The organism is Leclercia sp. UBA5958 (genome assembly GCF_002430365.1).
Taxonomy (GTDB): Bacteria; Pseudomonadota; Gammaproteobacteria; order Enterobacterales; family Enterobacteriaceae; genus Enterobacter; species Enterobacter pneumoniae.
Genome location: NZ_DJCE01000004.1, coordinates 1 through 115343, shown reverse-complemented (window position 1 = coordinate 115343; position 115343 = coordinate 1). Strand labels below are relative to the sequence as shown.

At 53.9% G+C, this 115343-nt stretch carries 107 protein-coding genes and 2 tRNA genes (1 of these 109 running past the window's edge); 56 read left to right on the top strand and 53 right to left on the bottom strand.

What is annotated here, in order from left to right:
• From nlpI to B2Q93_RS04985, 9 genes are all read right to left on the bottom strand, one after another.
• On the bottom strand, window positions 1-873 hold the 5' portion of the coding sequence (gene nlpI, locus B2Q93_RS05025) for a lipoprotein NlpI (protein ID WP_286932044.1). The gene continues 12 nt to the left of window position 1, outside the view; 873 of the gene's 885 nt are visible here — the first part of the coding sequence; it begins with the start codon at window positions 871-873; its stop codon lies beyond the left edge, outside the window.
• A 110-nt stretch (window positions 874-983) separates the two neighbouring features.
• The gene (gene pnp / locus B2Q93_RS05020) at window positions 984-3119 is read right to left on the bottom strand and encodes a polyribonucleotide nucleotidyltransferase (protein WP_040073898.1); all 2136 of its coding nucleotides are present in this window, start codon (window positions 3117-3119) and stop codon (window positions 984-986) included.
• Between the two features lie 241 nt (window positions 3120-3360).
• Window positions 3361-3630: a 30S ribosomal protein S15 gene (rpsO, locus tag B2Q93_RS05015; RefSeq protein WP_032614416.1), complete on the bottom strand. Its 270-nt coding sequence runs from the start codon at window positions 3628-3630 to the stop codon at window positions 3361-3363.
• A 152-nt stretch (window positions 3631-3782) separates the two neighbouring features.
• On the bottom strand, window positions 3783-4727 hold the full coding sequence (gene truB, locus B2Q93_RS05010) for a tRNA pseudouridine(55) synthase TruB (RefSeq protein WP_286932042.1): 945 nt from the start codon (window positions 4725-4727) through the stop codon (window positions 3783-3785).
• Entirely contained in the window at window positions 4727-5128 is a 402-nt protein-coding gene (gene rbfA, locus B2Q93_RS05005) for a 30S ribosome-binding factor RbfA (RefSeq protein ID WP_040073896.1), read from the bottom strand. Before rbfA ends, truB begins: the two co-directional genes overlap by 1 nt.
• 146 nt (window positions 5129-5274) lie before the next feature.
• Window positions 5275-7965, bottom strand: a complete 2691-nt coding sequence (gene infB, locus B2Q93_RS05000) for a translation initiation factor IF-2 (RefSeq protein WP_040073895.1) — start codon at window positions 7963-7965, stop codon at window positions 5275-5277.
• A gap of 24 nt (window positions 7966-7989) precedes the next feature.
• Complete coding sequence (gene nusA / locus B2Q93_RS04995) at window positions 7990-9492, bottom strand: transcription termination factor NusA (RefSeq protein ID WP_040073894.1); 1503 nt, start codon at window positions 9490-9492, stop codon at window positions 7990-7992.
• A gap of 28 nt (window positions 9493-9520) precedes the next feature.
• Window positions 9521-9973, bottom strand: a complete 453-nt coding sequence (rimP, locus tag B2Q93_RS04990; protein ID WP_040078388.1) for a ribosome maturation factor RimP — start codon at window positions 9971-9973, stop codon at window positions 9521-9523.
• A 207-nt stretch (window positions 9974-10180) separates the two neighbouring features.
• Window positions 10181-10257: transfer RNA gene (locus tag B2Q93_RS04985), tRNA-Met, on the bottom strand.
• Between the two features lie 286 nt (window positions 10258-10543).
• Here B2Q93_RS04985 and argG point away from each other — a divergent pair.
• Window positions 10544-11890 (top strand): argininosuccinate synthase, encoded by a 1347-nt coding sequence (gene argG, locus B2Q93_RS04980; protein ID WP_046885788.1) that lies wholly within the window; start codon window positions 10544-10546, stop codon window positions 11888-11890.
• A gap of 153 nt (window positions 11891-12043) precedes the next feature.
• Here argG and B2Q93_RS04975 read toward each other — a convergent pair.
• The 6 genes from B2Q93_RS04975 to rlmE form a co-directional block, all read right to left on the bottom strand.
• A tRNA-Leu gene (locus B2Q93_RS04975) sits at window positions 12044-12130 on the bottom strand.
• A gap of 13 nt (window positions 12131-12143) precedes the next feature.
• Window positions 12144-12476: a preprotein translocase subunit SecG gene (secG, locus tag B2Q93_RS04970; RefSeq protein ID WP_032614427.1), complete on the bottom strand. Its 333-nt coding sequence runs from the start codon at window positions 12474-12476 to the stop codon at window positions 12144-12146.
• 224 nt (window positions 12477-12700) lie between these two features.
• A complete protein-coding gene (gene glmM / locus B2Q93_RS04965; protein ID WP_286932040.1) occupies window positions 12701-14038 on the bottom strand; it encodes a phosphoglucosamine mutase in 1338 nt (445 codons plus the stop codon).
• Window positions 14031-14879, bottom strand: a complete 849-nt coding sequence (folP, locus tag B2Q93_RS04960; protein ID WP_046885786.1) for a dihydropteroate synthase — start codon at window positions 14877-14879, stop codon at window positions 14031-14033. Before folP ends, glmM begins: the two co-directional genes overlap by 8 nt.
• A 100-nt stretch (window positions 14880-14979) precedes the next feature.
• Window positions 14980-16914 carry an ATP-dependent zinc metalloprotease FtsH gene (gene ftsH / locus B2Q93_RS04955; protein ID WP_046885785.1) on the bottom strand — a complete coding sequence of 645 codons (1935 nt, stop codon included), beginning with the start codon at window positions 16912-16914 and terminating at the stop codon, window positions 14980-14982.
• Between the two features lie 102 nt (window positions 16915-17016).
• Window positions 17017-17643, bottom strand: a complete 627-nt coding sequence (gene rlmE, locus B2Q93_RS04950; RefSeq protein ID WP_039031646.1) for a 23S rRNA (uridine(2552)-2'-O)-methyltransferase RlmE — start codon at window positions 17641-17643, stop codon at window positions 17017-17019.
• Window positions 17644-17765: 122 nt separating this feature from the next.
• Here rlmE and yhbY point away from each other — a divergent pair, with 122 nt between their 5' ends.
• Window positions 17766-18059, top strand: a complete 294-nt coding sequence (yhbY, locus tag B2Q93_RS04945; RefSeq protein ID WP_040078387.1) for a ribosome assembly RNA-binding protein YhbY — start codon at window positions 17766-17768, stop codon at window positions 18057-18059.
• A 152-nt stretch (window positions 18060-18211) separates the two neighbouring features.
• On the opposite strand, the gene greA is transcribed toward yhbY, so the two are convergent.
• Complete coding sequence (gene greA, locus B2Q93_RS04940) at window positions 18212-18688, bottom strand: transcription elongation factor GreA (RefSeq protein ID WP_046885784.1); 477 nt, start codon at window positions 18686-18688, stop codon at window positions 18212-18214.
• A 239-nt stretch (window positions 18689-18927) separates the two neighbouring features.
• On the opposite strand from greA, the gene dacB reads away from it, so the two are divergent.
• The 3 genes from dacB to pmrB are packed head-to-tail and all read left to right on the top strand — an operon-like array spanning window position 18928 to window position 22066.
• Window positions 18928-20361, top strand: coding sequence for a serine-type D-Ala-D-Ala carboxypeptidase (gene dacB / locus B2Q93_RS04935; RefSeq protein ID WP_286932037.1), 1434 nt, complete (start codon window positions 18928-18930; stop codon window positions 20359-20361).
• Window positions 20362-20363: 2 nt separating this feature from the next.
• On the top strand, window positions 20364-21026 hold the full coding sequence (gene pmrA / locus B2Q93_RS04930) for a two-component system response regulator PmrA (RefSeq protein ID WP_046885782.1): 663 nt from the start codon (window positions 20364-20366) through the stop codon (window positions 21024-21026).
• Window positions 21023-22066, top strand: a complete 1044-nt coding sequence (gene pmrB / locus B2Q93_RS04925) for a two-component system sensor histidine kinase PmrB (protein ID WP_046885781.1) — start codon at window positions 21023-21025, stop codon at window positions 22064-22066. The genes pmrA and pmrB overlap by 4 nt, the downstream gene beginning before the upstream one ends.
• 36 nt (window positions 22067-22102) lie before the next feature.
• On the opposite strand, the gene cgtA is transcribed toward pmrB, so the two are convergent.
• The 4 genes from cgtA to rplU all read right to left on the bottom strand — a co-directional run bounded on the left by cgtA (window position 22103) and on the right by rplU (window position 24947).
• Window positions 22103-23281, bottom strand: a complete 1179-nt coding sequence (gene cgtA, locus B2Q93_RS04920) for an Obg family GTPase CgtA (RefSeq protein WP_040073885.1) — start codon at window positions 23279-23281, stop codon at window positions 22103-22105.
• A gap of 15 nt (window positions 23282-23296) precedes the next feature.
• Complete coding sequence (locus tag B2Q93_RS04915; protein ID WP_040073884.1) at window positions 23297-24262, bottom strand: DMT family transporter; 966 nt, start codon at window positions 24260-24262, stop codon at window positions 23297-23299.
• A gap of 96 nt (window positions 24263-24358) precedes the next feature.
• Window positions 24359-24616: a 50S ribosomal protein L27 gene (gene rpmA, locus B2Q93_RS04910; protein WP_007673187.1), complete on the bottom strand. Its 258-nt coding sequence runs from the start codon at window positions 24614-24616 to the stop codon at window positions 24359-24361.
• 19 nt (window positions 24617-24635) lie between these two features.
• Window positions 24636-24947, bottom strand: coding sequence for a 50S ribosomal protein L21 (gene rplU / locus B2Q93_RS04905; RefSeq protein ID WP_003025032.1), 312 nt, complete (start codon window positions 24945-24947; stop codon window positions 24636-24638).
• Window positions 24948-25203: 256 nt separating this feature from the next.
• Here rplU and ispB point away from each other — a divergent pair, with 256 nt between their 5' ends.
• Both ispB and sfsB read left to right on the top strand, forming a co-directional pair.
• A complete protein-coding gene (gene ispB, locus B2Q93_RS04900) occupies window positions 25204-26175 on the top strand; it encodes an octaprenyl diphosphate synthase (RefSeq protein WP_040073883.1) in 972 nt (323 codons plus the stop codon).
• Between the two features lie 228 nt (window positions 26176-26403).
• The gene (sfsB, locus tag B2Q93_RS04895) at window positions 26404-26691 is read left to right on the top strand and encodes a DNA-binding transcriptional regulator SfsB (protein ID WP_040073882.1); all 288 of its coding nucleotides are present in this window, start codon (window positions 26404-26406) and stop codon (window positions 26689-26691) included.
• A 60-nt stretch (window positions 26692-26751) separates the two neighbouring features.
• On the opposite strand, the gene murA is transcribed toward sfsB, so the two are convergent.
• The 7 genes from murA to mlaF all read right to left on the bottom strand — a co-directional run bounded on the left by murA (window position 26752) and on the right by mlaF (window position 31537).
• The gene (gene murA, locus B2Q93_RS04890; protein ID WP_040073881.1) at window positions 26752-28011 is read right to left on the bottom strand and encodes a UDP-N-acetylglucosamine 1-carboxyvinyltransferase; all 1260 of its coding nucleotides are present in this window, start codon (window positions 28009-28011) and stop codon (window positions 26752-26754) included.
• Window positions 28012-28062: 51 nt separating this feature from the next.
• Window positions 28063-28317, bottom strand: coding sequence for a BolA family iron metabolism protein IbaG (gene ibaG / locus B2Q93_RS04885; RefSeq protein WP_014071941.1), 255 nt, complete (start codon window positions 28315-28317; stop codon window positions 28063-28065).
• 126 nt (window positions 28318-28443) lie between these two features.
• Window positions 28444-28737, bottom strand: coding sequence for a lipid asymmetry maintenance protein MlaB (gene mlaB, locus B2Q93_RS04880; RefSeq protein WP_040073880.1), 294 nt, complete (start codon window positions 28735-28737; stop codon window positions 28444-28446).
• Complete coding sequence (gene mlaC, locus B2Q93_RS04875) at window positions 28737-29372, bottom strand: phospholipid-binding protein MlaC (RefSeq protein ID WP_040073879.1); 636 nt, start codon at window positions 29370-29372, stop codon at window positions 28737-28739. The genes mlaB and mlaC overlap by 1 nt, the downstream gene beginning before the upstream one ends.
• Window positions 29373-29375: 3 nt before the next feature.
• A complete protein-coding gene (gene mlaD / locus B2Q93_RS04870; protein ID WP_040073878.1) occupies window positions 29376-29930 on the bottom strand; it encodes an outer membrane lipid asymmetry maintenance protein MlaD in 555 nt (184 codons plus the stop codon).
• A 4-nt stretch (window positions 29931-29934) separates the two neighbouring features.
• Window positions 29935-30717, bottom strand: coding sequence for a lipid asymmetry maintenance ABC transporter permease subunit MlaE (gene mlaE / locus B2Q93_RS04865; RefSeq protein WP_040073877.1), 783 nt, complete (start codon window positions 30715-30717; stop codon window positions 29935-29937).
• Between the two features lie 7 nt (window positions 30718-30724).
• Window positions 30725-31537 carry a phospholipid ABC transporter ATP-binding protein MlaF gene (gene mlaF / locus B2Q93_RS04860; protein WP_040073876.1) on the bottom strand — a complete coding sequence of 271 codons (813 nt, stop codon included), beginning with the start codon at window positions 31535-31537 and terminating at the stop codon, window positions 30725-30727.
• 227 nt (window positions 31538-31764) lie between these two features.
• Between mlaF and B2Q93_RS04855 the strand changes: the two genes are divergently transcribed.
• From B2Q93_RS04855 to npr, 11 genes are all read left to right on the top strand, one after another.
• Window positions 31765-32742, top strand: a complete 978-nt coding sequence (locus B2Q93_RS04855; protein ID WP_040073875.1) for a calcium/sodium antiporter — start codon at window positions 31765-31767, stop codon at window positions 32740-32742.
• 13 nt (window positions 32743-32755) lie between these two features.
• On the top strand, window positions 32756-33742 hold the full coding sequence (gene kdsD, locus B2Q93_RS04850; RefSeq protein WP_046885778.1) for an arabinose-5-phosphate isomerase KdsD: 987 nt from the start codon (window positions 32756-32758) through the stop codon (window positions 33740-33742).
• 14 nt (window positions 33743-33756) lie between these two features.
• Complete coding sequence (gene kdsC / locus B2Q93_RS04845; RefSeq protein ID WP_040073873.1) at window positions 33757-34323, top strand: 3-deoxy-manno-octulosonate-8-phosphatase KdsC; 567 nt, start codon at window positions 33757-33759, stop codon at window positions 34321-34323.
• Window positions 34320-34895, top strand: coding sequence for an LPS export ABC transporter periplasmic protein LptC (lptC, locus tag B2Q93_RS04840; protein ID WP_040073872.1), 576 nt, complete (start codon window positions 34320-34322; stop codon window positions 34893-34895). Before kdsC ends, lptC begins: the two co-directional genes overlap by 4 nt.
• Window positions 34864-35418 (top strand): lipopolysaccharide ABC transporter substrate-binding protein LptA, encoded by a 555-nt coding sequence (lptA, locus tag B2Q93_RS04835; protein WP_040073871.1) that lies wholly within the window; start codon window positions 34864-34866, stop codon window positions 35416-35418. Before lptC ends, lptA begins: the two co-directional genes overlap by 32 nt.
• A 6-nt stretch (window positions 35419-35424) precedes the next feature.
• The gene (gene lptB / locus B2Q93_RS04830) at window positions 35425-36150 is read left to right on the top strand and encodes an LPS export ABC transporter ATP-binding protein (RefSeq protein WP_040073870.1); all 726 of its coding nucleotides are present in this window, start codon (window positions 35425-35427) and stop codon (window positions 36148-36150) included.
• 48 nt (window positions 36151-36198) lie between these two features.
• Window positions 36199-37632 carry an RNA polymerase factor sigma-54 gene (gene rpoN / locus B2Q93_RS04825; RefSeq protein ID WP_040073869.1) on the top strand — a complete coding sequence of 478 codons (1434 nt, stop codon included), beginning with the start codon at window positions 36199-36201 and terminating at the stop codon, window positions 37630-37632.
• A 22-nt stretch (window positions 37633-37654) separates the two neighbouring features.
• Window positions 37655-37942 (top strand): ribosome hibernation promoting factor, encoded by a 288-nt coding sequence (hpf, locus tag B2Q93_RS04820; protein ID WP_010436063.1) that lies wholly within the window; start codon window positions 37655-37657, stop codon window positions 37940-37942.
• 82 nt (window positions 37943-38024) lie between these two features.
• On the top strand, window positions 38025-38516 hold the full coding sequence (ptsN, locus tag B2Q93_RS04815; RefSeq protein WP_040073868.1) for a PTS IIA-like nitrogen regulatory protein PtsN: 492 nt from the start codon (window positions 38025-38027) through the stop codon (window positions 38514-38516).
• Window positions 38517-38561: 45 nt separating this feature from the next.
• Complete coding sequence (rapZ, locus tag B2Q93_RS04810) at window positions 38562-39416, top strand: RNase adapter RapZ (protein WP_040073867.1); 855 nt, start codon at window positions 38562-38564, stop codon at window positions 39414-39416.
• Entirely contained in the window at window positions 39413-39685 is a 273-nt protein-coding gene (npr, locus tag B2Q93_RS04805; protein ID WP_286932030.1) for a PTS phosphocarrier protein NPr, read from the top strand. Before rapZ ends, npr begins: the two co-directional genes overlap by 4 nt.
• On the opposite strand, the gene mtgA is transcribed toward npr, so the two are convergent.
• The 5 genes from mtgA to lptF form a co-directional block, all read right to left on the bottom strand.
• On the bottom strand, window positions 39682-40380 hold the full coding sequence (gene mtgA, locus B2Q93_RS04800; protein ID WP_249220296.1) for a monofunctional biosynthetic peptidoglycan transglycosylase: 699 nt from the start codon (window positions 40378-40380) through the stop codon (window positions 39682-39684). The genes npr and mtgA overlap by 4 nt on opposite strands.
• A gap of 8 nt (window positions 40381-40388) precedes the next feature.
• Window positions 40389-41042: an isoprenoid biosynthesis glyoxalase ElbB gene (gene elbB / locus B2Q93_RS04795; protein WP_286932367.1), complete on the bottom strand. Its 654-nt coding sequence runs from the start codon at window positions 41040-41042 to the stop codon at window positions 40389-40391.
• A gap of 237 nt (window positions 41043-41279) precedes the next feature.
• Complete coding sequence (arcB, locus tag B2Q93_RS04790; protein WP_286932028.1) at window positions 41280-43613, bottom strand: aerobic respiration two-component sensor histidine kinase ArcB; 2334 nt, start codon at window positions 43611-43613, stop codon at window positions 41280-41282.
• 135 nt (window positions 43614-43748) lie between these two features.
• A complete protein-coding gene (gene lptG, locus B2Q93_RS04785; protein ID WP_040073863.1) occupies window positions 43749-44831 on the bottom strand; it encodes an LPS export ABC transporter permease LptG in 1083 nt (360 codons plus the stop codon).
• Window positions 44831-45931, bottom strand: coding sequence for an LPS export ABC transporter permease LptF (gene lptF / locus B2Q93_RS04780; protein ID WP_040073862.1), 1101 nt, complete (start codon window positions 45929-45931; stop codon window positions 44831-44833). Before lptF ends, lptG begins: the two co-directional genes overlap by 1 nt.
• Window positions 45932-46197: 266 nt before the next feature.
• Here lptF and pepA point away from each other — a divergent pair, with 266 nt between their 5' ends.
• The 5 genes from pepA to ahr all read left to right on the top strand — a co-directional run bounded on the left by pepA (window position 46198) and on the right by ahr (window position 52800).
• Window positions 46198-47709: a leucyl aminopeptidase gene (gene pepA, locus B2Q93_RS04775; protein WP_040073861.1), complete on the top strand. Its 1512-nt coding sequence runs from the start codon at window positions 46198-46200 to the stop codon at window positions 47707-47709.
• 67 nt (window positions 47710-47776) lie between these two features.
• Window positions 47777-48220 (top strand): DNA polymerase III subunit chi, encoded by a 444-nt coding sequence (holC, locus tag B2Q93_RS04770; protein WP_040073860.1) that lies wholly within the window; start codon window positions 47777-47779, stop codon window positions 48218-48220.
• Entirely contained in the window at window positions 48220-51075 is a 2856-nt protein-coding gene (locus B2Q93_RS04765; protein ID WP_286808725.1) for a valine--tRNA ligase, read from the top strand. The genes holC and B2Q93_RS04765 overlap by 1 nt, the downstream gene beginning before the upstream one ends.
• Before the next feature lie 123 nt (window positions 51076-51198).
• Window positions 51199-51702 (top strand): GNAT family N-acetyltransferase, encoded by a 504-nt coding sequence (locus B2Q93_RS04760; protein WP_046885773.1) that lies wholly within the window; start codon window positions 51199-51201, stop codon window positions 51700-51702.
• 78 nt (window positions 51703-51780) lie between these two features.
• The gene (gene ahr / locus B2Q93_RS04755; protein WP_046885772.1) at window positions 51781-52800 is read left to right on the top strand and encodes an NADPH-dependent aldehyde reductase Ahr; all 1020 of its coding nucleotides are present in this window, start codon (window positions 51781-51783) and stop codon (window positions 52798-52800) included.
• 46 nt (window positions 52801-52846) lie between these two features.
• Here ahr and B2Q93_RS04750 read toward each other — a convergent pair whose 3' ends face one another.
• Window positions 52847-54484: a glycerone kinase gene (locus tag B2Q93_RS04750; protein WP_286932025.1), complete on the bottom strand. Its 1638-nt coding sequence runs from the start codon at window positions 54482-54484 to the stop codon at window positions 52847-52849.
• A gap of 126 nt (window positions 54485-54610) precedes the next feature.
• Between B2Q93_RS04750 and B2Q93_RS04745 the strand changes: the two genes are divergently transcribed.
• On the top strand, window positions 54611-56113 hold the full coding sequence (locus B2Q93_RS04745) for a helicase HerA-like C-terminal domain-containing protein (protein WP_286932024.1): 1503 nt from the start codon (window positions 54611-54613) through the stop codon (window positions 56111-56113).
• Here B2Q93_RS04745 and B2Q93_RS04740 read toward each other — a convergent pair.
• A complete protein-coding gene (locus tag B2Q93_RS04740; RefSeq protein WP_286932022.1) occupies window positions 56093-57034 on the bottom strand; it encodes a TIGR01212 family radical SAM protein in 942 nt (313 codons plus the stop codon). The two genes, B2Q93_RS04745 and B2Q93_RS04740, sit on opposite strands and share 21 nt — an antisense overlap.
• Before the next feature lie 687 nt (window positions 57035-57721).
• Here B2Q93_RS04740 and gltB point away from each other — a divergent pair.
• The 7 genes from gltB to B2Q93_RS04705 all read left to right on the top strand — a co-directional run bounded on the left by gltB (window position 57722) and on the right by B2Q93_RS04705 (window position 69305).
• Window positions 57722-62182, top strand: coding sequence for a glutamate synthase large subunit (gene gltB, locus B2Q93_RS04735; protein WP_286932020.1), 4461 nt, complete (start codon window positions 57722-57724; stop codon window positions 62180-62182).
• A gap of 9 nt (window positions 62183-62191) precedes the next feature.
• Window positions 62192-63610: a glutamate synthase subunit GltD gene (gltD, locus tag B2Q93_RS04730; RefSeq protein ID WP_040073853.1), complete on the top strand. Its 1419-nt coding sequence runs from the start codon at window positions 62192-62194 to the stop codon at window positions 63608-63610.
• 539 nt (window positions 63611-64149) lie between these two features.
• Window positions 64150-64887 (top strand): DUF1120 domain-containing protein, encoded by a 738-nt coding sequence (locus B2Q93_RS04725; protein ID WP_286932018.1) that lies wholly within the window; start codon window positions 64150-64152, stop codon window positions 64885-64887.
• Window positions 64888-64949: 62 nt separating this feature from the next.
• On the top strand, window positions 64950-65624 hold the full coding sequence (locus B2Q93_RS04720; protein ID WP_286932016.1) for a fimbria/pilus chaperone family protein: 675 nt from the start codon (window positions 64950-64952) through the stop codon (window positions 65622-65624).
• Between the two features lie 11 nt (window positions 65625-65635).
• Window positions 65636-68071, top strand: coding sequence for a fimbrial biogenesis usher protein (locus tag B2Q93_RS04715; protein ID WP_286932014.1), 2436 nt, complete (start codon window positions 65636-65638; stop codon window positions 68069-68071).
• Window positions 68068-68604: a hypothetical protein gene (locus tag B2Q93_RS04710; protein WP_286932013.1), complete on the top strand. Its 537-nt coding sequence runs from the start codon at window positions 68068-68070 to the stop codon at window positions 68602-68604. The genes B2Q93_RS04715 and B2Q93_RS04710 overlap by 4 nt, the downstream gene beginning before the upstream one ends.
• Entirely contained in the window at window positions 68601-69305 is a 705-nt protein-coding gene (locus tag B2Q93_RS04705; RefSeq protein WP_286932012.1) for a DUF1120 domain-containing protein, read from the top strand. The genes B2Q93_RS04710 and B2Q93_RS04705 overlap by 4 nt, the downstream gene beginning before the upstream one ends.
• Window positions 69306-69365: 60 nt before the next feature.
• Here B2Q93_RS04705 and sspB read toward each other — a convergent pair whose 3' ends face one another.
• The 5 genes from sspB to zapE form a co-directional block, all read right to left on the bottom strand.
• The gene (sspB, locus tag B2Q93_RS04700; RefSeq protein WP_040073849.1) at window positions 69366-69863 is read right to left on the bottom strand and encodes a ClpXP protease specificity-enhancing factor; all 498 of its coding nucleotides are present in this window, start codon (window positions 69861-69863) and stop codon (window positions 69366-69368) included.
• 5 nt (window positions 69864-69868) lie between these two features.
• Window positions 69869-70507, bottom strand: a complete 639-nt coding sequence (sspA, locus tag B2Q93_RS04695; RefSeq protein WP_040073848.1) for a stringent starvation protein SspA — start codon at window positions 70505-70507, stop codon at window positions 69869-69871.
• 311 nt (window positions 70508-70818) lie between these two features.
• Window positions 70819-71211 carry a 30S ribosomal protein S9 gene (gene rpsI, locus B2Q93_RS04690; protein WP_003860436.1) on the bottom strand — a complete coding sequence of 131 codons (393 nt, stop codon included), beginning with the start codon at window positions 71209-71211 and terminating at the stop codon, window positions 70819-70821.
• Window positions 71212-71226: 15 nt separating this feature from the next.
• On the bottom strand, window positions 71227-71655 hold the full coding sequence (gene rplM, locus B2Q93_RS04685; RefSeq protein WP_040073847.1) for a 50S ribosomal protein L13: 429 nt from the start codon (window positions 71653-71655) through the stop codon (window positions 71227-71229).
• 278 nt (window positions 71656-71933) lie between these two features.
• Window positions 71934-73058, bottom strand: a complete 1125-nt coding sequence (gene zapE / locus B2Q93_RS04680; protein WP_286932010.1) for a cell division protein ZapE — start codon at window positions 73056-73058, stop codon at window positions 71934-71936.
• A 190-nt stretch (window positions 73059-73248) separates the two neighbouring features.
• On the opposite strand from zapE, the gene zapG reads away from it, so the two are divergent.
• The 3 genes from zapG (at window position 73249) to degS (ending at window position 76340) form a co-directional block, all read left to right on the top strand.
• Complete coding sequence (zapG, locus tag B2Q93_RS04675; protein WP_040073845.1) at window positions 73249-73647, top strand: Z-ring associated protein ZapG; 399 nt, start codon at window positions 73249-73251, stop codon at window positions 73645-73647.
• A 170-nt stretch (window positions 73648-73817) separates the two neighbouring features.
• Complete coding sequence (gene degQ, locus B2Q93_RS04670) at window positions 73818-75182, top strand: serine endoprotease DegQ (protein ID WP_286808707.1); 1365 nt, start codon at window positions 73818-73820, stop codon at window positions 75180-75182.
• An 87-nt stretch (window positions 75183-75269) separates the two neighbouring features.
• Window positions 75270-76340, top strand: coding sequence for an outer membrane-stress sensor serine endopeptidase DegS (gene degS / locus B2Q93_RS04665; RefSeq protein WP_046885859.1), 1071 nt, complete (start codon window positions 75270-75272; stop codon window positions 76338-76340).
• 52 nt (window positions 76341-76392) lie between these two features.
• Here degS and mdh read toward each other — a convergent pair whose 3' ends face one another.
• Window positions 76393-77331: a malate dehydrogenase gene (gene mdh / locus B2Q93_RS04660; RefSeq protein WP_040073843.1), complete on the bottom strand. Its 939-nt coding sequence runs from the start codon at window positions 77329-77331 to the stop codon at window positions 76393-76395.
• Window positions 77332-77735: 404 nt separating this feature from the next.
• On the opposite strand from mdh, the gene argR reads away from it, so the two are divergent.
• The 3 genes from argR (at window position 77736) to yhcN (B2Q93_RS04645) (ending at window position 79218) form a co-directional block, all read left to right on the top strand.
• Complete coding sequence (argR, locus tag B2Q93_RS04655) at window positions 77736-78206, top strand: transcriptional regulator ArgR (protein ID WP_046885760.1); 471 nt, start codon at window positions 77736-77738, stop codon at window positions 78204-78206.
• 378 nt (window positions 78207-78584) lie between these two features.
• Window positions 78585-78848 (top strand): peroxide/acid stress response protein YhcN, encoded by a 264-nt coding sequence (yhcN, locus tag B2Q93_RS04650; RefSeq protein WP_040073841.1) that lies wholly within the window; start codon window positions 78585-78587, stop codon window positions 78846-78848.
• Window positions 78849-78951: 103 nt separating this feature from the next.
• The gene (gene yhcN / locus B2Q93_RS04645; protein ID WP_207292482.1) at window positions 78952-79218 is read left to right on the top strand and encodes a peroxide/acid stress response protein YhcN; all 267 of its coding nucleotides are present in this window, start codon (window positions 78952-78954) and stop codon (window positions 79216-79218) included.
• Window positions 79219-79274: 56 nt separating this feature from the next.
• Here the strand turns inward: yhcN (B2Q93_RS04645) and B2Q93_RS04640 are convergent, their stop codons facing one another.
• From B2Q93_RS04640 to aaeX, 5 genes are all read right to left on the bottom strand, one after another.
• Window positions 79275-79547 carry a barstar family protein gene (locus B2Q93_RS04640; protein WP_207292483.1) on the bottom strand — a complete coding sequence of 91 codons (273 nt, stop codon included), beginning with the start codon at window positions 79545-79547 and terminating at the stop codon, window positions 79275-79277.
• A 44-nt stretch (window positions 79548-79591) separates the two neighbouring features.
• On the bottom strand, window positions 79592-81046 hold the full coding sequence (locus tag B2Q93_RS04635) for an NAD-dependent succinate-semialdehyde dehydrogenase (protein ID WP_233800464.1): 1455 nt from the start codon (window positions 81044-81046) through the stop codon (window positions 79592-79594).
• 90 nt (window positions 81047-81136) lie between these two features.
• A complete protein-coding gene (gene aaeB / locus B2Q93_RS04630; protein ID WP_286932007.1) occupies window positions 81137-83104 on the bottom strand; it encodes a p-hydroxybenzoic acid efflux pump subunit AaeB in 1968 nt (655 codons plus the stop codon).
• A 5-nt stretch (window positions 83105-83109) separates the two neighbouring features.
• Window positions 83110-84042, bottom strand: coding sequence for a p-hydroxybenzoic acid efflux pump subunit AaeA (aaeA, locus tag B2Q93_RS04625; RefSeq protein WP_286932006.1), 933 nt, complete (start codon window positions 84040-84042; stop codon window positions 83110-83112).
• Window positions 84043-84049: 7 nt separating this feature from the next.
• A complete protein-coding gene (gene aaeX, locus B2Q93_RS04620; protein WP_040073835.1) occupies window positions 84050-84253 on the bottom strand; it encodes a p-hydroxybenzoic acid efflux pump operon protein AaeX in 204 nt (67 codons plus the stop codon).
• Window positions 84254-84432: 179 nt separating this feature from the next.
• Here aaeX and aaeR point away from each other — a divergent pair, with 179 nt between their 5' ends.
• A complete protein-coding gene (gene aaeR / locus B2Q93_RS04615) occupies window positions 84433-85359 on the top strand; it encodes an HTH-type transcriptional activator AaeR (RefSeq protein ID WP_040073834.1) in 927 nt (308 codons plus the stop codon).
• Window positions 85360-85397: 38 nt separating this feature from the next.
• On the opposite strand, the gene tldD is transcribed toward aaeR, so the two are convergent.
• The 8 genes from tldD to csrD form a co-directional block, all read right to left on the bottom strand.
• Window positions 85398-86843, bottom strand: coding sequence for a metalloprotease TldD (tldD, locus tag B2Q93_RS04610; protein WP_046885756.1), 1446 nt, complete (start codon window positions 86841-86843; stop codon window positions 85398-85400).
• Between the two features lie 90 nt (window positions 86844-86933).
• Entirely contained in the window at window positions 86934-90734 is a 3801-nt protein-coding gene (gene yhdP, locus B2Q93_RS04605) for an AsmA2 domain-containing protein YhdP (protein ID WP_286932003.1), read from the bottom strand.
• A gap of 45 nt (window positions 90735-90779) precedes the next feature.
• Window positions 90780-92249 (bottom strand): ribonuclease G, encoded by a 1470-nt coding sequence (gene rng / locus B2Q93_RS04600; protein WP_040073831.1) that lies wholly within the window; start codon window positions 92247-92249, stop codon window positions 90780-90782.
• Window positions 92239-92832, bottom strand: coding sequence for a Maf family protein (locus B2Q93_RS04595; protein WP_212476796.1), 594 nt, complete (start codon window positions 92830-92832; stop codon window positions 92239-92241). Before B2Q93_RS04595 ends, rng begins: the two co-directional genes overlap by 11 nt.
• Before the next feature lie 10 nt (window positions 92833-92842).
• A complete protein-coding gene (gene mreD / locus B2Q93_RS04590; RefSeq protein WP_040073829.1) occupies window positions 92843-93331 on the bottom strand; it encodes a rod shape-determining protein MreD in 489 nt (162 codons plus the stop codon).
• Window positions 93331-94344, bottom strand: coding sequence for a rod shape-determining protein MreC (mreC, locus tag B2Q93_RS04585; RefSeq protein WP_040073828.1), 1014 nt, complete (start codon window positions 94342-94344; stop codon window positions 93331-93333). The genes mreD and mreC overlap by 1 nt, the downstream gene beginning before the upstream one ends.
• A gap of 61 nt (window positions 94345-94405) precedes the next feature.
• A complete protein-coding gene (gene mreB, locus B2Q93_RS04580; protein WP_000913396.1) occupies window positions 94406-95449 on the bottom strand; it encodes a rod shape-determining protein MreB in 1044 nt (347 codons plus the stop codon).
• 282 nt (window positions 95450-95731) lie between these two features.
• Window positions 95732-97672, bottom strand: coding sequence for an RNase E specificity factor CsrD (gene csrD, locus B2Q93_RS04575; RefSeq protein WP_046885753.1), 1941 nt, complete (start codon window positions 97670-97672; stop codon window positions 95732-95734).
• 183 nt (window positions 97673-97855) lie between these two features.
• Between csrD and B2Q93_RS04570 the strand changes: the two genes are divergently transcribed.
• The 18 genes from B2Q93_RS04570 to B2Q93_RS04485 all read left to right on the top strand — a co-directional run bounded on the left by B2Q93_RS04570 (window position 97856) and on the right by B2Q93_RS04485 (window position 115203).
• Window positions 97856-98830 carry an MDR family oxidoreductase gene (locus B2Q93_RS04570; protein WP_046885752.1) on the top strand — a complete coding sequence of 325 codons (975 nt, stop codon included), beginning with the start codon at window positions 97856-97858 and terminating at the stop codon, window positions 98828-98830.
• Window positions 98831-98907: 77 nt separating this feature from the next.
• On the top strand, window positions 98908-99909 hold the full coding sequence (msrP, locus tag B2Q93_RS04565) for a protein-methionine-sulfoxide reductase catalytic subunit MsrP (protein ID WP_040073825.1): 1002 nt from the start codon (window positions 98908-98910) through the stop codon (window positions 99907-99909).
• A complete protein-coding gene (gene msrQ / locus B2Q93_RS04560; RefSeq protein ID WP_046885751.1) occupies window positions 99909-100508 on the top strand; it encodes a protein-methionine-sulfoxide reductase heme-binding subunit MsrQ in 600 nt (199 codons plus the stop codon). Before msrP ends, msrQ begins: the two co-directional genes overlap by 1 nt.
• A gap of 234 nt (window positions 100509-100742) precedes the next feature.
• A complete protein-coding gene (gene aroQ, locus B2Q93_RS04555; protein WP_046885750.1) occupies window positions 100743-101195 on the top strand; it encodes a type II 3-dehydroquinate dehydratase in 453 nt (150 codons plus the stop codon).
• A 21-nt stretch (window positions 101196-101216) separates the two neighbouring features.
• Window positions 101217-101684 (top strand): acetyl-CoA carboxylase biotin carboxyl carrier protein, encoded by a 468-nt coding sequence (gene accB, locus B2Q93_RS04550; RefSeq protein WP_046885749.1) that lies wholly within the window; start codon window positions 101217-101219, stop codon window positions 101682-101684.
• A 10-nt stretch (window positions 101685-101694) separates the two neighbouring features.
• The gene (gene accC, locus B2Q93_RS04545) at window positions 101695-103044 is read left to right on the top strand and encodes an acetyl-CoA carboxylase biotin carboxylase subunit (RefSeq protein WP_006178859.1); all 1350 of its coding nucleotides are present in this window, start codon (window positions 101695-101697) and stop codon (window positions 103042-103044) included.
• A gap of 109 nt (window positions 103045-103153) precedes the next feature.
• Window positions 103154-103396, top strand: a complete 243-nt coding sequence (locus B2Q93_RS04540) for a YhdT family protein (protein WP_006178860.1) — start codon at window positions 103154-103156, stop codon at window positions 103394-103396.
• Complete coding sequence (panF, locus tag B2Q93_RS04535; protein WP_046885748.1) at window positions 103386-104837, top strand: sodium/pantothenate symporter; 1452 nt, start codon at window positions 103386-103388, stop codon at window positions 104835-104837. Before B2Q93_RS04540 ends, panF begins: the two co-directional genes overlap by 11 nt.
• A gap of 11 nt (window positions 104838-104848) precedes the next feature.
• Window positions 104849-105730 carry a 50S ribosomal protein L11 methyltransferase gene (gene prmA / locus B2Q93_RS04530; RefSeq protein ID WP_046885747.1) on the top strand — a complete coding sequence of 294 codons (882 nt, stop codon included), beginning with the start codon at window positions 104849-104851 and terminating at the stop codon, window positions 105728-105730.
• Window positions 105731-106107: 377 nt separating this feature from the next.
• Entirely contained in the window at window positions 106108-107073 is a 966-nt protein-coding gene (gene dusB, locus B2Q93_RS04525; protein WP_040073817.1) for a tRNA dihydrouridine synthase DusB, read from the top strand.
• Window positions 107074-107096: 23 nt separating this feature from the next.
• Window positions 107097-107393, top strand: coding sequence for a DNA-binding transcriptional regulator Fis (gene fis, locus B2Q93_RS04520; protein ID WP_000462905.1), 297 nt, complete (start codon window positions 107097-107099; stop codon window positions 107391-107393).
• A 199-nt stretch (window positions 107394-107592) separates the two neighbouring features.
• A complete protein-coding gene (locus B2Q93_RS04515; protein ID WP_040073816.1) occupies window positions 107593-107757 on the top strand; it encodes a DUF2556 family protein in 165 nt (54 codons plus the stop codon).
• Window positions 107758-107912: 155 nt separating this feature from the next.
• On the top strand, window positions 107913-109988 hold the full coding sequence (locus tag B2Q93_RS04510; RefSeq protein ID WP_046885746.1) for a putative bifunctional diguanylate cyclase/phosphodiesterase: 2076 nt from the start codon (window positions 107913-107915) through the stop codon (window positions 109986-109988).
• 394 nt (window positions 109989-110382) lie between these two features.
• Window positions 110383-110604 carry a lipoprotein gene (locus tag B2Q93_RS04505; RefSeq protein ID WP_040073814.1) on the top strand — a complete coding sequence of 74 codons (222 nt, stop codon included), beginning with the start codon at window positions 110383-110385 and terminating at the stop codon, window positions 110602-110604.
• 446 nt (window positions 110605-111050) lie between these two features.
• Window positions 111051-112076 (top strand): amino acid ABC transporter substrate-binding protein, encoded by a 1026-nt coding sequence (locus B2Q93_RS04500; RefSeq protein ID WP_286931986.1) that lies wholly within the window; start codon window positions 111051-111053, stop codon window positions 112074-112076.
• 66 nt (window positions 112077-112142) lie between these two features.
• A complete protein-coding gene (locus tag B2Q93_RS04495) occupies window positions 112143-113324 on the top strand; it encodes an amino acid ABC transporter permease (protein ID WP_207292494.1) in 1182 nt (393 codons plus the stop codon).
• Window positions 113325-113333: 9 nt separating this feature from the next.
• Window positions 113334-114437: an amino acid ABC transporter permease gene (locus B2Q93_RS04490; protein ID WP_046885742.1), complete on the top strand. Its 1104-nt coding sequence runs from the start codon at window positions 113334-113336 to the stop codon at window positions 114435-114437.
• Between the two features lie 7 nt (window positions 114438-114444).
• A complete protein-coding gene (locus B2Q93_RS04485) occupies window positions 114445-115203 on the top strand; it encodes an amino acid ABC transporter ATP-binding protein (protein WP_040073810.1) in 759 nt (252 codons plus the stop codon).
• The last annotated feature ends 140 nt before the right edge of the window (window positions 115204-115343 follow it).

Genomic DNA, 115343 nt, shown 5'->3' with positions numbered 1-115343 from the left:
CGATTCTGCCAGGTCGTCATGCTCCTGGCCCAAGAGCGATAATTCCAACAATGCATAACGGTGCTCAACATAGTTGTGTACGTTGTTAGCAACCGCTAATTTGAACAGTGCCGTAGCGCTGTCCATATCCCCCAGACTTAGGTAGTACTTACCTAAATAGAAGTTGGTTTCACTGAGATGTTCAGCGAGCGAGGTGTTATCCGTTGCGTCCGCCTTGAGCCGTTCCATTAGCTTTGCTTCGCTAATGTTGCCCAGGTAGAACTCGACAATATTCCATCCCCATTGTTCCTTGTCCGATTTGTCGAAGCGCTGTTTCAGTGCTTCTTTGGCCTGCTTCGCATCAAGCTTCTGCTCAACGATGTAAAGCCACAGGCTACGGAAAGGATCGTTCGGATCGTCTTGATAAAACGCCAGCAGATCATCTTGCGCTAACTTGTCACGACCGCCGTAATACAGGGCGATACCGCGATTCAAGTGCGCGTAGTTGTAAGTTGGATCAAGCTCAAGTACAGAATCAAACGCTTCATAGGCAGCATCAAAATTGCCTGCCTGCGTTAAATAAATGCCTAAGTAATTGAATACTTCAGGCATATCGGGTCGGATGGCTAACGCTTGTGAAAAATCATTTCGCGCCAGTGCCCTCAGACCGAGACTATCATACAACACTCCGCGCTCATATAAAAGCTGTGCGCGTTCGTCATCGGTTAAAGCCCGACTGGCAAGAATTTGTTCCATGCGAGCCAGAATCACTTCTTGCTGCAAAGTCGGTTGCAATGGTACCGCGAGGACTTCACTTTTACGCCAGGCAGAGTTGCTGCATCCGGCCAGCGTTAAAGCTGTCGCAACGAAACACCAGCGCAGAAAAGGCTTCATTTCCCACTCCCGAAGACAACAATTGGATGAACGTCCTGTCCCCCGGCGGCTCAACAAGGCGTCCTGCCTGATAATAAGCCCTCCGCCTGAGCGGAGGGCAAATGGCAACCTTACTCGCCTTGTTCCGCTGCCGGAGCTTCCGGCGCGGCGGCAGGCTGTGACTGCTCGGTCGCTTCTTTAATGCTCAGACGGATACGGCCCTGACGGTCAACTTCCAGAACCTTAACCGGTACTTCCTGACCCATCTGCAGGTAATCGGTCACTTTCTCAACGCGCTTGTCGGCGATCTGAGAGATGTGAACCAGACCTTCTTTACCGCCACCGATGGCAACAAACGCGCCAAAGTCAACGATACGGGTCACTTTACCATTGTAGATGCGGCCCACTTCGATTTCCGCAGTAATTTCTTCGATGCGACGGATTGCGTATTTTGCTTTCTCGCCGTCGGTTGCTGCGATCTTCACAGTACCGTCATCTTCGATTTCGATAGTGGTGCCAGTCTCTTCGGTCAGAGCACGGATAACAGAACCGCCTTTACCGATAACGTCTTTGATCTTGTCCGGGCTGATCTTAATCGTGTGGATACGCGGAGCGAACTGAGAGATGTCGCCGCGCGGCGCGTTGATCGCCTGTTCCATCACGCCCAGGATGTGCAGACGCGCACCTTTAGCCTGGTTCAGCGCAACCTGCATGATCTCTTTGGTGATGCCTTCAATTTTGATATCCATCTGCAGTGCAGAGATACCGTCGCGGGAACCCGCCACTTTGAAGTCCATATCACCCAGGTGGTCTTCGTCGCCCAGGATGTCAGACAGAACAACGAAGTTGTCGCCTTCTTTCACCAGACCCATCGCAATACCTGCAACGGCGGCTTTGATTGGCACACCTGCGTCCATCAGCGCCAGGGATGCGCCACATACGGAAGCCATGGAGGAAGAACCGTTGGATTCGGTGATTTCAGAAACCACACGCACGGTGTACGGGAATTTATCAGCTTCTGGCATAACCGCCAGCACGCCACGTTTCGCCAGACGACCGTGACCAATTTCACGACGCTTCGGCGAACCTACCATACCGGTCTCACCAACGGAGTACGGAGGGAAGTTGTAGTGGAACAGGAAGCTGTCAGTACGCTCACCCATCAGTTCGTCGATGTTCTGCGCGTCACGTGCAGTACCCAGGGTCGCGGTAACCAGCGCCTGAGTTTCGCCACGGGTGAACAGTGCGGAACCGTGAGTACGTGGCAGAACGCCAGTACGCACATCCAGACCACGGATCATGTCTTTCTCACGGCCATCGATGCGCGGCTCGCCTGCCAGTACACGGCTACGAACAACGTTTTTCTCGATAGCGTGCAGGATTTCGCTCAGCTCGTTAGCATCCAGCGTTTCGTCTTCAGCCACTAGCGTCGCAACGGTTTCAGATTTGATCACGTCAACCTGAGCATAACGCTCTTGTTTGTCAGTGATACGGTAAGCATCGCTCAGGCGAGATTCTGCCAGAGCCGCTACGCGTGCGTTCAGCGCGTCGTTTGCCGCTTCTGGCTGCCAGTCCCAACGTGGTTTACCGGCTTCTTTCACCAGGTCGTTGATGTTCTGGATAACGATCTGCTGCTGGTCGTGGCCATATACCACAGCACCCAGCATCTGGTCTTCGCTCAGCAGCTCAGCTTCGGATTCAACCATCAGCACTGCCGCTTCAGTACCCGCAACTACCAGGTCCAGCTTACTCTCTTTCAGCTCTTCCTGAGTTGGGTTCAGTACATACTGGTCATTGATATAACCAACACGTGCAGCACCGATTGGGCCATTGAACGGAATACCAGATAGGGAGAGCGCAGCAGATGCGCCGATCATCGCAACGATGTCCGGGTTAACCTGTGGGTTAACAGAAACAACGGTGGCGATAACCTGTACTTCGTTAACGAAGCCTTCCGGGAACAGCGGGCGAACCGGGCGGTCAATCAGACGCGCGATCAGGGTTTCGCCTTCGCTTGGACGGCCTTCACGACGGAAGAAACCACCCGGGATTTTACCGGCAGCGTAGGTACGCTCCTGGTAGTTAACGGTCAGCGGGAAAAAGTCCTGACCTGGTTTAGCTTTTTTCTGGCCGACAACGGTCACGAATACCGCGGTGTCATCCATGCTTACCATTACGGCAGCAGTCGCCTGACGCGCCATCATGCCGGTTTCCAGCGTAACGGTGTGTTGACCGTACTGGAATTTACGAACGATCGGATTCAGCAAGATTCTGTCCTTTCTTAAATAAGTGTCCGCACACCCCTGGCGTGCTGACGATTTAACCGGATCTACTCTGCATCCTCGCGACTAATGACAACCGACACCCTTATGGGTGAAGCCTCTCATTAGCCGCGCGAACCTCTGCAATGCAGATCATTTAAAGCAACAATACATTAGTTTCCAGTGAATTGCTGCGTCTGATTGAAAAAAGGGGCCATAAGGCCCCCTTTTCTGAAACTCGCAAGACTTAGCGACGCAGACCCAGACGCTCGATCAGCGCGGTGTAGCGTGCAACATCTTTACGTTTCAGGTAGTCGAGCAGTTTACGACGCTGAGAAACCATACGCAGCAGACCACGACGGCTGTGGTGATCTTTTTTGTGCTCTGCAAAGTGACCCTGCAGGTGGTTAATCTGTGCAGTCAGCAGTGCAACCTGAACTTCGGTAGAACCGCTGTCGTTAGCATCACGACCAAACTCAGAAACGATTTTAGCTTTAGCTTCAACGCTTAGAGACATTTTACAACTCCAAAGTATAAAGAATGAAAGGATGCCGATCTCTAATTCAGCTATCCCGAGTATAACGCCAGCCTATTGTTAAACAATTTGCGAGACGTTAAGCCGCAATATTCTACCCGCCTCCCCTGCTTATCGCAAGTTGAGGCGTGAGGTTATGCGGGATATTCGACCACCAGACGACGGGGTGCGACACGCCCTTCGTCATCCATTTCACCCATACCGATGAACTTACCTTCATCACCTTCCGTGACGCGAACCAGGCCACCGGCCGGTGCGCCTGAGGTGCGAACAGGGTTGCCGTTTTTAAAGTAAACGGATGATGTTAACGGCAAATTCACGACCGGATAGTCCGCGGCCGGACTGTCCATAGGCATCAAAAGCGGGTCCAGCAGCTCGGCGGCAGAGAGACCCTGCTGTTCCGCCTGCTCCACCAGCGCACCAAGCTGCTCAAGCGTTACCATCCGCTCAGCGGGATAGTTGCTGACGGCAAGGCGACGCAGGTAGATGACGTGCGCGCCGCAACCCAGTTTTTCGCCCAGGTCGTCGATAATGGTGCGGATGTAAGTGCCCTTTGAACAGTGCACTTCCAGCTCCAGCTCGTCGCCTTCGTGGCGGATAAACAGCAGCTCGTAAACGGTGATCGGGCGAGCCTCACGCGGCACCTCGATACCCTGACGCGCATACTCGTAGAGCTTCTTGCCTTGGTATTTCAGCGCCGAATACATAGAGGGCACCTGCTGAGTCTCGCCACGGAAGCTTTCCAGCGCATCAGCAAGCTGTTCTGCGCTAAAAGTGACAGGACGTTCTTCCACGACCTGACCATCAGCATCAGAGGTATCGGTACGCTGACCCAGCTTTGCGATGACGCGATAGCGCTTATCAGAATCCAGCAGATACTGAGAAAACTTTGTCGCTTCGCCAAGACAGACTGGCAGCATGCCGGTCGCCAGGGGGTCCAGCGCACCGGTATGGCCGGCTCGGTTGGCGTTATATAGACGCTTTACCTTTTGCAGAACGTCGTTGCTGGATGCCCCTTGCGGTTTATCCAGCAACAGCACGCCATGCACGTCGCGACCGCGACGACGAGGACGACTCATCAGTCCTCCTTATTGTCGTCCGGGTTTACACGACGTTCGTCGTCGTGTTTAACCACGCTGGTCACCAGGTTGGACATGCGCATACCTTCTACCAGCGAGTTGTCATAGAAGAAGGTCAGCTCAGGCACGATACGCAGGCGCATTGCTTTGCCAAGCAGGGAACGGATGAAACCCGAAGCTTCCTGCAGCGCTTTAATGCCGTTTTTTACTGCCGCTTCGTCCTGATCGTTCAGGAAGGTCACGAACACTTTGGCATAGGCCAGGTCACGGGACATTTCAACGCCGGACACGGTGGTCATCATGCCCACGCGTGGGTCTTTAATTTCGCGTTGCAGAATGAGCGCGATCTCTTTCTGCATTTCCTGCGCTACACGCTGAGGGCGACCAAATTCTTTCGCCATAATAAATTCTCCAGACAAAAAAGGGGCTAAAAGCCCCTTTTGAAATTATTGCCGGGTGGCGCTTCGCTTACCCGGCCTACGCGAATTAACCATCTAAGGATTTTGGTTTGCCGCCAACACAGTGGCGGCCCAAAAGCCGACGACGATTACGCGATGGTACGCTGAATTTCGATGATCTCGAACACTTCGATCATGTCGCCAACGCGAACATCGTTGTAGTTCTTCACGCCGATACCACATTCCATACCGTTACGGACTTCGTTAACGTCATCTTTGAAGCGGCGCAGAGATTCCAGCTCGCCTTCGTAGATAACCACGTTGTCACGCAGTACGCGGATTGGGTTGTGACGTTTGATGGTACCTTCAGTAACCATACAGCCCGCGATAGCACCAAACTTCGGTGATTTGAACACGTCACGGACTTCAGCCAGACCGATGATCTGCTGTTTCAGCTCAGGAGAGAGCATACCGCTCATCGCTGCTTTCACTTCGTCGATCAGATGATAGATGACGGAGTAGTAACGCAGATCCAGGCTTTCAGCATCAATAACTTTACGCGCGGACGCATCAGCACGAACGTTGAAGCCAACCAGGATAGCGTTGGAAGCAGCAGCCAGGGTCGCGTCGGTTTCGGTGATACCACCTACGCCTGAACCGATGATCTTCACTTTCACTTCGTCGGTAGACAGTTTCAGCAAGGAGTCGGAGATCGCTTCCACAGAACCCTGAACGTCGGCTTTCAGAACCACGTTCACTTCGTGAACTTCGCCTTCGGTCATGTTGGCAAACATGTTCTCGAGTTTAGATTTCTGCTGACGAGCCAGTTTAACTTCACGGAATTTGCCCTGACGATACAGCGCAACTTCACGTGCTTTCTTCTCGTCACGAACTACGGTCACTTCGTCACCCGCAGCCGGCACGCCGGACAGACCCAGGATTTCCACCGGAATGGACGGACCTGCTTCCATCACTTCCTGGCCCAGTTCGTCACGCATTGCACGAACACGGCCATACTCGAAGCCACACAGTACGATGTCACCTTTATTCAGGGTACCTTCGCGTACCAGTACGGTTGCAACCGGGCCACGACCTTTATCCAGGAAGGACTCGATAACCGCGCCGCTCGCCATACCTTTACGAACCGCTTTCAGCTCCAGAACTTCAGCCTGCAGCAGGATAGCGTTCAGCAGGTCGTCGATACCGGTACCCGCTTTTGCAGATACAGGGATGAACTGTGCTTCACCGCCCCACTCTTCCGGCATAACGCCGTACTGAGAGAGTTCGTTTTTAACGCGGTCCATGTCAGCTTCTGGTTTGTCGATTTTGTTGACTGCAACAACCAGTGGCACCTGCGCCGCTTTCGCGTGCTGGATAGCTTCGATGGTCTGTGGCATCACGCCGTCGTCGGCTGCAACAACCAGTACCACGATATCCGTTGCCTGCGCACCACGAGCACGCATTGAGGTAAAGGCGGCGTGGCCCGGGGTATCCAGGAAGGTGATCATGCCGTTATCGGTTTCTACGTGGTAAGCACCGATGTGCTGGGTAATACCACCCGCTTCGCCGGAGGCAACCTTAGTAGAACGAATGTAGTCGAGCAGAGAGGTTTTACCGTGGTCAACGTGACCCATGATGGTCACAACCGGTGCACGCGGTTCAGCCGCAGCGCCAGTGTCACGGTCGCTCATTACTGCTTCTTCCAGCTCGTTTTCACGACGCAGGATAACTTTGTGGCCCATCTCTTCGGCAACCAGCTGTGCGGTTTCCTGATCGATAACCTGGTTGATGGTCGCCATCGCGCCCAGCTTCATCATCGCTTTGATGACCTGAGAGCCTTTCACGGCCATCTTGTTCGCCAGATCGCCAACGGTGATGGTTTCGCCAATGATAACGTCACGGTTAACAGCCTGCGCTGGCTTCTGGAAGCCCTGCTGCAGAGCGGAACCTTTACGCTTACCGCCTTTCCCACCGCGACCCGCTGCACGCGCTTCTTCGCGATCGGCTTTGGATTCAGCGTGCTTGTTGCCTTTCTTCTGAGGACGGGCAGTCTTAGACGCGGTGCGGGTACGGCCACGACCACCTTCAACTTCACGGTCGTTTTCGTCTTCTGCCTGGCGTGCATGCTGGGAAGTGGTTACGTGATAATCGCTGGTGTCTTCAGTCTGTTCAGCGGTATTCACGCCGTTTTTCTCGTTTTCTTCTGCCATACGGCGCGCTTCTTCAGCAACACGACGTGCGTCTTCTTCCAGCTTACGGCGAGCTTCTTCTTCCGCTTTACGCTTCAGTTCAGCTGCTTCATTTTCACGACGGGCTTTTTCCGTCTGGGCTGTTTTGGTCATTTCGTCAGTCTGTTGATTGCTCACTTTGTCTTTTTCCGCAGCTTCACGCTTCGCTTTATCACTGGCGTCGCGTTTCGCTTTTTCTGCGGCCTCACGTTCAGCTTTTAATTCTGCTTCACGTTTGGCAGTTGCTTCTGCCTCACGCTGAGCTTGTTCTTCCGCTTCACGCTGTGCCTGCTCTTCCGCAGCAAGGCGCTCTGCCTCTTGCGGATCACGTTTTACAAAGGTGCGCGTCTTGCGGACTTCGATTTGTACCGATTTGCTTTTACCACCGGTACCAGGGATATTCAACGTACTGCGCGTTTTGCGCTGCAACGTTAACTTGTCAGGCGTAGAACCATGTTCACGGTTCAGGTGCGCTAACAAGGTTTGTTTCTCTTGCGCGGTTACCGAATCATCAGCGGACTTCGGGATCCCTGCATCAGCAAATTGCTGTACCAGGCGATCCACGGAGGTCTGAATCTCGGCAGCCAGCGTTTTTACAGTTACATCAGTCATGCTGTTCCTTCCTGCTACAGTTTATTACGCTTCGTCGCCAAACCAGCAAATATTACGTGCGGCCATGATGAGTTCGCCGGCTTTCTCGTCGGTTAAACCTTCGATATCGGCCAGGTCATCAACGCCTTGTTCAGCGAGATCTTCCAGCGTACAAACACCACGGGCAGCCAGCTTGAACGCAATCGCACGATCAAGACCTTCCAGATTCAGCAGGTCATCAGCCGGCTTCTTATCACCAAGGCTTTCTTCCTGAGCCAGTGCCAGGGTGGTCAGTGCGTTTTTAGCGCGTTCACGCAGGGCTTCAACGGTTGGCTCATCCAGACCGTCAATTTCCAGCAGCTCTTTCATTGGCACATAGGCCAGTTCTTCCAGCGTAGAGAAGCCTTCTTCAACCAGTACAGTGGCGAAATCTTCGTCAATGTCCAGGTACTTAGTGAAGGTATCGATCGCCGCGTGGGCTTCAGCCTGATGCTTAGCCTGCAGGTCATCAACGGTCATTACGTTGAGTTCCCAGCCGCTCAGCTGAGACGCCAGACGCACGTTTTGACCGTTACGGCCAATCGCCTGCGCCAGGTTACCCGCTTCAACAGCGATATCCATGGTGTGCTTATCTTCGTCCACAACAATGGAAGCTACGTCAGCCGGCGCCATCGCGTTGATCACGAATTGCGCCGGGTTGTCGTCCCACAGAACGATATCGATACGTTCGCCGCCCAGTTCGGTCGAGACCGCCTGCACGCGAGCACCACGCATACCTACGCATGCGCCAACCGGATCGATACGCTTGTCGTTGGTTTTTACCGCGATTTTCGCACGGGAACCAGGATCGCGAGCGGCCGCTTTGATTTCGATAACTTCTTCGCCGATTTCCGGCACTTCAATGCGGAACAGTTCAACCAGCATTTCTGGTTTAGAACGCGTCACGAACAGCTGGGCACCGCGTGCTTCTGGACGCACAGCGTAAAGTACGCCACGGATACGGTCACCCGGACGGAAGTTTTCACGCGGGAGCATGTCTTCACGCAGGATGACGGCTTCAGCGTTACCCGCCATGCCTTCAGATTTGATTTCCAGGGAAATGTTGTCGCGGTTAACTTTCTTCACCACGCCAGTAACGATTTCACCTTCCTGATCGCGGAACTGATCAACCACCATAGCGCGCTCGGCTTCACGTACTTTCTGCACGATAACCTGCTTCGCCGTCTGGGTAGTGATACGGTCGAAGGTCACAGATTCAATCTGATCTTCAACATACTCGCCAACATTCAGGCTTTCATCTTCGAAACGTGCTGCTTCCAGCGTGATCTCTTTAGTCGGCTGAGTCACTTCTTCCACGATCACCCAACGGCGGAACGTGTCGAAGTCACCGCTTCTGCGATCGATTTCAACGCGAACATCGATCTCTTGCTCGTATTTTTTCTTGGTTGCTGTAGCCAGTGCACTTTCCAGCGCTTCGAAAATCTTCTCACGCGGCAGCGCTTTCTCATTGGAAACGGCTTCAACAACAGCCAAAATTTCTTTGTTCATCGCGGGCTTTTCACCTCAATCCAGACTGTTAAAAGTGGGGAACCAGGTTCGCCTTCTGGATATTACTCAGCGCGAACACTTCATCTTTGCCTTCGACTGTCACCGTGATCATTTCACCATCAACGGCTTTGATAACGCCCTGCCATTTACGGCGGTTCTGTACAGCCATACGCAGAACGAGAGCCACTTCTTCACCGGTAAAACGCACATAGTGCTCGGCCGTGAACATTGGACGATCGAGGCCAGGTGAGGAAACTTCCAGGTTGTATGCAACAGTAATCGGGTCTTCAACGTCAAGAACCGCACTCACCTGGTGGCTGACATCAGCACAATCGTCAACATTGATGCCATCTTCACTATCAATATAGATGCGCAGCGTCGATGTACGGCCGCGAACGAATTCGATGCCGACCAGTTCGTAGCCCAGTGCTTCGACCGGTGCTGTAATCATCTCTGTTAATTTTTGCTCTAATGTGGACAAGCCCACCCCCAAGACATAAAAAAAGGGCATAAAGCCCAGTTATTCTGTAGTCAGATAACAAAAAACCCCGATAAATCGGGGCTTTAGATAACTGAACCCTATAGCCGCAACTGCGGCCTGGAGCACTCTCCGAAAGAATTCTTTCAAATCCAGCTACGAAGGCTCTGAGTCTTCACAGTATATTTGAAAAAGAACTTAATGGGAAAGTGGTTGCGGGGGCCGGATTTGAACCGACGACCTTCGGGTTATGAGCCCGACGAGCTACCAGGCTGCTCCACCCCGCGCCTGAAACGTGGCAAATTCTACTCGTTTTGGGTAAAAAATGCAAATAATGCTGGGATTTGGTACCGAGGACGGGACGTAAAATCGGCGTTTAGTATATTGATAGTATGGGTTGGCTGTCAACCCTGTAACCGACAGTGGAAAGGCTAAGATATTTTTACAAAAAGTACACGAATGTCTTCCGGTCATCGTCAAAAGATGATTAAATGAAAACTCACTTATTTTGCATAAAAATGCAATTCAGGTGAAAAGGATAACTCATCAGTCAATCAAGCAGGGTTTTATTTTATGACGACGATTCTCAAGCATCTTCCGCAAGGACAACGTATTGGCATCGCTTTTTCGGGCGGCCTGGATACCAGCGCTGCACTGCTGTGGATGCGCCAAAAGGGAGCGGTTCCTTATGCATATACTGCGAACCTGGGTCAGCCGGATGAGGACGATTATGAAGCCATCCCGCGTCGCGCCATGGAGTATGGTGCAGAGAACGCCCGTCTGATTGACTGCCGTAAGCAACTGGTTGCTGAAGGTATCGCAGCCATTCAGTGTGGCGCGTTTCATAACACTACCGGCGGTTTGACTTATTTCAATACCACGCCTCTGGGTCGCGCCGTGACCGGTACTATGCTGGTTGCTGCGATGAAAGAAGACGGCGTCAATATCTGGGGCGACGGCAGCACCTATAAAGGCAACGACATTGAGCGTTTCTATCGCTATGGCCTGCTGACCAACGCTGAACTGCAGATCTACAAACCCTGGCTGGATACCGATTTCATCGATGAGCTGGGTGGTCGTCATGAAATGTCTGAATTTATGATTGCCTGCGGCTTCGATTATAAGATGTCCGTCGAGAAAGCTTACTCAACTGACTCCAACATGCTGGGTGCGACGCACGAAGCGAAAGACCTGGAGTACCTGAACTCCAGCGTGAAGATCGTTAACCCGATCATGGGCGTTAAGTTCTGGGACGAAAACGTCAAAATCCAGGCCGAAGAAGTGACAGTACGTTTCGAGCGCGGCCATCCGGTTGCCCTGAACGGCAAAACCTTCTCTGACGATGTCGAGCTGATGATGGAAGCGAACCGTATCGGCGGACGTCACGGTCTGGGCATGAGCGACCAGATTGAGAACCGTATTATCGAAGCGAAAAGCCGTGGCATCTATGAAGCTCCGGGGATGGCGCTGCTGCACATTGCCTATGAACGTCTGCTGACCGGTATTCACAACGAAGATACCATCGAGCAGTATCACTCTCATGGTCGTCAGTTAGGTAAACTTCTGTATCAGGGCCGCTGGTTCGACCCGCAGGCACTGATGCTGCGTGATGCGTTGCAGCGCTGGGTGGCAAGCGCCATCACGGGCGAAGTGACGCTGGAGCTGCGTCGCGGTAATGACTACTCCATCCTTAACACGGTCTCTGACAACCTGACCTACCAGGCAGAACGTCTGACCATGGAGAAAGGCGATTCAGTCTTCTCTCCGGACGATCGTATCGGCCAGCTGACTATGCGTAATCTGGATATCACCGATACCCGTGCCAAGCTGTTCACCTATACTGAGAACGGTCTGCTCTCGGTATCCGGTGGAAATGGTTTGCCGCAGGTTGAGAATCAGGATCATAACGATAAGCCGTAATCGTTAATCCGAAAGACAAAAAGCGCCTGCCAGGCGCTTTTTTTTGCCCTTTAACGGGGCGCGTCGATAGTATCTAACCCATTATCGTCACTGTCAGGTGATAAAGGACCGACGAAAAAAAAGACGCTTTTCAGCGTCTTTCTTTCGGAATATTGGTACCGAGGATGGGACTCGAACCCACAAGCCCGTTAGGGCACTACCACCTCAAGGTAGCGTGTCTACCAATTCCACCACCTCGGTACGGAATACTTACTTACTGCGGGATATCGCTGGTCGGCTTAGCCGGTGCAGCTGGCTGAGTCTGCTCGGATTTCGCCGGCGCGCTCAGGTTTTCCCACTCACTTCCCTTACTGGTCTTGTTGCTGTTGATATTGCCAAGCGCCAGGCTGATGATGAAAAACAGCGTCGCCAGAATCGCCGTTGCGCGGGTCATGAAGTTACCAGAACCACTTGAACCGAACAGCGTACCGGAAGCGCCTGCTCCGAAGGAGGCTCCCATGTCAGCGCCTTTACCTTGCTGCAGCATAATCAGCGCAACGAGTGCGATGGCCACAATAAGGAAAACAACCAAAAGAGCTTCGTACATAATCAACCTGTTCCTTGCGGATTTGCCGCATACCAATGCTTCGACCAATAAGCAGGAATTTCTCTTTCCCACTGAAGCGGGTGTGAATACTAACCAAAGCGAATGACCTTCGCAAGGGCAATTTCAGCGCATTGTATCAAGTGCGGAAAAAAACAGCAAAAGCCGCACATCTGCGCAATTTAAAGGCGGCAATCGCCGCCTTTTTAAACACTTAACCTGAATGATTATGCCGCTTTTACCGCATCGGCGATACGGTGAGCAAATTCAGTCACCTGAGCTTCGTCTTCACCCTCTACCATCACGCGGATCAGCGGTTCAGTACCAGATTTACGCAGTAACACACGGCCACGTGAGCCCAGCGCAGCTTCAACCTCGGCCATGACGGCTTTCACGTTCTCATTTTCCAGCGGATCGCCGCTACCTGCAGAGAAACGTACGTTGACCAAAATCTGCGGGAACATTTTCATGCCGCTGCAGAGGTCGTACAGGGACATATGGTTACGTACCATCGCCGCCACAACCTGCAGGCCCGCCACGATGCCATCGCCCGTGGTGGTTTTATCCAGCAGAATAACGTGACCGGAGTTTTCAGCCCCAATGCGCCACCCTTTCTCCTGCAATTTTTCCAGTACATAGCGATCGCCCACTTTCGCGCGGACAAACGGAATGCCGAGCTGTTTCAGCGCCAGTTCCAGACCCATGTTACTCATCAGCGTGCCAACAGCACCGCCGCGCAGTTGTCCCTGGCGCAGCCCTTCACGCGCAATGATATACAAGATCTGGTCGCCATCGACCTTGTGACCCTCATGGTCGACCATGATGACGCGGTCGCCGTCGCCGTCCAGCGCAATCCCCAGATCGGCTTTTTCAGCCAGCACACGAGCCTGCAGTGCCCGGACGTCGGTGGCCCCGACGCCTTCGTTGATGTTCACGCCATCCGGTTCACAGCCGATAGTAATCACTTTCGCGCCCAGTTCGCGGAACACATTCGGTGCAATGTGGTAGGTCGCGCCGTTCGCACAGTCGACAACGATTTTGAGATGGCTAAGGCTCAGCTCGTTAGGGAAGGTACCTTTGCAGAATTCAATGTAGCGGCCCGCAGCATCCACAATGCGGCTCGCTTTACCCAGCTCAGCAGAATCCACGCAGGTGATCTCTTTTTCCATCTCCGCTTCAATGGCTTCCTCTACTTCATCCGGCAGTTTAGTACCGTCGATGGAGAAGAATTTGATGCCGTTGTCATAAAACGGGTTATGGGAAGCAGAGATAACAATACCCGCTTCCGCGCGGAAGGTGCGGGTGAGATAAGCCACTGCAGGGGTCGGCATCGGTCCTGTAAAGGAGGCAGAAAGCCCCGCAGCGGCCAGCCCAGCCTCTAATGCCGATTCCAGCATATAACCGGAGATACGCGTATCTTTGCCAATGATGATTTTGCGTGAGCCGTGACGCGCCAGCACTTTACCAGCTGCCCAGCCCAGCTTCAGGACAAAATCAGGGGTGATTGGTGCATCGCCTACGCGCCCACGGATGCCATCGGTACCAAAATATTTACGTTCACTCATAGCGTTTGTTTTCCTTCGCTGCCAGTGTAGCTTCCACTACACGCATGGCTTCAACAGTCTCTTTTACGTCATGGACGCGAATAATATGAGCTCCCTGCATCGCTGCAATAACGGCGCAAGCCAGGCTGCCGCTCAGGCGCTCGGAAGGGCCCACGTTCAGCAACTGTCCTATCATTGATTTTCTCGACATCCCAACCAGCAGCGGCAGGCCAAAATGGTGAAACTCAGATAAGCGCGCAAGAAGTTCGTAGTTATGGGAGAGATTCTTACCGAAACCGAATCCCGGGTCGAGTAGCAATTTCTCTTTTGGGATGCCTGCACGCTCACAGCGTGCGATATGCTCAATAAAGAAGCGATTAACATCGGCAAAGACATCTGCATACTTAGGCGCTTCCTGCATCGTTTTCGGCTGCCCCTGCATGTGCATCAGGCACACCGGTAGCCCGGTTTCTGCTGCCGCCTCAAGCGCGCCCGGCTCGGTCAGCGAGCGAATGTCATTGATAATGTGAGCACCTACTCTCGCCACTTCGCGAATCACTTCAGGCTTAGAGGTGTCGACGGAAATCCACACTTCAAAACGTTGAGCAATCGCCTCAACCACTGGAACGACGCGCGCTAACTCTTCGTCTACCGAAACATCCGCCGCCCCCGGGCGCGTGGACTCCCCGCCGACATCAATAATGGTGGCACCCGCGTTGATCATCAAATTCGCGTGTCTCACCGCCTCAATAAGCGTGTTGTGCGTCCCGCCGTCGGAGAAGGAGTCAGGGGTAACGTTCAGGATACCCATCACATGAGGATGTGAGAGTTCAAGATGCGAATCCTGGGCGAAAAGTTTCATGGCAAAAATCCCTGGTAACTGTATGGTTTAGCGGAAAAGAAAAACCCCGGAGCAAGCTCCAGGGTTTTGAAGTTAAGACAAACGCATCAACAGCAGTGACTTATTTGTCGCCCAACTGTTCTGACATGGTGTTACCCGGGTTTGGCGTACGCGGTTCATCGACCGGACGCGGTGCACGCGGAGTGCCATTGTTGTCAGAATTGTTGGAAGCGCCTGGGTCTTCCCAGCCTGCTGGCGGACGCACATCACGGCGAGCCATCAGGTCGTCGATCTGCGGCGCATCGATGGTTTCATACTTCATGAGCGCATCTTTCATCGCATGCAGGATGTCCATATTGTCATTCAGGATTTGACGAGCACGAGCATAGTTACGCTCGATAAGCGATTTCACTTCCTGATCGATGATACGTGCTGTTTCATCGGACATATGTTTGGCTTTCGCTACAGAACGGCCCAGGAAAACTTCACCCTCTTCTTCCGCATACAGCAGAGGACCGAGTTTGTCAGAGAAGCCCCATTGGGTCACCATGTTACGCGCCAGGTTAGTCGCAACTTTAATATCGTTGGACGCACCGGTAGAAACATGTTCCGCACCGTAGATGATCTCCTCTGCCAGACGACCACCGTAGAGGGTCGAAATCTGACTTTCCAGCTTCTGACGGCTGGCGCTGATCGCGTCGCCCTCTGGCAGGAAGAAGGTCACACCCAGCGCACGACCGCGCGGAATAATCGTCACTTTGTGTACCGGATCATGTTCCGGTACCAGACGACCAATAATGGCGTGGCCCGCTTCGTGATAAGCCGTGGACTCTTTCTGCGCTTCCGTCATCACCATGGAGCGACGTTCCGCACCCATCATGATTTTGTCTTTCGCTTTCTCGAACTCCACCATGGAAACCACGCGCTTGTTACCGCGAGCCGCAAACAGAGCCGCTTCGTTCACCAGGTTAGCCAGGTCAGCACCGGAGAAGCCCGGCGTACCGCGCGCAATGATTGCCGCATCGATATCTGGCGCCAGCGGAACGCGACGCATGTGTACTTTCAGAATCTGTTCACGACCACGAACATCCGGCAGACCGACCACAACCTGACGGTCGAAACGGCCTGGACGCAGCAGTGCTGGGTCAAGTACGTCCGGACGGTTAGTCGCCGCAATAACGATAATACCTTCGTTACCTTCGAAGCCATCCATCTCAACCAGCATCTGGTTAAGGGTCTGTTCGCGCTCATCGTGACCACCGCCCAGGCCTGCACCACGCTGGCGGCCTACGGCGTCGATTTCATCGATGAAGATGATGCACGGTGCCGCTTTCTTGGCCTGTTCGAACATGTCGCGCACACGAGATGCACCCACACCCACGAACATTTCCACGAAGTCGGAACCAGAAATGGTAAAGAACGGCACCTTCGCTTCACCCGCAATGGCTTTCGCCAGCAGGGTTTTACCGGTACCTGGAGGGCCGACCATCAGAACGCCTTTCGGGATCTTACCGCCCAGTTTCTGGAAACGGCTCGGCTCACGCAGATATTCAACCAGCTCACCCACCTCTTCTTTTGCTTCGTCACAACCTGCGACGTCGGCAAAAGTGGTTTTGATCTGGTCTTCCGTCAGCATGCGCGCCTTACTCTTACCGAACGACATGGCGCCTTTGCCACCGCCGCCCTGCATCTGGCGCATAAAGAAGATCCAGACGCCGATAAGCAGCAGCATCGGGAACCACGAAATGAAGATAGAAGCCAGCAGGCTTGGCTCTTCCGGCGGCTCACCGACCACCTTGACGTTTTTAGTCAGAAGGTTATCAAGCAGCTTAGGATCGTTCACCGGGATGTAAGTCGTGTAACGGTTACTATCTTTCTTGGTAACGTTGATCTCACGTCCGTTGATACGCGCTTCGCGAACCTGATCCTGGTTGACCTCTTGCAGGAAGGTAGAATAATCCACCTTGCGGCCATTAGACTCGCTGGGCCCAAAGCTCTGGAATACTGACATCAGCACAACGGCAATGACCAGCCAGAGTATTAGGTTTTTCGCCATGTCACTCAAGGGATTAACCTCTTATTACAACTGTGTTAAAAACAGCGTCAGGATACTCTGTATCCGATTTATTTCAAACTTTCGTCTGAAACTCACCGACTATCATTTTCGCCCGGTCGCTACAATATACACTTCGCGTGAACGCGCACGAGAAGAGTCCGGCTTACGAACTTTGACCTTCGTAAACAGGGAGCGAATTTCCTTTAGATACTCCTCGAAACCTTCGCCCTGGAACACCTTTACTAAAAAACTACCACCTGGCGCCAATACATCACGACACATTTCTAACGCCAGTTCTACCAGATACATGGAGCGAGGAATATCCACCGCCGGTGTTCCGCACATATTTGGCGCCATATCAGACATGACAACCTGTACTTTACTGTCACCTACACGCTCAAGTAACGCTTTCAGCACTAATTCATCACGAAAGTCGCCCTGAAGGAAGTCAACACCAACGATAGGATCCATTGGTAAAAGATCGCATGCAATGATTCGGCCCGTTCCGCCGATTTGCGTCACCGCATACTGAGACCATCCGCCTGGTGCTGCACCGAGATCGACAATCGTCATTCCCGGTTTAAAAAGTTTGTCACTTTGCTGTATTTCATCAAGTTTAAACCAGGCACGGGAACGTAACCCCTTTTTCTGTGCCTGTTGAACATATTTATCGCTAAAGTGTTCCTGGAGCCAGCGGCTCGAGCTAGCAGAACGCTTTTTACCTGTCATTTAACATTCCGTCCTGGTTCATCGTCGCCAGTGGTGTAAATTTCCACATAGCAATTTGGCGATATATGGGAGATGGCGGTAGAATGAACCGTTTTCAATCCCAACGTAAGCAAAAATATACGATGAATCTGAGTACTAAACAAAAACAGCACCTTAAAGGTCTGGCACATCCGCTCAAGCCTGTAGTTATGCTTGGCAACAATGGTTTGACCGAAGGGGTACTGGCCGAGATTGAACAAGCGCTGGAGCACCACGAGCTGATCAAGGTGAAAATCGCCTCTGAAGACAGAGAGACCAAAAACTTGATCGTGGAAGCCATCGTGCGCGAAACCGGCGCCTGTAATGTACAGGTCATCGGTAAAACGCTGGTGCTCTACCGCCCATCTAAAGAGCGTAAAATCTCGCTGCCACGCTAAGATTATCCTGAATTGAACACAGTTTCTGTGTAAAACGAGGGGTTTTCCTTTAGCAGGTGAGCAAAATGCCATGCTCCTTGAGTTGATAAAAGGCCGCTATGCGGCCTTTTTCCTTTCTTTACAATGTATCAACATCTTGCGGGAGATGCGAATTACAGGTAATCAACCTTTGTAATTTCATACTCCACTTCGCCACCCGGGGTACGGATGGTGACCACATCGTCCTGCTCTTTACCGACCAGTCCACGCGCAATCGGCGAGTTCACGGAGATCAGATTTTGCTTAAAATCAGCTTCGTCATCGCCCACGATGCGGTAAGTCTGCTCTTCGTCCGTGTCGAGATTAATCACCGTCACGGTTGAACCGAAAATCACGCGGCCGTTATTAGGCATTTTTGTGATATCAATCACCTGCGCGTTAGACAGTTTTGCTTCGATATCCTTGATGCGACCTTCACAGAAGCCCTGCTGTTCACGCGCGGCATGATACTCAGCATTCTCTTTCAGGTCGCCGTGCTCGCGGGCATCCGCGATGGCAGCGATGATTTCAGGGCGGCGAACAGATTTCAGGAAATCCAGTTCTTCACGCAGTTTTTCGGCACCACGTAAGGTCATCGGAATAGCTTGCATTTGTTATACCTCTTAAACATTCCTGTTGGGGGCAGCGTCACCTGCTCCGGCCCCTGCCACCCTGACGTTCAGCGGGGCAGAAGCAAAAGAAAACTGACCCGGAAACGAAGTTCCAGGTCAGCGGCAATTTTTCAGTTTGATACGTATTTTACCCTGAAGTTCACTATGGGTCATCGTTTACTTTGCAGGGCGTTGCGCCTTAGTATGACGGCTTCTTTCCAGCTTGTTAGCGCGAGATTATGCGATTTTCCAGATTTGTCATCGGATTGACCACCAGTATAGCGTTTACTGCCCAGGCTGCTAATGTCGATGAGTACGTTAACCAGCTCCCTGCCGGCGCCAACCTTGCCCTTATGGTGCAGAAGGTCGGTGCCCAGACTCCTGAGATAGAGTATCACAGCCAACAGATGGCGTTGCCCGCCAGTACCCAAAAGGTCATCACCGGGCTAGCGGCGCTACTGCAACTTGGCCCTGATTTTCGCTTTACTACTACGCTGGAAAGCAAGGGTAACATTGATGGCGGTGTACTAAAAGGTGACCTTACGGCGCGATTTGGCGGCGATCCTACGTTAAAGCGTCAGGATATTCGCAATATGGTTGCGGTGATGAAAAAAGCCGGAGTCCAGCGAATCGAAGGCAATGTGCTGATAGATACCTCGATTTTTGCCAGTCATGATAAAGCCCCGGGTTGGCCCTGGAATGACATGACTCAGTGCTTCAGCGCCCCTCCTGCCGCCGCGATTGTTGATCGCAACTGTTTCTCAGTCTCGCTGTATAGCGCGCCGAAAGCCAATGACCTCGCGTTTATACGCGTCGCCTCTTATTACCCAGTCAATATGTTCAGCCAGGTGCGCACCTTAGCGAAAGGCTCCTCAGAAGCCCAGTATTGCGAACTGGACGTGGTGCCCGGTGATTTAAATCGCTTTACGCTTACAGGGTGTCTAACTCAGCGCGCCGATCCGCTGCCGCTGGCGTTTGCCATTCAGGACGGCGCCAGCTACGCCGGGGCCATTCTGAAAGATGAGCTGAAACAAGCGAACATAAGCTATTCCGGAACACTGCTGCGCCAGACGCTGACTAACGAACCGGGAACCGTCCTGGCCAGCAAACAGTCGGCGCCCCTGCATGATCTGCTGAAGATTATGCTGAAAAAGTCAGACAATATGATTGCCGATACCGTATTCCGCATGATTGGCCATGCCCGCTTCGGCGTACCCGGCACCTGGCGCGCGGGCTCCGATGCGGTACGTCAGATTTTGCGTCAGCAGGCGGGTATCGATCTGGGTAATACCATTGCGGTGGATGGTTCAGGCCTGTCACGCCATAACCTCATCTCCCCCGCCACGATGATGCAGGTGCTTCAATACATTGCCCAGCACGACACTCAGCTAAACTTCATTTCAATGCTGCCGCTGGCAGGTTATGACGGTTCACTGCAATATCGCGCTGGCCTGCACGCGGCTGGTGTCGATGGCAAAGTCTCCGCCAAGACCGGTTCGCTGCAGGGGGTATATAACCTTGCCGGGTTTATTACCACCGCCAGCGGCCAACGCATGGCGTTTGTACAATATCTGTCAGGTTATGCTGTCGAGCCCGCGGATCAACGTAATCGCCGTATTCCACTGGTGCGCTTCGAAAGCCGCCTTTATAAAGACATCTATCAGAATAATTAACGATGAAACTGCTTATTGTTGAAGATGATATGTTGTTACAGGAAGGGCTGGCGCTAGCCCTTACTGCTGAGGGCTATACTCTTGACTGCGCGGCTACGGCGGCAGAAGCGGATGGTTTGATCCAGAGTGGTGAGTACAGTCTGGTGATCCTTGACCTTGGTCTGCCGGATAAAGACGGGGCAACGCTGCTTAGCCAGTGGCGTCGTCGAGGCATCTCTAATCCCGTGCTGATCCTTACCGCACGCGATGCGCTGGCGGATCGCATCAATGGGCTTGATTCAGGCGCTGATGACTACCTGGTTAAGCCTTTTGCCCTGGCAGAGCTGCAAGCTCGCGTTCGGGCGCTGATTCGTCGCTATCAGGGACACAGCGATAATTTGCTGAGCGATGGCGATCTCACCCTCAATTTGCAAACGCAGCAGGTATTGCAGCAGACGCTACCGGTTGAGGTGACGCCGAAGGAGTTTGCCCTGCTCACTCGCCTCATTATGCGCAGCGGGCAAACCGTGCACCGAGAAACCCTGCAGCAGGATATCTACTCCTGGCAGGATGATCCCGGATCTAACACCCTTGAAGTCCATATCCATAATTTGCGACGCAAACTCGGTAAAGATCGTATTAAAACCGTCCGCGGCGTCGGCTATCGACTGGAAAGCCAAAAATGAACAGTATGCGCCGTCGGCTGATGGTGTTGCTTGCTATTATTTTACTCTTTTTTCAACTGATTAGCGTCGTCTGGCTCTGGCATGAAAGCCGGGAGCAGATCGGCTTTTTAGTCAATGAAACCTTGTCAGCGAAATCGCGAAACCAGCACGTTGAGAAGGAGATCCATGAAGCGATCGCTTCTTTGCTGGTTCCCTCGCTGGTGATGATTGGCTTTACCCTGCTTTTCTCGTTCTGGGCAATCACCTGGATTACCCGTCCACTTAATCAGTTGCGTACCAGCCTGGCAAACCGTTCTGCCGACAATCTCACGCCGCTGCCAGTCTATTCCGACATGCTGGAGATCAGTGCCGTAACCCGCACGCTAAACCAGCTGCTGGCTCGTCTTGACCATACTCTGCAGCAAGAGCGCTTATTCACCGCTGACGCCGCACACGAGCTGCGAACACCGCTGGCTGGCATTCGTCTGCATCTGGAGTTAATGGCGAAGTCTGGCACGCCTCAGGCGGAGCCATTGATTACACGTATTGACCAGTTGATGCACACGGTAGAGCAGCTCTTAATGCTGGCCCGTGCGGGACAGGCGATGGCGAGTGGTCACTATCAGACGCTGAGCTGGAGCGACACGATATTCGCGCCTTTGGCGCTGGAACATGATGCTAAAGAGCACAGGCTTATCTGGCCCCCGCAAAGTCCTCTCGTGGCCGAGGGTGATGCCATCCTGCTGCGCCTGATGCTGCGTAATCTGCTGGAGAACGCTGTTCGTTACAGCCCAAAAGGCACCGTAATCGAGGTGAAATTAGAAGAGACGGGCGACGGGACGAGAGTCAGCGTACTTGACCAAGGGCCGGGTATTGATGAGGCGCATCGACAGTCTATTACTGAGCCGTTCCGCCGTATTGATCAACGTTATGGCGGCAGTGGTCTGGGGCTGAGTATCGTTCAACGTATTCTGCAACTCCATCGCGGCACCCTGCATCTGGAGAATCGTCCTGAAGGCGGGCTAATAGTGAGCTGCTGGCTCCCTGCAAAACTGAGATAAAAAAAAACCCCCTTGATAAGGGGGTCACAGACGGTCTTAACGTTTGTAGATGAATTCGACGCCTTCTTCGTCATCTTCATCCCAGTCGTCATCCCAGTCTTCGTCATCTTCGATATCTTCTTGCTGCTCTTCGAGCTGCTGACGATGATAATCGTCCCACATGAACTCGACTTTCTCTGGCTGTTTCGCCTCTTCTGCCTGAGCGATCGGGTTCTCGATGATAAAGGTCATCACATCCCAGCAGAGATCTTTAACGCCAACCTGGCTTGCCGCAGAGATCAGATAGTATTTATCTTCCCAGCCCATCGCGTCGGCAATCGCTTTCGCCTTGGCTTCGGCCTCGGCTTTGTCCATCAGGTCGATCTTGTTAAAGACCAGCCAGCGCGGTTTCGCCGCCAGCTTGTCGCTGTATTTTTCCAGCTCACCGATGATGATACGGGCGTTTTCAACCGGATCAGAACCGTCGATAGGATCGATATCGATCAGGTGCAGCAGGACGCGGCAACGCTCGAGGTGCTTCAGGAAGCGAATACCCAGACCCGCACCTTCGGCAGCACCTTCGATCAGGCCAGGAATATCAGCCACAACGAAGCTCTTCTCGTTATCCATACGAACCACGCCCAGGCTTGGCACCAGCGTGGTAAACGGATAATCAGCTACTTTCGGCTTGGCAGCAGAGACGGCACGGATAAAGGTCGATTTACCGGCGTTCGGCATGCCCAGCATCCCCACGTCGGCCAGCAGCATCAGCTCCAGCTGCAGATCACGCTTATCGCCCGGCGTCCCCATCGTTTTCTGACGAGGTGTACGGTTCACAGAGGACTTGAAGCGGGTGTTGCCCAGGCCGTGCCAGCCACCTTTGGCGACCATCAGGCGCTGACCATGCTTCGTCATGTCACCCATGGTTTCGCCGGTGCCCTGATCGATGACGCGCGTCCCTACCGGCACTTTAATGCTTACGTCTTTCCCGCGTTTACCGGTGCAATCACGGCTCTGGCCATTCTGGCCACGTTCCGCGCGGAAAGATTTCTCGAAACGGTAGTCGATCAGCGTGTTGAGGTTTTCATCCGCCTCCAGCCACACATCGCCGCCATCCCCGCCATCGCCGCCGTCCGGGCCGCCGCGTGGAATGTATTTTTCACGGCGGAAGCTTACGCAACCATTACCGCCATCACCTGCAACAACCAGGATCGTTGCTTCATCAACAAACTTCATTTTACTCTCCGTAACTCATTCGCCTGAGCGGGGCATGACTACAACCGCTTCATTTTTGCGCCAACGTCCCCAAAGACGATGACCAATGGCGGAATACATCGCGCCCGCAACCACGACAAACGCACCGAGATACCCCAGAAGGTTTAACATCGGTTTGACGAAGAAATCGGGCCAGGCCACTGATAACAAATCTGAAAATAATAGCGTAAACAGCGGGGTAAGCGTGATTAAGGCGCTCACCTGTGCTGCTTGCCAGCGCGCCATCGCCTCAGCGAGCGCACCATAACCCACCAACGTGTTCAGACCACAAAAGATCAGACACGCCAGTTGCCAGTCGCTCAACTGAGCAATGACGCCCGGCTTCGCAAGTGGCAGCAATGCAATAGTACATAAAGTGTACAGCAAAAAGAGGATCTGCTGTGACGCCAGACGCCGCAATAACACCTTTTGCGCGACGCCATAACTCACCCAGACCATCGCTGCACCTACCCCAAAAATCACACCCCAGGTGTAATCCGTCAGGCGGGTGAAAATCTCAACCAGACTGGTGTTAAAGAACATCACCAGCCCACATAACAGCATACATGCCCCAATAATTTGGGTGCCACGCATCTTCTCTTTGAGAATAAACACGCTGGCTACCATCATGCCCACAGGGGAAAGCTGACCAATCACCTGCGATGCCGTAGGGCTTAAATATTGCAGGGAAGAGCTGAACAAGATGAAGTTACCGAATAGCCCCCCCGTCGCGATAGCCAGTAACACCAGCCAGCGCGGACTACGGAAGAGCCGTAGTGGTGGGAGCTTGCCTCTTATCGCGAGGATCGCACCGAGGCCAATACTTGCCATCAGGAAGCGATAAAATACCACGGTGGGCGGCTCCATCACCTCCAGAACCTGCTTCATTGCGATTGGCAGTGCACCCCAGCACATTGCGGTAGTGAGCGCCAAAAGAATACCAATGCCGGCCTGCTGCTTCATGCCCGTTTTCCCTACAGAAAAAATTGCCGGGTTTCCAATGTAAAAAGCCCCGCAACAGGTTGCGGGGCTTTAATCCGTTACCGGACCGAGAAAACCTTACTCAGCAACGATGCTGATGTATTTACGGTTGTTCGGGCCTTTAACTTCAAATTTCACTTTACCGTCTGCTTTAGCAAACAGAGTGTGGTCACGACCGCAACCTACGTTGTTACCAGCGTGGAATTTGGTGCCACGCTGACGAACGATGATGCTACCCGCCAGTACAGTTTCGCCACCGAAACGCTTAACGCCCAGGCGTTTAGCTTCTGAATCGCGACCGTTACGTGTGGAGCCGCCAGCCTTTTTATGTGCCATTTAAATCTCTCCTCAGGTCTTAGGCGCTGATGCCAGTAATTTTCACATCAGTGAACCACTGACGGTGGCCCTGCTGCTTACGGTAGTGTTTACGACGACGAAACTTAACGATTTTAACTTTCTCGCCACGACCGTGTGCAACAACTTCAGCTTTGATAACGCCGCCATCAACGAAAGGAACGCCGATTTTGACTTCTTCACCGTTTGCGATCATCAGAACTTCTGCGAACTCAACAGATTCGCCAGTTGCGATGTCCAGCTTTTCCAGGCGAACGGTCTGACCTTCGCTTACTCGGTGTTGTTTACCACCACTTTGGAAAACCGCGTACATATAAACTCCGCTTCCGCGCACATCCTCGTATGATTCAGAGTGCGCTATAAATATTCACAATAGGGCGCGAATATTACGCAAAACGCGAGCCTTTGACAAGTGCTACCGTCAATACATGAAGAAAAAAAACACAACACGTACGGCAACGTTTATCTGAGGCGTTTTTTCAGTACAATCGGCGCTACTATTGATTAACCGAACCCTTTGTTAACCCATTTAAAATGGGGCCTACAGGACTAAAAGCCCGGCTTTTACGATGAATTTAGAAAAAATCAATGAGTTAACCGCGCAGGATATGGCGGGTGTGAATGCAGCAATCCTGGAACAGCTCAACTCTGATGTTCAGCTTATCAATCAGTTGGGTTACTACATCGTCAGTGGAGGCGGGAAACGCATCCGTCCAATGATCGCTGTGCTTGCCGCGCGCGCGGTGGGCTATCAGGAAAATGCGCACGTTACGATTGCAGCCCTGATCGAATTTATCCATACCGCAACGTTGCTCCACGACGATGTGGTGGATGAATCGGACATGCGCCGGGGTAAAGCCACCGCGAACGCCGCGTTTGGCAATGCCGCCAGCGTTCTGGTCGGCGATTTTATTTACACACGTGCGTTCCAGATGATGACGAGCCTGGGATCCTTAAAGATCCTGGAGGTGATGTCTAAAGCCGTTAACGTCATCGCCGAAGGTGAAGTGTTGCAGCTGATGAACGTCAACGATCCGGACATCACCGAAGAGAACTACATGCGCGTCATCTACAGCAAGACGGCGCGTCTGTTCGAAGCGGCGGCTCAGTGCTCGGGTATTCTTGGCGGCTGCTCTGAGGCGCAAGAAAAGGGTCTGCAAGACTACGGGCGTTACCTGGGTACGGCTTTCCAGCTGATTGACGATCTGCTCGACTACAGCGCCGATGGCGAAACGCTGGGTAAAAACGTGGGTGATGACCTGAACGAAGGCAAACCGACACTACCCTTGCTGCATGCCATGCGTAACGGTACGCCTGAACAAGCGAAGCAGATCCGTGATGCGATCGAACAGGGTAATGGCCGACATCTTCTGGAACCCGTGCTGGAAACAATGGCAGCTTGCGGCTCTCTGGAATGGACGCGTCAGCGCGCCGAAGAGGAAGCAGACAAAGCGATCGCTGCCCTTCAGGTTCTGCCTGAAAGCCCTTGGCGTGAGGCGCTTATTGGCCTGGCGCACATTGCGGTACAACGCGATCGTTGATCTGAATAAGAACTCTCGATTCGGAAAAAGAGAGTTCTTATAAGCTCCAATTTCATCCATAACGTTGTTAATGAATTCGCTTACAACCCGCATGAATAAAGGATTGGCATAATCTGAATGTCACTCCGCATGCCGCGAACTTTTTAGAACCGCTGTTCGAAGAAGGTATAGTAACAACGTCATTTAACTCGAAATGACGTGGACGCACCTGAACAGAGGGACAGCAACATGGATAAGAAATTTATCGACTGGCATCCGGCCGATATTATTGCCGCGCTGCGTAAAAAAGGAACTTCACTGGCTGCGGAGTCTCGCCGTAATGGTCTTAGCTCATCCACTTTAGCTAACGCGTTAACGCGCTCATGGCCGAAAGGTGAGTTGATCATTGCCACTGCACTGGGCACCGATCCCTGGGTGATATGGCCATCGCGTTATCACGATCCCATAACCCACGAATTTGTTGACAGAACGCGGTTGATGCGGCGGAAAAGAGAAGAGAGAAAGCGCCAGGAGTGACGCTTTTTTAGCAGGAATAGCAACCCCCCGGTCTTAAAGGCAGGGGGCTGCCAGGCACGATTACTCGCCCTTCACACGCTCGATATTGGCACCCAGCGCGCGCAGTTTATCTTCGATACGTTCGTAACCGCGATCGATGTGATAAATACGATCGACAATCGTTGTACCTTCGGCAATACAACCCGCCAGCACAAGACTCGCTGACGCGCGCAGATCGGTCGCCATCACCTGTGCGCCAGACAGTGTTTCAACGCCATGGCAAATAACGGTATTGCTCTCAATCTCCGCGTGTGCGCCCATACGGATAAGTTCCGGTACGTGCATGAAGCGGTTCTCAAAGATGGTTTCAGTGATGAAGCCGGTTCCTTCCGCCACGAGGTTCAGCAGAGTGAACTGTGCCTGCATATCGGTCGGGAATGCCGGATGAGGCGCGGTACGGACGTTTACCGCTTTAGGACGGTTGCCGTGCATATCCAGGCTGATCCAGTCTTCACCGATCTCGATATCGGCCCCTGCGTCACGCAGTTTAGCCAGTACGGCATCCAGGGTATCGGGCTGTGCATTGCGGCAGACAATTTTGCCGCCTGAAATCGCGGCAGCAATCAGGAAAGTACCGGTTTCGATACGGTCAGGCAGTACGCGGTAAACGCCGCCACCCAGACGCTCAACGCCTTCGATGGTGATACGATCGGTACCCTGGCCGGTGATCTTCGCGCCAAGCGCGACCAGGAAGTTTGCGGTATCCACAATTTCCGGCTCGCGTGCGGCATTCTCGATAACCGTGGTGCCTTCTGCCAGCGTGGCGGCAGACATAATGGTTACCGTGGCGCCAACGCTCACTTTGTCCATGACAATGTGCGCGCCTTTCAGACGGCCATTAACAGAGGCTTTTACGTAACCCTCTTCCAGTTTGATATCTGCGCCCAGTTTTTCCAGGCCGTAGATGTGCAGATCAACCGGACGCGCACCGATAGCACAGCCGCCAGGCAGTGAAACCTGCCCCTGACCAAAACGCGCCACCAGTGGACCCAGGGCCCAGATAGAGGCACGCATGGTTTTCACAAGATCGTAAGGCGCAGAGAAATTGTTCACGTTGCTGGCATCGATCCACACGGATCCGTTGCGCTCCACCTTCGTACCGAGCTGAGTCAGCAGCTTCATGGTGGTGTCGATGTCTTTCAATTTTGGTACGTTCTGGATCTCTACCGGCTCTTCCGCAAGCAGTGCGGCGAAGAGGATTGGCAGCGCGGCGTTTTTGGCGCCGGAGATTGTCACTTCGCCCTGGAGACGCGTCGGCCCCTGTACACGAAATTTGTCCATTATTTGCTCTCTGTATGAATTCAACCGTGCTGCTGGCTAATCGCCCTCAGCTCAAAAACCGTTTAGTTTGCGATCGCGAGCCCACTCTTGTGGGGTAAACGCCTTAATCGACAGGGCATGGATACGATTATCCGCGATATATTCCATCAGCGGCGCATAAACAGCCTGCTGTTTCTTCACGCGGCTCATGCCGTCAAAAATCTCACCCACAGCAATAACCTGGAAGTGACTGCCATCGCCGGAGACGTGGGCTTCCTGAAGGGAGAGTGCATTCATCAGCACTGCCTGGATTTCATTATTTTCCATGGGTTCTATATCATCTGGTAGTGAAAACAAGCCCAACATCTTAGAGCAAAGTGGCGCTGTCTTAAACAAGCAAAAAGCCCCGACAATGAAACTGTCGAGGCTTTTGATAGTAACGTACTGAAAAAATTAGCGAGGCAAAACGTCTTGCGGCAGATTATAGAGCTGAGCCAACGTGATGACGTTATCGCTGATGCCTGCCAGAGAGACCTGTAGCCCCTGCTTCTTACCGGCAGCGACAAGATGTGCCAGCAGTGCGACGCCAGCCGTATCCACGCGAGAGATCCCGCCAAGATCGATGCAGGTCACCCCTTGCATCGCCTGGTCGCGCGCATCCCACAGAGGATTCAGATAATCCTGATCCAGCTCGCCTGATAGCAACAGCTTTTCGCCATCACGGATCCAGCTGAGTGGCTGCGTCATTATTTTTTCTCGTCCAGGGTAATTTTCTGGCGAGAGATGGATTGCAGCTGAGCGGTCAGGCCGTCAATACCTTTGGTACGCAGCAGGTCGCTCCACTCGTTCTGCTTGGTGGTAATCATGCTAACGCCTTCAGCGATCATGTCATAGGCCTGCCAGTTGCCCGTCTGGCTGTTTTTACGCCACTGGAAATCCAGGCGTACCGGCGGACGGCCGTTCGGATCGATAATGGTTACGCGAATCGGCACGATAGTGGCATCACCCAGCGGCTGCTCAGGGGCGATCTGGTAAGTCTGGCCGTGATACATCGCCAATGCCTGACCGTATGCCTGCTTCAGATATTCACGAAACGCAGCAAAGTAGGCGTCACGCTGCGCTGGGGTGGCGTCTTTGTAGTAGCGGCCCAGAACCAGCGCACCGGCATACTTAATCTGTACGTATGGCAGCAGTTCTTGATCGACGATATCACGCAGATAATCCGGGTTAGAGCGAATTTTAGGTTGTTCGTTTTTAAGGCGATCGAAGGTTTTCTTGGCCGCCTCATTCATCTGTTGGTAAGGGTTAGCCTGACCAGCCGCATTTGCCGCTGTGAGTGGGGCAATCATCAGCATGGCAACCATTAACAGTCGTTTAATCATGAATTACTTCTCCTGAGATGAATTCGTCGTGCCAGCAGGTGGCGTGACATCTGATTCTGCGGGCGCTTCAGCAGATTTGTTCTCGTCACCTCCCTTACTGTTGTAAAGGAACTGACCAATCATATCCTCAAGTACCATGGCTGACTTGGTATCCTGAATAACGCCGCCATCTTTAAGAATAGTCGTTCCCAGTTCAGGGTCTTCAAAACCGACATTCAGCGCCAGATATTGCTCGCCGAGCAGGCCAGAGGTACGAATGGAGAGCGAGCTGGTATCCGGAATGTGGTTGTAGCGCTCTTCGATATCCAGCGCCACGCGAGGCAGATAGGTTTTCTCGTCCAGCGAGATATCCGCTACCCGCCCAATCACCACGCCGCCGATGCGCACCGGCGAACGTGCCTTCAGGCCGCCAATATTATCGAAGGTGGCATAAATTCGGTACGTAGGCTCGGTACGAACAGAGGTGATATCTGCCGCTCTCAGGCAAATAAACAAGGCCGCCAGCAGCGCCAGCAAAACAAAGATACCAACCCAAATTTCACTTTTTCTCGTTTGCATGAACTCAATTCCCAAACATCAGTGCGGTGAGCACAAAATCCAGACCCAATACGGCCAGCGACGAATGCACGACAGTACGTGTTGTTGCGCGGCTGATCCCTGCAGACGTCGGGATAGCATCGTAACCGTTAAATAAGGCAATCCAGGTAACGGTGATGGCAAACACAATGCTTTTTATCAGGCAGTTCACCAAATCCATTCGCAGATCGATAGCATCCTGCATAGCAGACCAGAAGAAGCCGGCATCGATGCCCTTCCACTGCACACCCACCAGCGAACCACCCCAAATGCCCACCGCGACGAAGAGAATGGTCAGCAGCGGCAGAGAGATCACCCCAGCCCAGAAGCGCGGTGAAATCACCCGACGCAGAGGGTCGACCGCCATCATCTCCATACTGGAAAGCTGCTCGGTCGCGCGCATCAAACCAATCTCCGCCGTGAGCGCAGAACCCGCCCGCCCCGCAAAGAGCAGCGCGGCCACTACCGGCCCAAGTTCACGCAGCAATGAAAGCGACACCAGCATACCGAGGCTGGTTTCTGCACTATAGGTGGTCAGGACCAGATATCCCTGCAACCCCAGCACCATTCCGATGAACACTCCCGAAACGATGATGATAACCATCGACAGTACGCCAACATTATAGAGCTGACGTATCAGTAGCGGGGTGTGTTTACGGAACTCCGGTTTGCCGACCAGCGCATTGAATAACATCAATCCGGCACGCCCGAACGTCCTGACGGTTTTTATGCCGTGGTGTCCTAAAGCGGCCAACGCATTTAACAGCATGAGCGGCTTAACTCCCTATTCCTAATAAATCTTGATGATAATCATCCGCCGGATAACGGAACGGAACCGGCCCATCAGCAATACCGTAGAGGAACTGGCGCACGCGCGCGTCGTCGTTCTCTTTCAGGGACTGCGCACTGCCGTGAGCGACGATCTTTTTATCGGCCACGATATAGGCATAGTCAGCGATGCTCAGTACTTCCGGAACATCGTGCGACACCACAATACAGGTCACGCCGAGCGCACTGTTCAGTTCCGAGATCAGTTTAACCAGCACTCCCATGGTGATGGGATCCTGCCCGACAAAAGGTTCGTCGAACATAATCAGATCCGGTTCAAGGGCAATGGCACGGGCAAGCGCTGCCCTGCGCGCCATCCCGCCAGAGAGCTCAGAAGGCATTAACTTTGCCGCCCCGCGTAGCCCCACGGCCTCGAGTTTCATCATTACCGTGCTTTTCAGCAGCGGCGCGGGCAGACGTGTGTGTTCACGCAGCGGATAAGCCACGTTATCAAAGACGTTAAGATCGGTAAAAAGCGCCCCCGACTGGAAAAGCATGCTCATGCGTTTACGCACGGTATAGAGGCGTGAACGTGACATGGCTGAAACGTTTTCGCCATCGAAAAGGATCTCGCCGCTGTCCGGGGGGATCTGGCCGCCGATCAGGCGCAGCAGCGTGGTTTTACCAATGCCAGAAGGCCCCATGATGGCGGTGATCTTGCCGCGCGGCACGGTCAGAGAAATATTGTCAAAAATGACCCGGTCGCTGCGCGTAAAACTTACGCCGCGAACATCGACTAAATTCGCCCCGTTCAGGCTCATGTATATTTCCTTTCTATTGCCGGCTCAGGATAAGCATGATGCTTGATTCAGCTCCAAACCCAGCATTTTTACAGAATATTTCACACTGAGGTAAGCGAAAGCTGGCATTTGTTTTACTTTTACGGCGCATAAAGTCAAAATTAAGAATTCGTTACGTCTACAGACTGTATGCAGCCAGAGATTTTCTCTCAGTGGACCGGCGAGTATACCTGAAGAAAGGACTTTTGATGCTTCTCGCAACAGCACTGTTAATAATTGGTTTACTTTTGGTCGTCTACAGTGCCGATCGTCTGGTGTTTTCAGCATCAATACTCTGTCGTCTCTTTGGCATTCCCCCTTTGATTATTGGCATGACGGTGGTCAGCGTTGGCACCTCCCTTCCTGAGATCATCGTGTCGGTCGCCGCTTCGATGCATGACCAGTTGGATCTCGCCGTCGGTACCGCCATTGGCTCCAATATCGTCAATATATTATTGATATTAGGGCTTGCCGCACTGTTGCACCCATTTCGCGTGCATTCTGATGTTCTGCGCCGCGAATTGCCGCTAATGTTGATCGTAAGTCTGTTGGCAGGCTGCGTATTGTACGACGGGCAGTTGACGATGAGCGATGGCATATTCCTGCTGGCGCTGGCGACGGTCTGGCTGCTTTACATTGTTAAGCTTGCCCGCGCCGCAGAAAAACAGGGCAATGATAGCCTGACCCGAGAACAGATGGCGGAGCTACCGCGCGAAGGCACGCTGCCCGTGGCGCTACTCTGGCTGGGGATCGCATTGATCATCATGCCCATGGCGACGCGGATGATCGTCGATAACGCTACGGTATTGGCAAACTACTTTGCCATGAGCGAGCTCACCATCGGCCTGACGGTTATCGCCATTGGTACCAGTCTGCCCGAACTGGCAACCGCCATCGCGGGAGCGCGTAAAGGCGAGGACGATATCGCCATTGGTAACATCATCGGTTCGAACATTTTTAATATCGCGATTGTGCTCGGCCTGCCAGCGTTGCTCTCACCTGGCGTATTCAACCCGCTGGCTTTCTCGCGAGATTACGGGGTGATGGTGCTGGTCAGCGCCATCTTTGCCCTACTCTGCTGGCGCCGCAAACGGCAGATTGGTAAAGGCGCAGGCGCGCTACTGACCGCGGGTTTTATCGTATGGATGGCGATGCTGTACTGGCTCTCGCCTCTTCTCTCTGGGTAAACGGATACGGATTATGTCGCACATAGAATTGCAGCCGGACTTTGACTTTCAGAAAGCAGGAAAAGCGGTTCTGGAGATTGAACGTGAAGGTCTGGCGCAGTTAGACCAATACATTAATCAGGATTTTACGCTGGCGTGCGAAATGCTGTTTCGCTGTAGCGGCAAAGTCGTGGTAATGGGGATGGGTAAATCAGGTCATATCGGCCGCAAAATGGCGGCAACCTTTGCCAGCACCGGGACAACGGCCTTTTTCGTCCACCCAGGCGAAGCCGCTCACGGCGATCTCGGTATGGTCACGCCGCAGGATGTGGTTATTGCCTTATCCAACTCAGGTGAATCTAACGAAATTCTGGCGCTGATCCCGGTCCTAAAGCGGCTGCAGGTTAAGCTTATCTGCGTTACCAGCCGCCCCGAGAGCAGCATGGCGCGCGCCGCAGATGTGCACCTGTGCGTGAAAGTCCCTAAAGAGGCCTGCCCGCTGGGTCTGGCTCCAACATCCAGCACCACCGCGGTACTGGTGATGGGCGACGCCCTTGCCGTCGCGCTGCTTGAGGCCCGCGGTTTTACGGCAGAAGATTTCGCCCTCTCCCACCCTGGCGGTGCGCTTGGACGCAAATTGCTGTTACGCGTCAACGACATCATGCATACTGGCGAGGAAATTCCGCACGTCAGTAAAGACGCTCCCTTACGTGATGCGTTACTGGAAATCACCCGTAAAAACCTGGGCATGACGGTCATCTGTGATGAGACGATGAAGATCGAAGGTATCTTCACCGACGGGGACCTGCGCCGGGTATTTGATATGGGCGTCGATGTTCGTACGCTGGGTATCGCCGATGTGATGACCAGCGGCGGAATTCGCGTGCGTCCGGGGACGCTGGCGGTCGATGCGCTCAACCTGATGCAGTCTCGCCATATTACCGCGGTCATGGTTGCCGATGGCGACCAGTTGCTGGGTGTGGTACATATGCATGATCTTCTGCGCGCAGGCGTAGTGTAATGAAGGATAAGACAATGAGTAATGCGGGTGCTTCGCTTGCAACCTGTTACGGCCCGGTCAGTTCACAAATGATGGCGCAAGCGGAAAAGATTCGTTTGCTGATTCTGGACGTGGACGGCGTCCTCTCCGACGGCCTGATCTATATGGGCAATAACGGCGAGGAGCTTAAGGCCTTTAATGTGCGTGATGGCTACGGCATTCGCTGCGCACTGACTTCTGGCATAGAAGTTGCCATTATCACCGGCCGGAAGGCTAAACTAGTAGAAGACCGTTGCGACACGTTGGGCATTACCCATCTTTATCAGGGACAATCCGATAAGAGGGTCGCTTTCAGGGATTTGCTGGATAAACTGGCTATTGCCCCAGAAAACGTAGCCTATGTGGGCGACGATCTGATTGACTGGCCAGTAATGGCTGAAGTGGGGCTGAGCATTGCCGTTGCCGATGCGCATCCGCTTTTACTCCCCCGCGCTGACTATGTCACCCGGATCAACGGTGGCCGGGGCGCGGTTCGTGAGGTGTGCGATCTCCTGTTACTGGCGCAAGGCAAGCTTGATGAGGCCAAAGGGCAATCGATATGAGTAAAACCAGACGTTGGGTTATTATTCTGCTTTCGCTGTTGGCACTGGTACTGATTGGCGTGAATCTTGCCGATCGGGATGACACCGAGGCGCCGACGGTAAACACGAGCGATCCAACCTATAAAAGCGATCAAAGCAATACCGTGGTTTATAGCCCGGAAGGCGCACTGAATTATCGCCTTATCGCCCAGCACGTTGAATATTTCTCTGAGCAGGGTGATTCGTGGTTTACCCAGCCGGTGCTGACCACGTTTGACAAAGATAAAGTTCAGACATGGTCCATCAAATCAGATCGGGCAAAACTGACGAATGACCGTATGCTTTATCTCTATGGTCATGTGGAAGTGAATGCGCTGACCCCTGATGCGCAATTGCGCAAAATCACCACTGACAACGCACAGATCAATCTGGTCACCCAGGATGTCACATCCCAGGATCTGGTCACTTTATACGGCACAACATTTAATTCCAGCGGCCTCAGAATGCGCGGGAACTTACGCAGCAAGAACGCAGAGCTGATTGAAAAGGTTAGAACCTCCTATGAAATTCAAAACAAACAAACTCAGCCTTAATTTCGTCATCGCCAGCGCACTGCTGGCCGCCAGTCTGCCTGCGCTTGCTGTGACAGGTGATACCGAGCAGCCGATTCATATCGAGTCAGACACCCAGTCTCTTGATATGCAGGGCAATGTGGTGACGTTCACTGGCAATGTGGTGGTGACTCAGGGCACCATCAAAATCAATGCAGACAAAGTCGTCGTGACCCGTCCGGGTGGCGAAGATGGTAAAGAGATTATCGATGGTTACGGCAATCCGGCCACCTTCTACCAGATGCAGGACAATGGCAAACCGGTAAAAGGCCACGCGTCGCACATGCACTATGAGCTGGCAAAAGATTTTGTCGTGCTCACTGGCAACGCGTTCCTGGAGCAGCTGGACAGTAATATCACCGGCGACAAGATCACCTACCTGGTGAAAGAGCAGAAAATGCAGGCCTTCAGTGAAAAAGGCAAACGCGTCACCACCGTACTTGTTCCGTCGCAGCTGCAGGACAAAAACAGCAATCAGGCTCCGGCACAGAAAAAGAGTAACTAATTCGTTATGGCAACATTAACTGCAAAGAATCTTGCGAAGGCCTATAAGGGCCGCCGCGTCGTGGAAGATGTCAGTCTGACCGTAAACTCTGGTGAGATCGTCGGGCTTCTGGGGCCGAACGGTGCGGGTAAAACCACCACTTTCTACATGGTGGTCGGTATTGTGCCGCGCGATGCAGGCAACATCATTATCGATGACGAAGACATCAGTCTGCTGCCACTGCACGCCCGTGCCCGTCGTGGTATCGGCTATCTGCCGCAGGAAGCGTCCATCTTCCGTCGCCTGAGCGTCTTCGACAACCTGATGGCCGTCTTGCAGATCCGTGACGATCTTACCGCCGAGCAGCGTGAAGATCGCGCTAACGAGCTGATGGAAGAGTTCCACATTGAACATCTGCGTGACAGCCTCGGTCAGGCGCTCTCGGGCGGCGAACGTCGTCGCGTTGAGATTGCCCGAGCGCTGGCTGCCAACCCAAAATTCATTCTTCTTGATGAACCCTTTGCGGGCGTTGACCCCATTTCCGTAATTGATATCAAACGCATTATCGAGCATCTGCGCGACAGCGGCCTCGGCGTATTGATCACGGACCATAACGTGCGCGAAACGCTGGCCGTCTGCGAACGCGCATACATTGTGAGCCAGGGGCATCTGATTGCTCATGGCACGCCGCAGGCGATCCTGGAAGACGAGCATGTTAAGCGCGTGTATCTTGGGGAAGACTTCAGACTCTGATAGGGTAAGAGGTACAACAACGCGTAACCGGAGAAAAATGCTCTGAATATGAAGCAAGGTTTGCAATTAAGGCTCAGCCAGCAGCTGGCAATGACGCCACAATTACAGCAGGCAATCCGCCTGTTGCAATTGTCTACGCTTGAACTGCAGCAGGAGCTCCAGCAAGCGCTGGAGAGCAATCCTCTGCTTGAGCAAACCGATCTTCACGATGAGGTAGAAACCCAGCAGTCCCAGGACACCGAGGCACTTGATACCGCCGATGCCCTTGAGCAGAAAGAGATGCCCGACGAGCTGCCGCTGGATGCCAGCTGGGATGAGATCTACACCGCCGGCACCCCTTCCGGTAACCGCGTGGATTACCAGGACGATGAACTGCCGGTTTATCAGGGGGAGACAACCCAGTCACTGCAGGATTATCTGATGTGGCAGGTGGAGCTGACTCCGTTCTCCGATACCGATCGCGCCATCGCCACCTCTATCGTCGATGCTGTTGATGACACCGGTTATCTCACCGTACCGCTGGAAGATATTCTGGAAAGCATTGGCGATGCCGATATCGATCTGGAAGAGGTCGAAGCGGTTCTGAAGCGAGTTCAGCGCTTTGATCCCATTGGCGTAGCGGCGAGAGATTTACGTGACTGCCTGCTTATACAGCTGTCGCAGTTTGTGAAAGAGACGCCCTGGATCGAAGAGGCCAGACTGATCGTCAGCGATCATCTGGATCTGCTGGCAAATCATGACTTCCGGGCCTTAATGCGGGTGACGCGGCTAAAAGAAGATGTGCTCAAGGCCGCCGTGAATCTGATTCAGTCACTGGATCCCCGTCCGGGTCAGTCGATCCAGACCAGCGAGCCCGAGTATGTTATTCCCGACGTGCTGGTGCGAAAACATAACGGTCTGTGGACCGTAGAACTTAACTCCGACAGCATTCCCCGCCTGCAAATTAACCAGCAATACGCCTCAATGTGCACCAGCTCGCGCAACGATTCAGATAACCAGTTTATTCGCAGTAATCTGCAGGAAGCGCGCTGGCTGATTAAAAGCCTTGAGAGCCGTAACGATACCCTGCTGCGCGTCAGCCGCTGTATCGTCGAGCAACAGCAGGCCTTTTTCGAACGGGGCGAAGAGTACATGAAACCGATGGTGCTGGCGGATATCGCCCAGGCCGTCGAAATGCACGAATCCACGATTTCCCGCGTCACTACGCAGAAGTATCTGCATAGCCCACGCGGTATTTTTGAGCTTAAGTATTTCTTCTCTAGCCATGTTAATACCGAGGGCGGCGGCGAAGCATCGTCGACAGCCATCCGTGCGCTGGTGAAGAAATTGATCGCCGCGGAAAACCCCGCGAAACCACTGAGTGACAGTAAGTTAACCACCATGCTGTCGGATCAAGGTATCATGGTGGCTCGCCGCACTGTTGCGAAGTATCGAGAGTCTTTATCCATTCCGCCGTCTAACCAGCGTAAACAGCTGGTCTGACACAACCGATAAGGAAGACACTATGCAGCTCAACATCACTGGACATAACGTCGAAATTACCGAGGCGCTGCGCGAATTTTTGAATACAAAATTTGCCAAACTTGAACAGTATTTCGAGAGGATCAACCAGGTCTACATTGTGTTGAAAGTGGAGAAAGTGACTCATATCTCGGACGCCACCCTGCATGTTAACGGTGGCGAGCTCCATGCCAGTGCGGAAGGGCAGGACATGTATGCGGCTATCGACGGCTTGATTGATAAGCTGGCCCGACAGCTAAATAAACATAAAGATAAACTGAAACAACACTAATTGTCCGGGCAGTTAACGGATGCAGGCCGGCCTGTTGTGAAACACATCAGGCCCTTTGTATCGTTAGCGCTTAGGTGAAATTATGATAAATAACGATTCCGCTCTTCAACTGAGCAATGTCCTTAACCAGGAATGTACCCGCAGTGCCGTTCATTGCCAGAGCAAAAAACGTGCGCTGGAGATCATCAGCGAACTGGCGGCTAAACAGCTGGGCTTAGCGCCGCAAGTGGTGTTTGAAGCCATCCTGACCCGTGAAAAAATGGGCAGTACCGGTATCGGTAACGGCATCGCCATTCCGCATGGCAAGCTGGAAGAGGACACCCTGCGCGCCGTGGGCGTCTTTGTGCAGCTGGAAACACCGATCGCCTTTGATGCCATCGACAATCAGCCTGTCGACCTGCTGTTTGCGCTGCTGGTTCCTGCCGATCAAACGAAAACCCATCTGCATACGCTGTCGCTGGTCGCCAGACGCCTGGCAGACAAAACCATTTGTCGCCGCCTGCGCGCTGCGCAGAGTGACGAAGAGCTTTATCAAATTATCACGGAAGCGGAAGGCAACCAGGATGATGCGTAATCGGGTAATGGCTATGACATTTGCTGTCCTGAGGAGAAAAGTTTCATGGTGCTGATGATCGTCAGCGGACGTTCCGGGTCGGGTAAATCCGTCGCCCTGCGTGCGCTGGAAGATATGGGCTTTTACTGCGTAGATAACCTGCCGGTGGTGCTGTTGCCCGACCTGGCACGAACGCTGGCAGACAGACAAATCTCGGCGGCCGTCAGTATCGACGTACGAAATATGCCGGAATCCCCGGAGATCTTCGAACAGGCCATGAGCAGCCTGCCGGAAGCGTTTTCCCCGCAGCTGCTCTTCCTTGATGCCGACCGCAATACGTTAATCCGTCGTTATAGCGACACCCGTCGTCTGCACCCCCTTTCCAGTAAGAATCTGTCGCTGGAAAGCGCTATTGATGAAGAGAGCGATCTACTGGAGCCGCTGCGTTCCCGCGCGGATCTGATCGTAGATACCTCTGAGATGTCAGTGCATGAGCTGGCCGAGATGCTGCGTACCCGCCTGCTGGGTAAACGCGAACGTGAGCTGACCATGGTGTTTGAGTCCTTTGGCTTCAAGCACGGTATCCCTATCGATGCCGACTACGTCTTTGACGTACGCTTCCTGCCAAACCCACACTGGGATCCTAAACTGCGCCCAATGACGGGTCTGGATAAGCCGGTAGCGGCCTTCCTTGATCGGCATACTGAAGTCCATAACTTTATCTACCAGACTCGTAGCTATCTTGAGCTATGGTTACCTATGCTGGAGACCAATAACCGCAGCTATCTGACTGTGGCGATTGGCTGTACGGGCGGTAAACACCGTTCGGTCTACATTGCCGAGCAACTGGCTGACTATTTCCGCTCTCGCGGTAAAAACGTTCAGTCGCGTCATCGCACGCTGGAAAAACGTAAAACATGACCGTAAAGCAGACCGTGGAAGTCACCAATAAGCTGGGAATGCACGCCCGCCCGGCCATGAAGCTATTTGAGCTGATGCAGGGCTTCGACGCAGAGGTTCTGCTACGTAACGACGAAGGTGCCGAAGCGGAAGCGAACAGCGTGATTGCACTGCTGATGCTCGATTCCGCTAAGGGCCGCCAGATTGAAATTGAAGCGACGGGGCCTCAGGAAGAAGAGGCGCTGGCCGCGGTCATTGCGCTGTTTAACGCCGGGTTCGACGAAGATTAGTAGAGCTTGTGCGCCTGCATAAAGCCTTCGCCGCCTAACTGCCGCATCTGCCGCAGGATCCACGCCTGGCGGCTACGCACGTAACCCGTCGGTGCGCTGGCCTTAAAGCGAATTGGGTTTGGCAGAACGGCTGCGAGAAGCGCGGCTTCAGCGGGGCTTAGCTTACTGGCAGGTTTATGGAAATAGTGTTGAGACGCAGCCTCCACACCAAATACCCCCTCACCAAACTCGGCGATGTTGAGATACACCGTCAGGATCCGCTTCTTGCTCCAGACGGTCTCCATACCTAACGTCAGCCCGGCTTCCAGCCCTTTTCTCACCCAGCTACGTCCATCCCACAAAAAGAGGTTTTTGGCCGTTTGCTGGGAAAGCGTCGATGCACCACGGATCCGGTTCTCATTGCGTTCGTTATGCGCCAACGCTTTTTCAATGGCGCCCATGTCAAACCCCCAGTGCTCCGGGAATTTCTGATCTTCAGCGGCTATCACTGCCAGCCCCATCCAGGGGGAGATCTCATCCATGCTCACCCAGTCGGAATGCGCCACATAGCTGAAGTTTCCCGCGAACCAGGCACTAAGCTGACGCTCTACCATTACCGCAGAAAATGGCACCGGTAGAATATTGAACAGCGCAATGCCGCCGCCCCAGAACACCGCCAGCACCAACACAATCCGCAGCAGCCAGCGCTTGAACATCTTCACAATCATTCCGTCAGCACCAGTACGCGTGCGACCAGTTTATCAATGCCCGCAGCGGCTTCGGCGATAGTCTGTGCCAACATATACGCAGGTGTGGTGACGATTTTGTTATCTTCATCGACAACGATATCTTCCACCGGGCAGGGAACATGTTCACCGCCCATCTCCTCGATCACCTCGGCAGTATCGATATCGGTGCCGATGGTCAGGCGCAGCGGGAAATCAAAAATCTTTGGCAGCAAGGCCGGCGCAATGCAGATAAAACCCAGGGGTTTGCCCTGCTGGTGCATCTGCAGCGCCAGCGCTTTCAGATCGTCATCAACTTCACACTGGCTTCCCTGCGCAGCAAAGTTGCTCAGGTTTTTTGCCGCACCGAATCCGCCAGGTACGATCAGCGCATCCAGCGCCTCTGCCTTCGCCATATTGAGCGGATGAATATCTCCACGGGCGATGCGCGCCGCTTCGATCAGCACGTTACGGCTGTCGGCCATCGCTTCGCCAGTCAGATGATTAATGACGTCGGACTGGACTTTATCGGGGGCAAAACAGATTGCCTGCGCACCTCCCCGGGACAACGCCAGGAGCGTAAGGACGGACTCGGTGATTTCAGCCCCGTCATAAACACCACAACCGCTAAGCACTACGCCAACCTTTTTCATCATGCCGATTCCTTATAGCAAGTGACTGAAGCTTATTAATAATTCTGATTAAAACGCTATGCTTCACATATTTCACTGATTCATGTAACAAAGTATTTAAGATTTGCTATCTTAACTGCGTGCGGCCTAAATTTTGAGGCGGCGTCTGGTTCCAAAATGATAACAATGTTCTCTACAGGCGCAGCCAAGATTTCCCTGGTGTTGGCGCAGTATTCGCGCACCCCGGTTTAGCCGGGGTCATTTTTTTCTGCTTTCTACCCACGCTTTCAATACCGCCACATCGTTCTGCCACTCTTGCTTCATCTCTTCGACCCATTCACCGACATTATCGGACCAGGCAGGAAGATCGGGGCTCTGGATCTGCTGACCAAGCTGTTGCAGATGACGCAAACCTACCGAGCCCGCTGCGCCTTTAATTTTATGCCCCTCTTCCACGATGCCTTTCTGATCGCGCGCGGTCAGGTTCGACTCCAGCACCGCTAAATAGCCAGGCATCATCTTCTCGAAGACCGCCAGCCCATCGGTAATCAGCTTCGGGCCAACCAGTTCGATGTATTGTTCAAGCATGGCGATATCCAGCAAGGTATGCGCTTTATCGGTATCAACCTTCGTCATGGTGCTCTCCTCTTCGTCACAGGTATCCCAGTACTTCTTAATCATGGCAGTGAGAGCAGGTACGGACAGCGGCTTGCTCAGCACATCGTCCATCCCGGCCTCCAGATACTCTTTTTTATCCTTCAGCACGTTCGCGGTCAGCGCCACCAGCGGCGGCAACTCGTCACGGCTGTAGCGACGCGTGAGCTCACGCGAAATATCCAGCCCGGTCATATCCGGCAACTGGATATCAAGCAACAGCAGGTCATATTCGCCTGGCGTGAACATCTCCAGCGCGGCAGTCCCGGTCATGGCGACATCCACGCTACTGCCCAGTTTTTCCAGCACCGAGCGCGCCACAATGACGTTAAGTTCAATATCTTCCACCAGCAAGACGTGCAGCGCGGGCAGCGGTAAATCATCGTGAGCGAAGGTATCTTCCACCTCTTCTGCCACCGCCGGAGCATGCACGCTCAGAGCAAACAGCGAGCCCTTACCCCGGTTGCTGGAGACGGTGATATCGCCGCCCATGCTTTTCGCCAGACGACGCGATACTGCCAGACCTATACCGGTGCCGGTGGCAGGCTTACCGCCCTGACTATCTTTCACCTGATAGTACATGGCAAAGATCTTATCCTGCTCTTCCTGCGGAATGCCGATCCCTGAGTCTTCAACCTCAAAATGCAGCATCTCCCCTTCGCCGTAGCGAACCCGCACCGACACCTGCCCTGCCTGCGTAAACTTGACGGCGTTACTGATCAGATTCCACAGAATCTGGCGCAGACGCGTACCATCGGTGACCACTTTATGGGGCAACGGCAAGGTGGGCTCCAGCACAAAGCGTAGACCTTTCTGCTGCGCTTGCAGGCCTGACAGATTTTCCAGGTCGGCCAGGAAGCTGGTGAAGTCTACCGGCTGGTTATCCAACTGAACTTTACGCCGCTCCATCTTATCCATGTCGATAATATCGTTGAAAATATTCCCCAACGTCACGGCTGAAACATGGATAGTCTTAAGGTATTTCTCCTGCTCGGCAGACAGCTCGGTATCAAGCAGAATACGGCTTAGCCCGACGATACCGTTTAGAGGCGTACGCAGCTCATGGCTGATGGTCGAGATAAAGGTGGTCTTATCCCGGCTGGCGCGCTCCAGCGCATCCTGATAGCGCTTACGTTCGGTAATATCACGGCCAAAGCCCATCAGGCCATGGCGTTTACCCACGCGGTCGTAATAGGGAACTTTGCGGATCTCAAAGCAGGCTTTGCGCCCATCCGGATAATCCAGCCACTGTTCGTAGGTGAGAGAGACGTTGTGACGGAAGACTTTTTCATCCGTTTCAATGACTTTTGCCGCCGCCTCTTCGGAATAGACGTCCTGCGGTTTGAGGCTAACCAGCTGTTTTTCACTTTTGCCGGTCAGCAGTTCCATTGCCCGGTTGCAGCCGGAGAACTCTTTATCCTCATTACGGTAGAAGACCAGATCCGGTGAAGCATCAAGAAACGAACGCAGGAAAGAGGATTGCTGTTCGAGCTGGATCTGCGTCTCTTCACGCTCTTTCATCTCGACCTTCAGCTGCTCCAGCGTTACGCGGCGCTCTGCTTCGGCTTTTTCACGATCTGAAATTTCCTGATTAAGCTGTGCAATGTTGTCCTTCAACTGAACATTGAGCTTCAGATCGCGCTCGCGCATCTCCTCCAGTTTCTCCACCAGCCGGGAGAGGCGTTGACGCGACTCCTCGAGCTGCTCGACCACCACCGACAGGAAGTAGACCGCCCAGGGGGTAATCAACAGACCGAAGAAAATAGAGCGGATGACGTCGATACTTTCGACCTGCCCATGCAGCACCATGGTCACCGCCATCTGTACCACAATCGCCAGCACTACCAGCGCCAGGGCGAGCAACATGGAGAAGCGTACCAGGCCAAGCTTCATCATGAGATCGACGTAGTACTGCGCCAGCATTCGAATTTGCTTCATAGAGGATTCCTTCACGGCTTCATCGCACAATCATACTCAAATTTCAGGCAAGACGTTGAAGGTTGTGCGAAAAAGTGCGGGGTAGAGCGGGAGATCCCCCTCGCTCCCACGACGGGGAGAGAGGGGTAAAGCAGGTCAGGAGCGTTTTAGCATCAGCCAGAGGCTGATAACGAAGAAAGATGCGCTTGGCAGCAGGGCACCAATCACCGGCGGTATGCCATACACCAGGGTCAGCGGACCGAAGATCTGGTCCAGCACGTAGAAGACAAAGCCAAAGCTAATCCCGGTGACGACGCGCACGCCCATGGCTACGCTACGCAGCGGCCCGAAGATAAAGGAGAGAGCCATCAACATCATGACCGCCACGGAGAGCGGCTGGAAGATTTTGCTCCACATATTGAGCTGATAACGACCGGCATCCTGGCCACTCGACTTAAGATACTTCACATAGTTGTGCAGGCCACTGATAGAGAGCGCGTCCGGATCCAGTGCCACCACGCCGAGCTTATCCGGCGTCAGGTTGGTTTTCCAGGTGCCACTGACGGTTTGCGAGCCCGTGATCTGTTTTGGATCCTGCAGGTTAGACTCGTCAACCTGCGACAGACGCCAAAGTTTATTCTCTGCATCAAAGGTCGCCGATGCTGCATAACGTACCGCCTGCAGGCGGCGCTGATCGTTAAAGCTATAAATGCTTACGCCGCCAAGGGAGTTGTCGCCCTTCACGCGTTCGATATAGACAAAGTTATTTCCGTCTTTCGCCCACAGCCCCTGCTGGGTTGAGAGCAGCGAGCCGCCGTACATGGCCTGCGCACGGTAGTTACGCGCCATCTGCTCGCCCTGCGGTGCCACCCATTCGCCGATGGCCATGGTCAGCAGCACCAGTGGAATGGCGGTTTTCATGACCGACAGCGCCACCTGCATACGGGTGAAGCCAGAGGCCTGCATGACAACCAGTTCACTGCGCTGTGCCAACATCCCCAGACCCAGCAGGGCACCTAACAGCGCCGCCATCGGGAAGAAGATCTGCACATCTTTTGGCATGCTGAGCAGGGTATACATACCTGCACCCAGAGCGTCGTAACTCCCCTGCCCGGCCTTTTTCAGCTGATCAACAAACTTGATGATGCCGGAGAGGGAGACCAGCATGAATAACGTCATCATGATGGTGGTAAAAATGGTTTTACCGATATAGCGGTCTAAAACGCGAAAAGCCTGCATTACACCGCTCCTTTACGCATAAAACGGGATCTGAAACGGCGCATCGGCACGGTATCCCAAAGGTTAAGCGCGATGGCCAGCAACAGATACAGCACGTTGACCGCCCAGGTCCAGATAACCGGGTCGATTTTGCCTTTCCCACCGTTCGATTTTATGGAGGTCTGCAGCAGGAAGAAGACCAGATAGAGCAGCATCGCCGGCAGCATTGACAGCACACGTCCCTGACGCGGGTTGACCACGCTCAGCGGAACCACCATCAGTGCCATCATAAACACGGTGAATACCAGCGTAATACGCCAGTGCAACTCTGCCCGGGCGCGATCGGTATCGGTGGTGAAGAGCGTACGCATGTTCATCTGATCCGTATCGCTCGGGTCCAGCGCGACCGCCTGGTGACCAATGATCGCCTGGTAGTTCTGGAAGTCGGTAATACGGAAATCGCGCAACATGGCAGTGCCTTCAAAGCGGGTGCCTTTGTTCAGCGTGACGACCTGAGACCCATCTTTAGTCTGAGAAAGCTGGCCTGAATCAGCCACCACCACGGAGGGACGGGCATTGCCTTTCGGTCGAATTTGCGCGAGGAAAACGTCGTTGAACCGGCTACCGTCAACGCTTTCGATAAACAGGACCGAGTTGCCGTCGCTGGCTTGCTGGAACTGTCCCTGGGCCAGGGCAGCCATGCCGGGGTTGGCTTTCGCTTCAGCCAGCACTTCATCCTGATGGCGCGATGACCAGGGGCCTGCCCACATCACGTTGACGGCGGCAACGATACCGGTAAACAACGCCAGTACCATGGCGGCTTTTACCAGTACCGCTTTGCTCAGTCCACAGGCGTGCATGACGGTGATTTCACTTTCGGTATAGAGTTTACCGAGCGTCATCAGCAATCCGAGGAAAAGGCTCAACGGCAGGATCAGCTGCGCCATTTCAGGCACGCCTAACCCGAGGAGGGAAAGCACCAGATTTGTAGGAATTTCGCCGTCGACCGCTGCACCGAGGATCCTCACCAGTTTCTGACAGAAAAAAATCAGAAGCAGGATGAAGAGTATTGCCAGCTGGCTTTTGAGCGTCTCCCGCACCAGATATCTTATGATTATCACATTAAATACGCCCGTAAAAACCCGTCTTTTTGCTGGAAAATCGCTTGTTTCATGGCTTAAACGTCATTTATTCTCTTGAGTCGTCGAAATCATCGCTAAGATTAGAACACCCGACGGATTCGCGCTTCAGAAGATGTAATGATGTGTCGAAACCGTAATAACGTAAGATTAACACGAAGTCACCGCAACAGCGGGCATGAGTTACGAAAGGTTTCAATTCTATCCGTAGCGGCCGCTGTTGTCTTTAAGATTCAGGAGCGTAGTGCATGGAGTTCAGTGTAAAAAGCGGCAGCCCGGAGAAACAGCGGAGCGCCTGTATCGTTGTGGGTGTCTTTGAGCCCCGCCGCCTCTCCCCCATCGCCGAGCAACTCGACAAAATCAGCGACGGCTATATTAGTGCCCTGCTGCGCCGTGGCGAACTGGAAGGCAAACCGGGACAGACCTTATTACTGCATCATGTTCCGAACGTGCTGTCCGAGCGTATTCTTCTGATCGGCTGCGGTAAAGAACGTGAGCTGGATGAGCGCCAGTACAAACAGGTTATTCAGAAAACTATCAATACGCTGAATGATACTGGCTCAATGGAAGCGGTCTGCTTCCTCACCGAGCTGCACGTTAAAGGCCGTAACACTTACTGGAAAGTGCGTCAGGCCGTTGAGACGGCAAAAGAGTCGCTGTACAGCTTCGATCAGCTGAAAACCAATAAAAGCGAACCCCGTCGTCCGCTGCGTAAAATGGTCTTTAACGTGCCTACCCGCCGTGAACTGACCAGCGGTGAACGTGCGATTCAGCATGGCCTGGCCATCGCGGCCGGTATTAAAGCCGCGAAAGATCTGGGTAATATGCCACCAAACATCTGTAACGCCGGCTATCTGGCCTCGCAGGCGCGTCAGTTGGCCGACTCTTACAGCAAAAACGTCATCACCCGCGTGATTGGCGAGCAGCAGATGAAAGAGCTGGGCATGCACTCCTACCTCGCGGTGGGAAATGGTTCCCAGAACGAATCCCTGATGTCGGTCATTGAATACAAGGGCAATCCATCGGAAGACGCACGCCCTATTGTGCTGGTGGGTAAAGGCCTGACCTTTGACTCCGGCGGTATCTCCATCAAACCTGCCGAAGGCATGGATGAGATGAAGTACGACATGTGCGGTGCGGCGGCCGTGTACGGTGTCATGCGTATGGTGGCGGAGCTGCAACTTCCGCTTAACGTTATCGGCGTACTGGCCGGCTGTGAAAACATGCCGGGTGGCCGCGCATACCGCCCAGGCGACGTGCTGACCACCATGTCCGGTCAGACCGTTGAAGTGCTGAACACCGATGCCGAAGGCCGCCTGGTGCTGTGCGACGTCCTGACCTACGTTGAGCGCTTCGAACCTGAAGCGGTTATCGATGTGGCAACCCTGACCGGGGCCTGCGTCATTGCGCTGGGCCATCACATCACCGGCCTGATGTCGAACCACAATCCGCTGGCGCACGAGTTGATTGGCGCGTCCGAGCAGGCTGGCGACCGCGCATGGCGACTGCCGCTGGCCGACGAGTTCCAGGATCAGCTGGAGTCGAATTTCGCGGATATGGCGAATATCGGCGGCCGTCCGGGTGGTGCCATCACCGCGGGCTGTTTCCTGTCGCGTTTCACCCGTAAGTACAACTGGGCACACCTCGACATCGCGGGTACCGCATGGCGCTCCGGCAAAGCCAAAGGCGCCACCGGTCGTCCGGTTGCGCTGCTGTCGCAGTTCCTGCTCAACCGCGCCGGCTTTAACGGCGAAGAGTAAACCCGAAAGCCGGGTGGCAGATGCCACCCGGTTTCGCATTTAAAATCACCACAAGAAGCCCCATATCATGAAAAACGCAACGTTCTATATTCTGGACAACGATACACAACAGGATGGCCTGAGCGCCGTTGAACAACTGGTGTGTGACATTGCCGCAGAACGTTGGCGCAGTGGCAAGCGCGTGCTCATCGCCTGTGAAGATGAGCAGCAAGCCATTCGTCTTGATGAGGCGCTATGGGCGCGACCTGCCGAGAGTTTTGTCCCGCACAATCTGTCGGGTGAAGGGCCGCGTGGCGGTGCCCCGGTGGAGATAGCCTGGCCACAAAAACGTAACAGCAGCGCGCGCGATATCCTGATAAGCCTGCGTACTGGCTTTGCAGATTTTGCCACCGCTTTCACAGAAGTGGTAGACTTTGTCCCCTACGAAGATTCCCTGAAACAACTGGCGCGCGAACGCTATAAAGCGTACCGCCTGGCTGGTTTTAACCTGAATACGGCAACCTGGAAATAATGGAAAAGACATATAACCCACGCGATATCGAACAGCCGCTTTACGAGCACTGGGAACAGCAGGGCTATTTCAAGCCTAACGGCGATGAAAGCAAAGAGTCCTTCTGCATCATGATCCCGCCGCCGAACGTCACCGGCAGTTTGCATATGGGTCATGCTTTCCAGCAGACCATCATGGACACCATGATCCGCTACCAGCGCATGCAGGGTAAAAACACCCTGTGGCAGGCGGGGACTGACCACGCGGGTATCGCGACCCAGATGGTCGTTGAGCGTAAAATTGCCGCTGAAGAGGGTAAAACCCGCCACGACTACGGTCGCGACGCGTTCATCGACAAAATCTGGCAGTGGAAGGCAGAATCTGGCGGCACCATCACCCGCCAGATGCGTCGTCTCGGCAACTCCGTGGACTGGGAGCGCGAGCGCTTCACCATGGACGAAGGCCTCTCCAACGCTGTGAAAGAAGTGTTTGTCCGTCTGTATAAAGAGGACCTGATTTACCGTGGCAAGCGCCTGGTAAACTGGGACCCGAAACTGCGCACCGCCATCTCTGACCTGGAAGTGGAAAACCGCGAGTCAAAAGGCTCGATGTGGCACATCCGCTATCCGCTGGCCGACGGCGCAAAAACCGCAGACGGTAAAGATTACCTGGTGGTTGCTACCACTCGTCCGGAAACCCTGCTGGGCGATACCGGTGTGGCCGTTAACCCGGAAGATCCGCGCTACAAAGATCTGATCGGTAAATTTGTGGTACTGCCGCTGGTTAACCGCCGTATTCCGATTGTGGGCGACGAACACGCCGACATGGAAAAAGGCACCGGCTGCGTGAAAATCACCCCGGCCCACGACTTCAACGACTACGAAGTGGGTCGTCGTCATCAGCTTCCAATGATCAACATTCTGACCTTCGACGGCGATATCCGTGAAAGCGCAGAAGTGTATGACACTAAAGGCAACGAATCTGACGTTTACGCCAGCGACATCCCGGCCGAGTTCCAGAAGCTGGAACGCTTCGCCGCGCGTAAAGCGATTGTCGCTGCCGTAGACGCACTCGGCCTGCTGGAAGAGATCAAGCCTCACGATCTGACCGTGCCGTACGGCGACCGTGGTGGTGTGGTTATCGAGCCAATGTTAACCGACCAGTGGTATGTCCGTGCCGACGTGCTGGCTAAACCTGCTGTTGAAGCGGTTGAAAACGGCAGCATCCAGTTCGTACCGAAGCAGTATGAAAACATGTACTTCTCCTGGATGCGTGACATTCAGGACTGGTGTATCTCCCGTCAACTGTGGTGGGGCCACCGTATTCCGGCGTGGTATGACAACGAAGGCAACGTCTACGTTGGCCGCACCGAAGACGAAGTGCGTCAGGAAAACAACCTGGGCGCTGACGTTGCCCTGCGTCAGGACGAAGACGTGCTGGATACCTGGTTCTCCTCCGCACTCTGGACCTTCTCTACCCTCGGCTGGCCGGAAAATACCGACGCCCTGCGTCAGTTCCACCCAACCAGCGTGATGGTTTCCGGCTTCGACATCATCTTCTTCTGGATCGCCCGCATGATCATGATGACCATGCACTTTATTAAAGATGAAGACGGCAAACCGCAGATCCCGTTTAAGACGATCTACATGACTGGCCTTATCCGCGACGACGAAGGTCAGAAGATGTCCAAATCCAAGGGTAACGTTATTGACCCGCTGGATATGGTCGACGGTATCTCGCTGGAAGAGCTGCTGGAAAAACGTACCGGCAACATGATGCAGCCGCAGCTGGCCGAGAAGATCCGCAAGCGTACCGAGAAGCAGTTCCCGAACGGGATTGAGTCTCACGGTACCGACGCCCTGCGCTTCACCCTGGCGGCGCTGGCCTCTACCGGCCGCGACATCAACTGGGACATGAAGCGTCTGGAAGGTTACCGTAACTTCTGTAACAAGCTGTGGAACGCCAGCCGTTTCGTGCTGATGAATACCGAAGACCAGGATTGCGGCTTTAACGGCGGCGAGATGACGCTGTCGCTGGCAGACCGCTGGATCCTGGCGGAATTCAACCAGACGGTGAAAGCCTTCCGTGACGCGCTGGACAGCTTCCGCTTCGACATCGCGGCAGGCATTCTGTACGAATTCACCTGGAACCAGTTCTGCGACTGGTATCTGGAGCTGGCGAAGCCGGTGATGAACGGTGGTTCTGAAGCAGAACTGCGCGGTACGCGTAATACGCTGATCACCGTGCTGGAAGGTCTGCTGCGCCTGGCGCACCCGGTCATTCCGTTCATTACCGAAACCATCTGGCAGCGTGTGAAGGTGATTGCAGGTATCAACGCCGACACCATCATGCTGCAGCCGTTCCCGGAGTTCGATGCCGCTAAAGTAGATGAAGCCGCATCAGCTGATACCGAATGGCTGAAACAGGCGATTGTTGCTGTGCGTAACGTTCGTGCAGAAATGAATATCGCCCCGAGCAAGCCGCTGGAACTGCTGCTGCGCGGTTGCAGCGAGGCTGCCGTTCGTCGTGTGAATGAGAACAGCACCTTCCTGAAAACCATGGCGCGTCTGGAGAGCATCACCGTGCTGCCTGCCGATGACAAAGGTCCGGTTTCTGTGACCAAAATCATCGACGGCGCCGAGCTGCTGATCCCAATGGCGGGTCTGATCGACAGAGATGCCGAGCTGGCGCGTCTGGCGAAGGAAGTGGCGAAAGTCGACGTGGAAATTGGCAAAATCGAAAGCAAACTGGCGAACGAAGGCTTTGTCGCCCGCGCGCCGGAAGCGGTCATCGCCAAAGAGCGTGAGCGTCTGGTTGCTTTCGCCGATGCAAAAACCAAACTGATTGAGCAGCAGGCGGTTATCGCAGCCCTGTAATGCTTTTACCCCTTACGCTTCAGGGCGTAAGGGGTTTCCTCCCTGAAAACTCCTCGCTTGCACTCCCTTTGCTCCAGTGCTATTAACAGCAGCTGTGTGTCAATTTTTGTCATGAGTAATGCTATGAGCGTGATTGCCCCCGTCGCGACGACGATGCGTCGTATCACTGAACAGGACAACCCGGCCATCGCCGCCGTTATCCGCACCGTTTCCGCCGAATATGGCCTTACGGCCGATAAAGGCTACACCGTAGCCGATCCTAACCTCGATGAGCTGTTCCAGCTATACAGCCAGCCAGGCCACGCCTACTGGATCATTGAGCAGGCAGGCAAGGTTGTGGGCGGTGGCGGCGTGGCGCCTTTGACCTGCAGCGAGCCCGATATCTGTGAACTGCAGAAGATGTACTTTCTGCCCGCCATTCGCGGCCAGGGGCTGGCGAAAAAGCTGGCGCTGGTTGCGCTTGAACACGCGCGCGCTGAGGGCTTCACCCGCTGTTATCTCGAAACCACCGCGTTCCTCAAAGAGGCCATTGGCCTGTATGAACACCTGGGCTTCGAACATATCGACGCGCCGCTGGGCTGCACCGGCCACGTCGACTGCGAAGTGCGGATGCTAAAGACCCTCTGATACTGCCCCCATTCTGTTAAGCGGCTGTAAACTGAATGCTCTACACTCTCAGTTCAACACCATAACGGGGGAATAAAGATGTCGATGATAAAAAGCTATGCCGCGCCGCAGGCGGGTGCAGAACTTGAGCTGTACGAGTACGATGCGGGTGAGCTAAAAGCAGAAGACGTCGAAGTTCAGGTAGATTATTGCGGTATTTGCCACTCGGATCTGTCGATGATCGACAACGAATGGGGCTTTTCAAATTATCCCCTGGTTGCCGGGCATGAGGTAATCGGCCGTGTGGTTGCGCTGGGCACTGCCGCGCAGGACAAAGGGCTGAAAGTTGGCCAGCGCGTGGGCATTGGCTGGACGGCGCGCAGCTGTGGACATTGTGATGCCTGTATCAGCGGCAACCAGATTAACTGTCTGGAAGGCACGGTACCTACCATTCTCAATAAGGGCGGGTTCGCCGACAAACTGCGCGCCGACTGGCAGTGGGTGATCCCGCTACCGGACAGCATTGATATCGAATCCGCAGGCCCGCTGCTCTGCGGCGGTATTACGGTATTTAAACCGCTGCTGATGCACCACATCACCGCCACCAGCCGCGTGGGCGTAATTGGTATTGGCGGACTGGGCCACATTGCCATTAAGTTACTGCACGCCATGGGCTGCGAAGTGACGGCGTTCAGCTCTAACCCGGCGAAAGAGCAGGAAGTGCTGGCAATGGGCGCCGATAAAGTGGTGAACAGCCGCGATCCGGAAGCCCTGAAAGCGCTGGCGGGTCAGTTCGATCTGATCATCAACACCGTGAACGTCGATCTCGACTGGCAGCCGTACTTTGAAGCGCTGGCCTACGGCGGTAACTTCCATACCGTTGGGGCAGTGCTGAAGCCGCTGCCGGTTCCGGCGTTTACCCTGATTGGTGGCGATCGCAGCGTATCTGGCTCTGCAACCGGCACACCGTTTGAGTTGCGCAAACTGATGAAGTTTGCCGGACGCACCAAAGTGTCCCCAACCACCGAACTGTATCCGATGTCGAAAATCAATGAGGCGATCCAGCACGTGCGCGACGGCAAGGCCCGTTACCGCGTGGTATTAAAAGCCGATTTCTGATGTGACTACGCCGGGTGGCGGCATCGCCCCACCCGGCTTTTCTTCGCTACTTCGCCAGCGCTTTAAACACCTCTGCCACCGCTACCGCACCCGGATCGGTCACCCCCTGCAGATTCTCTTTATTGACATAGGATGAACGCCCCGCGCCGGCTTTGTGCATGCTGGCCGTCGCCTCTGCACCCTGCTGAGCGGCCTGTGCAGCAGCCTCAATATCTGCTTGCTGCAAAGCTTCCAGCGCAGGCTGGAGCGCATCGATCAGGGTGCGATCCCCAGGCGCGGCCCCGCCGTAATGCTTCATCTGCGCCAACCCGCTCAACAACGACTCCGGCACGGTTTTACCCTCCAGCAACGACTGCCCGGCGGCGGTAAAGAAGATCGACATCAGTACACCACTCGAGCCACCCATCACCGTCGCCAGTCTTTCACCCACCAGCAATAACAACTTCGCGGGATCATTTAGCGGCAACTGCTTTTGCGCAAGGCGTTGGGCTATCTCCTTCGCACCTTGCGCAAAGGTAGATCCGGTATCGCCATCGCCTACTTTCGCATCCAGCGCGTTGAGGCGGTTTTCCAGATCCAGCAGCGTCTGCGTCGCTGCGCCCACCCACGCGGCAATTTGCGCATTATCGGAGGGGGTAAATTCCACTGTGTCGCGCACAACCTCGTGCGATACCGTACGCATTGGCGCAAAGGCGACGGGTTTTTGCCAGCCCAGGGTCTCCACCGGCGCATTGAGTGCCTGCTCAAAGGTGTCGTTCAGCTTCAAACACGAGAGCGAAAAGCCTTTCATATCCAGCGAACTGACCAGCGTCGCCGGGCCGATGAGCCAGTCAATCTGGTCTTTTACCGCTGAGTGCGCCAGCTCTTTGGTAAGCTGCGCCATCTCCAGCGCAGATACGCCGCCGAGGTTATTGATCAGAACCGCCAGCCGCCCGGCGCCAGCCTGCTCCTGCAGCGGTTTCACCAGGGTGTCGATGATTGTTTTACTGTTCTGGGTATCGACAATCGACGCACCCGGCTCACCGTGGATCCCGAGACCCAGCTCGACTTGCCCCTGCTGGATACGCCCCTCTTCTTCATCGCTGCCGGGCAGACTGCATGTGCGCATCGCCACACCGAGGCTCCAGAGGTTATCGCAGGCCTGCTGGGCGAGATCCCGAACCTCACGGAGCGATTTCCCCTGCTCGGCAGCGTAACCGGCTATCTTATGCACCAGCACCGTACCCGCAATGCCTCGCGGTTGTTTGTTATCAGGCAGAGCAATGTCGTCGGCCACGATCACCATTTCGACGTTCAGCCCGTAGCCCTTGGCCTTTTCTGCCGCGAGGCCAAAGTTCAGACGATCGCCGGTATAGTTTTTGACGATCAACAGGCAGCCATGCTCGCCCGTTACCGCCATGATCGCATTCAAGACCGCGTCAACGCTCGGCGAAGCAAAAAGATCGCCGCACACCGCTGCGGTGAGCATCCCCTTGCCCACAAACCCGGCATGGGCGGGTTCATGACCCGAACCACCGCCGGAAATAACCGCCACGCGGCTTTTATCCCAGTCAGCACGGGCGACAACGCGAATAGCCGGGTCAATATCAAGCCTGGCGAGATTAGCGTGTGGTGTAGAAATCAGCATGCCTTCAATGGCGTCGTTGACCAGCTGTTCGCGGTCGTTAAAAAAGAATCTGGACATAATTTCCCAAAAAGTTGATAACCGTATGGAAAAGCATAGTCCGCACTGGGTAATGCGCAGCAAACAAAGGAATTTGCGCATCAGGTTGCCTATACTCCACCCAGTGCCCAGAAAAGGAATTGGATCATGAGTACTCCTCTGCTAATTGCTCGTACGCTGGATCACGAGCTGTTTCTCCTCCCTGCAATGGCAAACCGACACGGGCTCATTACCGGTGCCACCGGCACGGGCAAAACCGTCACCCTACAAAAGCTGGCTGAATCATTCTCAAGCTGTGGCGTACCGGTATTTATGGCCGATGTGAAGGGCGATTTGACCGGCATTGCGCAGGAGGGCGTTGGCTCAGAGAAGCTGCTCGCCAGACTGAAAAACATCGGTGTGACCGACTGGCAACCGCAGGGTAACCCGGTCGTCTTGTGGGATATCTTCGGCGAAAAAGGCCACCCGGTGCGTGCCACCGTTTCCGATCTGGGCCCGCTGCTGCTGGCACGGCTGCTCAATCTGAACGAGGTGCAGTCTGGCGTGCTGAATATCATCTTTCGTATTGCCGATGAACAGGGATTACTGCTGCTGGATTTCAAAGATCTTCGCGCTATTACCCACTATATTGGCGATAACGCCAAATCTTTCCAGACTCAGTATGGCAACATCAGTTCCGCCTCGATTGGCGCTATTCAGCGTGGATTGCTCACGCTTGAGCAGCAAGGCGCCGGACACTTCTTCGGCGAACCGATGCTGGATATTAAGGACTGGATGCGCACCGACAGTAACGGTAAGGGCATCATTAACATTCTGAGCGCGGAAAAGCTCTATCAGATGCCCAAACTGTACGCCGCCAGTCTGCTATGGATGCTCTCTGAAATATATGAACAACTCCCTGAAGCGGGCGATTTGGAAAAACCCAAACTGGTGTTCTTCTTTGACGAAGCACATCAGCTGTTCAGCGATGCTCCGCAGGTCTTACTCGACAAGATTGAACAAGTGATCCGTTTGATCCGCTCGAAAGGGGTTGGCGTCTGGTTTGTTTCGCAAAATCCGTCCGATATCCCTGACAACGTACTGGGTCAGTTAGGTAACCGCGTACAGCACGCTCTGCGCGCCTTCACGCCAAAAGATCAAAAGGCAGTTAAAGCGGCCGCACAGACCATGCGCGCCAATCCAGCGTTCAGTACGGAAGAGGCAATTCAGGCGCTGGGCACCGGTGAAGCCTTGATCTCCTTCCTGGATGTCAAAGGCAGCCCCTCAGTGGTTGAGCGCGCAATGGTGATCGCACCCAACTCACGTATGGGGCCCGTCACTGACGATGAACGTAACGGGCTAATTAACCACTCTTTGGTTTACGGCAAATACGAAGACGAGATCGATCGGGAATCGGCTTTTGAAAAGTTACAGGCGGGGATAGAGGCGAGCCCGCAGCAGCAGAGTGCTCCCACTGCGAAAGGCGATGCAGCGGCCACGGACGATGGCATTCTGGGCGGGCTCAAAGATATTCTGTTTGGCAGCACCGGGCCGCGAGGGGGTAAGCGCGACGGCGTGGTACAAACTATGGCGAAAAGCGCAGCACGCCAGGTCACTAATCAGATCGTACGCGGCATGCTGGGCAGCTTGTTAGGCGGACGTAGACGCTAAAGGTGATACCCACGGGCGCCCCAGGGCACTCCCCTGAACCCCGTGCTCATTGAGGTATTTATCGATTTCCACCATCCCCGTCCAGCGGTTCTCGCACCAGAGCGGTGCCAGCAGCGTTGGACGGCGGGCGCTGGCAGATATACGGTGGTAAACCACTTCTGGCGGCGTATGGCGGATCATCTCCCCCGCCGTCACGGTGTACTCTTCGAGTGTAATTCCGTTTACCCTTCCCGCTTCCCAGGCCTTTGCCATAATACTGCCGGTCACGATATGTAGCGGATGCAGTTTGATGCCATCCACGCCGGTTTCGACCACGTTTTCCAGCGTCTCGAGTCCCTGCTGGAGCCCCTCTCCGGGCAAGCCTACAATCAGGTGCGAACACACTTTAAGCCCCCGTTTACGCGCCAGCCGCGTAGTGCGCTGGTAGCAGGCAAAGTCATGGCCGCGATTAATACGGTGCAGCGTTTTGTCGTGCGCGCTTTGTAAACCCAGTTCCAGCCAGACTTCATAGCCCTGCGCGTGGTATTCGCTCAGCAGGTCTAATACGGCCTCGGGAACGCAATCCGGACGCGTGCCGACACAGAGCCCGACGATATTCGCCTGGCTTACGGCCTGCTGATACATGGCGCGCAGTACCTGCACCTCTGCCCAGGTGCTGGTATAAGCCTGGAAGTAGGCCAGATAATGTCTGGCGCGATTGACCCGGCTCGCCTGATGCGCCAGCTGTTCAGCGATGGAGTGCTGCTGCTGTGTTTCATCGGCGAAAGAGGCCACGTTGCAGAAGGTACAGCCGCCACGGCCAATAGTTCCATCGCGGTTGGGGCAGCTGAAACCACCGTGCAGCGTCAGCTTATGGACCTTTTCGCCATAACGACGTAAAAGATCCCCACCAAACATATTGACTAATTTCTGTAACTGCATAATCTGATAGACCGCCCCGCTGAAAGGGGCCTAGCCTGCCATTTTTAGCCACAGTCGGCGATGACCTGGATCAATCGCCCTGGACGGCTATTATTCATTTGAATAAAAAATCAAGATTACTGCAATTTCATTCAAGCATTAGCCAATTACTTTTCCTTATGTTCAGCCGCTTTTTTTCATTTATAGCGTCACTGCTGAAAAACAGTGTGATTATGCGGGTTTGATCGCCACCCCAGAGTAATATCCTGCCAAAAACAAGCTTTTCAGCATCCCACGTGGATAATACCGCTTTCAGATAGTGAGTCAGATCACACTACCCCGCTCCCTCCCTTGGCCTTTTGTGGTTGTAAAATTCGTTAAATACCTTTTTATTTCAATCAATTAAACATGCTTTAGCACATTTTCGTATAAATAAGATTGCCATTTGACCTGATAACCGATTCCCGATAAGTTGGAAATCCGCTGGAAGCTTTCTGGATGAGCAGTCTGCTCATCATATTTATGCAGTAATTGAGATTCCCTCTGAAGCAAGTCCTCAAACTTGTTTACCTGCGCGAAAGGATGAAAAAGAGGGCGAATGCGAGGTACGCGTATGAAACGCAAACCCCGTCGCCATGCTCTTTCTGTGCCTGTGCGCCACGGTTAAGTTCAGTGGGAAGCCCGACGAGCCTGGGGAGGTTCACTGATATGTTGTACGATAAATCCCTTGAGAAGGATAACTGTGGTTTCGGCCTGATCGCCCACATAGAAGGCGAACCTAGCCACAAGGTAGTGCGTACTGCCATTCACGCACTGGCCCGCATGCAGCACCGTGGTGCCATCCTTGCCGATGGTAAAACCGGCGACGGTTGCGGTCTGCTGCTGCAAAAACCGGATCGTTTCTTCCGAATCGTCGCGGAAGAACGCGGCTGGCGTTTAGCCAAAAACTACGCTGTCGGCATGCTGTTCCTGAATCAGGATCCTGAAAAAGCTGCCGCCTCACGCCGCATCGTCGAAGAAGAACTTCAACGAGAAACTCTGTCGATTGTCGGCTGGCGCGATGTGCCTACCAACGAAGGGGTGCTCGGTGAAATCGCCCTCTCCTCGCTGCCTCGTATTGAACAGATTTTTGTCAACGCGCCTGCGGGCTGGCGTCCACGCGATATGGAACGCCGTCTGTTTATTGCGCGTCGCCGCATTGAAAAACGTCTCCAGGAAGACAAAGAGTTCTACGTCTGTAGCCTCTCCAACCTGGTGAACATCTATAAAGGTCTGTGTATGCCGGCTGACCTGCCGCGCTTCTACCTGGACCTGGCGGACCTGCGTCTGGAATCGGCCATCTGCCTGTTCCACCAGCGCTTCTCCACCAACACCGTTCCACGCTGGCCGCTGGCTCAGCCGTTCCGCTATCTGGCACACAACGGCGAGATCAACACCATCACCGGTAACCGCCAGTGGGCGCGCGCTCGTACCTATAAGTTCCAGACTCCACTGATCCCCGACCTACACGACGCCGCACCGTTCGTGAACGAAACCGGCTCGGACTCCAGCTCCATGGATAACATGCTTGAGCTGCTGTTGGCTGGCGGGATGGATATCGTCCGTGCCATGCGTCTGCTTGTGCCACCGGCCTGGCAGAATAACCCGGACATGGATCCTGAGCTGCGCGCGTTCTTCGACTTCAACTCCATGCACATGGAGCCGTGGGACGGCCCGGCGGGCATTGTTATGTCCGATGGCCGCTTTGCCGCCTGTAACCTGGACCGTAACGGCCTGCGTCCGGCGCGCTACGTCATCACCAAAGATAAGCTCATCACCTGCGCGTCTGAAGTCGGCATCTGGGATTACCAGCCTGACGAAGTGGTCGAGAAAGGCCGCGTCGGCCCGGGCGAGCTGATGGTTATCGATACCCGTGGCGGGCGTATTCTGCACTCCGCTGAAACCGATAACGATCTGAAAAGCCGCCACCCGTACAAAGAGTGGATGGAGAAAAACGTTCGTCGTCTGGTGCCTTTTGAAGAGCTGCCGGACGAAGAAGTGGGTAGCCGTGAGATGGATGACGATGCGCTCGCGAGCTTCCAGAAACAGTTTAACTACAGCGCGGAAGAGCTGGACTCGGTTATCCGCGTACTGGGCGAAAATGGCCAGGAAGCGGTCGGGTCAATGGGCGACGATACCCCATTTGCCGTCCTCTCCAGCCAGCCGCGTATTATTTATGACTACTTCCGCCAGCAGTTTGCGCAGGTAACCAACCCGCCAATCGATCCGCTGCGTGAAGCGCACGTCATGTCGCTGGCCACCAGCATCGGCCGCGAGATGAACGTCTTCTGCGAAGCCGAAGGCCAGGCGCACCGTCTGACCTTTAAATCGCCGATTCTGCTCTATTCCGATTTCAAACAGCTTACGACGCTGCAAGAGGCTCACTATCGCGCCGACACGCTTGATATTACCTTCGACGTGACCGAAGCGACCCTCGAAGAGACGGTGAAGGCGCTGTGCGACAAAGCGGAGCAGATGGTACGTAACGGTACCGTGCTGCTGGTGCTCTCTGACCGCAACATTGCCAAAAACCGTCTGCCAGTGCCTGCACCGATGGCGGTGGGAGCGATTCAAACCCGTCTGGTGGATAAGAGCCTGCGCTGCGATGCCAACATCATTGTTGAAACCGCCAGTGCCCGCGATCCGCACCACTTCGCCGTGCTGTTAGGCTTTGGTGCGACGGCCATCTACCCGTACCTGGCCTACGAAACGCTGGCGAAGCTGGTCGATAGCCGTGCCATCGACAAAGATTACCGCACTGTCATGTTGAACTACCGCAACGGTATCAACAAAGGTCTGTACAAGATCATGTCCAAGATGGGCATCTCGACTATTGCCTCTTACCGCTGTTCGAAGCTGTTTGAAGCCGTGGGTCTGCATGACGATGTGGCAGAACTCTGCTTCCAGGGCGTGATCAGCCGCATCAGCGGCGCGGGCTTTGTTGATTTCCAGCAAGACCTGCTCAACCTCTCCAAACGTGCATGGCTGGCGCGTAAACCACTGGAACAAGGTGGTCTACTGAAATACGTTCACGGGGGCGAATACCACGCCTATAACCCGGACGTTGTGCGCACGCTGCAGCAGGCAGTGCAGAGCGGCGAGTACAGCGACTATCAGCAGTACGCTGAACTGGTCAATAACCGTCCGGCGGCAACGCTGCGCGACCTGATTGCCCTGAATCCGGGTGATGAAGCGGTCAGCATCGATGACGTTGAACCGGCGTCCGAGCTGTTTAAGCGCTTCGATACCGCGGCGATGTCTATCGGCGCGCTCAGCCCGGAAGCTCATGAAGCGCTGGCAGAAGCCATGAACAGCATCGGCGGCAACTCGAACTCCGGCGAAGGCGGCGAAGATCCTGCGCGCTACGGTACCAATAAAGTGTCGCGCATTAAGCAGGTGGCCTCCGGTCGCTTTGGCGTAACGCCTGCGTACCTGGTCAACGCCGACGTGATTCAGATTAAAGTTGCTCAGGGGGCAAAACCGGGCGAAGGCGGTCAGTTGCCGGGTGATAAAGTCACGCCGTACATCGCTAAATTGCGCTACTCGGTGCCGGGCGTGACGCTGATCTCCCCGCCGCCGCACCACGATATCTACTCTATCGAGGACTTAGCGCAGCTGATTTTCGACCTGAAACAGGTTAATCCGCAGGCGATGATCTCCGTGAAGCTGGTTTCCGAACCGGGCGTCGGCACCATCGCCACCGGCGTGGCAAAAGCCTACGCAGACCTGATCACCATCGCTGGCTACGACGGCGGTACCGGCGCAAGCCCGCTCTCCTCCGTGAAATACGCGGGCTGTCCGTGGGAGCTGGGCCTGGTGGAAACCCAGCAGGCGCTGGTGGCGAACGGCCTGCGCCACAAGATCCGCCTGCAGGTAGACGGGGGTCTGAAAACCGGCCTCGACATCATCAAGGCGGCGATCCTCGGTGCAGAAAGCTTTGGCTTCGGCACCGGCCCGATGGTGGCGCTGGGCTGTAAATACCTGCGTATTTGCCACCTCAACAACTGCGCAACCGGTGTGGCAACCCAGGACGAGAAGCTGCGTAAGAACCATTACCACGGTCTTCCCTTCAAAGTGACCAACTACTTTGAATTTATTGCCCGCGAAACGCGCGAGCTGATGGCGCAGCTGGGCGTGAAGCGACTGGTGGATCTGATTGGCCGTACCGACCTGCTGAAAGAGCTGGAAGGATTTACCGCCAAACAGCAGAAACTGGAGCTGAGCAAGCTGCTGGAAACCGCGCAGCCGCACCCTGGCAAAGCGGTCTACTGCACCGAGAAAAACCCGCCGTTTGACAATGGCGTGCTGAATGCACAGTTGCTGCAGCAGGCGAAGCCGTATGTGGATGATAAGCAGAGCAAAACTTTCTGGTTTGATATCCGCAATACTGACCGCTCCGTCGGCGCATCGCTCTCCGGCTACATCGCGCAAACGCATGGCGACCAGGGCCTGGCATCCGATCCGATTACCGCGCACTTCAGCGGCACAGCGGGTCAGAGCTTCGGCGTCTGGAACGCGGGCGGCGTGGAGCTGTACCTGACCGGCGATGCCAACGACTACGTGGGTAAAGGCATGGCGGGTGGTCTGCTGGCGGTACGTCCGCCGGTCGGTTCTGCCTTCCGTAGCCACGAAGCCAGTATTATCGGTAACACCTGCCTGTACGGCGCGACCGGCGGTCGTCTGTTTGCAGCCGGTCGTGCGGGTGAGCGTTTCGCAGTGCGTAACTCCGGTGCTATCACCGTGGTAGAAGGTATTGGCGACAACGGTTGTGAGTATATGACCGGCGGGATCGTCTGTGTTCTGGGCAAAACCGGTGTGAACTTCGGTGCAGGTATGACGGGCGGCTTCGCCTACGTGCTGGACGAAAGCGGTGATTTCCGTAAGCGTGTAAACCCGGAGCTGGTTGAAGTGCTGGATGTTGAATCCCTGGCGATCCACGAAGAGCATCTGCGCGGTCTTATCACCGAGCACGTGCAGCATACCGGTTCTTCACGCGGCGAAGAGATTCTGGCGAACTGGCCAGCCTTCTCCTCGAAATTCGCGCTGGTTAAACCGAAGTCCAGCGATGTTAAAGCCCTGTTGGGTCACCGTAGTCGTAGCGCAGCAGAGCTGCGCGTGCAGGCGCAGTAAGGGGTAGCAATGAGCCAGAACGTATACCAGTTTATCGACCTGCAGCGTGTTGATCCGCCAAAGAAACCGCTGAAGATCCGTAAAATTGAATTTGTAGAAATCTATGAGCCGTTTTCAGAAGGCCAGGCCAAAGCGCAGGCAGACCGCTGCCTGTCCTGCGGTAACCCTTACTGCGAATGGAAATGCCCGGTCCATAACTACATCCCGAACTGGCTGAAGCTGGCCAATGAAGGACGTATTTTTGAAGCCGCCGAACTGTCTCACCAGACCAACACCCTGCCGGAAGTGTGCGGTCGCGTCTGCCCGCAGGACCGCCTGTGTGAAGGCTCCTGTACGCTGAACGACGAGTTTGGTGCGGTGACCATCGGTAACATTGAGCGTTATATCAACGATAAAGCGTTCGAGATGGGCTGGCGTCCGGATATGACCGGCGTGCGTCAAACCGACAAGCGCGTGGCGATCATTGGTGCAGGCCCGGCGGGCCTGGCCTGTGCCGACGTCCTGACCCGTAACGGCGTCAAAGCGGTGGTCTTCGACCGACATCCGGAAATCGGCGGCCTGCTGACCTTCGGCATCCCGGCCTTCAAGCTGGAAAAAGAGGTCATGACCCGCCGCCGCGAAATCTTCACCGGCATGGGCATTGAGTTCAAACTGAATGTGGAAGTGGGCCGCGACGTGCAGCTCGACGACCTGCTGAAGGATTACGACGCCGTATTCCTGGGCGTGGGTACCTATCAGTCCATGCGCGGTGGTCTGGAGAATGAAGATGCGCCAGGCGTGTACGACGCCCTGCCGTTCCTGATTGCCAACACCAAACAGCTGATGGGCTACGGTGAAACGACCAACGAGCCCTTCGTGAGCATGGAAGGTAAACGCGTCGTGGTGCTGGGCGGCGGCGATACCGCGATGGACTGCGTGCGAACCTCTATTCGTCAGAATGCGGCGCACGTTATCTGCGCCTATCGTCGTGATGAAGAGAACATGCCAGGCTCAAGACGCGAAGTGAAAAACGCGCGTGAAGAGGGTGTCGAGTTCCAGTTCAACATCCAGCCGCTGGGTATTGAAGTGAATGCAAACGGCAAGGTGAGCGGCGTGAAGATGGCGCGTACCGAGATGGGGGCGCCGGATGCGAAAGGCCGTCGTCGTGCAGAAATCGTGGCCGGCTCCGAGCATGTGATCCCGGCAGATGCGGTGGTGATGGCGTTTGGTTTCCGTCCCCACAGCATGGAGTGGCTGGCGAAGCACAGCGTTGAGCTGGATTCGCAGGGTCGCGTGATTGCCCCGGAAGGCAGCGACAACGCCTTCCAGACCAGCAACCCGAAAATCTTCGCCGGTGGCGATATCGTTCGCGGTTCTGACCTGGTGGTCACGGCGATTGCCGAAGGGCGCAAAGCGGCTGACGGCATTATGAACTACCTGGAAGTATAAAACGCGTAAAGACAGGCCATCTCGTCTATTAAAGATGGCCTGTCACATTCATCAGTTAATGATTTTCCCACCTAAAAATAGCCCTCTTACTCCATTAATAAGCATTTAAATTTTGCAAGATGATTTTTGCTTAAAATTATCCAGCAGCGTAATTGCCGCTTTTACGGCTTTAAATAAAATCACGCTTATAATAAAAACCCTTAAATGGCTTCGGTAGAGACATTAAATAATAACGTCCAGATAATTTTAATTGGTTATTAAAAGCTTTAAAAACAGATGGTTTAGTATAAATACATTCAACAAATCAATACGAACCAAATGAATTCTTAATACTCGAGTTGCTAATTCACATTAGCCTAAAGAGTATTTAATATAGGAATAGCTAAAGCAACACACTCAAACCCATGCCAATTAAGCGTTAATAATCATCTTAACAGGATGATCGTTAATCCCTGAATGGCATTGTTGTAACGAATCTTAATTCACTACAACGCTTTTATTAACACACCGTAATTTTATCAGTAAGGATATTTGATACTATGAACATGAAATGGAAAATTTCTGCAGTCGCGCTGTGCTCTGCACTGTCATTTGCAACTTTTAATGCAGCAGCCGCTGGCAGCGTGACCATGGGCGTAAAAGGCTCTATCACCCCGGGTTCATGCACCCCAACCCTGAGCGCAGCTGAGATTGACTTCGGCACCATCACTGCTTCCACCCTGACCGCAGTAGCGCCAGCACTGAACCAGCTGGGTTCACGTGATATTAATCTTTCTATTGCCTGCACCGGCGCAACGGGAGTGGCATTTGCCGCTAACGACAACCGCCTCGAATCTGTCGTTCCGCTGAGCACTGATACTTTTATTGCCAACGCCAGCCCTAACCAGACCAACTACTCCGTAGGCAACAGTTCTCAGGCGTTTGGTCTGGGTACCGTTGGGACAACGAAGATCGGTGCATACACCATTGCCATGAAAATGAGTGACATCACCGCGACCGATGGCGCTGATGCCAACCTGCCTGTAGATATGCTCTCCGTACGTGCAGGCATCACTACCTGGAGCAAAGCGAATACCGGCATGTTGAGTCCCTTTAATGGTACCAGTGCAAATATCGTCACCTTTGCGCGTACCGGTACCCTGGCTCCGGTCGCTATTAAAACCGCGAGCGTACCGCTGACCATCACTGCCGCTGTACAACCAATGTCTGCCTTCAGCAGCGCAAGTGAAAGCATTACTCTGAGTGGTAATGCAACTATCGGTCTGATTTACCTGTAATACGCCGGCCTGCGAACGGAACGTTCGCAGGCCTTTTTACTATTTTTTTAGCTGATGTGTTTATGAAAAAACATTTCCTACCCACCCTGCTTATTCTTTATTCGGCGCAAAGTCTGGCGTCAGGAATGGTTCCTGAAACCACAATGCTTCTGGTCGATGAAAGCAAAGGCGAAGCCAGTATTAATATTACCAATACGGACAGCACCCCTGCGCTTTTATATACCCGCGTCACAGAGCTACCGGGCAGTAAGAGCACTACCCGTCTGGTGGCTACTCAGCCAGTGGTTCGCTTAGAAGCAGGCCAGGTACAGCGTGTGCGCTTTATGTTGCAAACATCCGGTCCGTTACAGCAGCAGGAAATGAAACGTGTAAGTTTTGAAGGGATCCCGGCCAAAACGAAGGATGGCAACCGTCTCGCCGTCACGATACGCCAGGATTTACCGGTAATTATTCAGCCAACCTCTCTGCCAGAAGACTTACAACCCTGGAAGCATCTGCAATGGCAAAAAAAAGGCGGTGATATTGATATAGTTAATCCCGGAAAATATGTCGTTCGGATGTCACCAAGGTTTATTTCCATGCCTTCAGGGAAAGAAGGTCATCTTCCGGCAACCTATATTCTACCCGGCACTCACATCACAGTGAAATTACCGCAGACAACCGACTCTAAAATTAAATTCTTCCCGGCCAGCCGCTATGGCTACACAGGAGAAAGTTATACCACCGCATTACAATAAAAGGGAATAGAATGTGGTTACATGGATCGTTCTTAAAAAAATTAATTATTATTACGCTTGGTACGCTGCCTGTAGTCATTTATCCGACCGTTGCTTCCGCGGATGAAAGTCAGGCGGTAGATTTTGATCGCGAGACGCTCAAAGCGTTGGGCATGGACCCTGCTATCTCCAAATATTTTGAGAAAGAAGCTCGCTTTGCGCCCGGTGAAGTCCCTCTGGCATTGAAAGTGAATGGCACTTCGAAAGGTGCTTTTATCGTTCGTTTTTCTGAGAAAGGCGAACTCTGCTTCGATGAAGGGTTGCTTAAGCAGGCGGCGCTGAAAATACCCAGCGATATTAACGACACGCCTTGCTATGACTTTCGCAAAACCTGGCCCAATACGATCATCAAACAGCATCCTGAAAAGGAAGAACTGGAAATCATCGTACCGACTGACGCGCTGGACAGTCAGGCGGACGATCTGGGTGATTACGTAACGGGTGGCGCGGCGGGAATGTTAAATTATTCCCTTTTCACGACCCGAAACCAGTTTGCTGATTCGCAATCCGACTATTCACAGGCGACGATTGACGGCGGTTTCAACATCCTCGACTGGATGGTGCGCTCGCACCAAATGCTGAGCTATAACGACGGCAGATACAGCACCACAAGCTCCTCAACATGGATACAGCATACCTTTGTTGGGCTTGGCAGCACCATGAAAGCGGGTGAGGTCAGTCTCAATAATAGCTTACTGGATGGAGCATCCATTTACGGCGTATCGTTCTCACCGGATAGCGCATTGTCTCCCAATGATGCTGGTGTCCAGGTAAGCGGTATCGCCAACTCTTCCCAGGCTCGCGTGGAGATTCGTCAGGGTAATAAGCTCATCGCCTCCAACCTTGTTCCTCAGGGACCCTTTACGCTCACGGATCTTCAACTGCTCGATCGCAGCAGCGATCTGTCGGTGACGGTGGTGGAAGCGGACGGTTCGCAGCAACGCTTTATCGTACCGGCAACACAATATAACCGGGGGAGCGGCACGCCGACGGGCATCCACGTAGCATTTGGGCGCGTCGATGATGATTACAAGAAAAAGCCCTGGGTGGGTAGCGTGTCGATGGGCACTCGTTTAACCCATAACCTTAACCTGAGCGGCGGCCTGATCGGCGCACGGGATTATCAAAACGCCGCGATTAACGTCGACTGGCTGCTTACACGCCTGAGCACGACGACGCAGTTGGCGGTATCAAACGATCGGGAATACACCCTTCAGGGGCAAAAAGCCTCGGTTTCGGCAAACTATGCGCTTACGCCAAACATCAGCCTGCGGGCCAGTGCTGCGCACGCGACGCGTGATTACCGCACCTTGTCGGACACGCTCGACAACGATTTTGTGGCGCAAAACAAAAATGAATACTCTGCTGGGATAAGCCTGGCGACCGAGGCGATAGGCAGCCTGGGCCTGAGCTACTATCAGACGGACAGTTACCAGCGCGATAATGATACTCGCTATCTCGCGCTGAGCTGGTCGAAAGCCTTCCGTCGCGCCATGTTATCCGTGAGCTGGCAGCACCAGTTAGGGACCAACGGCCAGCTCCACTATGACACCGGCAATGGCAAAAATAACACGGCAGGAAACGATAAGGATCTGGTCTACGTGAATCTCAGCATACCGCTGGGAGAGAAGTCGGCCAACCTGTATAGCCGCCATGACAGCAACAACACCCATTTTGGCGCCACGATGAACGCCAATGTCTCTGACGAGCTGAACTACTCGGTCGGCGCGGAAAGAGGCACCAAAGATAACGTTAACGCCGTCAACGGCGGTGTTAACGCCAATCTGCATTATACCCAGTTGAACCTGAACGCCAGCGCAGACAACGATCGAAATCGGACCTACAGCGCATCGATGCAGGGGGGAATTGTGGCCCACGGCAACGGTGTGACCTTCTCTCCGTGGCAGATCAACGACACCTTCGCCGTTGCTCGCCTGGATAGCAATATTTCCGGGGTCAGAATTGAGACGCCACAAGGCCCGGTCTGGACTGACAGATGGGGCCAGGCCATCATTCCGGCGCTGCCGCCCTACCGTAATGCGTTAGTGCAAATTGATACAGAAACCCTGCCGCGCAATGTGGACGTCAGTAACGGAAGCAAGCGCATGAAACAGGGCCGCGGTGCTGTCGGAAACGTCAATTTCAAATTACTGGAACAGCGTCGGGCACTCCTCTACGTCACCCTTCCTGATGGTAGCAAGCTGCCGAGAGGCATTGCCATTGAAGATACTGACGGGAAATACATCACCACCGTAGTCGAAGACGGTATCGTTTTCATTAATAACATTCTGCCGAGACAGATCCTGGCGGCAAGACTCGAAAATGGCGTTTGCCGTATCGAAACGTCATTGCCTGAAAACAGCGACCCTAACACCTTTTACGATACCGCAGAGGGGGTATGCAAATGAGAAGTGAACTCCGTTATTCACTCTGCCTGATGTTATTCACGTCCAGTCTGGCCCTTGCGGATTGTCAGATTACCGCCAGTCAGCCTTCGCTCTCCTACGGCCGGATGAGCCCGGCAGAACGCCAGCTGCAGGGTAGCCAAAAGATTACCCTGACGGAAAAGCAGGTGGTGGTACGCGCCGTGTGCGATACACCTTCCCGAATCCGTCTGTTTGTCTCTTCTGGTTTGGCCAACGGCAACCAGTTTGGATTCGGCAGTCGCGGAGCAATGAAAGTCATGGCGAGCCAGGCAATGCTGGATGACCGTACCGTGCGGCTCAGTAAAGTGAGCGCTGCCGGCGAGGCCATTACCGACGCGGGCCAATCCTCCTTGTCTCTCAACGTCAACGACGGGTTAGCGTTTATCGACAGTGGCGAACGGACGGCAAGCCAGGCGAGCGTCACGCTGACGGTTACGCCGCAGTTTGAAAACGAAGCCATTACCGATACAACCCGCTATGCCGGTAACATCAGAGTCAGGGTGGAAGCACAATGAATACACTGCTCAAAACACTCGTCGGGCTGGTTTTATCAACCTCTCTGGCCTGGGCATCGGACACCGTGAATATCGATGTTTCTGTCACCACAGATGCCGCAGCCTGCACGCCCACGCTCAGTAATAACGGCATCGTAGACTTCGGGAAACGTTCTGCCGCGTTGCTTTCTGCCACCCATTTCACACAGTGGGGCAGTCGCGACATCACGCTGAATATCGTATGCGAAGCCTCCACGGCCGTGGCCATCACCGCCAGAGATTCGCGACCCGATTCTGTCGCTTATGGTCAGGATGGAAACGGCAATACCGGCCCTGACGTCCCTTTCCAGGGTCAGGGCAATATTAGTAATCCGGAGCGTCTGTTCGGACTGGGCAAAACCAGCGAAGGTAAAAATATTGGTAGCTATGCCATTGTCATCGACCAGGAGAGTGTGCAGGCGCAGAATGCGGGCTCGGCTGTCCCGGTAAGCATTGTTAGTGCCAGCACCACGGCCGGCCCCTGGTCCATCGCCTCTCCTGCCGCGTTCTCATCGGGTATGAACGGGTATTTATCCTTTGCCCGTAAAAACAGTACCACGCTGCAGCCTGTGACAACGGTAGTTGTGCCTCTGCGCGTATCCGCGAGCATCGCCAGTGGCCTCACTTCCGGCAACACTATCGGGTTAGATGGATTAGCCACCATTACGCTCGTTTATCTTTAAAGGTTTCTTACCGATAAAAAAAAGCCCAAATTTCTATTTGGGCTTTTTATCATTCGCACATTACTTCACAACGCGTAACGCAGGTCGACCACCGCGCGGCGGCGGATCGTCATCCGGATCGTTGTCGTGGTCATGGTCAGGCTTATCACCGTCGATAACCGACATAACGGTTTCGTTCTCGCCAGTCGCGGTCTCTCCGTCATCGTTCAGGCTTGTCACATCTTCATCATAAGCCGCTTCAGGCTCAAACATGGTACCGGCACCGTTTTCACGAGCATAAATTGCCAGCACCGCAGCCAGCGGCACGGAAACCTGACGTGGCACGCCGCCAAAACGCGCATTAAAGCGCACTTCGTCGTTTGCCAGCTCCAGATTACCTACGGCACGCGGAGCGATATTGAGAACGATCTGCCCGTCGCGCGCATACTCCATCGGGACCAGTACGCCAGGCAGCGTCACATCCACAACCAGGTGCGGCGTGAGCTGGTTATCCAGCAGCCATTCATAGAAGGCGCGCAGCAGATAAGGACGGCGTGGAGATAACTGTGACATTTCCACAATGATTAACCCCGGCCGAGACGCATTTCACGTTCGGCTTCTGTCAGAGAAGCCAGGAAAGAGTCGCGCTCGAAGACACGCGTCATATAGCCTTTCAGCTCTTTCGCACCCGGGCCACTGAACTCAACGCCCATTACCGGCAGACGCCACAACAACGGCGCCAGGTAGCAATCGACCAGGCTGAACTCATCGCTCAGGAAGAAAGGCTTCTGACCAAACACCGGTGCAATAGCCAGCAGCTCTTCGCGCAGCTGTTTGCGCGCGGCATCGGCTTCAGAAGAGGTACCATTCACGATAACGTTCATCAGCGTATACCAGTCTTTCTCGATACGCTGCATGTACAGGCGGCTTTCACCACGCGCAACCGGATAAACTGGCATCAGCGGCGGATGAGGGAAACGTTCATCAAGGTATTCCATAATGATACGGGATTCCCACAGGGTCAGCTCACGATCAACCAGCGTCGGCACGCTTTGGCTCGGGTTGAGATCGATAAGATCCTGAGGCGGGTTATCCTTTTCCACATGCTCGATCTCAAAACTGACACCCTTCTCGGCCAGCACGATACGAACCTGATGGCTATAAATGTCAGTAGGACCAGAAAACAGCGTCATTACCGAACGTTTGTTGGCAGCGACAGCCATGAAAACCTCCAGGTATATTCAGAATTTTTACTGCTACCGGCCACGTGGCCAGCCAGATGATTTGTCACCCATCCCGGAGAGCCTAAATCATTGCTCAAAAAGCGAACAAAAATCGAGTATTCACCGATATTTGGGCATAAAATTGGATGATAGTTTACCAGATTTTGATGGCTTTGTGGTGAGGCGATTCTGGAAATGCCGAAAAAGAGGAGATAAACAAGCTTATCCTGTGGGTAACCGCAGCAGCGGTCATAAAAAAACCCGCCGAAGCGGGTTTTTGGCCAATTGTTGTCTGCCAAAGCAGAAAGCAATTAACGCTTGGAGAACTGTGGACGACGACGTGCTTTACGCAGACCCACTTTCTTACGTTCAACCTGACGAGCGTCACGAGTAACGAAGCCAGCTTTACGCAGTTCAGAACGCAGGGATTCGTCGTACTCCATCAGAGCGCGGGTGATACCGTGACGGATCGCACCTGCCTGACCAGAGATACCACCACCTTTAACAGTGATGTACAGATCCAGTTTTTCTACCATATCAACCAGTTCCAGCGGCTGGCGAACTACCATGCGGGCAGTTTCGCGACCGAAGTACTGTTCCAGAGAACGCTGGTTGATTACGATTTTACCACTGCCCGGTTTGATGAACACGCGAGCTGCGGAACTTTTGCGGCGACCAGTGCCGTAGTATTGATTTTCAGCCATTGCCTATAATCCCGATTAGATGTCAAGAACTTGCGGTTGCTGTGCCGCGTGGTTGTGCTCGTTGCCTGCGTAAACTTTCAGTTTACGGAACATAGCACGACCCAGCGGGCCTTTTGGCAACATGCCTTTAACCGCGATTTCAATCACACGCTCAGGACGGCGAGCAATCATCTCTTCAAAGGTCGCTTCTTTGATACCACCGATGTGGCCAGTGTGATGGTAGTACATTTTGTCAGTACGCTTGTTGCCAGTTACTGCAACTTTGTCTGCGTTCAGAACGATGATGTAGTCACCAGTATCAACGTGCGGAGTGTATTCCGCTTTGTGCTTACCGCGCAGGCGACGAGCCAGTTCAGTAGCCAGACGGCCCAGAGTTTTACCGGTCGCGTCAACAACATACCAGTCGCGTTTTACGGTTTCTGGTTTAGCTGTAAAAGTTTTCATTAAAAGCTTACCCAAATAAATAAGTTACACGTAGGTGTTCACCCAAACGTTTAATCAGTTGAGGTTCACACGACAGAGTCCGGCAAACCTACCCCTTCGAATAGCAAATGCCGACACATAGAAAGTTTTGGGAAAAAAACCTTCTTGTAACGTGGGGTCGCAAGATTATAGAGAAGTCGAGGTCAAAGATCGACCCCTAAATGTGATTTGACGAGGGTTTTTCAGCGGTGCGAAGTGCACCGCCCACTGCCCGACTTTTCCGGAACGAAAAGAGCCATTCAGGGCATATGCTCGCGTTTCAGGTACTCTTCGCTCTGCATCTCCTGCAAACGCGACAGACAGCGCTGGAACTCAAACTTTAACCGCTCGCCCTGATAGACCTCATAGAGCGGCACCGCGGCGCTTACCACCAGCTTAACGTGACGCTCGTAAAACTCATCAACCAGCGCAATAAAGCGACGAGCCTCACTCTCCATCAGCATGCTCATCACCGGCACATCAAAGAGCATGACGGTATGAAACAGGCGCGACAGTGCAATGTAATCATGCTGGCTACGGGCATCGACGCACAACGTCGCAAAGGAGACGGCCAGCGTCTGGTTGGCCATGCCCAGCGTTGGCAACGGGCGGTGGTTAATCTCAAGTTCAGTGGCGTTTTCGCGCTTCGCCCCAGCCAGTGCCAGCCAGAGTTTATCCATCTGCTGGCGGGTATCATCATTGAGGGGGGACAACCAGAGATGTGCCTGCGTCAGCGTGCGCAGCCGATAGTCAACGCCCGCATCCACGTTCATGACGTCACAATGCTGTTTAATCGCATCGATGGCGGGTAAGAAACGCGCCCGCTGTAAACCGTTGCGATAGAGTTCATCCGGCGGGATGTTCGAGGTTGCCACCAGGGTGATCCCCCGGGCAAAAAGCGCTTTCATTAGCCCGCCCAGCAGCATGGCGTCGGTAATATCGGAAACAAAGAATTCATCAAAACAGAGCACATCGGTTTCGGCTTTGAAACGTTCGGCGACAATATCCAGCGGATCGCTCTGCCCCTGAAGCGCGGTGAGCTCTTCATGTACGCGCAGCATGAAGCGGTGAAAGTGCAAACGCTGTTTACGCGTGCCCGGCAGGCTCTGATAAAAGAGGTCCATTAGCCAGGTTTTACCGCGCCCTACGCCACCCCACATATATAAGCCACGCACAGGTGTGATCGCCTGCGGCTCTTTTTTTCCTAACAGACGACCAAAGGCGGCTTTCAGTCCACCTGCGGGTGCGGCCTCGGTGGGACGGGATGTCAGCGCCTGAAAGATTTTTTCCAGACGATTTACCGCATCGCGTTGAACATCGTCCGGCTGATGCGAGCCCTCCTGCAGGGCCTGCTGATAACGCATTGTCGGGGAGAGGCTTTGCATAATCTCGTTGTTATTCCTTCAATTAAGACGCGCCAACCTGCGCTGTTGACGAAAAAAAGGCCGTTCTACACTACGCGATGATACCGCGGGATTCCACTTCTACGGAAATAGCGGTTATAGTGGCATAATCAGGCACAGGCATGGAGCCGAGCCAATACCCTACGGAACCACAAGACAACGGGAGAAGTTCATGACCTGGGAATATGCGCTAATTGGTTTAGTCGTCGGCATCGTTATCGGTGCCGTGGCCATGCGTTTTGGTAATCGCAAATTGCGTCAACAACAGGCTTTGCAGTACGAACTGGAAAAGAACAAAGCTGAACTGGAAGAGTATCGTGAAGAGCTTGTTAGCCACTTTGCGCGTAGCGCAGAGCTGCTGGACAACATGGCGGATGATTACCGTCAGCTCTATCAGCATATGGCAAAAAGCTCCAGCAGCCTGCTGCCGGAAATGACCGCAGAAACGAATCCATTCCGCAACCGCCTGGCTGAATCCGAAGCCAGTAACGATCAAGCTCCGGTACAGATGCCGCGCGATTATTCTGACGGTGCATCTGGTCTGCTGCGCGGTGGCGTAAAACGCGACTAACCGCACAGCGCAAATATATTTCACGGGCGCAGCCTTTGCGCCCGTCCTTTCTTCATTACCCCAGCTATTATTTAGTCAAACACCTCATTGTTCAGCGTTTTAAAATTCAATAACATCAGACTGTTTTTGGGCCGAAATTCCTTTACCCCAGGTTGCGAGAGCCAGCGTCAATGAACAAAAAAAATCAGCTGTTAAGCGCGTTAGCATTGTGTGTCGGATTCGCTCTTCCGGCATCTTTCCCTGTTTATGCAGCCATGCCTTCACAGGTTCCTGGCCAGGCGCCCCTTCCGACGCTCGCCCCAATGCTGGAGAAAGTGTTGCCGGCGGTGGTGAGCGTGAAGGTGGAAGGCACGGCGCAACAAAGCCAGCGCATTCCTGAAGAGCTGAAAAAATATTTCGGCGAGGATGGCGCCGATCAGGCGCAACCTTTTGAGGGGCTGGGATCCGGTGTGGTCATCGATGCCGCTAAAGGCTATGTACTGACCAATAACCACGTTATCAGCGAGGCTGACAAAATCAGCGTCCAGATGAACGATGGTCGTGAATTCGAGGCCAAACTGATTGGCGGGGATGATCAAAGCGACATCGCCCTGTTACAGCTCCAGAATGCCACTAACCTGACGCAAATCGCGGTTGCCGACTCTGACAAGCTGCGCGTAGGAGATTTTGCCGTTGCGGTCGGTAACCCATTTGGCCTTGGGCAGACTGCGACGTCGGGCATCATCTCTGCGCTGGGGCGCAGCGGCCTGAATCTTGAAGGGCTGGAAAACTTTATTCAGACCGATGCTTCCATCAACCGCGGAAACTCGGGCGGCGCATTGTTGAACCTGAACGGTGAGCTTATTGGTATCAATACCGCTATTCTCGCGCCGGGTGGCGGCAGCGTCGGCATCGGCTTTGCCATTCCGAGCAATATGGCCCGGACGCTGGCCCAACAGCTTATTGACTTTGGTGAAGTGAAACGTGGCCTGCTGGGCATTAAAGGGATGGAGATGAGCGCAGATATCGCCAAAGCGTTCAATCTGAACGTCCAGCGCGGTGCGTTTGTCAGTGAAGTCTTACCGAACTCTGGCTCAGCGAAAGCGGGCATTAAGTCGGGTGATGTCATTGTTAGCCTTAACGACAAGCCGCTGAGCAGTTTTGCGGAGCTACGTTCACGCATCGCCACCACCGAGCCTGGCACCAAAGTGAAGCTGGGGCTGTTGCGAGAGGGTAAACCGATGACCGTAGAGGTAACGCTTGATAAAAGCACCTCCTCCTCTGCCAGCGCCGAGATGATTGCACCTGCGCTGCAGGGGGCGACTCTGAGCGATGGCCAACTGAAAGATGGTACCAAAGGGATCACGCTTGAGAGCGTAGAAAAGAGCAGCCCGGCGGCACAAGCGGGTCTGCATGAAGATGACGTGATCATTGCGGTCAACCGCACGCGCGTCCAGTCTATTGCCGAAATGCGCAAAGTGCTGGAGAACAAACCGGCGGTGATCGCCCTGCAGATCGTGCGGGGTAACGATACGCTCTATATTCTTCTGCGATAAGCATTTCTGCTCCGGGCATCACGGCATGTGATGTCCGGAAAAGTCATGTTATGCTGCAGCAGTTTTCACTTTAACGACGCCCGCATCATGTTTCTGAAGATCATTCGTTCGGTCGCCATTGGCCTGGCTGTTGGTGGCCTGTTACTGGTCGCCATGCCCTCTTTGCGCCAGTTTAATAAGCTGGCTGCGCCGCAGTTTGACAGCGCAGATGAAACACCTGCCAGCTACAACCAGGCGGTACGCCGCGCCGCGCCTGCGGTGGTGAATGTCTATAACCGCGGTCTGAACAGTACCAGCCATAATCAGCTGGAGATCCGTACCCTGGGCTCCGGGGTGATCATGGATGAACGCGGCTATATCATTACCAATAAGCACGTTATCAACGACGCCGATCAGATTATTGTCGCCTTGCAGGATGGGCGCGTGTTCGAAGCGCTGTTAGTCGGTTCAGACAGCCTGACCGACCTTGCGGTACTGAAAATCACGGCCACCGGCGGCCTGCCGGTGATCCCTATCAACCGCAAACGTAGCCCGCATATTGGCGATGTGGTGCTGGCCATCGGTAACCCTTATAACCTTGGGCAGACCATTACTCAGGGCATTATTAGCGCCACCGGCCGAATTGGCCTGAACCCCTCGGGCCGTCAAAACTTCCTGCAAACGGATGCTTCCATTAACCACGGTAACTCCGGCGGGGCGCTGGTCAACTCCCTGGGGGAGCTGATAGGCATCAATACGCTCTCCTTCGATAAGAGCAACGATGGTGAAACGCCGGAAGGGCTGGGATTTGCGATTCCCTTCCAGCTGGCAACCAAAATCATGGATAAGCTGATTCGCGATGGCAGGGTGATCCGCGGCTATATCGGTATTGGCGGGCGTGAAATCGCGCCACTGCACGCACAGGGCGGCGGCGGTATCGATCAGATTCAGGGAATTGTAGTCAACGAGGTCTCTCCGGGCGGGCCGGCGGCTGCAGCGGGTCTGCAGGTTAACGACGTTATTGTCTCGGTGAATGGCAAACCGGCGATTTCCGCACTGGAAACTATGGATCAGGTGGCCGAAATCAGGCCTGGCTCCATCATCCCTGTCGAAGTGATGCGCGAGGACAAAAAGCTCACGCTGCAGGTGACCATTCAGGAATATCCCGCCACCAACTGACAGCAATAAAAAACCGGAGCCTGGGCTCCGGTTTTTGTTCACTGGGAGGAGATTACTTGTTTACAAACTCTTCGCCCAGTTTGATATCGCCTTTCAGCGTATCCAGCATGCCTGCCATCGCTTGTTGTTCAAACGCGCTCAGCGTGCCGATAGATTGACGTTCTTCGATACCGTTTTTACCCAGCAGCAGTGGCTGAGAGAAGAAGCGGGCGTGTTCACCGTCACCTTCAACGTAAGCACATTCCACAACGCCTTTCTCACCCTGCAGGGCGCGAACCAGAGACAGGCCGAAGCGCGCTGCTGCCTGGCCCATAGAGAGTGTCGCAGAACCGCCACCCGCCTTCGCTTCCACCACTTCGGTGCCCGCGTTCTGGATACGTTTGGTCAGGTCAGCCACTTCCTGCTCAGAGAAAGTCACGCCTGGGATCTGGGAAAGCAGCGGCAGAATAGTCACGCCAGAGTGGCCACCGATAACCGGCACTTCCAGCTCGGTTGGCTGCTTGCCTTTCAATTCCGCCACAAAGGTGTTGGAGCGGATGATGTCCAGCGTGGTCACGCCAAACAGTTTGTTTTTGTCATACACGCCCGCTTTTTTCAGCACTTCTGCAGCAATCGCCACAGTGGTGTTGACCGGGTTAGTGATGATACCGATGCACGCTTTCGGGCAGGTTTCAGCGATCTGCTGAACCAGGTTCTTCACGATGCCCGCATTAACGTTAAACAGGTCGGAACGATCCATACCCGGTTTACGCGCGACGCCTGCAGAGATGAGAACCACGTCCGCACCTTGCAGCGCAGGACGCGCATCTTCACCGGAGAAGCCTTTGATTTTAACAGCCGTTGGGATGTGGCTCAGGTCAACCGCCACGCCTGGGGTAACCGGGGCAATATCGTACAGGGAGAGTTCTGAGCCTGAAGGCAGCTGGGTTTTCAGTAGTAGGGCAAGCGCCTGGCCGATACCGCCAGCAGCGCCGAGGACTGCGACTTTCATCCTAAACTCCTTATTATGGTGAGCTAAATATCTGTTGCTCCGTCGCGGCGACCTTAATTCAGCAGATAAATAATTACAATCGTCGTTGCTGCAGAATCAGGGGTCACTCACTTTTCGCTGCGGCCTGAAGGCTATCAGGTGCCTGGCGAGAACTAAGCAACGAATCAAGAGGGGGTTACAATACACCTCTGCGCGCCACCAAAACAACATCAATTTGATAACATTTAATTTACTTTTAAGGTTATTTATAAGGCGTGACGCAGGCATGTTCCTGGATAACAAAATTTGATAAAATCCCGCTCTTTCATAACATTATTTCAGCCTAAGTTTGGGCAGATAGTTTGCATAAAAATTCATCTATGCGCATAATAATGTTGTTTCTACCGCCATATTTCGGGTGACTTATGCGAACCTCTTCAAAACAAGAAGAATTAGTGAAGGCGTTTAAAGCGCTACTTAAAGAAGAAAAATTCAGTTCCCAGGGTGAAATCGTCCAGGCCTTGCAGGAAGAGGGCTTCGATAACATCAATCAGTCGAAAGTCTCGCGCATGTTAACGAAGTTTGGCGCGGTGCGGACTCGCAATGCCAAAATGGAGATGGTTTATTGCCTGCCAGCCGAGCTTGGCGTTCCGACCACCTCCAGCCCGCTGAAAAATCTGGTACTGGATATCGATTATAACGACGCGGTTGTCGTCATTCACACAAGCCCGGGGGCTGCACAGCTTATCGCGCGCCTGCTGGACTCGCTGGGTAAAGCAGAAGGCATTCTTGGCACTATTGCCGGGGATGACACTATCTTCACCACCCCGGCCAATGGTTTCTCGGTCAAAGACCTTTATGAAGCCATCCTGGTGCTGTTCGAACAAGAACTCTGATCCCCCTTCCCTGCTGCTCCTGGCAGCGGGGAACCTACTGCCACAAACGCCCTTCTCCCTACATTCTGTTGCTGATTCCTTTCACATTTAGTGCGATTTCCTGCCATTTGACATTCATGTGGTGAATGATAAACCGTAAAATCGCACAAAAAATCAAAGTACCCTATCCCAATGATTTTTAAAGCTATACACCACCAATGTGACGAATAAGTGACCATTTTAATTCATTTTAGTTATAAAAAACGCCGTGCTTAATACGTAATTTCAGGGGAAACAATTAGCATGGTATTAATTTTTGCCGTTATTAGTGTATACTTGATTTTGTGATGAGGGTCACGAAATGAAAGGCCCTATAAAAAATACGACGAGGAAAAAATCATGAAAATCAAAACAACTGTAGCAGCGCTTAGCGTCCTGTCCGTTCTCTCTTTCGGTGCCTTTGCGGCTGATTCCATCAACGCTGAACAGGCACAGTCTCGCCAGGCTATCGGCACTGTTTCTGTTGGTGCAATTGGTACGTCACCGATGGATATGCGTCAGATGTTGAACAAAAAAGCGGAAGAACAGGGTGCCTCTTCTTACCGTGTGATCGAAGCGCGCAGTGGTGACCACTGGCACGCAACCGCAGAGCTGTATAAATAAGTTCTGGTAATAAGCACTGATAATTCACTCAACGGCGTCAGATATAAAAAAAGCGGTTTAATCCTTCATGCCGTTGAGCAAAACAACTTCTGGAGTAATGACTATGAAAATGAAATCTCTCATCGCCACACTGGGTTTAGCCTCTGTTATTTCCTTTGGTGCCAGCGCGGCTGTGCAACAAGTGAATGCCGATCAGGCACAAAACCTGCAATCTTTGGGTAGCGTATCCGTATCACAGGTTTCTGGCTCGCCAATGGATATTCGCCACAAACTGGCGGCAAAAGCTGAAAAAGCAGGTGCCGGCAGCTATCGCGTCACTGAACTCACTCAGGGCGATCACTGGCACGCCACCGCAGAACTGTATAAATAAACCCTCGTCGTACTCCGCGTACGACTTGCCCCTGCCTGTCAGGGGCTTTTTTATGTCTACGGCCGGACATTGAACCGAATTTGTCCTTCCAGCTCCTCTTCTGCCTCATCAAACAGCAAAATCAACGCCCCAAAACGCCTGCGTAGCTTCTCGGGGAGATGAATGAACTCAATTTCCAGCGGTACAGGGAGCGGATGAGTCGTTACCACATCCCACAAGGAATCCAGGTTGGCGACCTTCCCTTTTTCAATGCCGAACACCCGCGAGAACTCGCGATAAAAGTCTTCCTGACTGTCGATTTCATCAAAATCAAACGTGTAGATATTCATTGTCCGCCACCCCGTAAAGGTGGGCGGCATAGCCGCCCCGACGATTATAATCCCCCGATATGCAGGGTTTTGACTTCAAGAAACTCTTCCAGCCCCAGTACCGAGCCCTCACGACCCAGCCCTGACTCCTTCACCCCACCAAATGGTCCAAGCTCAGTTGAGACCGCGCACTCGTTAATACCGATCATGCCGCTTTCAATGGCCTGAGACACCCGGAATACGCGCGACAGATTCTGGGTGTAAAAGTAGGCAGCCAGACCAAACGGCGTGTTATTGGCTCGCTGGATCACCTCATCTTCTGTAGTAAAGCGGAAGCATGCTGCCACCGGCCCGAAGGTCTCTTCGCTGGCCAGCTTCATACCTTCATGACAATCTCCCAGCACCGTAGGCTGCCAGAAATTGCCGCCCAGGCTGTGCGGTTTACCGCCTGCCAGCACGGTTGCCCCTTTTGCGACTGCGTCTTCCACATGCTCGCGTACCTTTTCCACGGCAGAGGATTCAATAAGCGGCCCGACTACGATGCCCTCCTCCAGTCCATTACCCACTTTCAGCGCATTGACCGCCTCAGCAAGCTTGTTAACAAACTCGTCGTACACCGATTCCTGAATATAGAAACGGTTAACACTCACGCAGACCTGGCCTGCGTTACGGAATTTGTTAGCGATGGCTCCTTTTACGGCAGCGTCAATATCGGCATCGTCGAAGACGATGTACGGCGCGTTCCCCCCCAACTCCATGGAGACTTTTTTCATGGTCTCTGCGGCGTTGCGCACCAGGGTTTTTCCAACTTCAGTAGAGCCGGTGAAGGAGATTTTTCGCACCTCATGGCTGGCCATAATGGCGTCGCTTATCTCATGCGTATTGCCCGCAACGGCATTCAGCACACCATCCGGCACGCCCGCTTTTTTCGCCAGCGTCAACAGTGCAAAGGCACTAAGGGGAGTGTTATTCGCCGGTTTGATCACCCCCGTACAGCCGGCAGCCAGCGCCGGACCGAGCTTGCGGGTCAGCATGGCCATGGGGAAGTTCCACGGCGTGATGGCCGCCACCACGCCAACGGGTTCGCGAGTAGCAAGGATCCGGGAGCCGGGTTTAATGGGTGGGATAATTTCACCGTTTGCACGCTTGGCCTGCTCGGCAAACCACTGGATAAAGCTCGCCGCGTATTCCACCTCGCCTTCGGCCTCTTTCAGGGGTTTGCCCTGTTCCGTGGTCATCAACTGACCGAGCCAGCTTTTGTTTTCGATGATGAGTTCATACCAGCGATAAAGTATCGTCGAGCGCTCTTTAGCGGTTTTCGCCCGCCATGCTGGAAACGCCTTACTGGCCGCAGCGATAGCTTCTTCGGTCTCTTTGGTGCCCGCTTTCGCCACTTTGGCGATCACCTCGCCGGTAGCCGGATTGAGCACATCGAAGGTGGTGTCGAGCGTTTTCCAGACGCCATCAACCAGATATCCGGTTTGAAAAAGCGCACTGTCCTGGAGAGTCTGCGTTGTCATGGTGTCCTCCCTTTCTGGATTTAAAAACTTGCCAGACTAAGTATAGCCACAAAAAAACCGACGCTTTGGGCGTCGGTTTTTGCGGGAGAATTAGCTATCGGTAAGGGCATTTTGATACCGATGCAGCATGCTGACCAGCCGGTTTACCGGCTCGGTCACCTGCGGCGGTGCTTCCCAGATACGCAGTTTTTCCTGATAGACATCCAGCTCTTCCAGGAGTTGGCCAAAGTAGCGTCGGCGTTTGTCGTCGCTGGAGGCCGCAATAACGTGATCCGCGGTGCGACGCAGTTGGCGGTGAAACGCAGAGAGATCGTCATTCACCGGTACCGGCGCATTGCGCAGTCGCTGATGGGCAATGATTAACGTCAGCGCCAGACGGAACTTGGCGATATCTGCCGGGAACTTCGTCAGCAGTAAAAAGAGTTGCTGATAGAGCGCAGGCAGATGGTTCTCTTTACGCCGGGCGGTGTTGGTGGTCATCGCCGAGACGGCGGCCGAAACAAATTGATTCAGCAAAACGCGCCCGGTGCGGGCCTGCGAGTTATCGCGCACCAGCAGAATCACCATCATCGCCAGGAAACAACCCACAATCTGCCCCAACGCACTATCCAGAAACTGGCTGAAGTGGAAGGTCATGGGGTTATCCAGCACGATGATGTTAATGGTACTGGCCAGCGCGCCCAGCGATCCCAGTCGACGCTTTTGCACCTCGATACCAATAAAGAAGGCCATCACTGCCAGACTGAGGCAGAGCAGGAACATGCTTTGTTGAGTCGAGGGGATCACCACCAGGAAATAGAATGCCCCCAGCGGCAGCGCCGCAATGGTGCCATACAGGAAATCCAGCGCCACCATGCGTGGATTGGGCAGACGCATTGCCAGCGAAGTCACCACCGCAATCATTACCATCGCCCCGCTGCCGGAGGTCCAGCCGGTCCAGAGCCAGAACAAAGTACCGAGCATACAGGCAAGCGTTGTACGCCAGAAGTTGACCATGGCGTGGTGGCGTTCCGCCGATTCGGCTTTTACGACCACTTCGCCTGCCAGCACCTCTTCTTCCGTAGCGCTGATTTTGGTGTTACCAATGACGCCCCGCTTAAGAAGCAAATAGCGTGTCGCCGCGCCTACCCAACTATAGATGGTGATGGGCGTATCACGTTCGCCAGTCCAGGCAATGACCCGACGCATGCGTTTTAACTGTCGGTGCACATCCTGCACCGTCTCTACCGGCTCTTCAAACAGTTCGCGGAAGGTGTCGGTGATGGCTTCCGGGCGGCTATTTTGAATAAGATAGGTTTCGCAAGCCTGGGTGATCAGCGTTAAGGAGACGGTGTTAAGCGCTTTCAGGCGCCGATTAGCTCGCGACCAGCGAGAAGATTCCATATTGAGGTTGCTGCGCATCCCCTCCAGCGCGGTGGTACGGCGCACCAGCGCACCCCAGGCATTATCCACCGCTTCGCTGTCGCCATGTTTGATACAGAGCTGCATCAGCTGATACTGAGCAACGATCAGCGCATCCAGCTCCCGGTCGACTTCCTGTTTGATGGATCGCGGCGAGAAGAGCAGATCCGCGACGATCGCACAGACAATACCAAGCACAATTTCACTGCAGCGCTCAACCGCAAACTGCGGCGTGAGCAACGGCTCGGTCTGAATAGTGATAACAATGATCAGCGCCGTATAGCCAGAAAGCCCCCAGGCGTAGGAGTTTTCGACACGGATCAATGAGGAGACCCAGGTACAAAAACCGGCCCAGATGCAGCACACCATAATCATTAGCAGCGGGGTGCGGATCATCAGAATGATGATGGTCAGCGCGGCGATACAGCCAATGAAGGTACCGACAATACGTAACATCCCGCGATAGCGGATAGCGCCTGAATAGGGTTCGCCCCCGGCCGCGAACGCCGGGCCGGCCGCGACGATTGCCGCCGTCAATACCGCCCAGCGCGGGGTTTCCAGATTGAAGTGAAAGCCAACAAACAGCGCCAGCACAATGGCGCAGGCCAACTTAATGGCGAAGCGTAAATGCTGGTTGGCGATGGAGAAGATGCCCATAGTGATTAACCGAACTCACGCAGGCGATGCGCCATTTTACGGAACCATGAATCCTGGCTGGCATCACGATCTTTCTCGCCGGTGATCACCACCGTTGCCGTCGTGCCTGCCGGCCACAGGTTACCTTGCTCTTCATCCAGACGGATACGTACCGGTACACGCTGGGCCAGACGCACCCATTCCAGATTAGAGTCAACGGTGGCCATCCCTTTGCTGTCACGGGTTGCGCTGGCGTTTGTCACGCCTGCCGCCACGCTATCCACTGTACCTTTCAGTACACGGTTGCTGCCCAGAGGCGTAATCTCTGCCCGATAACCCGGGCGTACCCCCTCCAGCTTGGTCTCTTCCATATAGGCCAGCACGTAGAAAGAGCGTCGCTTAACCAGCGCCACTGCGGTCGAGCCGCGGGTAATAAATTCGCCAGTATAGACGTTCAGGTTCGTCACCCAGCCATCGGCCGGGGCGCGAATCACGGTGCGTTCCAGATCCAGTTTCGCCAGATCGCGGGTCGCTTCAGCTTTTGCCTGCTGATGCAGGACGGTTTGCAGCACGTTGTTAGATTGGTCAATCTCTTCACGGGACATGGCCTGCACGCCTAACTTATTACGGCGTCCGGCTTCACGACGTTTCTCTGCGGCCAGCGCTTTGTAGTAGGCGACATCTGCTTCAGCCTCTTCCAGCGCTTTCTGATAACGTGGCTGATCGATGGTAAACAGCACCTGGTCTTTCTTCACCAGCTGGTTGTCTTTAATATTCACTGAGGTAATTAGCCCTGCGACGTCAGGCGCAATCGCCACGATATCGGCGCTAAAACGCGCATCACGCGTCCAGGGTGACTCGGTGTAGTAGACCCATGCACGGAAAATCGCGATGAACGCCAGTACGACCAGCGCCAGGGTGATAGCGGTACGAGAGATTTTTCTTGTTAGTGTTTTCACATCTACCTCAAACAAACAAACGCGATATCAGATAAAACAGGCAGCAGTACAGCGCGGTATTGAACAATGCAGGGTGCCAGACGAAATCATAAATGCCGGTCGGCGTCAGCACCTTACGCACCAGCCAAAAAATCGCCAGTGATAAAAGCAGTTCAAAAAATATCGGTGGGAACGACAAACCGAACACCACGATAACGGGAAACAGACTCATGTTGACCTTGGTTAGAGAGCGAGCAGGCGAAAGATTTATTGAGCTGCGCCACCGCATTAAGGGCAAGAAAAGCCGGGCGAGAGTGGCGTAGCTGCCGGGTTATTAATAGTATATTAGCGTAACTGTTATGCTGTTATCTATAATATGTGATCTAAATCACTTTTAAGCCAGAGTGAATAATGGAACGTTTAAAACGCATGTCCGTTTTTGCCAAAGTCGTTGAACTGGGCTCATTTACTTCCGCTGCCCGGCAACTACAGATGAGCGTCTCGTCGATCAGTCAGACCGTCTCTAAACTGGAAGATGACCTTCAGGTAAAACTTCTTAACCGCAGTACCCGCAGTATCGGCCTGACCGAAGCCGGTAAAATTTACTATCAGGGCTGCCGCCGTATGCTGCATGAAGCGCAGGAGGTGCACGAGCAACTCTACGCCTTTAATAACACCCCCATTGGTACCCTGCGTATCGGTTGCTCTTCCACTATGGCACAAAATGTCCTCGCCGGTATGACGGCAGAGATGTTGAAAGAGTACCCAGGCCTGTCAGTTGATCTGGTGACCGGCATCCCGGCACCGGACCTGATTGCCGACGGCCTGGACGTGGTGATTCGCGTAGGCGCGCTCCAGGATTCCAGCCTCTTCTCCCGGCGACTGGGTAGCATGCCGATGGTGGTTTGTGCCGCCAAAAAATACCTTGTGCAGGCCGGGATACCGGATAAACCTGCCGATCTCAGTAACCACTCCTGGCTTGAGTACAGCGTGCGTCCGGACAACGCGTTTGAGCTGGTGGCGCCAGAGGGGTTATCGACAAAGTTGATTCCCCAGGGACGGTTTGTGACCAACGATCCCATGACCTTAACGCGCTGGCTGGTGGCCGGCGCCGGGATCGCTTATGTACCGCTAATGTGGGTGATCAATGAGATCAACAGCGGCGAGCTGGAGATCCTCTTCCCGCGCTATCAATCCGATCCGCGTCCGGTCTATGCGCTTTATACTGAAAAGGATAAATTGCCGCTGAAGGTGCAGGTCTGTATTAACTACCTGACGGATTACTTTGTGGACGTGGCGGAGCTGTATCGGGCAATGCGGGAAAAAAGGAAGGAGTAGCAGGCTCCTCTTCCCGCAGGAAGAGGAGCAGAGTTGGATCAGGCCGTGCCGCCCACCGTCAGGTTATCTACTTTCAGCGTCGGCTGGCCTACGCCAACCGGCAAGCTTTGCCCCTCTTTGCCGCACACGCCCACGCCGTTATCCAGCTTGAGATCGTTGCCGACCATAGAGATTTGCTGCATCGCTTCAATACCGGAACCAATCAGCGTCGCCCCTTTTACCGCTTTGGTGACTTTGCCTTTCTCAATCAGATAGGCTTCTGAAGTTGAGAAGACAAATTTACCGGAGGTGATGTCCACCTGGCCACCGCCAAAGTTCGGCGCATAGATACCGTAATCGACCGACTCGATGATCTCTTGCGGCGTGGATTTTCCACCCAGCATGTAGGTGTTCGTCATACGCGGCATCGGCAGATGGGCATAAGACTCACGACGACCGTTACCGGTAGGTGCCACGCCCATCAGACGCGCGTTGAGTTTGTCCTGCATGTAGCCTTTCAGCACACCATTTTCAATCAAGACGTTGTACTGGCCCGGCGTCCCTTCGTCATCGATTGAGATTGATCCACGGCGATCGGCCATGGTGCCATCATCGACAACGGTACAAAGTTCAGACGCCACCAGCTGACCCATCTGGCCGCTGAAGACTGAAGTACCGCGACGGTTGAAGTCACCTTCCAGACCGTGACCGACCGCTTCGTGCAGCAGCACGCCCGGCCAGCCTGCGCCCAACACGACCGGCAGAGTGCCCGCGGGTGCTGCAACGGCGGAGAGATTTACCAGCGCCATGCGCACGGCCTCTTTCGCCCACGCGTCGGCACGCACTTCGCCATCCGCATCGGCAAGGAACCACTCATAACCGAAACGACCGCCGCCGCCGCTTGAGCCGCGCTCGCGTTTACCATCCTCTTCAACCTGTACGCTGACCGACAGACGCACCAGCGGACGAACATCGGCAGCCAGGGTGCCATCGGTGGCGGCCACCAGGATCAATTCATAAACACCGCTCAGGCTGGCGCTCACTTCCTGTACGCGCTTATCCGCCGCACGGGCGACTTTGTCTACGCGACGCAGGATGTCCAGTTTCTCTTCGCGGCTCATGCTCTGCAGCGGATCGATGCTGGTATAAAGCGCCGTATGTGATACTTCGCCAAGGGTTTTTGCTTGTCCGTTGCCCGTCTCACGCACGATGGTACGAGCGGCCTGTGCGCTCTGAGTCAGCGACGCCAGGCTAATCTGGTCAGCATAGGCAAAACCGGTCTTCTCACCGCTGACCGCGCGGACTCCCACGCCCTGGTCGATGTTCCAGGAACCATCTTTGATGATGCTGTCTTCTAACACCCAGGACTCGTGATAGCTCGACTGGAAATAGAGATCGCCGTAGTCGAGACGGCGTTCGGTCAGTTGACCAAGAATAGAGAACAGATCCTGATGATTCAGGCCGTTCGCTGCCAGCAAATGTTCACTTACCAGGTTCAGACTCATCGTTTTGCTACTCGTTGTTCGTTGCCGCCCACGAGGCGGTAATTAAGATCTTATCTATTGAGAGTGAGGCAATTAATTGCCCGCGTCAAATCATTGCTGTGCATCTTTGCGCGGCTGGCGCAGGACTTCATTGATCTGCGGTTTATCTACCGGGCCAGTGATGCGATAGCGCAGAATCGAGACCTTGTTCCACAGTGGTCCTAGCACCCTACTGGCAGCAAACACCGCAGCGCCCACAATCGGGTTAACCGCAAAGGCCGCCGCCACGCCGACGGTAGCGGAGATCTCCGGCGCGACAACCGCTTCCATATCCAGTTCGCGACGCACCAGGTTGACGGAGCCTTTCATAGCGATGTCAGCTTCCAGCCCATCAACCAGGGTGTCGTCCGTATGCAGTACCCCGTCCTTGATCCAGGCGGTGCTACGGATGGCATCGTAGTAGAAGCCTTCATTAAAGGTATCGCTAAAGTCGAAGCGCAGCTTACGCAGCAGGGCATCAAAACTCAGCAGACGCAAAATTTGCCCGGCATGGCCGGTGCTTACGTCGGCAATATGGCCCTTTCCAAGCCGCGCTTTGATGATTCCGTTCAGCGAGGCCTCATCCGGCTGCCACGGCGGATTGCGCCAGTGCAGGTCATAATCGACATCAAAATTCGAATCGCGAACCGGTGTGGTGACACCAAAGAAGCCTGCTGCGGCATCCAGCTTATTGCCTTTCACCTGCCCTTTCAGCGAGGTACGTTGCTCGCTCGCACTGTTTACCCATTCACCGTTCACCGTCAAACGGCCAAAACCAGTATCCAGCAGCCCGTCCGTCAGGGACAGGGTGTTGCCCTTAATGGCAAAATCGCCGTCGATGCGACCATATTTTTGTCCCCACAGCCAGCATTCAGCACAGCGCAGTTGAAGGTCAGGCAGGCCGGTAAAATCGATGCGTTTATTCGCCGCGAAGGGGATTGCGTTAGTGTCGTTACTGCCCGTCGGTGAGGCCGGGTTGAAATAGAGGTAGCGGATATCAGCCAGCCATGGGGCGGCATCTCGCATCGTCAGCGTCGCGTTGATTTCACGACCATGCGCCTCGACCGTCGATCCCGTCGCCGTCGGTCGGGAGACTATGCTCAGGTTGTTCCACTGCTGTCCGCCCAGCGCCAGCGAAGGGGTCCGAACGGTGATCTGCTCCGGGAATTGCGCGGCATCATCCACGTTTTTCCCCACCCCTTTTTGTAACAATCCAAGCCACTCGGCGCCATCCATCGCTGGCAAATTCAGTTCAACGCCAGGCTGATCCGGTAGCGGCGGGAGGGTGCGGCTATCGGAGGTCCAGATTGCCCGATCCAGCGTTAGCTTGCGATTCAGCAGCCAGCGGCTGTTGAAGTGGTTATTGGCACCGGCGTTGCCCGTCAGGGTAAAACTGTTAAGGTTGCCATCGACATTGATTTTAACCGGTAATGCTTCACCTGCGCTCTTGTTCAGCGGAGAAGGTAAGTGACTGCTTACATTCTTCAAATCGCTGGTGATATCTACCTTATATTTCGCGCTGCCACGGTACGGCAGATCAATTGCCACTTTCCCCTGCCACGGCAACGAGCCGTTCACCGCTTCACTAACCGGTTTTGGCAGCACATCCATACGGGCTGGCTGCCAGTTAGCATCCAGATTCACCGCGACCTGATACGCCTTTTCCCCCTCGGTGGTCGAAAAGTCGATAGTGACCGGCTGCTTAAACCAGCTTGCCGTCAGGGGTTCACTCTTTAGATTGCCATTCACAAAGCTGAACTGGCCACTCAGGTTATTGATGGTGCTATTGAGGGGTTTAATAAACAGATCGTTGTCGTGCAGATGCACGTCGCCTTCAGCGGTGGTCATTTCACCGTCGAGCGGAATATCCAGATGTAAGCGAGCATTCACATCACCATCAAGCTGGAGCTCATCCAGGGTCGTAGCCAGGGAATCCTTCAACGGAGTCTCTGCAAAATAGGGCCCAACGGCCTTACCCGGCCCGTTGATATCGGCATCAATCAGCAATTTTTCTTTTGAGTAATCGGGGATAACCGCCTTCAGGTTGCTGGCAGTCACGCCGCCCAGCGCCACGCTGTCGCTCTTCATCCACAGGCCGTCGTTGATGAAGTTGAGTTCGATATCGAGATTCTTTAGCGCCGGCCAGTCCGGCTGGAAGGCAAAGGTCGCGTTATGCAGCGGGACCAGCACCTGGAACTGGCCTTCATTATGTTTGTATGGGAACAGGTGCGGGTTACCGCCATAGACCAGGGTAGCGTTGTCCGCCTGGCCCCCCTGAATCGCACCGCTCAGGTAATCCACCAGATCCTTGCCCATCAGGTTTTCGGGAAAATAGCGCCAGGCCTGCGACCCATCATCCGTGCTAATACCCGCCAGAATGCCCAGCCAGGGTTCTTCGCCCTGAGGCTGCATATAACGGAAGTCGCCCCGGGCATGTACCGCTTTCGCTTTCACGTCAATATGGCGGCCATCCAGCTGGAACCCTTTTTCGTTCTTTAACCAGTTGAGCGTTGCGGTCCCTTTCTCAATCTCCAGCGGGGCGCGGAAGACCGTTTCATAAGGCATGACGGCATTATTCATCTGGCCGGTAAGACGGCCATCTTCAACGCTCCCTTCCAGGGTTCCGCTGAAATGTTCTGCCCCTGGCAGCAGCTTCCACTGTTTCCAGGCGAGGTCGGTCCAGGCGATGTCGAAACGGGTTTTCTCGGTAGCCTGCAGAGGAATATCCAGCGCCAGCGAGTTAATGGCCCCGACCGGCTGTGTCGCTTGCCACACTTCGCCCAGAGCCGGTGAGAGTTTTGACGCCATTGAACGCAATCCTTCAAGCCCTTCCAGCTCGAGGTTACTGGCGCGAATACGCAACTCATCGCTGCGCTTGCTATTTTTGCCGCCGACTTCTTGTTCCGGGATCCACGCCAGCGCCAGCGCGCCACGCGGCCAGGGTTTATCATCCAGCGTGATGCGGGTATCAGGAATAGCAAACTGCCAGCCTTCGCCAGCGCGGGTAATATGCGCGGTGAGGTTATCCACCATAAGTCGATGCTGACGATCTTCACCCGGCCAGCTCGCGCCGCCCTGCTTCAGCCAGATGTCCCCACCGGCGATCTCGCCTTTACTGAGGGTCATCCAGCCTTCAATGCTGAACCGCGCCGTCTGCAGCTGCATATCTTTCTGCAGCCATTCACCCAACCAGGGTTTAACATCTACGTCGTCAGCCTGCATCCACACTTTGCCATTGTTTAGCAGGCCGCTGTCATCATCACGCAGGTCCATACGTACCTGCACGATCCCGTGCTGACCGTTCAGGCTGGAGAGGCTGACCTGTCCCTCGGCGCGATGGCGATCTTTACCGTTAAGCCAGGTCAGTTGCGGGATCGCCAGTTCGGCACGCTGGCCAGAGAGGGTAATAAAACTCACTTCACTGTCGCGCAGATCGAAATGATCGAACTGGCGTAAAAAGAGATCGCTAATACGGTTTGCTTCAAACCCACCGCTCTGTTTGTCATTACTTAACGGCGTATTGGTTACAAACTTCAGCTGATAAAAGGTGAGATCGCGAAACTGCCAGCGCAGGTGCAACAAGCTTTGCCAGACATCCAGAGCGAGGGTGACGCGGCTTATTTTCAGATAGCCGCCATCGTTCAGGCCGGCATTGATGTCATGAACGTCGAGGGTGGGGCCGAAGTTTTGCCAGCTGGCGTTGAGCTTACTGGCCTCAATCGGCATACCGGTCGCAGATCCCAGTTTAGCCAGCACCTGCGGGCGCCAGCTATCCAGATGCGGCAATACGAGACGCAGCCCGCTTACCAGCAGCGCGACAACCACAATCAGCGTTGCCCCTGTAAGCAATAAAATCCCCGGCAGTCGCCTCACGCGTCGCTCCTTGTCAGCCGTTCTCGTATCGCAGCAGCCTGCGTATTACATCATTACCACATCGAATTGCTCCGGGTTATAGAGCGGTTCGATTTGTACTTTCACCTGTTTGCCGACAAAAATTTCCACTTCTGCCAATGCGTGGGACTCTTCCCCTTTCAGGGCTTCTGCCACCGAAGGAGAAGCATAGACCAGGAAACGGTCGGAGTCGTAGGCATGATGCACGCGAACAATTTCACGCATGATTTCATAGCAAACCGTCTCGGTGGTCTTGACTGTGCCACGGCCGTGGCACGTCGGACACTCATTACAGAGCACGTGCTCCACGCTTTCGCGGGTGCGTTTGCGGGTCATCTCCACCAGCCCCAGCTGCGAGAAGCCGTTAATACTGGTTTTAACGCGGTCTTTACTGAGCGCCTGCTCCAGCGAATGCAGCACGCGGCGACGGTGGTCTTCATTACTCATATCGATAAAATCGATGATGATAATGCCGCCAAGATTACGCAGACGCAGCTGACGGGCGATAGCCTGGGTTGCTTCTATATTGGTATTGAAGATGGTGTCATCAAGATTTCGGTGGCCTACAAAGGCACCGGTATTGATATCCACCGTCGTCATGGCTTCGGTCTGGTCAATAATCAAATAACCGCCGGACTTCAGTTCCACTTTACGCTCCAGCGCGCGCTGGATCTCGTTCTCCACGTCGAATAGATCGAAGATCGGCTGCTTGCCGACATAGTGTTCCAGCAGACCCGGCATTTCAGGAATGTACTCGCTGGTAAATTCCAGCAAGGCTTCATAGGTCAGACGGGAGTCGACGCGGATGCGGTCAAGCTGAGCGTCAGCGAAGTCGCGCAGAACGCGCTGAGCCAGCGCCAGCTCGCCATACAGTTGATAGCGCGTCTGGTTGCGTTTTTTACGCTCCATCACCTTGGTCCAGACGCGTTTCAGGTAGGCCGCGTCCGAGGCCAGATCGTCTTCGCTAATCCCTTCTGCGGCGGTACGAATGATAAAACCGCCCTGCTCGTCGCAATAGGCACTGACGACCTTTTTCAGGCGTTCGCGTTCGGTTTCGCTCTCAATGCGCTGGGAAACCCCAACGTGAGACGCACCGGGCATAAAGACCAGATAGCGGGAAGGCAGCGTAATGTCGGTCGTTAAACGCGCGCCTTTGGTACCGAGAGGATCTTTCACCACCTGCACCATCAGATCCTGCCCCTGACGTACCAGCTCCGAGATATCGCGTACGGTAAACTGTTTTTGCTCTTCACCCGCCACGCATTCGGTGTGCGGCATGATGTCAGAAGCATGAAGGAATGCGGCCTTATCCAGACCAATATCTACAAATGCCGCCTGCATACCCGGTAGCACACGACTCACACGACCTTTGTAGATATTGCCTACGATTCCGCGTCGCGCTTCACGCTCAATATGGATTTCCTGCAGAATGCCGCCATCAATATAAGCGACACGCGTTTCCGATGGCGTTACGTTTACCAACAATTCAGCCGTCATAATTATCCCTTCTCTCACGCAGTGAGTTAAAATTGCTCAGCAACTCATACGTTTCCACCAGCGGTAAGCCGACTACGGCGTGATAGCTGCCATTTATCTTCCTGACAAAACAGCCACCCAACCCTTGAATACCGTATGCACCTGCTTTATCCATAGGTTCACCGCTGTCGATGTAAGCGGTAATGTCTTCTTCGGTGAGCACTCTGAACGTAACATCGGTAACGACCAGGCAATCCAGTACGTGCTGGCTGTCAGCGATGGCAACGGCGGTCATGACCTGATGCGTATGCCCGGACAATTTGCGCAGCATGGTCGCCGCATGAGCGCCATCGCGCGGTTTCTCAAGGACTTCCCCATTAAGGATAACGATGGTATCTGCGCCCAGTACGGGTAAATCATGCGGCGTTTGCGCCACGCCTGCCTGTGCCTTCTCTCGCGCCAGGCGGGAAACATACTGTTGAGCGCTTTCGCCACTGGCCCGGACTTCTTCAATGCCGGTGACGATGCGTTCAAACGTTACGCCCAACTGGGTCAGCAATTCCTGACGGCGAGGTGAGCCGGAAGCGAGATACAAAGACGTCATAGAAACCTTTTTATTGCACGGCAAACTGCTGGCGAATTTTACGCATCAGCAGGAATAACCATGGCCAGAGGACACCGTTTACTACACTACTCCAGAACACTTCAGGTCGGAAAGAGACGTTGATCACTAAAAACTCTGCCCAGAAAACAATGATATCCGCAGCAAGAGATAACAACATCACCACCAGCGCCTGTTGCCAGAGCGCCAGATTGCGAAAAAGCTGGAATTTTAGTGCGACCAGATAAGCAATGATGCTCATGGACAAAGCGCGCACGCCAAGCGTAGAGCCACTGATGAGATCCAGTATGGCACCCATCACGAATCCCGTGCCCACATTTACGCGGTGCGGGAGCGCCAGAATCCAGTACAACAGAATAAGCAGTACCCAATTTGGCCGGAAGACAAGAATGTCGTCCGGCCAGGGCATAACTTGCAGTAGCAGTGCGACTAAAAACGAGAGCCAGATAACCCAGCGTCCCTGGCTACGATAACTTGCCACTATTGCCCTCCCGGGGAGCGCTGCGGTGGCGGCGTAGCAGGCTGAGGCTGGGTTAGCCCCGTCGCTGGCGCCGGAACGGGCGCCGGTGGCCCCATCGCGTCCGGTGATGGTAACACCTGCGGCATCATCTGCATCAGACGTTCATTTGCTACACGGTGCACATCTTCCGGCGTCATTGGGTTACTGCCGTTGCGATCTGCGCCCCAGAGCAATAACAGATAACGCAGACGCTGCAGACCGGCCGTTGGACGAGCCTGAATCACGGTATAGGCGCGCTGAGTATCCAGCCTCACAGAGGAGACCACACCCACAGGATAACCTTCCGGGAAACGCCCCCCCAGACCCGATGTCACCAGTACATCACCCACCCGAATGTCGGTGTTAGCAGGCAGATGCTCCAGTTGCAGATCATCAGTACAACCGTTGCCGGCAGCAATCACGCGTATATCGTTACGTAATACCTGAATCGGCAATGCATGGGTTGCATCGCAAATCAATAAAACGCGGCTGGTCAGCTTAGCAACGGCGACCACCTGCCCTACAACGCCTTTATCGCTGATAACCGGCTGGCCTTCGTAAACACCGTTTACGCTGCCTTTGTCGATGACCACCTGATCGCTATAGGGATCGTTAACGGTCGAAATGACCTGGGTAACCATTTTCTGCTCATCCTGACGCAGCGGCGATCCTAACAGCTCACGCAGACGGGCATTTTCCTGACGATACTGGCCCAGCATCAGCAGTTCGCTGTTTTTCAGCAGCAACTCCTGGCGTAATGCACGGTTTTCAAGTTCGAGCTGGTCGCGCGATGACAACGTCTGGGAGACGCTATCCAGCAATTCACGGGGACCATTTGATATAAAGTAGAAAGGACTGACGGCGGTATCCATGTACGTTCGGATCTGGCTGAACGTACCGAGGCGGCTATCGGCGATAATGACGCCGAGCGCCACCAGCAACGCCAAAATCAGGCGAAACTGTAGCGACGGGCCACGGCTAAAAATTGGCTTCATAGGCTATGCGTACTCTCGCGTCAGAGAGAAAGGGTAGCATCCGCTACCCTTTCACTTCCGACTACTCTTCGCTGAACAAGTCGCCGCCGTGCATGTCGATCATCTCCAGCGCCTTGCCGCCGCCACGGGCTACGCAAGTCAGTGGATCTTCTGCAACTACGACAGGAATACCTGTCTCTTCCATCAACAGGCGGTCGAGGTTACGCAGCAGCGCACCACCACCAGTCAGAACCATACCGCGCTCGGAGATATCGGAAGCCAGTTCCGGCGGGCACTGTTCCAGGGCAACCATCACGGCGCTGACGATACCGGTCAATGGCTCCTGCAGCGCTTCGAGGATTTCGTTGGAGTTCAGGGTAAAGCCGCGTGGAACGCCTTCAGCCAGGTTACGTCCGCGAACTTCGATTTCACGCACTTCGTCGCCCGGATAGGCAGAACCGATTTCGTGCTTGATACGCTCTGCGGTCGCTTCACCGATCAGAGAGCCGTAGTTACGGCGCACATAATTAATGATGGCTTCGTCGAAACGGTCACCGCCGATACGTACGGAGGAGGAGTAGACCACGCCGTTCAGGGAGATAACGGCGACTTCAGTGGTACCACCACCGATATCTACAACCATGGAACCGGTGGCTTCGGAAACCGGCAGACCCGCGCCAATTGCGGCAGCCATCGGCTCTTCAATCAGGAAGACTTCACGCGCACCGGCGCCCTGAGCGGATTCACGAATAGCACGACGCTCTACCTGGGTAGCACCTACCGGCACGCACACCAGAACGCGCGGGCTTGGACGCATGAAGCTATTGCTATGCACCTGTTTAATGAAGTGCTGAAGCATTTTTTCGGTCACGAAGAAGTCAGCGATAACGCCGTCTTTCATCGGGCGAATAGCTGCGATGTTACCTGGGGTACGACCAAGCATCTGCTTAGCGTCATGACCAACGGCCGCCACGCTTTTCGGTGAACCAGCACGATCCTGACGAATGGCCACAACGGAAGGCTCATTCAGTACGATGCCTTGTCCTTTTACATAGATAAGGGTATTCGCGGTACCCAGGTCAATGGACAGGTCATTGGAAAACATGCCACGAAATTTTTTCAACATACTAAGGGATAATCCTGAAAGCTGGGGCGGAAAACAAAATCCGCTTACTTTACCAACCACGCGCAGCAGCGACAAGGCGCAAAAATCATCTGCTACGGTGAAAATTAGTGCAGTACGTTTCCTTTGTTACAAATCGACACCTGACTCCCTCAGGGCTGAATCAACAGCAGTGTTCCTCACACTTTCATTTGTAACCAGTCAAAGGTCGTTCACTGTCTTTTTTGCTCGTCATACTCAAGCTACAGGCGCGATATTCTACGTGAAAACAAATTAAACGGCAGGTTAAACAGAGTATCTTTGCGAATATTTTTTCACATTGCTGTCAAGCGGCTGAGAGGCAGCAAAAAAATCCCCCTGACCGCCTGACACGCCGCGCTCTGTCAACGTCTGCCATTCACTTCTGCTGCGCACGCCAGTGGCAAATACTTGCGTCTGTGTCCCTTTGCACGCTTCCACCAGACTCTGCACCAGCAGCTGGTTTTCCGTGCGCTTTTCAATGTTCCGAACCAGACCCGGATGGAGCTTTAACAGTGCCACTTCAAGGGTCTTGATCCAACTGGTACTGACCAGCGTTAAACCCGCCTGGGTTACCGCCACGCGAGCGCCAAGCGCAGTGATCAAACGTACTATCGCTTGTAACCGGCTGATATGTTGACAGACATCTGCCTCTGCAAGTTCAAAAATAATCCGTTTTCGCTGTGATTTTTCACACTGCATCAAAACATCACGCAGCCAGCGCTGAAAACGCGGGCGAATCAGCGATTCAACGGTTATCTGGATCGCCAGATTTTCTTCCGGCCAGAAAGATAAAAAAGGCATCAGGCGCGTGATTTGCTGGCGGTCGTACTCTTCCGACAGCCCAAACTGGAGGATCATCGGCAGGTACTCCGCCGAGACCACCTCTTCGTTGCCATCAAAAATACGGCACAGCAGTTCACGATGATGGACCATGCCATCTTTTGTAACCGCCGGTTTTTGATAAATACGCGGCCCACCGCGGTTCAGAGTCTGCTCAATCAGGGTACGCCAGCGCACGTTGCCACGCCCCTTCTCCGGCAGGGAGTCGTCGTACACAGCCCAACCGTTGGCGCCCTGCAGCACCGCGTTACGGGTAGCGGCTTCGGCGTGTTCCATTACTTGCTCCGTCGTCTGCCCGCCACGCCAGGCGCAGATGCCAATATGCACCATATCATCGCGATCGAGCATTTTCGTAGGCGGCAGGGCATCCACGGTTTTAAGCAGCAGGCTGGCAATACTTTCGGATTCTTTCAACGTGCGATGGGGAAGCAACACTGCATAATCACTGCGATGATAGCGGGCCAGTAACGCGCCCGGGTAACGCATAATAAATGTTGAGAGCAGATTAATAAGGGTAAACAGATGCTCTTCTGCGACCGTACGTCCCCAGTTATCTTTCATCAGATCAAAGTCTGGCAGGCGAACTAACATAACTACGCCGTGGGAGCCCACTTTCTCCTGGTCTTCCAGCAGCGTGGCCAACTGGTTGTCAAAGAAGAGACGATTATTGAGACCGGTTTTGTTGTCCTGCGCGGCATAAGAGCGAATCAGGGTGTCCATGCGACTGCGCTGATCGCTGGCAAACTGGATTTCAGAGAGCAGGACATCGAGCGCGCTGCTGGTACGGGATGGCCACTCATAGACTGACCCGCGAACCTGTGCCCCCCGCTCTCCGTTCAGAATACGCGCCGAACGCGATTCAAGTAACTCCTGCCCGTTGAGCTGGCGGCGCAGCCAGCGCACGGCTAACAGGAGTAACAACGCGATAAAGGCAACGGCGAGGGTGAGTGGCGCGGTGGTCATCAGCGAGTGGAGGTAGTTGTTCATCGGATCCTGATATACCAGTCTGAGGGTCATACCCGGATTTTTCAGCGAATGGATATCCTGTTCGCGATACTGCATCTGTATGCCTGCAGAGTGGTATACCCCGGTGCGCTGATGGCGAAAGACCGTCTCTCTGCCCTGCTTTATCTCAATGCTGACGATGTCCGTTGGTGCCATCAGTTCGTCAAGCTGGCCGGAGAGCTGGGAAAACGACGTGCTGACAAGTCGTGTATCAATGACCGAGGCCACGGCCTGCACGCGGTTAACCAGTTTGTCCTGAACGGCGTTATAGAAGCTCAGTGAACAGCCAATCAGAATGACGAAAATGGTCATGCCGGTCAGCAAGGTGATAAAAGCGGAGAACTTCGTCGATAATCGCATCCTTGAGATTACTCCGTGAGTGAATGAGGATAGCGAGTGAGCGCTAACTCGCTTTAAACAGCGGCATACTACCAAACCTGGTGTTTCTGGCAATTTATTGCGTTAAATCGGCATCGCGTTTCACTGTGCGAGTATAGTCTTCAGAAATTATTTTCCCATCATCATGCTTAGTAAGGAACCTGTATGCAGGCTTTGATCTTAGAACAGCAGGACGGCAAAACGCTTGCCACAGTGCAAGCCATCGAAGAGAGCCGACTGCCTGAAGGCGACGTGACCGTTGATATTGACTGGTCGAGCCTGAACTACAAAGACGCGCTCGCCATTACTGGCGCGGGTAAAATTATCCGAAACTTCCCCATGGTTCCGGGTATCGACTTTGCGGGTCGCGTTCATACCAGTGAAGATCCTCGCTTCCATGCCGGGCAGCAGGTGCTGCTGACCGGCTGGGGCGTCGGCGAAAATCACTGGGGTGGTCTCGCCGCTCAGGCTCGCGTGAAGGGCGACTGGCTGGTTCCTATGCCGAAGGGCCTTGATGGCCGTAAAGCCATGATCATCGGCACCGCCGGCTTCACCGCCATGCTCTGCGTTATGGCGCTCGAAGAGGCGGGTGTTACGCCGCAATCGGGCGAAATCGTGGTGACCGGCGCCAGCGGCGGCGTAGGAAGCACCGCGGTCGCACTGTTACATAAGCTCGGCTATCAGGTCGCGGCGGTCTCTGGTCGCGAAAGCACCCATGATTATCTGCGCAAGCTGGGGGCGAGCCGCATTCTGGGCCGCGACGAATTCGCTGAAACCCGTCCGCTGGAAAAACAGCTCTGGGCCGGTGCGGTGGATACCGTCGGCGATAAAGTGCTGGCGAAAGTGCTGGCTCAGATGAACTACGGCGGCTGCGTGGCGGCCTGCGGTCTGGCGGGCGGCTTTGCACTGCCCACCACGGTGATGCCATTTATTCTGCGCAACGTGCGTTTGCAGGGGGTAGATTCCGTTATGACGCCCGCCGCTCGCCGTACCGAAGCATGGGCGCGGCTGGTTCGCGATTTGCCGGAAGCGTTCTTTGCCCAGAGTGCAACCCAGATTGGCCTTGAGCAGGCGGCAGAATATGCCGCGAAGATTATCGCCAACCAGGCCCAGGGTCGTACGCTGGTTAAAATCGCCTAATCTTCAATTTTTCGTGACATATTCGCATTAACCTCACTCCTCCGTCATGCTTACCTCATCGCATGACGGAGGATGCCATGAAAATGAAAAAACTGACGGAAGCCGATGTAACTGCTGAATCGGCTTTTATGCTCCAGCGCCGCCAGATCCTGAAAATGCTTGGCATCAGCGCCACTGCACTCACCCTTACCCCCTCGGCTCACGCCGATTTGCTCGACTGGTTCAAAGGCAATGATCGTCCGAAAGCCCCCGCTGGTAAGCCACTGACGTTTTCCAGACCCGATCAATGGCAGAGCAAACTGGCCCTGACGCCGGAAGATAAGGTCACCGGCTATAACAACTTCTATGAGTTTGGCCTGGATAAGGCCGATCCTGCGGCTAATGCAGGCAGTATGAAGACCGATCCCTGGACGTTAACTATCGACGGTGAAGTCGCGAAACCTTTAACGCTGGATCACCATGACCTCACCACACGCTTTCCGCTGGAGGAGCGCATCTATCGTATGCGTTGCGTAGAAGCCTGGTCGATGGTGGTGCCGTGGATCGGTTTTCCGCTTCACAAACTGCTGGCGATGGTAGAGCCGACCAGCAATGCAAAATATGTCGCCTTCCAGACGCTTTACTCCCCTGAGCAGATGCCTGGCCAAAAAGATCGTTTTATCGGCGGCGGGCTGCAGTATCCCTATGTAGAGGGCCTGCGTCTTGACGAAGCGATGCATCCTCTCACGCTGTTGACCGTTGGGGTATATGGCAAAGCGCTGCCCCCGCAAAATGGTGCCCCTGTTCGCCTGACCGTGCCGTGGAAGTATGGATTTAAAGGGATTAAATCTATCGTCAGCATTAAGCTGACCCGTGAACGTCCGCCGACCACCTGGAACCTCGCCGCGTCCGATGAATATGGTTTTTATGCCAACGTGAACCCGCATGTGGACCACCCTCGCTGGTCGCAGGCTACTGAACGTTTTATCGGCTCCGGCGGTGCGCTGGATGTGAAACGCCAGCCTACACTGCTCTTCAATGGCTATGCCGATCAGGTGGCATCGCTCTATCGCGGCCTCGATCTCCGGGAGAATTTCTAGTGCGGCTGACGGCAAAACAGATTACCTGGCTGAAGGTCGCCCTGCATCTTGCCGGAGCGCTTCCTTTTATATGGCTGTTCTGGGCAGTGAATGCTGGCGCGTTCAGCGCCGACCCGGCGAAAGATATCCAGCATTTTACGGGTAGGATGGCTCTGAAATTTTTACTGGCAACCTTGCTGGTCTCACCGCTGGCGCGTTACGCTAAACAGCCATTATTGATACGCACCCGTCGTCTGTTAGGGCTATGGTGTTTTGCCTGGGCGACAATCCATCTCACCAGCTATGCGCTGCTTGAGCTGGGGATTAACAATTTGTCGCTACTGGGCCGCGAACTGGTAACACGCCCTTACCTGACGCTGGGCATTGTAAGCTGGCTGATTCTGCTGGCGCTGACGCTCACCTCAACGCAGTATGCCCAGCGTAAACTGGGCCGACGGTGGCAATATCTGCACAACTTCGTCTATCTTGTTGCGATCCTCGCCCCCATTCATTACCTGTGGTCGGTGAAAATTCTCTCTCCGCAGCCCATCATCTATGCGTTACTGGCGTTGGGCCTGCTGGCGTGGCGTTATAAGAAGTTCCGCCAGTGGTTGCGATAGTTCGCGAAACTGTGCGTTTTCCCGCAGAATACTTATCATCCGTGAATCTTTTTGGGTTTGCGGTTGATAATCTTCCCTGATAAGACCAGTATTTAGCTGCCAAATGCTACGAAATCGTTATAATGTGCGACTTTGGTTTTCCTGACAGAGGTTTTGGACCTCTGAAAGGGTGACAATCGCGCATTGAAGGTATATTTTGTTTTTTACCCGAGATTCGCAGGAGATAGCGGCATAATGGCTGGTAAATTTCAAATCTTAGTTCTTAACGGACCGAACCTGAACATGCTCGGAACCCGTGAGCCAGAGAAGTATGGCACGCTAACATTGAATGAAATTGTTAACCGTCTGGGTACGGAAGCAGCGTCATTAGATGTGGATTTGGATCATTTTCAGTCAAATGCGGAGTACGCAATCATCGACCGTATTCATCAGGCTAAAGACAATGTGGACTATATCCTGATCAATCCGGCCGCGTTTACGCACACCAGTGTTGCTATCCGCGACGCACTGCTTGCGGTGAGTATCCCGTTTATCGAGATCCACCTGAGTAACGTGCATGCCCGAGAACCGTTCCGCCACCATTCCTACCTGTCGGATATCGCCGCAGGCGTTATCTGTGGACTGGGTGCAGACGGTTATTCATACGCTTTACAGACAGCGGTAAAACGCCTGTCACAATCACACTAAACAAGAGTACGGAACCCACTCATGGATATTCGTAAGATTAAAAAACTGATCGAGCTGGTTGAAGAATCAGGCATCTCCGAACTGGAAATTTCTGAAGGCGAAGAGTCTGTACGCATCAGCCGTGCAGCCCCAGCCGCTAGCTTCCCGGTAATGCAGCAAGCTTATGCAGCACCAATGATGCAGCAGCAGCCTGCGCTTGCCTCAGCCGTTGCGCCAGCAGCAGAAGCTGCACCTGCCGCAGCCGCAGAAATCAGTGGTCACATCGTACGTTCCCCAATGGTTGGTACTTTCTACCGCACCCCGAGCCCGGACGCGAAAGCGTTCATCGAAGTGGGTCAGAAAGTCAATGCTGGCGATACCCTGTGCATCGTCGAAGCCATGAAAATGATGAACCAGATCGAAGCAGACAAGTCAGGTACTGTGAAAGCGATTCTGGTCGAAAGTGGTCAGCCGGTAGAATTTGACGAGCCGCTGGTCGTCATCGAGTAACGAGGCGAACATGCTGGATAAAATTGTTATCGCCAACCGTGGCGAGATTGCACTGCGTATTCTTCGTGCCTGTAAAGAACTGGGCATCAAGACCGTGGCCGTGCACTCAAGCGCGGATCGCGATTTAAAACACGTATTGCTGGCGGATGAGACGGTCTGTATTGGTCCGGCTCCGTCCGTAAAAAGCTATCTGAACATCCCGGCTATCATCAGCGCCGCTGAAATCACCGGCGCGGTGGCAATTCATCCGGGTTACGGCTTCCTCTCTGAGAACGCCAACTTTGCCGAGCAGGTTGAACGCTCTGGCTTTATCTTCATCGGCCCGAAAGCCGACACCATTCGTCTGATGGGCGACAAAGTGTCTGCGATTACCGCAATGAAGAAAGCCGGTGTTCCAACTGTACCAGGCTCCGACGGCCCTCTGGGCGACGATATGGATGTTAACCGTGCCCATGCAAAACGCATTGGCTACCCGGTAATCATCAAGGCGTCCGGCGGCGGCGGCGGTCGTGGTATGCGCGTTGTGCGCAGCGATGCAGAACTGGCCCAGTCCATTGCCATGACAAAAGCGGAAGCGAAAGCGGCTTTCAGCAATGACATGGTCTACATGGAAAAGTACCTGGAAAACCCACGCCACATCGAAATTCAGGTGTTGGCTGACGGTCAGGGTAACGCCATCTATCTGGCAGAACGCGACTGCTCCATGCAGCGTCGTCACCAGAAAGTGGTTGAAGAAGCGCCAGCGCCGGGCATTACTCCGGAACTGCGTCGCTACATCGGCGAGCGTTGCTCCAAGGCCTGTGTGGATATCGGCTATCGCGGCGCGGGTACTTTCGAGTTCCTGTTCGAAAACGGCGAGTTCTACTTCATTGAGATGAACACCCGTATTCAGGTTGAACACCCGGTTACCGAAATGATCACCGGCGTTGACCTGATCAAAGAGCAGCTGCGTATCGCTGCCGGCCAGCCTCTGTCCATCAAACAGGACGAAGTTGTGGTCAAAGGCCATGCGGTAGAATGCCGTATCAACGCCGAAGACCCGAACACCTTCCTGCCAAGCCCGGGTAAAATCACGCGTTTCCACGCGCCGGGTGGCTTTGGTGTGCGCTGGGAGTCTCATATTTACGCCGGTTACACCGTACCGCCGTACTATGACTCAATGATCGGTAAACTCATCTGCTACGGCGAGAACCGTGACGTGGCGATTGCCCGCATGAAGAACGCCCTGCAGGAGCTGATTATCGATGGTATCAAAACCAACGTTGATCTGCAGATGCGCATCATGAGCGACGAGCACTTCCAGAATGGTGGGACTAACATCCACTATCTGGAGAAGAAACTCGGTCTGAACGAGAAGTAAGTTTGCAGCAACGCGAAAAGGCCGGTTAATCCGGCCTTTTTTTATTTCTGGGGGGAGCCATGCCCCATCATGTACAATCCCCGCTTTCTTCATCCACAAGGGACAAAAAATGGACAAACGCTTTGTTCAGGCCCATAAAGAAGCCCGTTGGGCATTGTGGCTAACCCTTCTCTATCTCGCCGCTTGGTTAGTAACTGCTTACCTACCTGATTCAGCCATTGGCATTACCGGCCTGCCTCACTGGTTTGAGATGGCGTGTCTACTGGTGCCGCTGGTCTTTATCCTGCTGTGCTGGGCAATGGTGAAATTCATTTATCGCGATATTCCGCTGGAGGACGATGATGCAGCCTGAAGTCATTCTGCCGCTTATCGCTTACCTGTTAGTGGTGTTTGGTTTGTCCGTTTATGCGATGCGTAAAAGGACCACCGGCACCTTCCTGAATGAGTATTTTCTCGGTAGCCGCTCGATGGGCGGCGTTGTACTGGCCATGACCCTTACCGCCACCTATATCAGCGCCAGCTCGTTTATCGGTGGTCCCGGTGCCGCCTATAAATACGGGTTAGGCTGGGTGCTGCTGGCGATGATCCAGTTGCCTGCCGTCTGGCTCTCTTTGGGTATTCTTGGCAAAAAATTTGCCATTCTGGCTCGCCGCTATAACGCCGTGACGCTTAACGATATGCTGTTTGCGCGCTATCAGAGCCGCCTGCTGGTGTGGCTCGCAAGCCTGAGCCTGCTGGTCGCCTTTATTGGTGCGATGACGGTACAGTTTATCGGCGGCGCGCGTTTGCTGGAGACGGCAGCGGGGATCCCCTATGAGACGGGCCTTATCATCTTCGGGGTGAGTATTGCGCTGTACACCGCCTTTGGCGGGTTCCGTGCCAGCGTGCTGAACGATACGATGCAGGGGATGGTGATGCTTATTGGCACTATCGTTCTACTGGTGGGCATTGTTCATGCGGCAGGCGGACTGAGCCATGCCGTGGAAACCCTGGAAGCGATCGACCCGAAACTGGTCTCGCCGCAGGGCGCGGACGATATCCTCTCCCCGACGTTTATGACCTCGTTCTGGGTGCTGGTGTGCTTTGGGGTGATAGGCCTGCCGCATACCGCGGTGCGATGCATCTCTTATAAAGACAGCAAAGCGGTGCACAGAGGCATCATCATCGGCACTATCGTTGTGGCGATCTTGATGTTTGGTATGCACCTGGCAGGCGCGTTAGGCCGCGCAGTGATCCCGGACCTGACGGTCCCTGACTTGGTGATCCCAACGCTGATGGTCAAAGTGCTTCCACCTTTTGCCGCCGGGATATTCCTCGCCGCGCCTATGGCCGCCATTATGTCGACGATCAATGCTCAGCTCCTGCAAAGTTCCGCTACGATCATTAAAGACCTCTATCTGAACCTGCGCCCGGAGCAGGTCGAAAACGAGCGACGCCTGAAGCGGATGTCAGCCGTGATTACGCTGCTGTTAGGGGCATTGCTGCTGCTGGCCGCCTGGCGTCCGCCGGAGATGATCATCTGGCTCAACCTGCTCGCGTTCGGCGGGCTTGAGGCGGTCTTCCTGTGGCCGCTGGTGCTGGGGCTTTACTGGGAGCGAGCCAATGCCGCAGGCGCACTGAGCGCTATGATTGTCGGCGGCGTGCTGTACGCCGTTCTTGCGACGTTTAATATTCAGTACCTGGGCTTCCATCCGATTGTGCCTTCGTTACTGTTAAGCTTACTGGCGTTTGTGGTGGGGAACCGTTTTGGTCAACCCGTCCCGCAGCCCGCTATGATTTCTACTGATAAATAAAGAGTTTTGCCATGCCGTGGATCCAACTGAAACTGAATACAACCGGCGCGAATGCCGAAGAGCTGAGCGATGCGCTGATGGAGGCCGGCTCGGTTTCCATCACCTTCCAGGACACGCATGATACGCCGGTTTTCGAGCCGCTTCCGGGTGAAACCCGCCTGTGGGGCGACACCGACGTTATCGGCCTGTTCGATGCCGAAACCGACATGAACGAGGTTGTCGCGATTCTGGAAAACCACCCGCTTCTGGGTGCTGGTTTTGTGCATAAGATCGAGCAGATCGAAGACAAAGACTGGGAACGCGAGTGGATGGATAACTTCCATCCAATGCAGTTCGGTAAACGCCTGTGGATCTGCCCGAGCTGGCGTGACGTTCCCGATGAAAACGCGGTAAACGTGATGCTTGATCCGGGTCTGGCATTTGGTACAGGCACGCACCCTACCACGTCGCTGTGCCTACAGTGGCTGGACGGGCTGGATCTGGAAGGCAAGACCGTGATCGACTTTGGCTGCGGCTCGGGGATCCTCGCGATTGCCGCGCTGAAGCTGGGTGCAGCCAAAGCGATCGGGATCGACATCGATCCCCAGGCTATCCAGGCCAGCCGCGATAACGCTGAACGTAACGGCGTCTCCGATCGCCTTGAGCTCTATCTGCCGCAAGACCAGCCAGCTTCCATGAAAGCCGATGTCGTGGTGGCTAACATCCTGGCGGGCCCGTTACGCGAGCTGGCTCCGTTAATCAGCGTGCTGCCGGTTGAGGGCGGTCTGCTGGGACTTTCAGGTATCCTTGCCAGCCAGGCGGAGAGTGTTTGCGAAGCCTACACCGAGCTGTTCGCGCTTGATCCTGTGGTCAAGAAAGAAGAGTGGTGTCGTATCACGGGTCGCAAAAAGTAAAAACGATGCGAGCGCCTGTTTTTCAAACTGTTAGGTCGGTCAAAAAACAGGCACCCCCCCCGACTGCGATCATGTTCTAAAATGCGACTCAGATCGCAAAGAACTGGAAAAATCTGCTGCTAAAAACAGCAGATTATTCGGTTTTCGGTTTCATTGATTAAGAAAAAACGAGAAGTTTTGGGAAATTGTAAGCGGCTATAAAATCACCTCATTATGTTAAGCTAATGATTTATATCGCATATAATTCTCTTCGTTATGCTTCGCTCCGGATTCCATGATCTGCAACAGGTGATTGTTCAAAGTTTGGCCTTTCATCTCGTGCAAAAAATGCGTAATATACGCCGCCTTGCAGTCACAGTATGGTCATTTCTTAACTCATGCGCATCGGACACCACCAGCTCAGAAATCGCCTGATTGCAGCCCCTATGGCAGGTATTACAGACCGGCCGTTCAGGACGCTGTGTTACGAGATGGGAGCCGGTTTAACCGTATCCGAGATGATGTCGTCTAACCCGCAGGTTTGGGAAAGCGATAAGTCTCGTCTTCGGATGGTGCACATTGATGAACCAGGTATCCGCACCGTGCAAATTGCCGGAAGCGTGCCTGAAGAGATGGCAGATGCCGCGCGTATCAACGTGGAAAGTGGCGCCCAGATTATTGATATCAATATGGGTTGCCCGGCCAAGAAAGTGAATCGCAAGCTTGCAGGTTCAGCCCTTCTGCAATACCCCGACCAGGTGAAGTCCATCCTGACGGCGGTTGTCAGCGCGGTGGACGTTCCTGTTACGTTGAAGATTCGCACGGGTTGGTCGCCGGAACACCGTAACTGTGTAGAGATTGCCCAACTGGCCGAAGACTGTGGCATTCAGGCCCTGACAATTCATGGACGCACACGCGCCTGTTTGTTCAATGGTGAAGCTGAATACAGCAGTATTCGGGCAGTCAAGCAGAAGGTTTCCATTCCGATTATCGCGAATGGCGACATTACTGACCCGCTTAAAGCCAGAGCTGTGCTCGACTATACGGGAGCTGATGCTCTGATGATAGGACGTGCCGCTCAGGGAAGACCCTGGATCTTTCGGGAAATCCAGCATTATCTGGACACTGGGGAGCTGCTTGCCCCGCTGCCTCTGGCAGAGGTTAAGCGCTTGCTTTGTTCGCACATTCGGGAACTGCACGACCATTATGGTCAGGCAAAAGGGTACCGAATTGCGCGTAAACACGTCTCCTGGTATCTCCAGGAGCACGCTCCAGATGACCAGTTTCGGCGCACATTCAACGCCATAGAGGATGCCAGCGAACAGCTGGAGGCGTTGGAGGCATACTTCGAAAATCTTGCGTAATGAAATAAAGAGCTGACAGAACTATGTTCGAACAACGCGTAAATTCTGACGTACTGACCGTTTCTACCGTTAACTCTCAGGACCAGGTAACCCAAAAGCCCCTGCGTGACTCGGTTAAACAGGCACTGAAGAACTATTTTGCTCAACTGAACGGTCAGGATGTTAATGACCTGTATGAGCTGGTACTGGCTGAAGTTGAACAGCCACTGTTGGACATGGTGATGCAATACACCCGCGGTAACCAAACCCGCGCTGCGCTGATGATGGGTATCAACCGTGGTACTCTGCGTAAGAAACTGAAAAAATACGGCATGAACTAATTTCGATTAGCTAAATGCTTGTTTAAAAAGGCGCTACTCGGCATGGGGAAGCGCCTTTTTTATGCCTCGCGCAGGCAAAATATGACGGACAATCCCCCTTTTCTCTGCAGAAACGTAAAGCCTGACTTCCCCTCTTCTCAGCCGCTATTTTTCGTGTATATTTCCTGCACTCTTGTCAATTATTCCCGGAAAAATCCGCATGATCCGTAAGTATGGGTGGCTCGTTGTCTTCGCAATCACCATTTTTCTTTTTGATGCACTTTTAATGCAGTGGATCGAGATGATGTCTACGGAAACTGACAAGTGCCGCAATATGGATTCCGTTAATCCACTTAAATTGATTAACTGTTCAGATTTGGAATAATCATCCAAATGCAGTGAAAAGAGACGAACTCACGACATTCCCGCTAAAAAAGTACGGACTTAAAACCCTTTCAGGCGTATCCATTGGATGATAATGTCTCCCCCCTTCTTACCCGGTATAACCGAATACCTCACTATGTATGAGTAGAAGTGATCATGCTGGTTAGTCATTACGACCAAGTCCTTGTGGTTATCTCTTTTGTTGTTGCCATCCTCGCATCTTACACTGCGCTGAACATGGCCGGCCGGGTGGCTGGCAGTACCGGAACCGCAGCCCGCGTCTGGCTGACCGGTGGCGGCGTTGCTATGGGCATTGGGATCTGGGCCATGCACTTTATCGGCATGCTGGCGATGGATGTCTCGATGCGCATGAACTATGACCTGCTCGTGACGCTGGTTTCAATGCTGATTGCTATTGGCGCATCGATCTTTGCCCTTTGGTTCGTCAGCCGGCAGCAACTGCGCTTACGTCGACTGTTCCTGGGGGCGCTCATTCTGGGTACCGGGATTGTAGCGATGCACTATACCGGTATGGCGGCGCTTCAGGTCGAACCGGCAATCGTCTGGAATATACGCTGGGTGGTGCTCTCGGTCGCGATTGCAATGCTCGCTTCGCTGGCGGCGTTGTGGCTCACTTTCCGTTTACGTCATGATGCCGCACAGGTTGCACTCATGCGCGCTGGCGCGGCGATCCTGATGGGACTCGCCATCGCCGGCATGCACTTTACTGGCATGATGGCCGCGCAGTTCCCTGTTCAGATGCATATGCAGCATCAGGGGGTGAACGGCAGCTGGCTGGCCGTGCTGGTGAGCGTTGTGGCGCTTTCTATTCTCGGTATTACTCTGCTGGTATCAATGTTCGATGCCAGATTACAGGCTCGCACCGCTCTGTTGGCGTCATCGCTGGCGGAGGCTAACCGTGAGCTGGCCCAGTTGGCGTTACACGATACCCTGACCCGTTTACCTAATCGCGTATTACTTGAAGACCGTCTCGATCAGGCAATCAGCAAAGCCGATCGCGAAGGGCGGACATTTGCCCTGCTGTTTATGGATCTGGATGGCTTTAAAGCCGTCAACGATGCCTGGGGACATGATGCCGGGGATAAACTGCTGATCGCGGCCACTGAGCGGATGAAGCAACCGCTGAAAGGGCAATATACTTTGGCGCGTATTGGTGGCGATGAGTTTGTCCTGCTCGCGGAGATCGAAGCCCCGGACGATGCCGCGACGCTGGCCAGCTCGCTGGTTCATGTTATCGATAAACCCTTTAGCCTGGATCTTCATGAGCTGAATGTGACCCTCAGTATCGGGATTGCCCTTTACCCTCACGATGGTAAAAACCCCCGTGAATTGATGTTCAATGCCGATGCCGCGATGTATCACACCAAGCATATGGGTCGTAACGGCTATCACTTCTTCCAGCCATCGATGAATACCCTGGCGCAAAAACAGCTCCAGCTGATGAACGATCTCTGGATGGCGCTGGAACGTGACGAGCTAAAACTGGTATATCAGCCTAAGTTTAAGGCTCCAGTGGGGCCCGTGGTCGGCTTTGAAGCCCTGCTGCGCTGGCATCATCCTGTAGACGGGCTGCTCTCACCTGACCTGTTCCTGCCGCTCGCCGAAAAGAGCGGGCTTATCATTCCTATCGGCAACTGGGTTATCGATGAGGCCTGCCGCCAGCTCCGTGAGTGGCATTTGCAAGGCCACGAGACGTGGTCGGTGGCTGTTAATCTTTCTACGCTGCAATTTGAACAACCGCAACTGGTAGAGACGGTGATGAACAGCCTTGCGCGCCATCATATTCCACCGCATACCCTGATTCTGGAAGTGACAGAAACCACGGCGATGAATAATCCGGAGGAGAGCGTAAGGGTACTCACCGAGCTGACGCAGGCGGGGGTAAAAGCCTCGATTGACGATTTTGGCACCGGCTACTCCAGCCTGCTTTATTTAAAACGGTTGCCCGCCTGTGAACTCAAAATCGACCGCGCCTTTGTAAAAGAGCTCAGCGGTGAGAGTAACGATGCAACTATCGTTTCGGCCATCGTTGCGTTGGCCAAAACGCTTAATCTGAAGGTGGTGGCAGAAGGCGTAGAGACCCCGCAGCAGCAAGAGTTCTTAACCGAACTGGGGTGCAATACATTGCAGGGTTATCTGCTTGGACGGCCTGTCTCGCCGCAGACCATTGCCTCGCTATGCCACGATCCCCAAGCCCTGCTCTCTACGTAGCATTAAACGACAGGCGCCACGCTAAGGCGCCTTAATGCGACTCGTATTTAACGCAGTCCCGGTGATAGTGTGCTTTGCGACAGATTGCTGGCACGTCAAAATTTACCTTTGCGAGCATGTCGCGGACCTCTTTAATGTCACAGAACATTGTTTAGATTAATTAATAGATTAGCCAGTTAATAAATCAGGCTCGCCCAGAGCAGATATTGTGTCTCCCTAATCTCTCCATTATTAAGCCCCCGCAGTCCCTTTTTCTCCACGAAGTTTACAATCCAAATAATTTGAGATTAATCATCCTGTATGGCCCCTTTAAACCGATGGTAAAATGGCCTCCTGCTTTGCGGAATACTTGCTGATGGCATCGTAAAGTAAGAATTAATTTTGAGGTAAGATCATGAAAAGATTCATTTCAGTTGCCCTGCTTACTGCACTCCTCGCGGGTTGTGCACATGATTCACCCTGCGTTCCGGTCTATGACGACCAGGGCAGATTGGTTCACACCAACACCTGCATGAAAGGAACCACTCAGGATAACTGGGAAACGGCTGGCGCGATCGCAGGTGGTGCCGCGGCTCTCGCCGGGCTGACGCTGGGTATCGTTGCTCTGACGAAATAATCCTGAAGCGCGGACAGCTGTCCGCGCTTTAGCTTTTCCCGTCTAATTTCCGCTACGCATTTGCGTTAATTAATATTTAGTTCTTGCTCACATCTTTTTTGCCTTATTTATCTTTTATCAGAATAACCGCGTGATGCTATTCACAAGTTATTTAAATTAACTCGCCTGCCAATATTCACCTTAGAAATCACTTTATTTCCTCATCACGTTTTATTCAAACTTTTGCTCTAAATTGTGGCGCAGGTTGTCATTTCGCACCATTTCAGGGCGCTCGAAATATTTATTGCTGTCTACACTCAGCATTACGCATCGCGTATTCGTTAATTGCGTTGAATGCGAAAACTGGCATTGCGTTTGCTTAGAAAACGTTGGCCATAGCCACATACAGGTTAAAGCGTATATAAGCGCTTCACTATAACGATAATTCTCGCCACACAGGATGCAATATGAAAAAAACGATGATAGCCAGTCTGGCCGCCGTTGCGGTCATGCTCGTAGTCGCTAACCAGGCTCACGCGGGGGCAACTCTGGATGCCGTGAAGAAAAAAGGGTTCGTTCAGTGTGGGATCAGTGACGGGTTACCTGGCTTCTCTTATGCCGATGCCAGCGGTAAATTCTCGGGTATTGATGTGGATGTTTGCCGTGGGGTCGCCGCGGCTGTGTTTGGCGATGATACAAAAGTGAAATATACCCCGCTGACGGCGAAAGAGCGTTTTACCGCATTGCAATCCGGCGAAGTGGATCTGCTTTCACGTAATACCACCTGGACCTCCTCCCGTGATACAGGAATGGGTATGACATTTACTGGCGTAACCTATTACGACGGTATCGGCTTTCTGACTCACAATAAAGCAGGGCTAAAGAGCGCGAAAGAGCTGGATGGTGCCACAGTCTGTATTCAGGCAGGTACAGATACTGAGCTGAACGTGGCCGATTACTTCAAGTCTAATAAGATGAACTATACCCCCGTCACGTTTGACCGCTCCGACGAATCTGCTAAAGCGCTGGAGTCTGGCCGTTGCGATACCCTGGCCTCTGACCAATCTCAGCTGTATGCCCTGCGTATTAAACTGAGCAACCCGGCTGAATGGATTGTTCTGCCGGAGGTGATCTCAAAAGAGCCGCTGGGTCCGGTCGTACGTCGAGGTGATGATGAGTGGAACGCTATTGTGCGCTGGACGCTGTTTGCCATGCTTAATGCAGAAGAGATGGGCATTAACTCGAAAAACGTCGATGAAAAAGCCGCGAATCCTTCTACTCCCGATATGGCTCACCTGCTGGGTAAAGAGGGTGATTACGGCAAAGATTTGAAGCTTGATAACAAGTGGGCCTACAACATCATTAAAAAGGTGGGCAACTACTCGGAGATCTTCGAGCGCAACGTAGGATCGGAGAGCGCGCTGAAGATCAAGCGTGGCCAGAACAACCTCTGGAACAATGGCGGCATTCAATACGCACCGCCGGTACGTTAAGCATTTTGCTGTAACGGGCACTGCTGCGGCAGTGCCCAACCCAGAGTCATGGTTACCGAGGTTTCTATGTTTCATCGCCGCTCAGCCGTCAAAGGCGCGCTCTCTTTTTCTCATCCTGCAGTTCGCGCATGGCTGTTTCAAATCCTTGCCATTCTTGCTGTACTGGCCGTCGCGATCTATCTGATTCATAACACCGTTACTAACCTGAGCAATCGGGGTATTACTTCGGGCTTCGCATTTCTGGACCGTGGTGCGGGGTTCGGTATTGTCCAACATTTAATTGATTACGAGGAAGGCGACACTTACGGCCGCGTTTTCCTGGTAGGCCTGCTCAATACGCTGCTGGTCTCAGCGCTTTGTATTGTGTTTGCTTCCATCCTGGGTTTTTTTCTGGGCCTGGCGCGTCTGTCCGATAACTGGCTCCTGCGTAAAATCTCGACGATCTATATTGAGACATTCCGTAATATTCCCCCTCTGTTGCAGATCTTTTTCTGGTACTTTGCTGTACTACGTAATTTGCCCGGCCCCCGGCAGGCTGTTAATGCGTTCGAGCTCGCCTTCTTAAGCAACCGCGGGTTGTATATCCCCTCACCGCAGATGGCCGAAGGTTTACTGCCATTTATCGCCGCGCTGGTTATTGTGGCTGCCATTTCCATTGGGTTGTTTCGCTATAACCGCGCGTATCAGATAAAAACCGGTCAGTTACGACGCACCTGGCCTGTCACTCTGGGGCTGCTTATTGTTCTGCCGCTTCTGACGCACTGGATATTTGGCCCAGCGTTACACTGGGACGTCCCAGCACTACGTGGGTTCAATTTCCGCGGCGGAATGGTGTTAATTCCTGAACTGGCGGCACTGACGCTGGCATTATCCATTTATACCTCTGCCTTTATTGCCGAGATTATTCGCGCCGGAATTCAGGCCGTTCCTTATGGTCAGCACGAAGCCGCCCGATCTCTGGGCATACCTAACCCGGTAACGCTACGCCAGGTCATCATCCCCCAGGCGATGCGAGTGATTATTCCCCCGCTGACTAGCCAGTATCTCAACATTGTTAAAAACTCCTCGCTGGCTGCCGCTATCGGCTATCCCGATATGGTGTCGCTGTTCGCCGGAACCGTGTTGAACCAGACCGGCCAGGCTATCGAGACTATCGCCATCACCATGTCTGTCTATCTGATTATCAGTCTGACAATTTCACTGTTGATGAACCTCTATAACCGCCGCATCGCGCTGGTTGAGCGCTAAGGAGCCATGATGACTAAAGCCGTACTGTCTCACGCCCCGCGTTCGTCCAGCATCGGAAGCTGGCGTTTTATCGCCTGGGCACGAAAGAATCTGTTCTCCTCCTGGAGTAACAGCCTGCTGACTCTCTTCTGTTTATGGCTAATGTGGACGTTGATCCCCCCCTTGCTGAACTGGGCTTTCTTACAGGCTAACTGGCTGGGCACCACTCGCGCAGATTGCACAAAAGAGGGAGCCTGTTGGGTATTTATTCATCAACGTTTCGGCCAGTTTATGTACGGGCTCTATCCGCACGACCAGCGCTGGCGGATCAACATCGCCTTAATCATTGGGCTGTGTTCAATTGTGCCGATGTTCATGAAACAGCTCCCCCGTCGGGGACGGTACATCGCATGCTGGGCAGTGGTATATCCCATTTTAGTCTGGTGGTTGCTGTATGGCGGATGGCTGGGGCTGGAGCGCGTGGAAACACGTCAGTGGGGCGGGCTGACGTTAACATTGATCATCGCCTCTGTCGGGATCGCCGGCGCGCTACCGCTCGGCATTTTACTGGCGCTGGGCCGTCGTTCAACCATGCCAGTGGTGCGTATCCTCTCCGTGATCTTCATCGAGTTTTGGCGTGGTGTACCGCTCATTACCGTTTTATTTATGTCTTCGGTCATGTTGCCGCTGTTTATGGCAGAAGGAACGACCATCGACAAATTGATCCGCGCCCTGGTGGGGGTCGTTCTGTTCCAGTCAGCCTATGTTGCCGAAGTGGTCCGCGGTGGGTTGCAGGCACTACCTAAAGGCCAGTATGAAGCAGCGGAGTCACTTGCCCTGGGGTACTGGAAAACACAGGGCTTAGTCATTCTGCCCCAGGCGCTCAAACTGGTAATACCAGGACTGGTTAACACCATCATCGCGCTTTTTAAAGATACGAGCCTGGTGATCATCATCGGGTTGTTCGATCTTTTCAGCAGCGTGCAGCAGGCTACGGTTGACCCCGCATGGCTGGGCATGTCGACCGAAGGCTATGTTTTCGCAGCACTTATATATTGGATCTTTTGTTTTAGCATGTCGCGCTATAGCCAGCATCTGGAAAAGCGCTTTAACACCGGGCGTACACCGCACTGAGGAAATTATGAACCCGATTACTATGTCACCCGCTGACGCGATGATTACGCTGGAAAATGTGAACAAATGGTATGGGCAGTTTCACGTGCTAAAGGATATTAACCTGAAGGTTAAACAGGGGGAACGTATTGTACTTTGCGGGCCATCCGGCTCTGGTAAATCAACAACGATTCGCTGCATTAATCACCTGGAGGAGCATCAACAGGGCCGGATTGTGGTGGATGGAATTGAGCTGAATGAAGATATTCGCAATGTCGAACGTGTCCGTCAGGAAGTAGGCATGGTGTTTCAGCACTTTAACCTTTTCCCCCATTTGACTGTCCTGCAGAACTGCACGCTGGCCCCGATTTGGGTACGCAAAATGCCGAAAAAAGAGGCCGAGGCGTTGGCGATGCACTATCTGGAACGTGTACGTATCGCCGAGCATGCCCACAAATTCCCGGGCCAGATCTCCGGCGGGCAGCAGCAGCGCGTGGCAATTGCGCGCTCGCTCTGTATGAAACCGAAAATCATGCTTTTTGATGAACCCACATCTGCTCTGGACCCGGAGATGGTTAAAGAGGTGCTGGACACCATGATTGGCCTGGCGCAATCCGGCATGACGATGTTATGCGTTACACATGAGATGGGTTTTGCCAGAACGGTAGCAGACCGAGTGATTTTTATGGATCGTGGTGAAATTGTTGAGCAGGCGCCACCGGATGAGTTCTTTGCGCATCCTAAATCAGAACGTACCCGCGCCTTCTTGTCGCAAGTAATCCATTAACGCTTTATACCAATATAAAAGGCCGTCCGTCAGGATGGCCTCTCTTATTTATGGCTCATTCAATAATGCATAAACAAAAGGCCCCGTCTAACGACGGGGCCTTTTGTTTTATTTGATGTCTGGCAGTTCCCTACTCTCGC

Bases quoted from the DNA above. Each gene is read 5' to 3' on its own strand.
- rpsO (WP_032614416.1), bottom strand. From the start codon at position 3,630: ATGTCTCTAAGCGTTGAAGCTAAAGCTAAAATCGTTTCTGAGTTTGGT.
- truB (WP_286932042.1), bottom strand. From the start codon at position 4,727: ATGAGTCGTCCTCGTCGTCGCGGTCGCGACGTGCATGGCGTGCTGTTG.
- rbfA (WP_040073896.1), bottom strand. From the start codon at position 5,128: ATGGCGAAAGAATTTGGTCGCCCTCAGCGTGTAGCGCAGGAAATGCAG.
- infB (WP_040073895.1), bottom strand. From the start codon at position 7,965: ATGACTGATGTAACTGTAAAAACGCTGGCTGCCGAGATTCAGACCTCC.
- nusA (WP_040073894.1), bottom strand. From the start codon at position 9,492: ATGAACAAAGAAATTTTGGCTGTTGTTGAAGCCGTTTCCAATGAGAAA.
- argG (WP_046885788.1), top strand. From the start codon at position 10,544: ATGACGACGATTCTCAAGCATCTTCCGCAAGGACAACGTATTGGCATC.
- secG (WP_032614427.1), bottom strand. From the start codon at position 12,476: ATGTACGAAGCTCTTTTGGTTGTTTTCCTTATTGTGGCCATCGCACTC.
- glmM (WP_286932040.1), bottom strand. From the start codon at position 14,038: ATGAGTGAACGTAAATATTTTGGTACCGATGGCATCCGTGGGCGCGTA.
- folP (WP_046885786.1), bottom strand. From the start codon at position 14,879: ATGAAACTTTTCGCCCAGGATTCGCATCTTGAACTCTCACATCCTCAT.
- ftsH (WP_046885785.1), bottom strand. From the start codon at position 16,914: ATGGCGAAAAACCTAATACTCTGGCTGGTCATTGCCGTTGTGCTGATG.
- rlmE (WP_039031646.1), bottom strand. From the start codon at position 17,643: ATGACAGGTAAAAAGCGTTCTGCTAGCTCGAGCCGCTGGCTCCAGGAA.
- yhbY (WP_040078387.1), top strand. From the start codon at position 17,766: ATGAATCTGAGTACTAAACAAAAACAGCACCTTAAAGGTCTGGCACAT.
- greA (WP_046885784.1), bottom strand. From the start codon at position 18,688: ATGCAAGCTATTCCGATGACCTTACGTGGTGCCGAAAAACTGCGTGAA.
- dacB (WP_286932037.1), top strand. From the start codon at position 18,928: ATGCGATTTTCCAGATTTGTCATCGGATTGACCACCAGTATAGCGTTT.
- pmrA (WP_046885782.1), top strand. From the start codon at position 20,364: ATGAAACTGCTTATTGTTGAAGATGATATGTTGTTACAGGAAGGGCTG.
- pmrB (WP_046885781.1), top strand. From the start codon at position 21,023: ATGAACAGTATGCGCCGTCGGCTGATGGTGTTGCTTGCTATTATTTTA.
- cgtA (WP_040073885.1), bottom strand. From the start codon at position 23,281: ATGAAGTTTGTTGATGAAGCAACGATCCTGGTTGTTGCAGGTGATGGC.
- B2Q93_RS04915 (WP_040073884.1), bottom strand. From the start codon at position 24,262: ATGAAGCAGCAGGCCGGCATTGGTATTCTTTTGGCGCTCACTACCGCA.
- rpmA (WP_007673187.1), bottom strand. From the start codon at position 24,616: ATGGCACATAAAAAGGCTGGCGGCTCCACACGTAACGGTCGCGATTCA.
- rplU (WP_003025032.1), bottom strand. From the start codon at position 24,947: ATGTACGCGGTTTTCCAAAGTGGTGGTAAACAACACCGAGTAAGCGAA.
- ispB (WP_040073883.1), top strand. From the start codon at position 25,204: ATGAATTTAGAAAAAATCAATGAGTTAACCGCGCAGGATATGGCGGGT.
- sfsB (WP_040073882.1), top strand. From the start codon at position 26,404: ATGGATAAGAAATTTATCGACTGGCATCCGGCCGATATTATTGCCGCG.
- murA (WP_040073881.1), bottom strand. From the start codon at position 28,011: ATGGACAAATTTCGTGTACAGGGGCCGACGCGTCTCCAGGGCGAAGTG.
- ibaG (WP_014071941.1), bottom strand. From the start codon at position 28,317: ATGGAAAATAATGAAATCCAGGCAGTGCTGATGAATGCACTCTCCCTT.
- mlaB (WP_040073880.1), bottom strand. From the start codon at position 28,737: ATGACGCAGCCACTCAGCTGGATCCGTGATGGCGAAAAGCTGTTGCTA.
- mlaC (WP_040073879.1), bottom strand. From the start codon at position 29,372: ATGATTAAACGACTGTTAATGGTTGCCATGCTGATGATTGCCCCACTC.
- mlaD (WP_040073878.1), bottom strand. From the start codon at position 29,930: ATGCAAACGAGAAAAAGTGAAATTTGGGTTGGTATCTTTGTTTTGCTG.
- mlaE (WP_040073877.1), bottom strand. From the start codon at position 30,717: ATGCTGTTAAATGCGTTGGCCGCTTTAGGACACCACGGCATAAAAACC.
- mlaF (WP_040073876.1), bottom strand. From the start codon at position 31,537: ATGAGCCTGAACGGGGCGAATTTAGTCGATGTTCGCGGCGTAAGTTTT.
- B2Q93_RS04855 (WP_040073875.1), top strand. From the start codon at position 31,765: ATGCTTCTCGCAACAGCACTGTTAATAATTGGTTTACTTTTGGTCGTC.
- kdsD (WP_046885778.1), top strand. From the start codon at position 32,756: ATGTCGCACATAGAATTGCAGCCGGACTTTGACTTTCAGAAAGCAGGA.
- kdsC (WP_040073873.1), top strand. From the start codon at position 33,757: ATGAGTAATGCGGGTGCTTCGCTTGCAACCTGTTACGGCCCGGTCAGT.
- lptC (WP_040073872.1), top strand. From the start codon at position 34,320: ATGAGTAAAACCAGACGTTGGGTTATTATTCTGCTTTCGCTGTTGGCA.
- lptA (WP_040073871.1), top strand. From the start codon at position 34,864: ATGAAATTCAAAACAAACAAACTCAGCCTTAATTTCGTCATCGCCAGC.
- lptB (WP_040073870.1), top strand. From the start codon at position 35,425: ATGGCAACATTAACTGCAAAGAATCTTGCGAAGGCCTATAAGGGCCGC.
- rpoN (WP_040073869.1), top strand. From the start codon at position 36,199: ATGAAGCAAGGTTTGCAATTAAGGCTCAGCCAGCAGCTGGCAATGACG.
- hpf (WP_010436063.1), top strand. From the start codon at position 37,655: ATGCAGCTCAACATCACTGGACATAACGTCGAAATTACCGAGGCGCTG.
- ptsN (WP_040073868.1), top strand. From the start codon at position 38,025: ATGATAAATAACGATTCCGCTCTTCAACTGAGCAATGTCCTTAACCAG.
- rapZ (WP_040073867.1), top strand. From the start codon at position 38,562: ATGGTGCTGATGATCGTCAGCGGACGTTCCGGGTCGGGTAAATCCGTC.
- npr (WP_286932030.1), top strand. From the start codon at position 39,413: ATGACCGTAAAGCAGACCGTGGAAGTCACCAATAAGCTGGGAATGCAC.
- mtgA (WP_249220296.1), bottom strand. From the start codon at position 40,380: ATGTTCAAGCGCTGGCTGCTGCGGATTGTGTTGGTGCTGGCGGTGTTC.
- elbB (WP_286932367.1), bottom strand. From the start codon at position 41,042: ATGAAAAAGGTTGGCGTAGTGCTTAGCGGTTGTGGTGTTTATGACGGG.
- arcB (WP_286932028.1), bottom strand. From the start codon at position 43,613: ATGAAGCAAATTCGAATGCTGGCGCAGTACTACGTCGATCTCATGATG.
- lptG (WP_040073863.1), bottom strand. From the start codon at position 44,831: ATGCAGGCTTTTCGCGTTTTAGACCGCTATATCGGTAAAACCATTTTT.
- pepA (WP_040073861.1), top strand. From the start codon at position 46,198: ATGGAGTTCAGTGTAAAAAGCGGCAGCCCGGAGAAACAGCGGAGCGCC.
- holC (WP_040073860.1), top strand. From the start codon at position 47,777: ATGAAAAACGCAACGTTCTATATTCTGGACAACGATACACAACAGGAT.
- B2Q93_RS04765 (WP_286808725.1), top strand. From the start codon at position 48,220: ATGGAAAAGACATATAACCCACGCGATATCGAACAGCCGCTTTACGAG.
- B2Q93_RS04760 (WP_046885773.1), top strand. From the start codon at position 51,199: ATGAGCGTGATTGCCCCCGTCGCGACGACGATGCGTCGTATCACTGAA.
- ahr (WP_046885772.1), top strand. From the start codon at position 51,781: ATGTCGATGATAAAAAGCTATGCCGCGCCGCAGGCGGGTGCAGAACTT.
- B2Q93_RS04750 (WP_286932025.1), bottom strand. From the start codon at position 54,484: ATGTCCAGATTCTTTTTTAACGACCGCGAACAGCTGGTCAACGACGCC.
- B2Q93_RS04745 (WP_286932024.1), top strand. From the start codon at position 54,611: ATGAGTACTCCTCTGCTAATTGCTCGTACGCTGGATCACGAGCTGTTT.
- B2Q93_RS04740 (WP_286932022.1), bottom strand. From the start codon at position 57,034: ATGCAGTTACAGAAATTAGTCAATATGTTTGGTGGGGATCTTTTACGT.
- gltB (WP_286932020.1), top strand. From the start codon at position 57,722: ATGTTGTACGATAAATCCCTTGAGAAGGATAACTGTGGTTTCGGCCTG.
- gltD (WP_040073853.1), top strand. From the start codon at position 62,192: ATGAGCCAGAACGTATACCAGTTTATCGACCTGCAGCGTGTTGATCCG.
- B2Q93_RS04725 (WP_286932018.1), top strand. From the start codon at position 64,150: ATGAACATGAAATGGAAAATTTCTGCAGTCGCGCTGTGCTCTGCACTG.
- B2Q93_RS04720 (WP_286932016.1), top strand. From the start codon at position 64,950: ATGAAAAAACATTTCCTACCCACCCTGCTTATTCTTTATTCGGCGCAA.
- B2Q93_RS04715 (WP_286932014.1), top strand. From the start codon at position 65,636: ATGTGGTTACATGGATCGTTCTTAAAAAAATTAATTATTATTACGCTT.
- B2Q93_RS04710 (WP_286932013.1), top strand. From the start codon at position 68,068: ATGAGAAGTGAACTCCGTTATTCACTCTGCCTGATGTTATTCACGTCC.
- B2Q93_RS04705 (WP_286932012.1), top strand. From the start codon at position 68,601: ATGAATACACTGCTCAAAACACTCGTCGGGCTGGTTTTATCAACCTCT.
- sspA (WP_040073848.1), bottom strand. From the start codon at position 70,507: ATGGCTGTCGCTGCCAACAAACGTTCGGTAATGACGCTGTTTTCTGGT.
- rpsI (WP_003860436.1), bottom strand. From the start codon at position 71,211: ATGGCTGAAAATCAATACTACGGCACTGGTCGCCGCAAAAGTTCCGCA.
- rplM (WP_040073847.1), bottom strand. From the start codon at position 71,655: ATGAAAACTTTTACAGCTAAACCAGAAACCGTAAAACGCGACTGGTAT.
- zapE (WP_286932010.1), bottom strand. From the start codon at position 73,058: ATGCAAAGCCTCTCCCCGACAATGCGTTATCAGCAGGCCCTGCAGGAG.
- zapG (WP_040073845.1), top strand. From the start codon at position 73,249: ATGACCTGGGAATATGCGCTAATTGGTTTAGTCGTCGGCATCGTTATC.
- degQ (WP_286808707.1), top strand. From the start codon at position 73,818: ATGAACAAAAAAAATCAGCTGTTAAGCGCGTTAGCATTGTGTGTCGGA.
- degS (WP_046885859.1), top strand. From the start codon at position 75,270: ATGTTTCTGAAGATCATTCGTTCGGTCGCCATTGGCCTGGCTGTTGGT.
- mdh (WP_040073843.1), bottom strand. From the start codon at position 77,331: ATGAAAGTCGCAGTCCTCGGCGCTGCTGGCGGTATCGGCCAGGCGCTT.
- argR (WP_046885760.1), top strand. From the start codon at position 77,736: ATGCGAACCTCTTCAAAACAAGAAGAATTAGTGAAGGCGTTTAAAGCG.
- yhcN (WP_040073841.1), top strand. From the start codon at position 78,585: ATGAAAATCAAAACAACTGTAGCAGCGCTTAGCGTCCTGTCCGTTCTC.
- yhcN (WP_207292482.1), top strand. From the start codon at position 78,952: ATGAAAATGAAATCTCTCATCGCCACACTGGGTTTAGCCTCTGTTATT.
- B2Q93_RS04640 (WP_207292483.1), bottom strand. From the start codon at position 79,547: ATGAATATCTACACGTTTGATTTTGATGAAATCGACAGTCAGGAAGAC.
- B2Q93_RS04635 (WP_233800464.1), bottom strand. From the start codon at position 81,046: ATGACAACGCAGACTCTCCAGGACAGTGCGCTTTTTCAAACCGGATAT.
- aaeB (WP_286932007.1), bottom strand. From the start codon at position 83,104: ATGGGCATCTTCTCCATCGCCAACCAGCATTTACGCTTCGCCATTAAG.
- aaeX (WP_040073835.1), bottom strand. From the start codon at position 84,253: ATGAGTCTGTTTCCCGTTATCGTGGTGTTCGGTTTGTCGTTCCCACCG.
- aaeR (WP_040073834.1), top strand. From the start codon at position 84,433: ATGGAACGTTTAAAACGCATGTCCGTTTTTGCCAAAGTCGTTGAACTG.
- tldD (WP_046885756.1), bottom strand. From the start codon at position 86,843: ATGAGTCTGAACCTGGTAAGTGAACATTTGCTGGCAGCGAACGGCCTG.
- rng (WP_040073831.1), bottom strand. From the start codon at position 92,249: ATGACGGCTGAATTGTTGGTAAACGTAACGCCATCGGAAACGCGTGTC.
- B2Q93_RS04595 (WP_212476796.1), bottom strand. From the start codon at position 92,832: ATGACGTCTTTGTATCTCGCTTCCGGCTCACCTCGCCGTCAGGAATTG.
- mreC (WP_040073828.1), bottom strand. From the start codon at position 94,344: ATGAAGCCAATTTTTAGCCGTGGCCCGTCGCTACAGTTTCGCCTGATT.
- mreB (WP_000913396.1), bottom strand. From the start codon at position 95,449: ATGTTGAAAAAATTTCGTGGCATGTTTTCCAATGACCTGTCCATTGAC.
- csrD (WP_046885753.1), bottom strand. From the start codon at position 97,672: ATGCGATTATCGACGAAGTTCTCCGCTTTTATCACCTTGCTGACCGGC.
- B2Q93_RS04570 (WP_046885752.1), top strand. From the start codon at position 97,856: ATGCAGGCTTTGATCTTAGAACAGCAGGACGGCAAAACGCTTGCCACA.
- msrP (WP_040073825.1), top strand. From the start codon at position 98,908: ATGAAAATGAAAAAACTGACGGAAGCCGATGTAACTGCTGAATCGGCT.
- aroQ (WP_046885750.1), top strand. From the start codon at position 100,743: ATGGCTGGTAAATTTCAAATCTTAGTTCTTAACGGACCGAACCTGAAC.
- accB (WP_046885749.1), top strand. From the start codon at position 101,217: ATGGATATTCGTAAGATTAAAAAACTGATCGAGCTGGTTGAAGAATCA.
- accC (WP_006178859.1), top strand. From the start codon at position 101,695: ATGCTGGATAAAATTGTTATCGCCAACCGTGGCGAGATTGCACTGCGT.
- B2Q93_RS04540 (WP_006178860.1), top strand. From the start codon at position 103,154: ATGGACAAACGCTTTGTTCAGGCCCATAAAGAAGCCCGTTGGGCATTG.
- panF (WP_046885748.1), top strand. From the start codon at position 103,386: ATGCAGCCTGAAGTCATTCTGCCGCTTATCGCTTACCTGTTAGTGGTG.
- prmA (WP_046885747.1), top strand. From the start codon at position 104,849: ATGCCGTGGATCCAACTGAAACTGAATACAACCGGCGCGAATGCCGAA.
- dusB (WP_040073817.1), top strand. From the start codon at position 106,108: ATGCGCATCGGACACCACCAGCTCAGAAATCGCCTGATTGCAGCCCCT.
- fis (WP_000462905.1), top strand. From the start codon at position 107,097: ATGTTCGAACAACGCGTAAATTCTGACGTACTGACCGTTTCTACCGTT.
- B2Q93_RS04515 (WP_040073816.1), top strand. From the start codon at position 107,593: ATGATCCGTAAGTATGGGTGGCTCGTTGTCTTCGCAATCACCATTTTT.
- B2Q93_RS04510 (WP_046885746.1), top strand. From the start codon at position 107,913: ATGCTGGTTAGTCATTACGACCAAGTCCTTGTGGTTATCTCTTTTGTT.
- B2Q93_RS04505 (WP_040073814.1), top strand. From the start codon at position 110,383: ATGAAAAGATTCATTTCAGTTGCCCTGCTTACTGCACTCCTCGCGGGT.
- B2Q93_RS04500 (WP_286931986.1), top strand. From the start codon at position 111,051: ATGAAAAAAACGATGATAGCCAGTCTGGCCGCCGTTGCGGTCATGCTC.
- B2Q93_RS04495 (WP_207292494.1), top strand. From the start codon at position 112,143: ATGTTTCATCGCCGCTCAGCCGTCAAAGGCGCGCTCTCTTTTTCTCAT.
- B2Q93_RS04490 (WP_046885742.1), top strand. From the start codon at position 113,334: ATGACTAAAGCCGTACTGTCTCACGCCCCGCGTTCGTCCAGCATCGGA.
- B2Q93_RS04485 (WP_040073810.1), top strand. From the start codon at position 114,445: ATGAACCCGATTACTATGTCACCCGCTGACGCGATGATTACGCTGGAA.